At 72.2% G+C, this 81,570-nt stretch carries 73 protein-coding genes, 2 rRNA genes and 1 pseudogene (2 of these 76 only partly in view); 44 read left to right on the forward strand and 32 right to left on the reverse strand.

The window, feature by feature from the left end; all coding sequences use genetic code 11:
* Window positions 1-1,872, forward strand: the 3' portion of a protein-coding gene (locus Sspor_RS19535; protein ID WP_202200275.1) for an eCIS core domain-containing protein. The gene continues 249 nt to the left of window position 1, outside the view; the window shows 1,872 of its 2,121 coding nt (coding positions 250-2,121); its start codon lies off the left edge, out of view; the stop codon is at window positions 1,870-1,872.
* A gap of 222 nt (window positions 1,873-2,094) precedes the next feature.
* Here the strand turns inward: Sspor_RS19535 and Sspor_RS19540 are convergent, their stop codons facing one another.
* The gene (locus Sspor_RS19540; protein WP_202200276.1) at window positions 2,095-3,513 is read right to left on the reverse strand and encodes a COG1470 family protein; all 1,419 of its coding nucleotides are present in this window, start codon (window positions 3,511-3,513) and stop codon (window positions 2,095-2,097) included.
* Between the two features lie 170 nt (window positions 3,514-3,683).
* Here Sspor_RS19540 and Sspor_RS19545 point away from each other — a divergent pair, with 170 nt between their 5' ends.
* The 18 genes from Sspor_RS19545 (at window position 3,684) to Sspor_RS19630 (ending at window position 24,863) form a co-directional block, all read left to right on the forward strand.
* Window positions 3,684-4,349: a helix-turn-helix transcriptional regulator gene (locus Sspor_RS19545; RefSeq protein WP_202200277.1), complete on the forward strand. Its 666-nt coding sequence runs from the start codon at window positions 3,684-3,686 to the stop codon at window positions 4,347-4,349.
* 157 nt (window positions 4,350-4,506) lie between these two features.
* Window positions 4,507-7,689, forward strand: a complete 3,183-nt coding sequence (locus Sspor_RS19550) for a DUF11 domain-containing protein (protein WP_202200278.1) — start codon at window positions 4,507-4,509, stop codon at window positions 7,687-7,689.
* A complete protein-coding gene (locus Sspor_RS19555; RefSeq protein ID WP_202200279.1) occupies window positions 7,686-8,390 on the forward strand; it encodes a Pvc16 family protein in 705 nt (234 codons plus the stop codon). The genes Sspor_RS19550 and Sspor_RS19555 overlap by 4 nt, the downstream gene beginning before the upstream one ends.
* Before the next feature lie 83 nt (window positions 8,391-8,473).
* A complete protein-coding gene (locus tag Sspor_RS19560; protein ID WP_237404345.1) occupies window positions 8,474-10,510 on the forward strand; it encodes an ATP-binding protein in 2,037 nt (678 codons plus the stop codon).
* A gap of 171 nt (window positions 10,511-10,681) precedes the next feature.
* The gene (locus tag Sspor_RS19565) at window positions 10,682-12,244 is read left to right on the forward strand and encodes a phage tail sheath family protein (RefSeq protein WP_202200281.1); all 1,563 of its coding nucleotides are present in this window, start codon (window positions 10,682-10,684) and stop codon (window positions 12,242-12,244) included.
* A gap of 35 nt (window positions 12,245-12,279) precedes the next feature.
* On the forward strand, window positions 12,280-12,720 hold the full coding sequence (locus Sspor_RS19570) for a phage tail protein (protein WP_030388073.1): 441 nt from the start codon (window positions 12,280-12,282) through the stop codon (window positions 12,718-12,720).
* The gene (locus tag Sspor_RS19575; RefSeq protein ID WP_202200282.1) at window positions 12,717-13,220 is read left to right on the forward strand and encodes a zinc-ribbon domain-containing protein; all 504 of its coding nucleotides are present in this window, start codon (window positions 12,717-12,719) and stop codon (window positions 13,218-13,220) included. The genes Sspor_RS19570 and Sspor_RS19575 overlap by 4 nt, the downstream gene beginning before the upstream one ends.
* Window positions 13,217-13,375, forward strand: coding sequence for a DUF6760 family protein (locus Sspor_RS19580; RefSeq protein ID WP_202200283.1), 159 nt, complete (start codon window positions 13,217-13,219; stop codon window positions 13,373-13,375). The genes Sspor_RS19575 and Sspor_RS19580 overlap by 4 nt, the downstream gene beginning before the upstream one ends.
* A 4-nt stretch (window positions 13,376-13,379) precedes the next feature.
* Window positions 13,380-16,613, forward strand: coding sequence for a hypothetical protein (locus tag Sspor_RS19585; protein ID WP_202200284.1), 3,234 nt, complete (start codon window positions 13,380-13,382; stop codon window positions 16,611-16,613).
* A gap of 34 nt (window positions 16,614-16,647) precedes the next feature.
* Window positions 16,648-17,073 (forward strand): phage tail protein, encoded by a 426-nt coding sequence (locus tag Sspor_RS19590; protein WP_189970865.1) that lies wholly within the window; start codon window positions 16,648-16,650, stop codon window positions 17,071-17,073.
* An 85-nt stretch (window positions 17,074-17,158) separates the two neighbouring features.
* Complete coding sequence (locus Sspor_RS19595) at window positions 17,159-17,884, forward strand: CIS tube protein (protein ID WP_202200285.1); 726 nt, start codon at window positions 17,159-17,161, stop codon at window positions 17,882-17,884.
* Window positions 17,881-19,698, forward strand: a complete 1,818-nt coding sequence (locus Sspor_RS19600; protein WP_202200286.1) for a VgrG-related protein — start codon at window positions 17,881-17,883, stop codon at window positions 19,696-19,698. Before Sspor_RS19595 ends, Sspor_RS19600 begins: the two co-directional genes overlap by 4 nt.
* A 102-nt stretch (window positions 19,699-19,800) precedes the next feature.
* A complete protein-coding gene (locus Sspor_RS19605; protein WP_202200287.1) occupies window positions 19,801-20,118 on the forward strand; it encodes a PAAR domain-containing protein in 318 nt (105 codons plus the stop codon).
* Window positions 20,118-20,540 (forward strand): GPW/gp25 family protein, encoded by a 423-nt coding sequence (locus Sspor_RS19610; protein WP_030722541.1) that lies wholly within the window; start codon window positions 20,118-20,120, stop codon window positions 20,538-20,540. Before Sspor_RS19605 ends, Sspor_RS19610 begins: the two co-directional genes overlap by 1 nt.
* On the forward strand, window positions 20,540-22,519 hold the full coding sequence (locus Sspor_RS19615; RefSeq protein ID WP_202200288.1) for a putative baseplate assembly protein: 1,980 nt from the start codon (window positions 20,540-20,542) through the stop codon (window positions 22,517-22,519). The genes Sspor_RS19610 and Sspor_RS19615 overlap by 1 nt, the downstream gene beginning before the upstream one ends.
* Window positions 22,516-23,079 (forward strand): phage tail protein, encoded by a 564-nt coding sequence (locus Sspor_RS19620; protein ID WP_202200289.1) that lies wholly within the window; start codon window positions 22,516-22,518, stop codon window positions 23,077-23,079. Before Sspor_RS19615 ends, Sspor_RS19620 begins: the two co-directional genes overlap by 4 nt.
* A gap of 5 nt (window positions 23,080-23,084) precedes the next feature.
* Window positions 23,085-24,272, forward strand: coding sequence for a zinc ribbon domain-containing protein (locus tag Sspor_RS19625; protein ID WP_202200290.1), 1,188 nt, complete (start codon window positions 23,085-23,087; stop codon window positions 24,270-24,272).
* 39 nt (window positions 24,273-24,311) lie between these two features.
* A complete protein-coding gene (locus Sspor_RS19630) occupies window positions 24,312-24,863 on the forward strand; it encodes a GNAT family N-acetyltransferase (protein WP_202200291.1) in 552 nt (183 codons plus the stop codon).
* Here the strand turns inward: Sspor_RS19630 and Sspor_RS19635 are convergent.
* A complete protein-coding gene (locus tag Sspor_RS19635; RefSeq protein WP_202203746.1) occupies window positions 24,847-25,743 on the reverse strand; it encodes an NADP-dependent oxidoreductase in 897 nt (298 codons plus the stop codon). The two genes, Sspor_RS19630 and Sspor_RS19635, sit on opposite strands and share 17 nt — an antisense overlap.
* A gap of 170 nt (window positions 25,744-25,913) precedes the next feature.
* On the opposite strand from Sspor_RS19635, the gene Sspor_RS19640 reads away from it, so the two are divergent.
* Together Sspor_RS19640 and Sspor_RS19645 are read left to right on the forward strand one after the other, a co-directional pair.
* Entirely contained in the window at window positions 25,914-26,330 is a 417-nt protein-coding gene (locus Sspor_RS19640; protein ID WP_202200292.1) for a winged helix-turn-helix transcriptional regulator, read from the forward strand.
* 41 nt (window positions 26,331-26,371) lie between these two features.
* On the forward strand, window positions 26,372-27,100 hold the full coding sequence (locus Sspor_RS19645) for a Mut7-C RNAse domain-containing protein (protein ID WP_202200293.1): 729 nt from the start codon (window positions 26,372-26,374) through the stop codon (window positions 27,098-27,100).
* 34 nt (window positions 27,101-27,134) lie between these two features.
* Here the strand turns inward: Sspor_RS19645 and Sspor_RS19650 are convergent, their stop codons facing one another.
* A complete protein-coding gene (locus tag Sspor_RS19650; RefSeq protein ID WP_237404346.1) occupies window positions 27,135-27,602 on the reverse strand; it encodes a hypothetical protein in 468 nt (155 codons plus the stop codon).
* Window positions 27,603-27,741: 139 nt separating this feature from the next.
* Between Sspor_RS19650 and Sspor_RS19655 the strand changes: the two genes are divergently transcribed.
* Both Sspor_RS19655 and Sspor_RS19660 read left to right on the forward strand, forming a co-directional pair.
* Entirely contained in the window at window positions 27,742-28,086 is a 345-nt protein-coding gene (locus tag Sspor_RS19655) for a YnfA family protein (RefSeq protein ID WP_202200295.1), read from the forward strand.
* Window positions 28,087-28,141: 55 nt separating this feature from the next.
* Window positions 28,142-28,915, forward strand: a complete 774-nt coding sequence (locus tag Sspor_RS19660) for an SDR family NAD(P)-dependent oxidoreductase (RefSeq protein WP_202200296.1) — start codon at window positions 28,142-28,144, stop codon at window positions 28,913-28,915.
* A 21-nt stretch (window positions 28,916-28,936) separates the two neighbouring features.
* Here Sspor_RS19660 and Sspor_RS19665 read toward each other — a convergent pair whose 3' ends face one another.
* The 3 genes from Sspor_RS19665 to Sspor_RS41135 form a co-directional block, all read right to left on the reverse strand.
* Complete coding sequence (locus Sspor_RS19665) at window positions 28,937-29,608, reverse strand: polysaccharide deacetylase family protein (RefSeq protein ID WP_202200297.1); 672 nt, start codon at window positions 29,606-29,608, stop codon at window positions 28,937-28,939.
* Between the two features lie 92 nt (window positions 29,609-29,700).
* Window positions 29,701-30,816 carry a glycosyltransferase gene (locus tag Sspor_RS19670; RefSeq protein ID WP_202200298.1) on the reverse strand — a complete coding sequence of 372 codons (1,116 nt, stop codon included), beginning with the start codon at window positions 30,814-30,816 and terminating at the stop codon, window positions 29,701-29,703.
* A 67-nt stretch (window positions 30,817-30,883) separates the two neighbouring features.
* Window positions 30,884-32,377 carry a glycosyltransferase family 39 protein gene (locus Sspor_RS41135; protein WP_202200299.1) on the reverse strand — a complete coding sequence of 498 codons (1,494 nt, stop codon included), beginning with the start codon at window positions 32,375-32,377 and terminating at the stop codon, window positions 30,884-30,886.
* A 212-nt stretch (window positions 32,378-32,589) separates the two neighbouring features.
* Here Sspor_RS41135 and Sspor_RS19680 point away from each other — a divergent pair, with 212 nt between their 5' ends.
* Window positions 32,590-33,378: a hypothetical protein gene (locus tag Sspor_RS19680; RefSeq protein ID WP_202200300.1), complete on the forward strand. Its 789-nt coding sequence runs from the start codon at window positions 32,590-32,592 to the stop codon at window positions 33,376-33,378.
* Between the two features lie 63 nt (window positions 33,379-33,441).
* Here Sspor_RS19680 and Sspor_RS19685 read toward each other — a convergent pair whose 3' ends face one another.
* Window positions 33,442-34,635, reverse strand: a complete 1,194-nt coding sequence (locus Sspor_RS19685) for an RtcB family protein (RefSeq protein WP_202200301.1) — start codon at window positions 34,633-34,635, stop codon at window positions 33,442-33,444.
* Window positions 34,636-34,826: 191 nt separating this feature from the next.
* Here Sspor_RS19685 and Sspor_RS19690 point away from each other — a divergent pair, with 191 nt between their 5' ends.
* The 3 genes from Sspor_RS19690 to Sspor_RS19700 all read left to right on the forward strand — a co-directional run bounded on the left by Sspor_RS19690 (window position 34,827) and on the right by Sspor_RS19700 (window position 38,063).
* Window positions 34,827-35,687 carry a DUF3558 domain-containing protein gene (locus Sspor_RS19690; protein ID WP_237403933.1) on the forward strand — a complete coding sequence of 287 codons (861 nt, stop codon included), beginning with the start codon at window positions 34,827-34,829 and terminating at the stop codon, window positions 35,685-35,687.
* A 115-nt stretch (window positions 35,688-35,802) separates the two neighbouring features.
* Window positions 35,803-36,564 carry a DUF3558 family protein gene (locus Sspor_RS19695; RefSeq protein WP_202200302.1) on the forward strand — a complete coding sequence of 254 codons (762 nt, stop codon included), beginning with the start codon at window positions 35,803-35,805 and terminating at the stop codon, window positions 36,562-36,564.
* A 161-nt stretch (window positions 36,565-36,725) separates the two neighbouring features.
* Window positions 36,726-38,063, forward strand: a complete 1,338-nt coding sequence (locus Sspor_RS19700; protein WP_202200303.1) for a DUF2637 domain-containing protein — start codon at window positions 36,726-36,728, stop codon at window positions 38,061-38,063.
* A gap of 72 nt (window positions 38,064-38,135) precedes the next feature.
* Here Sspor_RS19700 and lysS read toward each other — a convergent pair whose 3' ends face one another.
* Entirely contained in the window at window positions 38,136-39,863 is a 1,728-nt protein-coding gene (gene lysS, locus Sspor_RS19705; RefSeq protein WP_202200304.1) for a lysine--tRNA ligase, read from the reverse strand.
* Between the two features lie 174 nt (window positions 39,864-40,037).
* Window positions 40,038-40,175: a hypothetical protein gene (locus Sspor_RS19710; RefSeq protein WP_202200305.1), complete on the reverse strand. Its 138-nt coding sequence runs from the start codon at window positions 40,173-40,175 to the stop codon at window positions 40,038-40,040.
* 118 nt (window positions 40,176-40,293) lie between these two features.
* Between Sspor_RS19710 and argS the strand changes: the two genes are divergently transcribed.
* The 5 genes from argS to Sspor_RS19735 all read left to right on the forward strand — a co-directional run bounded on the left by argS (window position 40,294) and on the right by Sspor_RS19735 (window position 47,472).
* Entirely contained in the window at window positions 40,294-42,054 is a 1,761-nt protein-coding gene (argS, locus tag Sspor_RS19715) for an arginine--tRNA ligase (RefSeq protein WP_202200306.1), read from the forward strand.
* A gap of 151 nt (window positions 42,055-42,205) precedes the next feature.
* Window positions 42,206-43,696 (forward strand): hypothetical protein, encoded by a 1,491-nt coding sequence (locus Sspor_RS19720; RefSeq protein ID WP_202200307.1) that lies wholly within the window; start codon window positions 42,206-42,208, stop codon window positions 43,694-43,696.
* A gap of 200 nt (window positions 43,697-43,896) precedes the next feature.
* Window positions 43,897-45,978, forward strand: a complete 2,082-nt coding sequence (locus Sspor_RS19725) for a hypothetical protein (protein ID WP_202200308.1) — start codon at window positions 43,897-43,899, stop codon at window positions 45,976-45,978.
* A 105-nt stretch (window positions 45,979-46,083) separates the two neighbouring features.
* A complete protein-coding gene (locus Sspor_RS19730; RefSeq protein WP_202203748.1) occupies window positions 46,084-46,881 on the forward strand; it encodes a VOC family protein in 798 nt (265 codons plus the stop codon).
* Window positions 46,882-46,968: 87 nt separating this feature from the next.
* The gene (locus Sspor_RS19735; protein ID WP_202200309.1) at window positions 46,969-47,472 is read left to right on the forward strand and encodes a DUF3995 domain-containing protein; all 504 of its coding nucleotides are present in this window, start codon (window positions 46,969-46,971) and stop codon (window positions 47,470-47,472) included.
* On the opposite strand, the pseudogene Sspor_RS40655 reads toward Sspor_RS19735, so the two are convergent.
* A pseudogene (locus Sspor_RS40655) lies at window positions 47,460-47,768 on the reverse strand (ATP-binding protein); the annotation flags it as partial. The gene Sspor_RS19735 and the pseudogene Sspor_RS40655 overlap by 13 nt on opposite strands.
* Window positions 47,769-47,920: 152 nt before the next feature.
* Here Sspor_RS40655 and Sspor_RS19740 point away from each other — a divergent pair.
* Together Sspor_RS19740 and Sspor_RS19745 are read left to right on the forward strand one after the other, a co-directional pair.
* Window positions 47,921-48,706: a helix-turn-helix domain-containing protein gene (locus tag Sspor_RS19740; protein ID WP_237403934.1), complete on the forward strand. Its 786-nt coding sequence runs from the start codon at window positions 47,921-47,923 to the stop codon at window positions 48,704-48,706.
* Window positions 48,703-48,942: a DUF397 domain-containing protein gene (locus Sspor_RS19745; RefSeq protein ID WP_202200311.1), complete on the forward strand. Its 240-nt coding sequence runs from the start codon at window positions 48,703-48,705 to the stop codon at window positions 48,940-48,942. The genes Sspor_RS19740 and Sspor_RS19745 overlap by 4 nt, the downstream gene beginning before the upstream one ends.
* A 17-nt stretch (window positions 48,943-48,959) precedes the next feature.
* On the opposite strand, the gene Sspor_RS19750 is transcribed toward Sspor_RS19745, so the two are convergent.
* Complete coding sequence (locus Sspor_RS19750; protein WP_202200312.1) at window positions 48,960-49,121, reverse strand: hypothetical protein; 162 nt, start codon at window positions 49,119-49,121, stop codon at window positions 48,960-48,962.
* Window positions 49,122-49,206: 85 nt separating this feature from the next.
* Between Sspor_RS19750 and Sspor_RS19755 the strand changes: the two genes are divergently transcribed.
* Window positions 49,207-50,424 carry a hypothetical protein gene (locus tag Sspor_RS19755; protein ID WP_202200313.1) on the forward strand — a complete coding sequence of 406 codons (1,218 nt, stop codon included), beginning with the start codon at window positions 49,207-49,209 and terminating at the stop codon, window positions 50,422-50,424.
* Window positions 50,408-51,175, forward strand: a complete 768-nt coding sequence (locus Sspor_RS19760) for an alpha-ketoglutarate-dependent dioxygenase AlkB (RefSeq protein WP_202200314.1) — start codon at window positions 50,408-50,410, stop codon at window positions 51,173-51,175. The genes Sspor_RS19755 and Sspor_RS19760 overlap by 17 nt, the downstream gene beginning before the upstream one ends.
* A 72-nt stretch (window positions 51,176-51,247) precedes the next feature.
* Here the strand turns inward: Sspor_RS19760 and Sspor_RS19765 are convergent, their stop codons facing one another.
* A complete protein-coding gene (locus tag Sspor_RS19765; RefSeq protein WP_202200315.1) occupies window positions 51,248-52,018 on the reverse strand; it encodes a TetR/AcrR family transcriptional regulator in 771 nt (256 codons plus the stop codon).
* Between the two features lie 100 nt (window positions 52,019-52,118).
* Here Sspor_RS19765 and Sspor_RS19770 point away from each other — a divergent pair, with 100 nt between their 5' ends.
* Both Sspor_RS19770 and Sspor_RS19775 read left to right on the forward strand, forming a co-directional pair.
* Window positions 52,119-53,054: an ABC transporter ATP-binding protein gene (locus Sspor_RS19770; protein ID WP_202200316.1), complete on the forward strand. Its 936-nt coding sequence runs from the start codon at window positions 52,119-52,121 to the stop codon at window positions 53,052-53,054.
* A complete protein-coding gene (locus Sspor_RS19775) occupies window positions 53,051-53,809 on the forward strand; it encodes an ABC transporter permease (RefSeq protein WP_202200317.1) in 759 nt (252 codons plus the stop codon). Before Sspor_RS19770 ends, Sspor_RS19775 begins: the two co-directional genes overlap by 4 nt.
* Before the next feature lie 53 nt (window positions 53,810-53,862).
* Here the strand turns inward: Sspor_RS19775 and Sspor_RS19780 are convergent, their stop codons facing one another.
* Window positions 53,863-54,135, reverse strand: a complete 273-nt coding sequence (locus Sspor_RS19780; RefSeq protein WP_202200318.1) for a DUF1876 domain-containing protein — start codon at window positions 54,133-54,135, stop codon at window positions 53,863-53,865.
* Between the two features lie 1,417 nt (window positions 54,136-55,552).
* Window positions 55,553-56,458: a LysR family transcriptional regulator gene (locus tag Sspor_RS19785; protein ID WP_202200319.1), complete on the reverse strand. Its 906-nt coding sequence runs from the start codon at window positions 56,456-56,458 to the stop codon at window positions 55,553-55,555.
* 139 nt (window positions 56,459-56,597) lie between these two features.
* Between Sspor_RS19785 and Sspor_RS19790 the strand changes: the two genes are divergently transcribed.
* The 3 genes from Sspor_RS19790 to Sspor_RS19800 all read left to right on the forward strand — a co-directional run bounded on the left by Sspor_RS19790 (window position 56,598) and on the right by Sspor_RS19800 (window position 58,548).
* Entirely contained in the window at window positions 56,598-57,428 is an 831-nt protein-coding gene (locus Sspor_RS19790) for a 3'(2'),5'-bisphosphate nucleotidase CysQ (protein WP_202200320.1), read from the forward strand.
* A 41-nt stretch (window positions 57,429-57,469) separates the two neighbouring features.
* Window positions 57,470-58,066 (forward strand): NADPH-dependent F420 reductase, encoded by a 597-nt coding sequence (locus Sspor_RS19795; RefSeq protein WP_202200321.1) that lies wholly within the window; start codon window positions 57,470-57,472, stop codon window positions 58,064-58,066.
* 131 nt (window positions 58,067-58,197) lie between these two features.
* Window positions 58,198-58,548 (forward strand): hypothetical protein, encoded by a 351-nt coding sequence (locus Sspor_RS19800; protein ID WP_202200322.1) that lies wholly within the window; start codon window positions 58,198-58,200, stop codon window positions 58,546-58,548.
* 6 nt (window positions 58,549-58,554) lie between these two features.
* Here the strand turns inward: Sspor_RS19800 and hemB are convergent, their stop codons facing one another.
* The 8 genes from hemB to Sspor_RS19840 all read right to left on the reverse strand — a co-directional run bounded on the left by hemB (window position 58,555) and on the right by Sspor_RS19840 (window position 68,379).
* A complete protein-coding gene (hemB, locus tag Sspor_RS19805) occupies window positions 58,555-59,553 on the reverse strand; it encodes a porphobilinogen synthase (RefSeq protein ID WP_202200323.1) in 999 nt (332 codons plus the stop codon).
* 99 nt (window positions 59,554-59,652) lie between these two features.
* Window positions 59,653-60,993 carry a HEAT repeat domain-containing protein gene (locus Sspor_RS19810; protein WP_202200324.1) on the reverse strand — a complete coding sequence of 447 codons (1,341 nt, stop codon included), beginning with the start codon at window positions 60,991-60,993 and terminating at the stop codon, window positions 59,653-59,655.
* Entirely contained in the window at window positions 60,990-62,465 is a 1,476-nt protein-coding gene (locus Sspor_RS19815; protein ID WP_237403935.1) for a HEAT repeat domain-containing protein, read from the reverse strand. Before Sspor_RS19815 ends, Sspor_RS19810 begins: the two co-directional genes overlap by 4 nt.
* Window positions 62,466-62,622: 157 nt before the next feature.
* A complete protein-coding gene (locus Sspor_RS19820; RefSeq protein ID WP_202200325.1) occupies window positions 62,623-64,290 on the reverse strand; it encodes a bifunctional uroporphyrinogen-III C-methyltransferase/uroporphyrinogen-III synthase in 1,668 nt (555 codons plus the stop codon).
* Window positions 64,287-65,255, reverse strand: coding sequence for a hydroxymethylbilane synthase (gene hemC / locus Sspor_RS19825; protein WP_202200326.1), 969 nt, complete (start codon window positions 65,253-65,255; stop codon window positions 64,287-64,289). The genes Sspor_RS19820 and hemC overlap by 4 nt, the downstream gene beginning before the upstream one ends.
* The gene (locus tag Sspor_RS19830) at window positions 65,252-67,015 is read right to left on the reverse strand and encodes a glutamyl-tRNA reductase (protein ID WP_202200327.1); all 1,764 of its coding nucleotides are present in this window, start codon (window positions 67,013-67,015) and stop codon (window positions 65,252-65,254) included. The genes hemC and Sspor_RS19830 overlap by 4 nt, the downstream gene beginning before the upstream one ends.
* Window positions 67,012-67,818, reverse strand: a complete 807-nt coding sequence (locus Sspor_RS19835; protein ID WP_202200328.1) for a redox-sensing transcriptional repressor Rex — start codon at window positions 67,816-67,818, stop codon at window positions 67,012-67,014. Before Sspor_RS19835 ends, Sspor_RS19830 begins: the two co-directional genes overlap by 4 nt.
* Window positions 67,819-68,091: 273 nt before the next feature.
* Window positions 68,092-68,379: a glutaredoxin family protein gene (locus Sspor_RS19840; RefSeq protein ID WP_202200329.1), complete on the reverse strand. Its 288-nt coding sequence runs from the start codon at window positions 68,377-68,379 to the stop codon at window positions 68,092-68,094.
* 98 nt (window positions 68,380-68,477) lie between these two features.
* Here Sspor_RS19840 and Sspor_RS19845 point away from each other — a divergent pair, with 98 nt between their 5' ends.
* From Sspor_RS19845 to Sspor_RS19855, 3 genes are all read left to right on the forward strand, one after another.
* Window positions 68,478-69,461 carry an HAD family hydrolase gene (locus Sspor_RS19845; RefSeq protein ID WP_202200330.1) on the forward strand — a complete coding sequence of 328 codons (984 nt, stop codon included), beginning with the start codon at window positions 68,478-68,480 and terminating at the stop codon, window positions 69,459-69,461.
* Between the two features lie 359 nt (window positions 69,462-69,820).
* Entirely contained in the window at window positions 69,821-70,633 is an 813-nt protein-coding gene (locus Sspor_RS19850; protein ID WP_202200331.1) for an ECF subfamily RNA polymerase sigma factor, BldN family, read from the forward strand.
* 228 nt (window positions 70,634-70,861) lie between these two features.
* Window positions 70,862-72,070: a DUF5667 domain-containing protein gene (locus tag Sspor_RS19855; RefSeq protein ID WP_202200332.1), complete on the forward strand. Its 1,209-nt coding sequence runs from the start codon at window positions 70,862-70,864 to the stop codon at window positions 72,068-72,070.
* 54 nt (window positions 72,071-72,124) lie between these two features.
* On the opposite strand, the gene Sspor_RS19860 is transcribed toward Sspor_RS19855, so the two are convergent.
* The 10 genes from Sspor_RS19860 to Sspor_RS19905 all read right to left on the reverse strand — a co-directional run.
* Window positions 72,125-73,105 carry a lysophospholipid acyltransferase family protein gene (locus Sspor_RS19860; RefSeq protein WP_202200333.1) on the reverse strand — a complete coding sequence of 327 codons (981 nt, stop codon included), beginning with the start codon at window positions 73,103-73,105 and terminating at the stop codon, window positions 72,125-72,127.
* Complete coding sequence (locus tag Sspor_RS19865) at window positions 73,105-74,199, reverse strand: NAD-dependent epimerase/dehydratase family protein (RefSeq protein ID WP_237403936.1); 1,095 nt, start codon at window positions 74,197-74,199, stop codon at window positions 73,105-73,107. The genes Sspor_RS19860 and Sspor_RS19865 overlap by 1 nt, the downstream gene beginning before the upstream one ends.
* A gap of 95 nt (window positions 74,200-74,294) precedes the next feature.
* A complete protein-coding gene (locus Sspor_RS19870; protein WP_003948845.1) occupies window positions 74,295-74,393 on the reverse strand; it encodes a 30S ribosomal protein bS22 in 99 nt (32 codons plus the stop codon).
* 142 nt (window positions 74,394-74,535) lie between these two features.
* Complete coding sequence (locus Sspor_RS19875) at window positions 74,536-74,745, reverse strand: helix-turn-helix domain-containing protein (protein ID WP_008738568.1); 210 nt, start codon at window positions 74,743-74,745, stop codon at window positions 74,536-74,538.
* A gap of 114 nt (window positions 74,746-74,859) precedes the next feature.
* On the reverse strand, window positions 74,860-75,690 hold the full coding sequence (locus Sspor_RS19880) for a phosphatase (protein ID WP_202203750.1): 831 nt from the start codon (window positions 75,688-75,690) through the stop codon (window positions 74,860-74,862).
* A gap of 94 nt (window positions 75,691-75,784) precedes the next feature.
* Entirely contained in the window at window positions 75,785-76,933 is a 1,149-nt protein-coding gene (locus Sspor_RS19885) for an acetoin utilization protein AcuC (protein ID WP_202203751.1), read from the reverse strand.
* Complete coding sequence (locus Sspor_RS19890; protein ID WP_202200334.1) at window positions 76,905-78,131, reverse strand: MFS transporter; 1,227 nt, start codon at window positions 78,129-78,131, stop codon at window positions 76,905-76,907. The genes Sspor_RS19885 and Sspor_RS19890 overlap by 29 nt, the downstream gene beginning before the upstream one ends.
* A 43-nt stretch (window positions 78,132-78,174) precedes the next feature.
* The gene (locus tag Sspor_RS19895) at window positions 78,175-78,840 is read right to left on the reverse strand and encodes an HAD family hydrolase (RefSeq protein ID WP_202200335.1); all 666 of its coding nucleotides are present in this window, start codon (window positions 78,838-78,840) and stop codon (window positions 78,175-78,177) included.
* 176 nt (window positions 78,841-79,016) lie between these two features.
* A 5S ribosomal RNA gene (rrf, locus tag Sspor_RS19900) occupies window positions 79,017-79,133 on the reverse strand.
* A 78-nt stretch (window positions 79,134-79,211) separates the two neighbouring features.
* Window positions 79,212-81,570 (reverse strand): 23S ribosomal RNA (locus Sspor_RS19905) (it continues 764 nt past the right edge of the window).

Here is an 81,570-nt window from a genome sequence, read left to right on the forward strand (position 1 = left end):
ACCGCGCACCAGGTGCTCCGGTCGGCCGGGCGGCCCCTCGACGCCCCCCTGCGCGAGGAGATGGAGAGCCGGCTCGGCGCCGACTTCTCCGACGTACGGGTCCACTCCGGTCCTCTCGCGCAGCGGTCCGCGGCCGAGATCGGGGCCCGGGCGTACACCTCCGGGCGGGACGTCGTCATCGGAGCGGGCGGCGGTGACAAGCACACCCTCGCGCACGAGCTCACCCATGTGATCCAGCAGCGGCAGGGGCCCGTCTCGGGGACCGACACGGGCCGGGGGCTGCGGGTCAGCGACCCCGGTGACCGCTTCGAGCGGGAGGCCGAGGCCAACGCGAACCGGGTCATGGCCGGGCCCGCCCCGGTCCAGCGCGCCGCCTGCGGGGAACACGGCCCGCACGGTGGCCCGCACCACGCATACGACACCCGCGACGCCCACGACACCCGCGCGCCGGGATCCGGCGGGCGGGGCGTCGTCCAGCGCAAGGGGCCCGAGGAGCTCGGCCCCACGCTGCCGGCGGACCCGCGTCCCGGCGGGCTGCTGGGCCGGCTCGTGGCGCGCAACCCGCCCCCGCCGGACCCGTTGGTGACCAAGGTGCGGGCCGACATCGACGCGTACGACCGCGACCCCGTCCGCGACCCCATGCACTGCATGCTCGCGCTGACGCACCTCACGCAGGAGATCGCCCCCGCCGAGGACGACGCGCCCGCGAACGTCAAGCCCTGGCTGTCCGCCGCCCTGGAGGCCGTCAAGGCCGAACTGGTGCTGGTGAACGACCAGCTCGTGCGCGACGACGAGTTCCCCGCCGGGGCGGGGGCGCCGTACAGCGCGATGACCACGAACGGGATGCTGTGGCAGGAGGCGCAGTGGGCCGACAGCGCGGCCGCGTTCCACATGCACGGACCCAGCTACTTCCGCGAGCTGTCGGAGCTCAACCGGGCCGGGATGACCAAGGAGATCGCCAAGGGCCAGGGGGACCGCAGCTGGGTTCCCGACGTCAGGAGCAAGCTGACGACGGCACTCCAGCAGAGCGTGCTGTCCCACTACACGGGCAAGACCCGGGTCGAGGCGATGCTCGCCCAGGGGCAGATGAAGTCCAAGACGGAGCTGCTCAGGGCGGACCCGGACGCGCCGAACAACTCGGAGGCGTACGACAAGCACGTCCTGGCCAACGAGGGCTTCGTCTTCTTCTTCCTGGAAGTGCGGGACAGCCCCTTCCGGTCGACCCGGTTCACCGGTCCCAACGACGTACCGGCCCGGATCCAGATGCCGCTCACCTCGTCCCCCCTGATGAGCCAGGGCTGGCTGATGCTCAGCGACTTCGTGCAGCGCGAGTACCCCACCGTGCGCGCGCGGCCCGAGGATCCGGCGCAGACGGAGGGCAAGCTGAACACCCGCGAGGACCAGTTCTCGGCGGGGTTCACGCTGCCGGTGCGGAGTTTCGACCTCGGCGCGGGCTCCGCCTCGCTGGACGGGGAGGCGGTCGCGGAGGCGATGGAGAAGGAGTCGGACCCGGAGCGCAGGGGGCAGATCTTCTACTCCATGAGCCAGGCGGCGGCGGACGAACACAGCACCATGACCTACGGGGCCGGTGCGCAGGAGCAGGTCCACGAGGAGCGGCTGCGGTCCAACACCCTGATGGGCCGGGACATCGTTCCGGGGCTGGTGGAACGGGCCGTCGTGGAGATCCAGCGCCTCGAAGCGGTGAACCCGCAGCTCGCGAACCGGCTCAAGGCGATGTCCGGCGCGGATCTGATGCGTTTCCTCCTGAAGGACCTGCTGCGACCGCAGGCGATGCTGCCGAACACGGTCGACCTCAGCGCTGCCACGGCGGAGCTGGAATCCGGCGAGCGGGTGACGGTCCCCACGCAGTGACCGGCCCGAAACGCAGAGGGTAATTCCGGCCATGTTCGGCGCTTCGTCAACGGGTGCCGCGCATACCGGTGGTTACGCGGCCCGAGCACTGTCGAAACGAAAGCGTGCGGTTGTTCGGGGAACGTCCGATCGATCCTCGGGAGTACCGGTTTCCGGACGCCAGGGCAAAGGCCCCCTTTGCCCTGGCGTACGACCTGACCGACTATGGCCGTGCCGATCGGGTTACCGGAGGTCGCTCAGCACGCCGCTCACGTTGAGCACTTCGTGACACTCCTGCGCCTGACGGCCGGTGGCCGGCGTGCCTGGCTTCGCACAGGTCACCTGCACGGTCACAGTCTGGCTCTCGGTGATGCTGATGGGGGTGACCCAGTGGTAGTCCTGGTTGCGGAACGTCTCCAGCGCGATCGTCGTGATCTTGCGGTCGCCGAAGTCGAAGGTCACCACTCCTTCGTCGCCCTGGAAGTTGGCGACAACGATGTCCGTGATCCCGAAGGCCTTGCCGGCGGGCACGGTGTAGGTACCGGTCTTGGTCTGCCCGCCTGCGGTCTGCAGGTCGATGGTGGCCGAGCTCTGCTGCCCCTGGGTGCCGGCACCGGTGCCGCCGCCTCCGGTGCCGCCGCCGGTGGGACCTCCCGGGCCGGCCCCGCCCGCTCCGGGCCGGGTGTCCTTGGCGCCGCCGGGCTGTGTGCCGTCGCCGGTCACCGGGGACTGCCCGTTCAGGTCCGCGCTGGGCGTGGGCTTCTTCTGGACGGCCTCGTCGGCGGCCTCCTTGGCGGTACTGCGCACGGCCGGGCGCACCAGCAGGAACCAGGCGAGCAGCAGCGCGAGCAGGGCGGCCAGTACCGCCAGCAGCCACGTCGGGAAGATCGGGATCTGGACGAACTCCACGTCCAGCGGGGCCCGTACGGGATCCGGCTCCGGCCGCTCCCTGAGGTCCTTGCCGCCCTTGCCGTCCGTGGCGCCCTTGCCGTCCGCGGCCCCCTTGCCGTCCGTGCCGCCGCCGGCCGCCGCGCTGTCGGCTTCGGCCACGGTGACGGTGAACGGCCAGGTCACCGGGGACCCGAACCACACCGGCCGGCCGGTGCGGACCCGCAGCCCCACCTCCGCCGACTCCCCCGGTTCCAGCTTCAGCTCGGCCGGGGTGAAGGCGAACTTCAGCTCCTCCCCCGGCTGCGCGGGCGAGAAGCCCAGCCGTACCGGGGAGTTGCCCTCGTTGCGCACGGCCAGCCGATAGCGCCCGCGCAGCCAGCCGCGGCGCCTTCTGGGAGCGCTCTCTGCCCGCACCTCACGGAACTCCCCGATGTGCACGGTGGTTTCGGGGACCCGTACCGCCTCGGGCTGCTCGGTGGGCAGCACGCGCACGGCGAGCGGCACCTCTCCCGCCCGTACCTGTGGTGAACGGGGCGGCGCCAGACGGATCGTCACCGTTTCCGACGTACCGGGGTAGAGCGAGAGCCGCTCCGGTTCCAGTGTGGTCCAGGCAGCGCAGTCGCCGACGACCTCCAGGCGGTACGCCTCGACGATGTCGCTGTCGTTGCGGACGGTCAGGGTGGTGGATGCGGTATCGCCCGGCGTCACGGAGACCGGCGGGATGTCGAGGCCGGTCGCGCCAGGGCTTGAAGAGGCTGCTGGGGATATCACACGGCGACGCTATGCCGCCGTCCCGGCCACCTCCACGGACACGAGGGCAACGACCCGGGCAACCCGAATGCCCCTGTGGACGCTCATCAGTTACGAGTGCCCGGCCTCCTGCTGATCAACCCTCTCCATCCGTAACCCCACATACGCACCATGGAACAGGTACAACACCAATGGCCCAGCCTGATTACAACGGACCCGACTCCTCATCCGGCGCCGGCGAACGGGTCACCGTGGCCGTGTACGCACCGGACCCGATCCTGCACGTCGGGGTCGTCCACCAGTTGCGCCAGCGCCCCGAGATCGAACTCGTCGACGCCGCCGACGGCCCGCGCGTCTCGCTCGTCGCCGTGGACAGCGTGGACGACGAGACGGCCGCCCTGCTGTACCGGCTGCGGCACGACTCCAGCACCCGCACCGGGCTCGTGGTCGGCACCTTCGAATCCGGGGACGCCCTGCAGCGCGTCATCGAATGCGGGGTCACCGCGGTGCTGCGCCGCAGCGAGGCCGATCAGGACCGGCTCCTGCGCCTGGTCCTGGCGATAGCCAACGGCGAGGGCGTGCTGCCCGGTGACCTGCTCGCGAAGCTCCTCGACCACGTCGGCAGCCTGCAGCGTTCGACCCTGGACCCGCACGCCGTGTCCCTGTCGACCCTGACCTCGCGGGAGGCGGACATGCTGCGCCTGGTGTCGGAGGGCCTGGACACCGCGGAGATCGCACGCAAGACCTCGTACTCCGAACGGACCGTCAAGAACGTCCTGCACGAGATCATCACCCGGCTCCACCTGCGCAATCGCACCCACGCCGTCGGCTACGCCCTGCGCAACGGGCTGATCTGAGCGTGCCGGCCCGGGCGTCCCCCGCACCCCACTGCCCGAAAGCGCACCGGGTGCTTCCCCCGGGTGCGGCCCCACGGCCCTGCCCAGGCGCACGCGCAGGGCAGCACAGTGGCGGGGTCGTACGTGAACGCTGTACCGGACTGTGAGGTGGACCGTGATGGGCACGGGTGGCTCCGGCAGTCGTCGACGCCGCTGGGGGAGGGCCGGCGCACCACTGCTGCTGCTGGTCCCCCTGCTCGCGGTGACGGCGGCCACCGGCCCGGGCGACGCCGAGGCGCGCCCCCTGGCGGCCGACGCCGGTAACGGCCGGGTCGTCTACGCCGGCACACGCCATCGCAGCCTGGGCAAGGTGGTGTCCGGTACGTCCAGCGTCCCGCTGTTCGGCGCGGGACCGGTGCACCTGGACACCCAACCAGCCGCCCTCGGCGACCAGTTGGTCTTCGCGAGCCGACGCGACGAACGGGCCCCGCAGGTCTACCTGCGTGCCGCGGACGGCTCGGTGCGGCGCCTGACCAGCGGCATGGACGCGGCGAACCCCCGGCTGACACCGGACGGCCGGGCCGTCGTCTTCGACTCCGCCGGGTCCGCCGGATCCGGCGGCACCCAGCGCGACCTCTGGCTGGTGCGCACCGACGGCACCGGGCTCACCCGGCTGACGGACTCCCCCGCGAACGAGGAGCACCCCACCGTCTCGCCGGAGGGCGGACGTCTGGCGTACTCCTCCGACGGCGACCGGGCCGCCGGACGGCAGGTCTACGTGCGTCCCCTGCGGGGCGGCGCCGCCACCCGCGTCACCGACCCCGGCAACGGGACGGCCACCGAGCCGGTGTGGAACCCGGTGGACGACAAGGCGAACCGCGACGTGATCGCCTACACCGCCACCGGCACGGCCGGGCCCCGCCTGCGGTGGACCGACGGGCGCGGCGACGGACCGCTGCTGGCCGGGGCGCAGGCCAACTGGCGTACCCACGGGGCAGCGTGGCTGCCCGACGGGAACGGTGTCCTCTTCCTCAGCCCCGACCGCACCTGTGACTGCGAGGGCGACTGGGACCACGTCTTCCGGGTGCCCGCGCACGCGGCGCAGACGCCCAAGGTGGAGCTCAGCGAGAACCGCGAGATCGGCCCGCCCACCTGGCTGGGTCCGGCGGACGGCGGCGGCATCGTGGTCGAGCGGATCTCGGCGCCCAAGCCGAACGCGGTGACCCTGCAGGACGCCCGGATGGACGGCTCCGACCCCCGCGACCTCAACCTGCCCCTCCTCAAAGAGGACCCGGCGGCCGACACCAACACCGACCCGGCCAAGGACCCGCTGTTCCAGCCGGCCCCCGGCTTCGACCCGTGGACCGAGCGGCAGAACTACACGCCCGACGGGCGCCGGATCGTACTGACCCGCTTCGAGGACTCGGACGACGGCCGGATCCAGCGGATCTGGCTCGCGGACGCCGACGGTACCCACGAGGCCGCCATGCCGCTCGCGGGCCGCGGCCCCGGGGACTGGGACACCGACCCGGCGTTCTCCCCCGACGGCCGCCTCCTGGCCTTCACCCGGACCTCGCCCGGCGGCGTCGGCGGTGGAGCGGGCGTCCCGCGCATCCTGATCGCGGACGCCGCCACGGGCGCCATCCGCGGCGAGATCACCCCGCCCGCCGGCCAGGAACGCCGCGGCGACGCCCAGCCCACCTGGTCCTCCGACGGCACGACCCTGGCCTTCACCCGCAACCTCGTGATCAACGGCGGTGGCGGCAACAAGCACGTCTGGACCGTGCCCGCGGACCACCTGGAGCGGCAGCGCGACCTGAGTGCCACCCTCTGTCCCGGCGCCTGCGAAGTCATCGACGACAGCCCCGCGTTCTCACCGGACGGCGCCACCATCGCCTTCAACCGCAAGAACGGCGGCGGCCGCGTCGACGAGCGCAGCGGCATCCTGCTCGCCGCCGCGGCCGGCGGCACCTGCCGGGTCCTGCTGCCCGACGCCGCCCGCGACGTACCGGGCGCCTGCGGCCGCGAGCTGCCCGAACCCACGGCCAAGGGCCCCTTCCAGCCCCGCGACGCCGCATGGACCGCCGACGGCAAGAGCCTCGTACTCAGTGCCCGCGGCTCACGCGCCCCCAACAGCCCGGAGAAGCTGAAGCTGGTGGACGTGGCCTCCGGCGACCACGACCTGCTCGTCACCGGCCTGCCGGGCCGTCAGAAGGAGCCCGGGATACAGCAGTCGGTGGACCTCGCGGTGCGGGCACCGGAGAAGGCCGCGCCGCTCACCGTCGGCAGCTCCGCCACCGTCCGGGTGGACGTCGTCAACCACGGCCCGGCCGCCTCACCCGGCACCCGGCTGACCGTCGCGCCCCCGCTCGGCGTGGAGGTCACCGCGCTGACCGCACCCGGCGCCACCTGTGACGCGGCGGCGCTGACCTGCGCCCTGGGCGTGGTGCCCCCGGGCGCCACCGTCCCGGTGACCGTCACCCTCACCGGTGTCACCCCCGGGGACCAGCCGGTGGACTGGTCGGTGACCGGCACCGTGATCGACCCCCGCCCCAGCGACAACTCCGGCCGGACCGTGGTGCCGGTGCGCGAAGCACCCGTACCCCCGAAGCCCACCCCGCCCACCCCCACCCCCACACCGCCGACGCCGACGCCGGTCCCGCCGACGACCCCGCCCACGACGCCCACGCCGCAGCCGGAACCGCCCGCGCCCCCGGCCGGGCCCGGGCTGAGCATCACGGCCCGGCCGAACCCCGGCTACGTGGGCGGCCGCGTCGTCGTCACCTACACCGTCCGCAACGGCCGCAACGCCCTGGCCACCGGCCTGCGGCTGCGCATCGGCCTCCCGCAGGGCGTGCCCAGCGCCGGACCGCCGCCGGGCTGCGACGGGAACGGGGAGTGCGCCCTGCCGGACCTGGCACCCGGCGCACGGACCGTCCTGCGGGTCGTCCTCAACCCGGACAGGGCGCTCACCGCCCAGGTCACCGGCGACCTGACCACGACCGGCACCGACGCCGACCCCCGTGACAACACCGCCCGGCAGGAACTGCGCATCCTCCAGCCGCGCATCGTCGCCGTACCGCCCATCGGCAAGCCCGGCTTCGTCACCTCGGTGCGCGGCGAGGACTTCCCGCCCGGCGCGCCGGTGCGGTTCACCTGGAAGCCGGGCATCACGGCCGCGGCGGCGCCGACCCTCCCCCGGCGCGACGGCACGTTCACCGGCCAGCTGCTGATCCTCGCCAAGGACCAGACGGGCCCCCGGACCATCACCGCCAGCGGCCCCGGCTTCTCACCGGTCCAGACCGACTTCCTCGTGGTCAACGGCTCGGTACAGCCGCCCGACGAGGTGACCCGCCGGTGATCCACGAAGTCGACGAGGGGCTGCGCCGGCTGCTCGCGGAGTCCGGTCTGGAGACGTCGGGCGTCGAGGTGGTCTTCGACGCCCCGACCAGCGACTGGGCGGCCCGCCGCAGCGCGCCCACGGTCTGCGTGTTCCTGTACGACATCCGCGAGGACCACACCCGGCGCGGCAGCGGCGGCGGCGAGGTGTACGACGCGGACGGCTTCGTCGTCGCGCGCCGCACCCCGCCGCGCTGGTTCGAGCTGACCTACCTGGTCACCGCGTGGGCCGGCCGTCCGCAGGACGAGCACCGGCTGCTGTCCCAGGTGCTGTCCTGCCTCGTGAACACCGACGCGCTGCCCCCGCACATGCTCACCGGCACGCTCGCCGAACTCGGCCTGCTCGTGGACGTGGACGCGGGCGGCACCGGTACGGACGCCCCGGCCGCCTCCGACGTGTGGTCGGCGCTCGGCGGCGACCTGAAGCCCTCCCTCGGGCTGCGCGTGAAGGCACCGCTGGCCGGCGTCAGCAGGGTCACGGCCCCGCCCGTCACCGAGGGGCTCGCCGTGAACTCCGTACCGCGGACCGCACCGGACGGGACCGGCGGCACGCGCCGGCTGCGCTACACCGGGCTGGGCGAGCCGGGCCCGGAGGGCTTCGGCGGATCCCGGGAACGGCCGGGCGTTCCCGCGCGCCGCCGACGGGGGGAACGACAGCCGTGACGCACACCGCCGCACCGGCGGCGACACCGGCACCGGGGGCCGCGCCGGCCGTCCCCGCGGTCCCGGCCGGCACCCTCCCGTACCTGTGGACCCGGCTCCGGCTCGTCGAGGAGCGGGTACGCCTGGCCGTGGCCCTGCGGCGGGCCGCCGATCCCGACCCGGACGACCCCTACCGGGGCCAGTACCTCACGCCCGAGGCGGTCGCCCGCATCCTGGACGCCCCGCACGGCGGCCCCGATCTGCCCGCGCTCGCACCGGCCGCGCCGCCGCCCGGCTCGCCGCTCGACGTCCTCGCCGCGCGCTTCGCACTCGAACCGCTCGACGTGGACCTGCTGCTGGTGACCCTCGCGCCGGACCTGGACCCCCGCTTCGAGCGGCTCTACGGCTACCTCAACGACGACCTGACGCGCCGCCGCCCCACCGTCGGCCTCGCCCTCGAACTGTGCGGCCGCACCGGGTCGGCAGCCGCGCGGCTGCGGCTCTCCCCCACCGCGCCGCTCCTCGCGGGCGGCCTGCTGGAGGTCACCGAACCGGAGCGGCCGCCCCTGTCGCGGGTACTGGCCGTCCCGGACCGGGTCACCGCGCACCTGCTCGGCGACACCTCGCCCGACCCGCGGCTGGCCGACGTACTCGGCCCGGCCCACGAGGACCCTGCCGTCGACCCGGACGAACTGCGGCGGGCCGTCGCCGCGGCCGCCGGCGGCACCCGTCACGTCCATCTGCGCTCCCGCGGCGGCGACCCGGAGGGCCTGGCCGCCGCCGCGCTCCACGCGTACGGGCCCCGGCCCCTGGCCCTGGATCCGGCGGCCCTCGCCCGGCACGCCCGCGCCGTACCCGAACTCGCGCGCGCCACCGCCCGCGAGGCCCGCCTGACCGGTGCCGGTGTCCTGCTGGGGCCGCTGGAGGAACTGCCCGACCAGCCCGGTGAACGGGCCCGCGTCCTGCGCACGCTGTGCACCGCCCTGCACGGGATCCCCCTGTTCACCTACGGCACGAGCGGCTGGGAACCCGCCTGGGCGGCCGACACCCCCGTCACCCTGACCGTGGCCGCACCCACCCCCGACCGGCAGATCACCCGCTGGCGGCACGCGCTGGAGGGGACGGCCGCGGGACCCGCCGCGGACGGGGGCGCCGCCGCGCTCGCCCGTTCCGTGTCCGCGCACCGCCTCGACGCCGGGCAGCTGCGCCGCGCCGCCGACACGGCGGTACGCACCGCCGCGCTCGACGGCCGCCCCCTCACCCCCGACGACCTGCGCACCGCCGTACGGGCCCAGAACGGCGCGGGGCTCGCCCGCCTCGCCCGCCGGGTGGAGCCGGCGGTGGGCTGGGACGACCTGGTGCTGCCCGCCCCCACCCACCGCCGGCTGCGTGAACTCGCCGTACGAGCCCGCCACCGCGACCAGGTGCTCGGACAGTGGGGCATGCGGCCCGGCGGCGGCCGCGGGCGCGGGGTGATCGCGCTGTTCGCCGGGTCCTCCGGCACCGGCAAGACCATGTCCGCCGAGGTGGTGGCGGCCGACCTGGGCATGGACCTGTACGTGGTGGACCTGTCCACGGTCGTCGACAAGTACGTCGGCGAGACCGAGAAGAACCTGGAGCGGATCTTCACCGAGGCCTCGGCCGTCAACGCGGTCCTGCTGTTCGACGAGGCCGACGCGATCTTCGGCAAGCGCTCCGAGGTGAAGGACGCCCACGACAAGAACGCCAACATGGAATCGGCCTACCTGCTCCAGCGGATGGAGTCCTTCGACGGCATCGCCGTCCTCACCACCAACCTGCGGGCCAACCTCGACGAGGCGTTCACCCGCCGTCTGGACGTGATCGCGGACTTCCCGGTGCCCGACGCCGCCCAGCGCCTGGCCCTGTGGGAGCGGTGCCTGGGCGACCGGCTGCCCCGGGCCGGCGACCTCGACCTCGGCTTCTGCGCGGACCGGTTCGAACTGGCCGGGGGCTCGATCCGGTCCTGCGCCGTGACGGCCGCCTACTCCGCTGCCGCGGCGGGCGAACCGCTGACCATGACCCAGGTGGTGACGGCGGTCGTCCAGGAGTACCGCAAGCTCGGACGCCTGATCCTGGAGAGCGAGTTCGGTCCGTACCTGGGCCAGGTCACCGAGGTGTGAGACGGCGGCGCGGCCGGGGGCGCGGCCCGGTGCCTGGCCGGTCCGGCGGGGGCGACCGGGAGGGCAGCGCACTTGCCCCCGCCCAGGTCCGAACGTCCTTGTCCCGGGCGGCGGCCGGCGGAAAGGCTGTGGTCAGACCTGATTGCGCAGCTGTGACCCGAAGGAGCGAGCATGCCGACGTACCTCACCCCGGGCGTGTACGTGGAGGAGGTGCAGTCCGGCGCTCGCCCGATCGAAGGGGTCGGCACCGCCGTCGCCGCGTTCGTGGGCTTCGCCCAGAGCGGCCCGTTCCACGAGCCGACGCTGGTCACCAGCTGGGACCAGTACTCCCAGCGGTTCGGCGGCTTCACCGAGGGCACCTACCTGCCGCACGCCGTCTACGGGTACTTCGCCAACGGCGGCGGCGCCGCGTACGTCGTCCGCGTCGGCGGGCCCGCCCGGGGCGCCTCCGCACCGGCCGCCACCGGCGCCCTCCCCCAGCCCCGCGCCGCGGAGCCCGTCGAGCTCGGCGGCTTCCTGATCTCGGCCCGGCCGGGCGTCACCGGAGTCTCCGTGGAGATCGCCGACGCGGACGGCGAGAACCCGCCCGAGGACCGCTTCAAGATCCTGGTCCGCCAGGGCGAGCAGGTGGCCGAGACCTACGAGGTGTCCGCCCGCAAGAACGTCAAGGGCTACCTCGTCACCCAGGCCCGCGCCTCGAAACTGATCGAGGTCACCGAGCAGCGCGGTGCGACCCAGACCCGGCCCGCCGCGCAGAGCCTCGCCGTACCCGACGCCGCGGCCGCCGCGCCCGCTCCGGCCGGCGGCGCCGGCGGCGTGGCCCGGCTCGACCCGGCCGAGTACGTCGGCGACTCCGCCGCCCGCACCGGGTTCGCCGGTCTGGAGACCATCGACGAGATCACCATGGTCGCGGTGCCGGACCTGATGAGCGCCTACCAGCGCGGTGACATCGACTCCGAGGGCGTACGCACCGTACAGCTCGCGGTGATCTCGCACTGCGAGCAGATGGGCGACCGGGTGGCCGTCCTGGACACCCCGCCCGGGCTCTCCGCGCAGCAGGTGCGCACCTGGCGCAACGACGAGGCGGGCTACGACTCCCGTTACGCCACCCTCTACTACCCGTGGGTGCGGGTCTTCGACCCGGCCGCCGGGAGCAACACCACCGTCCCGCCGAGCGGGCACGTCGCCGGTGTGTGGGCGCGCAGCGACGCCGAGCGCGGTGTGCACAAGGCCCCCGCCAACGAGGTGATCCGCGGCGCGGTGGACCTGGAACTGCGCCTGAGCAAGGGCGAGCAGGACCTGCTCAACCCGATCGGCGTGAACTGCGTACGGGCCTTCCCCGGCCGCGGCATCCGCATCTGGGGCGCCCGCACACTGTCCTCGGACCCGGCCTGGCGCTACCTGAACGTGCGCCGCCTCTTCAACTACCTGGAGGAATCCATCCTCCTGGGCACCCAGTGGGTGGTCTTCGAGCCGAACGACGACCGGCTCTGGTCCAGCATCCGGCGCAACGTCACCGCGTTCCTCACCGAGGAGTGGCGCCGCGGCGCGCTGTTCGGGCGGACGGCGGCGGAGGCGTTCTACGTCAAGTGCGACCGGGACAACAACCCGCAGGAATCGATCGACCAGGGCCGCGTGGTCTGCGAGATCGGGGTGTCGCCCGTCAAGCCCGCCGAGTTCGTGGTGTTCCGGCTGGCCCAGTTCTCCGACAGCACCAGCCTCGTCGACGAGTGACCCTCCGGGGCATCAAGGAAAGGTGAAGGACAGTCATGGCAGAGGGCGATGCTCTTTCCACCCATATCTTCGGCGTGCAGCTCGGCGGCTACCTGGTCGAATCGATCCAGGAGATCAGCGGCCTGACCGTCGAGGAAGAGGTCGTCGAGGTCCGCCAGGTCAGCGCGGAGGGCAAGCAGATCATCCGCAAGCAGCCCGGCGCGCGCCAGGCGGGCGAGGTCACGATCACCCGGGGACTCGACAAGAGCAGCGAGTTCACCAAGTGGATCAAGGAGACCCTGAACAACGGCGCCGTCGACACCGCTCGGCAGAACCTCACGATCGAGATCAAGGACTCCACGGGTGCCACCGTCCGCCGCATCCAGCTGATGCAGGGCTGGGCCTCCAAGTGGGAGGGCCCCTCCCTCAAGGCCGGCGAGTCCGCCGCGGCCACCGAGTCCGTGACCATCGTGTTCGAGGAGATCATCGTCGAATGAGGCGCCGTACGGTGACGGCGGGCAACCTGGAGGAGATCCTCCAGGCCACTGCGCCCGCCACGCCCCCGGAGCAGGCGGCACCCGCACCCGCGGCCGCCGCCTCCGCTCCGGCGGGGCGCGAGGACCACAGGCTGCGGACGGAGTTCGAGTTCGAGCTGCCGCGCGGGTACGTCGACGAAGCGGGCACGCTGCACCGGCACGGCTCGATGCGCCTGGCCACCGCCCGCGACGAACTGCGCCCCCAGATCGACCTCCGGGTGAAGGAGAACCCGGCGTACCTGAGCGTGGTGCTGCTCAGCCAGGTGATCACCCGGCTCGGCACCGTCACCGACGTGCACGCCGGGATCGTGGAACGGATGTACGCGACCGACGTCGCGTTCCTCCAGGACTTCTACCGGCGCGTGAACAGCGAGGGACACACCCGCGCGGCGGTCACCTGCCCGCACTGCGAGGGCGGTTTCGAGGTCGACCTCTCCGGTGGGCGCCTGGGGGAATCGTGACGTACGCCCTCCCCCGGCTCAGGGAGGAGATCGCGTACATCGCCTACCACTTCCACTGGCAACGCGAGGAGATCCTCGACCTGACCCACGGCGAGCGCCAGGAGTGGGTCACCGAGATTGCCCGTATCAACACCCGTGTGAACGAAGGCGGTTGAGCAGATGGCATGGCGGGACAGGCTGCGTCGGCGCGCCGCCGTGCCGGAAGCCGCGGCGGCGACGGCCGGGACACCGGCGGCGGCCGGATCCGGGGCGGGATCCGGAGGCACGGCCGCGCCCGGGGCCGTACCCGGCGACTGGGACGGCGGCTGGCGCATGACGGCGCCGCCCGCGCTGACCGTGTCCCGCGCGGCCATGGGCGTCAGCGACGGGCTCGCCTTCCGCTCCGGCCTGGCCGCGTGGCGCGACCCGTCGTTCGACACCGGGCTCGCGCACGCGCTGCTGCCGTCCGCCCCGACCGGCCTCGTCCGCGGGGTCACCCGCCCCGCCGGCCCGCGCAGCGGCCCCGGCGGCGGCGGCCCGCTCCTGCTGCGGGCACTGCCCACCGAGCCGGGCGCGGAGCCGGAGGTGCCGTCGGCCGCGCGGCGCGACACCCCACGGGTCTCGCACCGTACGCGGCCCGACCCGGCGCGCCCGGGGACGGCCGCGTCCACCCCGGACCGCGGCACGCCGGGTCCGGTCCTCTCGCGCGCACCCGCCCGGGGTGACGCGGGCACCCCACCGTCGAGCGGCTCCCGCGGCACCGACCGCACCCCTGGCCCGGCCGCCCCGCCTACCCGGGGCACCGCAGGCACCCCGACGCCGACCGGCCCGCCCGTCTCCCGCGCCCCCGCCCGCGGTGACACGGGCACACCATCACCGGGCACGCCGCGCACCACGCCGCCAACCCGACCCCTCGTCTCCCCCACCCCGGCCAGGGACACCACGGACACCCCACCCACAGGCACCCCGCGCACCACCACGCCGGCCGGCCCGCTCGTCTCCCGTGCCCCCGCCCGCGGTGACACGGGCACACCATCACCGGGCACGCCGCGCACGTCGACGGTGGTTCCGGACGCGACGGCGGGGGCGACGGCGGCTGCGGCGAACGCCGTGGCACCGTCCCGCGCCGGCGACCACGTACGGGCCCGGGCCGCGGGCTCCGGCCCCGCCCCGTCGGGCACTTCGGGCGGGTCCGGTTCCGGGCCCGGCGCACGGGGCCTCACGTCCACCCACTCCGCAGCCGTGCTCGGGGCGTCCGCGCCAGCCGTGCAGCGGGCTGCCGTCTCCCCCGCCGAGCCCGGCCGTACGGCGATCTCGCCCGGGCGGTTCCCGGTGGTCCGCCGCATCGCGGTGGTCCCCGGGGCATCCACCGAAGCCGTGTCCGGGCCCGCGGCCCAGCGCTCCGCCGCACGCCCCTCCGGGCCCGGGGCGCCCGCCCCGGCGGCCCCCGCCGTGGTCCGGCCGCGCCCCGTCGGGCGTGCGCTCACCACCGCCCGGGTCCCTGCCACGCCACGGCGCCGCGTGTCCGCCGTGCGGCCGTCCGCCGCGCCGGATCCGGCCCTGGGCGTACCCGTTCAGCGCGCGCAGACCCGCGCACCGCTCGCCACCCCACTCGGCACCCCGCACACCGAACTCCCGCCCACAGCACCACCGTCGACCCCCGCCCCGGCCATGCCCACGGTGCAGCGCCGGGCAGAACCCTCGGAGACGCCGGTGCACCACACCCACACGCCGCTCACCGAGCTCCCGCCCGCGGTCACACCGTCGACCCCCACCCCCGCGGGCGGCCCCGCACCGGAAACGCCCGTCCAGCGGATACGGACCCGCGCACCCCTCGCCGAACTCCCGCCCACCGCCACCCCATCGGCCCCCACCCCGGCCATGCCCGCCATGCCCGCCCTGCAGCGCCAGGTGGAACCCGCCGCGAGCGGCCCGGTGGCGGAGACGCCCGTCCAGCCGGCCGCCGCCGAGTTGGCGGCCACGGCCACCCCGACGAACCCGACCCCGGCCATGCCGACCCTGCAGCGCCAGGCGGAACCCGCCGCAGGCGGCCCCGCACCGGAAACGCCCGTCCAGCGGATACGGACCCGCGCACCCCTCGCCGAACTCCCGCCCACCGCCACCCCATCGGCCCCCACCCCGGCCATGCCCGCCATGCCCGCCCTGCAGCGCCAGGCGGAACCCGCCGCGAGCGGCCCGGTGGCGGAGACGCCCGTCCAGCCGGCCGCCGCCGAGTTGGCGGCCACGGCCACCCCGACGAACCCGACCCCGGCCATGCCGACCCTGCAGCGCCAGGCGGAACCCGCCGCAGGCGGCCCCGCACCGGAAACGCCCGTACAGCGGATGCGGACCCGCGCACCCCTCGGCGCACCCCTCGCCGAACTCCCGCCCACCGCCACCCCATCGGCCCCCACCCCGGCCATGCCGACCCGGCAGCGCCCGGCAGCACCGTCGGAGGCGCCGCTCACCGGGCCACCGCCCGCGGTCACACCGTCGACCCCCACCACCGCCACCCCGGCCATGCCGACCGTGCAGCGTCAGGCAGGGCCCGCCGCCGGCGGCCCCGCGCCGCGGGTGCGCAGCGGCCTGGGGGCGCCCGTGCCGTCGATGCCGGTGAGCGCCGTCTCCTCCAGGTCCCGCGGGCACACGCCTCTGCCGGGCGCGGGCGCGGGCACGTCTGCCGCGCAGCCCCGTACCGGAGGGCCGGACGGGCGGGCCACCACCGCCGCCCGGGAGCGTTCCGGGCCGGTCCCGCTCGTGGCCGCCCGTGCCGTCGGCGGGACGGCCGCGCCCCGCGCGGCCGCGCCCCGGGCGCTCCGGCTCCTGGCGGCTCGGCCCCTGGCCCTCGGCACCCTTGACGTGGCGGGCATGGGGGCCGCGCCGGCCGCCGTATCCCGCCCCCGCCCGGCCGGCCGGCCCGTGGTCCCGGCGCGCTGGTCCGCCCCGTCCCCCACCGCACCGCGGCAGACGCCGCAGACGCGGCAGATCCAGCGAGCCGCCCCCGTACCCCCGCGCCCGGCGCCCGCCACGCCCGCGGCTCGCGCCGCAGCCGTCCCGCTGACCGTGACCGGCCCGTACGCGCCGCCGCTCGTGGTCCAGCCGGCCCCCACCGCTCCGGGTGCGGGACCCGTGCCCGTCGTACGGCCCGCCATCACCCCGGGCGCGCCCGTCCCCTCGCCGCCGCCGAGCGCCCCGCCCCCGGTGCAGCGCGACGCCGGCGGCAGCCGGACCGGCGGGAGCCGGACCGGCCCCGGCCGGTCCGACAGCGCGCGCGACCCGCTGCCGCACGGTGGCGGCGACCTCGACATCGACGACCTGGCACGGCGTCTGCTCGACCCGGTCGCCCGCCTGCTGCGCACCGAGTTGCGGCGCGGCCGGGAACGCGCGGGCCGGCCCTTCGACGGCCGCCGCTGAGAACGCGTACGAACGAGAAACGGACGACGGACCGATGACGGACAACATCTTCGCCACCAGCGTGTTCTTCCGGCTGGCCATCGGCGGCAACGACCTGGGCGCCTTCCACACCTGCTCCGGCATGGGCGCCGAGGTCGAGATGGAGAGCTACGCCGAGGGTGGCAACAACGGCTTCACCTGGCAGCTGCCGGGCCGTGTGACCTGGTCGAACATCACCCTCACCCGGCCCGTCACCGCGGACACGGCGAAGATCGGCCGCTGGCTGGACGAGACGCTGCGGCGGGTCGAGCCCAAGGACGGGGAGATCGTGGCGCTCCGGCCGGATCTGAGCCGGATCATCAGCTGGCAGGTGTTCGGGATCGTCCCGGTCCGCTGGCAGGGGCCGTCCTTCGACCCCGCCAACTCGGCCGCGGCGGTCGAGACGCTGGAGATCGCCCACCAGGGGCTGCTGCCCACCTGACCGCCTGGCCCACCTGACCGCCGGGACCGCCCGGCCCCTCCCGTACTCCTCCTCCCAGCCCGCTCCCGAAGGGAAGAACCACGCCATGGCCTCATCGGCACGCGCCAGCCGCGCCCGGGCCCAGCTCACCCTCAAGGAGCCCCCGGCCTCCGTCGGCGCCAAGCCGGGCGGGGTGGTCGCGAAGCTCGACCTCCAGTTCAACCCGTCGACCCTGCAGCTGGGCAAGACCACCGAGTGGCGGCGCTCCCCGTCCCGGATGGCCGGGCAGTCGGCGCTGCCCGAGTTCGTCGGCAGCGGTCCGCGCACGCTCAGCCTGGACGTGTTCCTGGACGCGACCGCCACCCACGACAACTCGGTGGAGCAGGCGGTGGAGAAGCTGATGAAGGCGTGCGTGCCGACCCCGGCCAGCCTCGGCCGCAAGAAGCCGGCGAGCCCCTGGGTGCGCTTCGAGTGGGGCAGCGCGCGGACGACGTCGTTCGACGGGGTCCTGTCGAACCTGTCGGTGTCGTACACGCTCTTCGACGTGGACGGCAAACCGCTACGGGCCACCTGCTCGCTGTCCATCGAGGAGGCGAGCGTCGACCCGCCGGGCCAGAACCCGACCTCCGGCTCGCGCACCGCCCGCAGCACCCACACCGTGGTGGCGGGCGACAGCCTGGCGATGCTCGCCTGGCGCGAGTACGGCGACGCGACGGCCTGGCGGGTCATCGCGGAGGCCAACGGCATCGACGACCCGATGGCGCTCGTGCCGGGCAGCGAGATCGTGGTTCCCGGTACGCGGGACCAGCACGGCGAGGAGGAGCAGCGGTGAGCGGGTCCGAACCCGGGGGCCGGTCGTTCGCGGCCGACCCGATCGTGGAGGCCCCGGGCGAACTGCCGCAGATCTGGGCGGCTCAGCTGGTGAGCTGCGTGGTGGACGAGAACGTGGGCCTGCCGGACACGGCCGTGCTCACCTACCGCGACCCCGACCACGAGTTCCTGCGTGCCACCGGCATCACCATCGGCAGTCCGCTGCGGGTGTCGGTGGCCACCGTGAAGGGGCAGGCACGGGAGCGGCTGTTCAACGGCGAGGTCACGGCCCTGGAGATCGACCGGGACCGCACCGGATCGTTCACCGTCGTGCGGGCCTACTCCAAGGCGCACCGCCTCCAGCGCGGCCGCAGGGTGGTGGCGTACCGGAACATGACGGCCGCCGCCATCGTCCGCAAGGTGGCCGCCGGAGCGGGCCTCGCCGTCGGCAAGGTGGAAGCGGCGCCGGTGACGTACAAGCAGCTGTCCCAGGCGAACGTCTCCGACTGGGACTTCCTGCAGTACCTCGCGGGCGAGAGCGGTGCCCAGGTGCGCGTCGACGACAAGGGGCTGCTCCAGTTCACCCGGCCCGTGAAGGCGTCCGGGGCGCCCGCCCCGTCGACGTCGGCCGTACGCGATCCGATGGTCCTGGAGTACGGGAGGAACCTGCTGGCCCTGCGGGCCGCGCTGTCGGCCGCCGACGGCTCCTCGACCGTGCAGGTCCGCGGCTGGGACGTGACCACCAAGCGGCCGCTGGTCGCCGAACAGCCGTCGGTGGTGAGCGACACGGTGGTACCGGGCCTCAGCCCCCAGCTCGCCGCGCGCTTCGGGAAGTCGGCCGTGGCCGTCACCGACACTCCGTACCGTACGCAGGCCGAGACCACGGCGGTCGCGAAGGCGGCGGCGGACCGGACCAGCTCCGGCTTCGGCGAACTGGAGGCGGTCGCCGAGGGGAACCCGCTGCTGCGGGCGGGCAAGGCGGTGGCGCTCGGCAACGTCGGACAGGCGTTCTCCGGCCGGTACACGGCGACGGCGGTGCAGCACGTCCTGGAGCCGCACGGCGGCTACCGCACCACCGTGTGGGTCAGCTCCAGCCCGGACCGCTCCCTGGCCGGCCTGGTGACCGGCGCCAACGCGCCGGGGCGCGGCCCGCGCATCCCGGGACTCGCGATCGGCGTGGTGACGGACGTGCGCGAGCCGAACGGCTCCGAACGCGGCGCGGTACGGCTGAAGTTCCCCTGGCTGGACGACACCTACGTCAGCGACTGGGTGCGCACCGTCCAGTGGGGCGGCAAGGGCGGCGGCGGTGTGGTGAGCCCCGAGGTCAACGACGAGGTGCTCGTCGGGTTCGAGCAGGGGCTGCTCGACAGCCCGTACGTCATCGGCGGGCTCTACAACGGCGTGGACCAGCCCTCACCGCACGACGTGCCGCTGATCGACAAGACCAGCGGGAAGGTCAACCGCCGCTCGGTCGTCTCGCGTTCGGGCCACCGCGTGGAACTGCTGGACGCGGCGGCGCCGGGCCCCTCCGGGCTGCGGCTGACGACCGGGGACGAACGGCTCGAAGTACGCCTGGACGACCGCCGGGACCGCATCGAGCTCACCGTGTTCGCGGGGCGGGGCCGCCCGCTGACCTCGGTCCTGCTGGACAGGAACGGCATCACCCTCGACGCGCGGCAGGGCACGGTGAAGGTGTCCGGCCGCCAGGTCGACATCGACGGCACCGCCGGGGTGAGCATCGCCGGCCGCTCGGTGAAGGTGTCCGGAGCCGCGGACGTCACCGTCAACGGCGGCCTGCTCGCCACCCTCAAGGCCCGGCTCATCCGCATCAACTGAGCCCTGCCCCGACCCCCTTGGACCACGACCCCGACCACGGCCACGTCCCCGGCCCGTCCCCGTCCCCGTCCCCGTCCCCGTCCCCGTCCCCGAGGAGCACCGATGCCAGCCGCAGCCCGTACGGGCGACCCCACCAACCACGGCGGCCGGATCGCCACGCCGCCGCCCGGCGCCGCCGCGGCGGTCGCGACGGTGCTGATCGGCGGGCAGCCCGCCGCCGTCGTGGGAAGCCTGCACGTCTGCCCGGTCCCGCCGCACGCGGCCACGGGTCCGGCCAACGTGCTCATGCCCAACCCGGTCGCCCTCGCCGCGGGCGCGGTGCTCATCGGCGGGCTGCCCGCCGCCCGGGCGCGCGACCAGACCGCGTGCGGGGCGATGGTCCTGACCGGCGCCCTGAACGTCCTGATCGGCGGTGTGTGATGAGCGAACGGTTCATCGGGCGCGGCTGGGCCTTCCCCCTGCGGGTCGGGCCGACCGGCGGGATCGCCATGGTCGAACGCGAACGGGAGCTGGAGGAGGCCATCCGGCTGGTCCTGGGCACCGCCCCGGGAGAACGGCCCATGCGGCCCGAATTCGGCTGCGGCATCCACGAGTACGTCTTCGCCCCCGGCGACGGCGACACCGCCGGACGGGTCGCCCAGCAGGTGCGCGAGGCCCTGGAACGCTGGGAGCCCCGGATCGCGGTGGACGAGGTCGTCGTGGCCTTCGACTCCGTGGAGGCGGGCACCCTCTACATCGATGTGCACTACACGGTGCGCACCACCAACGACCGGCGCAACCTGGTCTTCCCCTTCTACACGATCCCCTCCGAGGAGGGGGCCGAGGAAATGGTCGCGGACTGATGGCCCTGCCCTCCCCCAACCTGGACGACCGACGGTTCCAGCAGCTCGTCGACGAGGCGAAGCGGTACGTGCAGCAGCGCGCGCCGGAGTGGACCGACCACAACGTCTCCGACCCGGGCGTCACCCTGATCGAGACGTTCGCGTACCTCGTGGACCAGCTGCTGTACCGGCTGAACCGGGTCCCGGAGAAGAACTACCTCGCGTTCCTGGACCTGTTGGACATCCAGCTGTACCCGCCGTCGGCCGCCGTCGCCGACGTCGACTTCTGGCTGTCGGCCCCGCAGCCCGACACGGTGACACTGCCCGCGGGCACCGAGGTGACCACCGCCCCCGGCGAGTCCGAGGAAGCCGTGGTCTTCGCGACGACCGGCGATCTGCGCATCGTGCCCAGCGAGTTGACGCGCCTGGTCACCGCGCCCCGCACCGGAGACATGACCGACCGGACCGGTGCGCTCGCCGAGGGCCGCGACATACCGTGCTTCCAGGCGGCGCCCGAGCCCGGCGACGCCCTGCTGTTCGGCCTGCCGACGGCGGTACCGCGCTGCGTGGTCGCGGTCCGGCTCGACAGCCGCGTCGAGGGCGTCGGCGTCGACCCGCGCCAGCCCCCGCTGGTCTGGGAGGCGTGGGACGGCGGCCGCTGGCAGCCGTGCGAGACCGACTCCGACAGCACCGGCGGACTCAACCGGCCCGGTGAGGTCATCGTGTACGTACCGGCCGGGCACACCGCCTCGCTGCTCGGCGGCACCCGCGCCGGCTGGCTGCGCTGCCGGGTCACCGCGCCGGAGCCCGGCCAGCCGTTCTACTCGGAGTCCCCGACCGTGCGTGAGGCCGCCGTCTTCACCGTCGGCGGCACCATGCCCGTGGAGCACGCCGAGCGCGTGAGCGACGTACCGCTCGGCCGGTCGGAGGGGGTGGCGGGGCAGACCTTCCGGCTCGGCCGCCCGCCCGTGCTGCTCGACGGGGAGCCGCCGGTGGTGGAGGTGTCCTCCGCCGAGGGGTGGCAGCGCTGGGAGGTGGTGGAGCACTTCGGCCGCTCGGGTCCGGACGACCGGCACGTCCGCGTGAACGCCACCACCGGCGAGTTCGCCTTCCCGCCGGTGCTGCGCGAGGCCGACGGCACCCTGCGGCCCTGCGGCGCGGTGCCGCCCAAGGGCTCCCAGGTCCGCGTGGCCCGCTACCGCACCGGCGGCGGCCCCGCGGGCAACGTCTCCCGCGGCGCGATCTCCGTACTGCGCAGCTCCGTCCCGTACGTCGCCCGCGTCACCAACCGGGAGGCGGCGCGCGGCGGCGTCGCCGGGGAGACCGTCGACAACGCCAAGCTGCGCGCGCCGCAGGCGCTGCGCATGCAGGAACGCGCGGTGACCGCCGAGGACTACGAGATCATCGCCCGCGAGGCGGCGCCCTCGGTGCGCCGGGTCCGCTGCCTGCCCGCCACGGACGGTTCCGGCGGTACCGCCGGCGCCGGCGCGGTACGGGTCCTGGTGGTGCCGGACGCGGTGGCCGACGAGCGCGACGACCGGCTCCGCTTCGAGCAGCTGATCCCCTCCGACCAGGTGCTCGCCGCGATCGCCGGCACCCTCGACGAACGCCGTCTGATCGGCACCCGCCTCGTCGTGGAACCGCCCGTCTACCAGGGCGTCACCGTGGTCGCCCGGCTGTCGGCGCCCGCCGCGGACGCCGACCGGGTGCGCGAGGCGGCGCTCGCGGCGCTGTTCCGCCACCTCAACCCGCTGCACGGCGGGCCCGACGGCGGCGGCTGGCCGTTCGGGCGGCCCGTCCAGTACGGCGAGGTGTTCGGCGTACTGCAACGCGCCGTCGGGGACGTCCTGGTGGAGGAGATCCGGATGTTCGCCGCCGACCCGGTCACCGGGCGGCGCGGCGCCCCCGTCGACCGGATCGACATCGGAGCGGGCGCGCTGGTCTTCTCCTACCAGCACCAGGTGGTCGTGACGGAGCCGGAGAAGGGGGTGCGCGCATGAACCGGGCCGCCGTCCCCGGCCTGCCCAGCCGGCACCCGATCGGTGAGCAACTGCCCGCCCTGTACGCCGAGGACGACTTCGCGCAGCGGTTCACGGCGGGGCTGGACACCGTCCTCGCCCCGGTGTTCGCCACCCTCGACAGCCTGCCCTCCTACTTCGACCCCCGGCTGGCCCCGGCCGACTTCCTGTCCTGGCTGGCCTCCTGGGTGGGCGGCGTCGACGACCCCCGGTGGCCGGTCGCGCTGCGGCGCGAGGCGGTGGCGCGGGCGGTGGAACTGCACCGCAGGCGCGGCACCCGGCGCGGCCTGACCGAGGCCCTGCGCCTGGTACTGGGCGTGTCCGCCGAGGTCAGCGGGGACGGCGGGGCCACCTGGTCCCGCACGTCCGGTGCCGAGCCGCCCGCCGCCCCGGCCGACGAGGTCCTGGTCCGGGTGTGGCCGGGCCGCGAGGCGGTGGTGGACGCGGAGCGGGTCCGTGCGCTCGTCCGCACCCTGTGCCCCGTCCACACGGTCTGCCGGGTCGAGGTCCTGTCCGGACCGCCCGCGGGCGAAGGGAAGTGACGGCGGTGCGAGCGTGTCCCGTGTGCGGGGCGTCCAACGGCGAGACGGACGACTTCTGCGGCAACTGCGGCGCCTACCTGGGCTGGTCGGGCTCCCCACCCACCCGCGCCCCGGCCGCCCCGGGCCCGGACGCCCCCGAGCCCGAGCCCGAGCCGGAGCCCGCAGGGGATCCGGCCGTTCCCGGGGCCGACGCCGCCCCTGACCGCGCCGACCCCGCCCCGCCCGCGGCAGCCGGGTCGGCCCGACCCGCACCCGCCGCCCGGCAGGCGGCGGATACGGCCCCCGCGACGCCCCCTGCGACGGCCCCCTCGCCGCCCTCCGGGGCCTCCTCGGCGCCGCCCGCGCCCGGCCCCGCGGCCGCCGCCCCCCGGGCCGTCGCACCGCAGGCACCCGCACCGCAGGCACCCGCGCCGGCCTCGCCGCAGCCCGTCCGGCCCGCCAAGGCCGTCGCCCCGCGCCCGGTCGTGCGTCCCGCGGCCGTGAGCGACTCCGGGGCCGGCGTGCCGTGCCCCGTCTGCGGCACGCCCAACCCGCCCGAGCGCCGGTTCTGCCGCCGCTGCGCCGCTCCCCTGACGCCCGCCACCGCGGCGGCACCCCTGCCCTGGTGGCGGACCGTGTGGCCGTTCCACCGCCGCACGCGCGGGGGTTCGGGCCGGATGACGCGCTTCCTGGTGGTCCTGGCCGTCGTACTGGCCCTCTGCGCGGGCGGCTTCCTGCTGCTGCCGGCCGGACGCCACCTGATCGAGGACACCCGCGACAAGCTCGGCAAGGCCAAGGAGGTGACCGCCGCCCGGGTCGAGGCGAGCGCCGAGGTGCCCGGGCACCCGGTGGGCGACAGCACCGACGGCCTCAGCAACCGCTACTGGGGCGCGCCCGCCCCCGGCGCCTCGGCGACGTACACCTTCGCCGAGCCGTTCCGCCTGGTCGACGTGATCATCACCAACGGCGCCTCGGCGTCACCCGAGGAGTACGCGCACCAGGCGCGGGCGCTGCGGATCGACATGGAGGTGACGGCGCGGGACGGCCGGAAGGTCCACAAGGAGCTCGTCCTGAGCGACAAGCCCGGCCCCCAGACCTTCCCCACCGGCATCAGCGACGCCACCACGGTCCGGCTGACCCTGGACGCGCCCGCCGGAGCCGCACCGGAACGTCATCTCGCCCTGGCGGAGGTGGAGTTCTTCCGCCGCGGCTGACGGCCGCCGTGCCGCACCGCGCCGGAGTAGCGTGTCCGGATGGACACGCACGTACGGCTGGAGCCCTGGTCCGCCGGGGACTTCTGGCTGCTGGAGCGCAAGAACGAGCCGGTCATGACCGAGTTCCTCGGCGGCCCCGAACCGGCCGCGAAGCTCGTCGAGCGACAGCGGCGCTACGAGGCGATGAGCGCGCGGGAGCCGGCCGCCGGCCGGATGTTCCGCGTGGTGTGGACGCCCGCCGGGGCCCGGGGCGCCGAGAGCGTCGGGTCCGTCGGTTTCTGGGAGCGGGAGTGGCAGGGCGAGCAGGTCTACGAGGCCGGCTGGGGCGTCCTGCCCGAGTTCCAGGGCCACGGACTGGCCGTGGCGGCGCTCACCGAACTCCTGGCCCACGTCCGCGCCCACGGCTCCCGCGACAGCGTCCACGCCTTCCCGGGCACCGACCACCCGGCGTCCAACGCGGTCTGCCGGCGGGCCGGGTTCGAGTACCTGGGCGATGTCGACTTCGAGTACCCGCCCGGGGTGCCCCACCCGAGCTGCGACTGGCGCTACCGGGTGGGGCGTCCGCGGAGCGGGATCACGCCGTCAGGATGATGCGGCCGCGGACCCCCGGCGTCCCGAGGTGGGCGTGGGCCTTCGCAGCCTCGCCGAGCGGGAAGGTCTCCGCGACCCGGAGGGTCAGCGCGCCCGCGTCCACCAGGGCCACCAGACGGGCCAGGTGCTCCCCGTCCGCCGCGACCTCCTGCTCCACGACCCGGACACCGCGCTCCGCGGCCGGGGCGTGGTTCGGGATCAGGCCGACGTAGACCCCGCCGTCGCGTACGGAGCCCAGCGCGGCCTCGCCGAGCACGGCCGCGTCGAGGACCCCGTCCACGGGCCCGGCCGGAGCCTCGCCCCGCCGGACGAACCCGGTCGCGCCCAGGGACCGTACGTACTCCTCGTCGTCCGCGCCCGCCAGGGCCGTCACCACCAGCCCGGCCCGTGCGGCGAGCTGGACGGCGAAGCCGCCGACGACGCCCGCGGCTCCGGTGATCAGCACCGAGGACCCGGGGGCGAGCTCCAGCAGGTCCACCGCGCGGGCGGCGGTGAGGCCGGCGAGCGGGAGCCCGGCCGCGGTGACCGCGTCCACGGTGGCCGGGGCGGCCGCGACGGCGGTGGCGTCGAGCACCACGTACTGCGCGTGCGTGCCCAGGGGCTTCACCGGCCCGTAGTGCAGGCCCACGACCCGGTCGCCGGTGTTCCATCCGCTCACGCCGGCGCCGATCTCGTCGATCTCCCCGGAGACGTCCCAGCCGAGGCCGAGCCGCTGCCCGGCGCCGCCGAAGACCCCGGCGCGGACCGCGCCGTCCACCGGGTTGAGCCCGGCGGCGGTGACCTTGACGCGGAGCTGGCCGGCTTCGGGGCGGGGCGCCGGGACCTCGGCCAGTGCGACCTGCTCCGGACCGCCGAACCCGGTCACCACGGCCGCCAGCATCGTCTGCTCGCTCATCTTCGTCTCTCCCGTTCGCTGCATCAGCTCGTCAGTTCGTTCGCTCGTTCGTTCACGCATTCACGCGTTCCCGATGAGCACTAACCTAGGGAGAGGTACTCTCTTTTCGTAAGTACGCACTCGAAGGTGCGTACCCGACCCGGAAGTGGGTGCCCATGGCCACCAGCACCGCCGCGGCCCGCCGCGAGGAAGCCCGTTCCGCCTACGACGCCTTCCTCAAGGAGTGCCCCACCAGCCAGCTCCTGGCCCGCATCAGCGACAAGTGGGTCGGCCTCATCGTCAGCGCCCTCGGCCAGGCCGAGGACCGCTCCATGCGCTACAGCGACCTCGGCCGCAAGATCCCCGGCGTCAGCCAGAAGATGCTCACCCAGACCCTGCGCTCCCTCGAACGCGACGGCCTCGTCACCCGCACCGTCACCCCCACCGTCCCCGCCCGCGTCGACTACCGGCTCACCGACCTCGGCAGCAGCCTCGGCTGCCTCCTGTCCTCCGTGAAGCTCTGGGCCGAAAACCACTTCGACGAGGTCAGCGCCCACCGCGACACCTACGACCACACCACCGCGACGTCTTAATTCGGCCGCGACCGCCGCCCCGGAAATGGCATGCTGAGCAGGTGAACGGACCCGGCATTCAGCTCACCCTCGCCCCCGAACTGCGCCTCTTCGCCCCGCCCAGCCGGCGCGTGGACCGCGTACCGACCGCGACCGACGGCGCCTCCAGCCTCGGCCACGTCGTCGAATCCGCCGGCGTCCCCCTCACCGAAGTCGGCCGCCTCCTCGTCGACGGCACCGAGGTACCCGTCTCCTACGTGCCCCAGGACGGCCAGAGCGTCGAGGTGTTCGGCGTCGAGCGACCCCAGCAGGTCCCCGGCGCCCCGCTCCGCTTCCTCCTCGACGTCCACCTCGGCACCCTCGCCCGCCGCCTGCGCCTGCTCGGCGTCGACGCCGCCTACGAGAACGAGGACATCGGCGACCCCGCCCTCGCCACCCGCTCCGCGGCCGAACGGCGCGTACTGCTCTCCCGCGACCGCGGCCTGCTGCGCCGCCGCGAGCTGTTCGCCGGCGCGTACGTCTACAGCGACAACCCCGACGAGCAACTGCGCGACGTACTGGGCCGGTTCGCGCCCGCCCTCGCACCGTGGACCCGCTGCACCGCCTGCAACGGCCCGCTCCACGAGGCCGACAAGGAAAGCGTCGGCGACCGCCTGGAACACGGCACGCACCGCTCCTACGACGTGTTCGCGCAGTGCACCGAGTGCGAGCGCGTCTACTGGCGCGGCGCCCACCACGCCCGCCTGGAACGGATCGTCGACGAGGCCCTGGTGGAGTTCGGCACGGCGTGAGCGCCGCCGTCCCGGACCCGCCCGGCCGCCTGCGCTAGAAGGCGTAGGCGTCGCCCGTGTCCAGCGCCAGGACCACGTGCTCGTTGTTGGCGTGGTTCCGGTCCGTCGCACCGCCGTTCCACCAGGTGTCGACCCGCACCGCCACCTCCGGCGCCGGCTCCCGCAGTTCCAGCCGCAGCCCGATGTGCCGCCCACGCCCGTGCAGCGGCAGCGGCCCCGTCTCGCACACGACCTCGCGCAGCCCTGCCCGCGCGCAGCCCTCCGCCAGCTCCTGCCGGTCGGCGAGCTCCGCCGACAGCCGCACCCGCACCGTCGCGTTCGGCAGCGCGGCGGGCCCGTCGTTCTCCGGGACCAGCCAGATCCGCAGCCGCGCCCCGGACAGGGCCACCCGGCCGTGGTAGGCCACGTCGGCCTCCGGCCCGTCCCCCACCGATGCCCGCGCCTGCGCCGACGCCTGCCCCGTCCCGGGGACGCCCGCGCCAAGCGCCAGCAAACCCGCCACCACCACACTTCGTACGGCACCACGGCGCACCGACACCACCTCCTCGCGCGGAGGCTAGTCAGCGGCGGCCCCGCCCGGTCGGACCATCACACGAACGAGGGCGCGCCCACCCCCCATCTGCCATGCGTACCGTTGCGCCATGCCGATCACCCTCCTCGCCCGCTCCGCCGCCCTCTTCCTCCTCGCCGCACTCCTGGAGATCGGCGGCGCCTGGCTCGTCTGGCAGGGCGTCCGCGCGCACAGGGGCTGGGCCTGGATCGGCGCCGGGGTGATCGCCCTCGGCCTCTACGGCTTCGTCGCCACCCTCCAGCCCCAGGGCGACTTCGCCCGTGTCCTCGCCGCCTACGGCGGGGTCTTCGTCGCCGGATCCCTCGTCTGGGGCGTCGTCGCCGACGGCTACCGCCCCGACCGCTGGGACATCGCCGGAGCCCTGGTCTGCCTCGCCGGCATGGCTGTGATCATGTACGCCCCGCGCGGCCGCTGAGCCACGCCTATGCTGGGCGGGTCATCGCCCGTACGAACGAACGAGGAGCCCGCACATGAGCACGGCCGCCACCCGAACCGCCGTAGTCACCGGCGCGAGCAGCGGCATCGGCGCGGCCACCGCCCGGCAGCTCGCCGCAGCCGGCTACCACGTCGTCCTCACCGCCCGCCGCAAGGACCGCATCGAGGCCCTCGCCGCCGAGCTCGCCGAAGCCGGCCACCAGGCCACCGCGTACGCCCTCGACGTCACCGACCGCACCGCCGTCGACGCCTTCGCGGCCTCCCTCGACCGCTACCCCTCCGTCGACGTACTCGTCAACAACGCCGGCGGCGCCATCGGAGCCGAGCCCGTCGCCACCGGCGACCCCGCCGACTGGCGCACGATGTACGAGGTCAACGTCATCGGCACGCTCCACGTCACCCAGGCCCTGCTGCCCGCCCTCACCGCCTCCGGCGACGGCACGGTCGTGGTCCTCTCCTCCACCGCCGGCCACTCCACCTACGAGGGCGGGGCGGGCTACGTCGCCGCCAAGAACGGCGCCCGCGTCCTCGCCGAGACCCTGCGCCTGGAGATCGTCGGCCAGCCGGTACGCGTCATCGAGATCGCCCCCGGCATGGTCAAGACCGAGGAGTTCGCGAAGACCCGGTTCCGCGGCGACGCCGAGAAGGCTGAGAAGGTCTACGCGGGCGTCGCGCACCCCCTGTCCGCCGACGACGTGGCCGACACCATCACCTGGGCGGTGACCCGCCCCAGCCACGTCAACATCGACCTCCTGGTGGTCCGTCCCCGCGCCCAGGCCTCGAACACCAAGGTCCACCGCGAGCTCTAGGGAGAGCAACTCCCAGACGGCCTAGAGGACTCCCGCCGCCTTCAGGTGCGGCATGAGGGCCGCCGGCTTCAGCCCGGCGGCCCTCGCCGCGTCCAGGGCTCGCCGGAGGTCCGCCGCCAGCGTCGGCGTGAAGTGCAGCAGCACGATGTCCCCGGCCTTGAGCCGCGGTGTGGGCGGGGTCTCGCCCCAGGTGGTGAAATCGTGCGTCCAGGTGATCAGCGCCTTCACCCCGCACGCCTTGGCCGCGAGCCGCACCTCGTCGTTCACCGCCCCGTACGGCGGCCGCAGCAGCTTCGGCGTCCGCCCGAAGGCGGCCTGCAGCCGCTCCCCGGCCCCGCACACCTCGGCGTCCTTGCCGGCCGCGTCGAGCGTGGTCAGGTCCGGATGGCTGACGGTGTGGTTCTCCACGCTCGCCCGCCCCTCCTCCGCGAGCCGGGTGAAGTACCCGGTGTCGTACGAGGCCGCCCCCGGCAGCAGGAACAGCGAGACGGGCACCCGCCGGTCCAGCAGCATCCGGGCAGCCTCGGGATCGTGGCTCCACCCGTCGTCGATGGTGATGAAGACGACCTGCTCCGAGGTCGGCACATACGACACGACGGGCGGCAGCCCCACCCTCGCCTGAGCGGACCCTCCGGCCCCGAGGACGAGCGACAACGACGCGAGCGCGGCCACCACCACGCGGGATCTCCACATGCCGCCCACCTTGGTCTAGACCAACTGGCAGCGTCAATACCCCCGTTGGCCCCGTCCCGGCGGATCACGGATCACGGATCGGGGATCGGGGGTCAGGCGTCCACGAGGTCCGCCACACCGAGCTTCTCGCGGGCGAACGCGAGATTGCGTGCCACGCGGTCCCGCTCCGCCGGTGGCAGCTTGTCCCCCGCGAGCAGCCGTTCGGCGCACTCCGCCGACTCCTCGTACGCCCCGATCCAGTAGGCGGCGACGGCCAGTTCGTCCAGGGCGCGCCAGTCGTACCAGTCGAACTCGACGAACAGGACGTCGCTCGGAAACGGGATCCGCGCCGCCGCCCGCGCGAACAGGTACGCCAGCGGCCAGCGCTGACCCTCGACCCGGCACAGGCGTGCGAGGTCGCCCAGGGCTTCCGCCCGCTCGGGGCGGCTCTCGTGTGCGCTCAGGTAGCGGTCCATCACCTCGGCGTCCGGCCGGCCGGTGCTCGCCGCGAGCCGTGCGGCGTACAGGCGGGCGCAGAAGACCTCCTCGGCGAAGCCGCCCATGCCCGCCCGGCGGTCGTAGGCGGCCAGGGCCTTCTCCGGCTCTCCCGCGTCGCGCCAGCTCTGGGCCAGGTAGAAGACGTAGCGGGCGTTGTCGGGTTCCTTGACCAGGCCCGCTTCGAGGACCGCGGCGTCGTGCAGGTACTTCTTGCGCTGCCCGTCCCGCAGGAGGCGGGCGCCGCCACCCACCGAGCGGATGTGGGCGCCCGTGAGCGTCCCCAGGCTGTAGGGGCCCGCGCAGTCGATGTACTCGTGCAGGACGCCCACGTAGCGCCAGGGCAGCCGGGTGGAGACGAGGGCCGGACGCCAGTGGACGAGGGGCCCGTCGTGCAGCGCCACCCGGTAGGCGTCCTCCGTCAGCTCCGGCATCCGGAAGCCCGGCTCCACCTCCATCAGGTCGTCGGCGTCGATGAAGAGCAGGTAGTCCGCGTCCGCGCGCGCGAGGTCGATCGCCTCGCTGCGGCTCGCGTCGAAGCCCCGGAACGGGCTCTCGTGCAGAGCGCCCGGCAGATCTCCGAGGACCTCGCGGACGAGGTCCTGGGTGCCGTCCGTCGAGCCGGTGTCCAGGATGACCCAGCGGTCGATCAGGGGACGCACGGATTCGAGGCAGCGGCGGATGACCGGCGCCTCGTCCTTGACGATCATGTTCAGGCAGATCTTCGCTTTCACAGCCCGTCCAACCAGGTGAGTGCCGACAGGAGCGGCGGAGCCCCGGGGGGTGCCCCCGGGTGTCCTCCTAGGACTTGCGTTGCAGGAGCGCGACGGTCAGACCGCTCAGCCGTTCCGTCCCGTAGGTCGTGTACTGCGCGCGCAGCACCCGGGCCTGCACCGCCGGGACCGATTCCAGGGGGTCCGGACCGGTCCCGGGGACGACCACCCAGATGCGGCTCTCGCCCCGCAGGCACCGGGCCGGCTGCGTGCAGTACGCCGGGTACAGCTCGTCGTTCTCGGCCGCCGACCTGGCGAGGAAGACCTCCCTCAGCTCCGGATCGCGCCCGAGGTAGTAGCGGACCCCCCGGTCGAGCATCCACGGCCCTCCGCGGACGTACACCACCCCGTCCCCCGGCCGGTGGTACTTCTCGATGGTCCGTGCCGCCCCCGCGTAGTCCGCGCCGTGCGGGACGTCGTGCTCGAACGGCTCCCTCATCCTGCGCTGGTCGGGCAGCACCAGCAGCGAGAGCGCCGCCAGGACCACGGCGACGACGCGCCAGGACCGCGCGGCCGCGGCGAGTCCGGCCCCCGCCAGGACCGCCCAGTGCGGCACGGTGAACATGACGTACTGGAAGCGGAAGTAGGAGACGTCCCCGTGGGAGGCCGCCCACAGCACCAGCGGGGGCACCACCACCAGCGCGGCGCACGGAAGCAGGGCCTCGCGCCGCTCCTTCCCCGCGAGCGCGGCCAGCGTGACCACCGCTCCGGCGCACAGGCTCGACGCGAACACCTGGGGCCAGATGCCGGCGAGGGCCCACAGGTCCGGCTCGGGGACCCAGAAGAGCTGGCGGGACGCCTGCGACCGGCCGAGCAGGATCACCGGCGCGGCGCAGGCGCCGCCGACCGCGGCCGCCGCCAGGAAGCACCACAGTTCCCGGCGCCGGCGGCGCGCGCGCAGGAGCACCGCCGCCAGGTGGCCCGCCACGACGGTGAGCGCCACGAGGTGCAGCAGGCCGACGACGGCCAGGCACGCCGAGTACGCGGCCCACCTCCCCCAGCTCCGGGGCCGGTCGAACGCCCGCAGAAGCAGGAGGGTGGCCACGGTGGCGGCCAGGACCACGAGGGCGTAACTGCGGGCTTCCTGGCCGTACCGGCTCACGACGGGGACGACGGCGAAGAGGACTCCCCCGCACAGCCCGGCCCGCTCGCCGAAGAGCCGCCGGCCGATCAGGGTGACGACCGCGGCCGTGGCGGCCATGGCCAGAGCCGAAGGCATCCGCAGGCTCGTGTGCGAGCTCCCGAAGAGGGCCGTCCACCCGTGCATCAGCAGGTAGTACGTGCCGTGCACCGCGTCGACGCGGTGCAGCATGGCCAGGATCCGCGCCGTACTCCGCTCGGCGACGTCCCAGGTGACGATCTCGTCGGTGCCCAGCAGCGGGCCGCGGATCCCCGTGAGCGTGCACGCGAGCGTCGCGAGCGCCGGCCACATCCACAGGCCGAAGGGCGTTCCGGGGAGCTGTCGCCCCGTTGTCCCGGGCCCGGCATCCGCGTCCTGCGCCGGTCGGATGAGAGTCGTCACGCAGACAGTGATAGCCGCGGCGCGGGGCGGCGGCCGGGTCGCCACGAACGGGCCGGGACCTCTTTCGCCTGATCAGCCCCCCGTTGACCCATCGGCCCACAAATCGTAGGCCAATGTGTTGATATGCCTGCGCGCCTCTCTCGGGATGGCGGCCGCAGCCCGAATGCTCCCGCGCAGGATCACTCCCATTCGGTTCCACGAGGAGCAACGCAATGAGTCCGGAGAATTGGACCCCTTCCCGTCTGGGCCCGCTGCCCCGCCACGGCAAGTGGCGGGTCGGCAGTGCTGCGGCATCACTGGCCGTCGTGATGCTCGGCTACGCCAGTCCCGCACTGGCGGTCGCCGACGGGCCTCAGCCGTCCGGTACGGCGCCGGCGGTCGCGGCGGGCGGGGACAGCTGCAAGGAGGGCAAGGGCCGGCACGACGACGAAGAAGACCCCGACGTCCAGGGCTTCGGGGCGGGGGGCCACGACAAGTGCAAGGGGGCGACCGGAGCCACCGGGCCGACGGGGCCGACGGGCCCCACGGGTGCCACCGGGGCGACGGGCGCCACCGGAGCCACCGGCCCGTGCGTGGACATTTCCACGTCGTGGGACGAGCGGGAAGTCAAGTACAAGGCCGTCCTCGCCCCGGACGGCATCGCCTGGGCGGGCGTGTACGACTTCAACGCGGCCAACCCGACCGTACCCGCCTACACCTGGTACGACCTGACCACCGGCTCGACGGATTATCCGGCCGACCCCTGCGGCATCACGATCGCCGAAACCGCGAACAGGGTGATCGTCGAGGTCCTCACCACGGCCGGACAGGTCTGGGAGACCGAGTGCCCCGTCGTCCGCGGTGAGCCGGACCTGCTGGACTGCCCCGACCCCGTCGTGTGGACCCCCGCGAACCCGCAGCCCGGGTCGCTCATGCGCAACCACGGCAGCCCGATGCTGAAGCCCGGCGTCGGCGCGGCGCCCGTCGACAAGGGCCTCTCGAAGAGCTCCGCACGGCCCTGACCCTGCCGGAACCCCACGTGCCGTGCCCGGATCCTCCGGGCACGGCACGTCCGCGCGCGGGCCTCAGCCCTTGACGCAGATGACCTGCTTGAGCTTGGCCACGACCCGCACCAGGTCGGTCTGCTGGTCGATGACCTGCTCGATGGACTTGTACGCGCCCGGGATCTCGTCCACGACGCCCGAGTCCTTGCGGCACTCGACGCCCTTGGTCTGCTCCGCCAGGTCGCGCGCCGAGAACCTCTTCTTCGCCGCCGTCCGGCTCATCCTGCGGCCCGCTCCGTGCGAGGCCGAGTTGAAGGACTTCTCGTTGCCGAGCCCCTTCACGATGTAGGAGCCCGTGCCCATGGAGCCCGGGATGATCCCGTAGTCACCGCTCCCGGCGCGGATCGCGCCCTTGCGGGTGACCAGCAGGTCCATACCGTCGTACCGCTCCTCCGCCACGTAGTTGTGGTGGCAGCTGATCTCGCGGTCGAAGGAGACCTTCGCCTTGCGGAACTCCTTGCGGACGACCTCCTTGAACAGGCTCATCATGGCCGCGCGGTTGTACTTCGCGTACTCCTGCGCCCAGAAGAGGTCGTTGCGGTACGCCGCCATCTCGGGCGTGGCCGCGAGGAAGACCGCGAGGTCCCGGTCGACCAGGTTCTGGTTGTGGTCGAGCCCCCGGGCCACCCCGATGTGGTGCGCGGCGAGCTCGTTGCCGATGCCGCGGGAGCCGGAATGCAGCATCAGCCAGACCGAACCCGACTCGTCGAGACAGAACTCGATGAAGTGGTTGCCGCTTCCCAGCGTCCCGATCTGCTTCATGGCGCGCTCGTGCCGGAATTTGACGGCGTCGGCGAGGTAGTCGAAGCGGTCCCAGAGGCCCTCGTACCCCTCGACCGAGAAGCCGTACAACCGCGACGGGTCCACCGCCTCGCGATGCATCCCCGTCCCCACCGGGATCGCCCGCTCGATCTTCGACCGCAGGCCGGACAGGTCCCCCGGCAGGTCGTTCGCCGTCAGCGACGTCTTCACCGCCGACATTCCGCAGCCGATGTCGACGCCCACCGCCGCCGGGCAGACCGCGTCCTTCATGGCGATCACCGAGCCGACGGTGGCCCCCTTGCCGTAGTGGACGTCCGGCATGACGGCCAGGCCCTTGATCCAGGGGAGGGTGGCGACGTTGTGCAGCTGCTGCATCGCGCTGTCCTCGACCGACGCCGGGTCGGTCCACATCCGGATCGGGATCTTCGCCCCGGGTACCTCTACATACGACATAAGGAATCAATCCCCCGAAAACCACGGAAAAGTCAGAATACGCAAAAGCCTCGCTCTTGATCCCAAATACGACAGGGGACCGGCGCCAGCACCAACGTGTGCGATAGACATTGTGTCCAGCCGCGCCCAAGTCGCGGCAACGCATTTTCCTGACCGTCGGGGGGCCCGCCGGTCGAAGGGAGCCAGTGGACGTGCAGCGCAAGGCGGTACGGCGGCGAGTCCTGCCAGGCATCGCGATGCTCACCGCGCTCGCGGCCGGCGCGGCCGGTCTGACCGGGTGCACCAGCGGGAGCGGTGGCGGAAGCACCAGCGACTCGAAGGCCGGCGGCAGCGCCGCCGCGCCCGCCCAACCGGGGAAGTACCGCAGCCTGCCCTCGCCCTGCAAGGCCGGCGCCGACAGCAAGAAGCTCAAGGGCATGCTCCCGGCCGGGGACAGCCTCACGCCGGAGCAGCGCGACCAGATGTACGCCGGCGTCGCGGACGCCTCGTACGACGGCGACCGGCACGTCGGCTGCCGCTGGACCGGGCAGAGCCCCGAGGAGACGCGGCTGCTGTCGGTCGGCTTCGAGCGCGTGGTCTCCTACGACCGGACGGCCAGCAGCGACGACGACAAGGCCAAGCAGGTCTACGTACGCCGGCTCACCGACGCGAAGCTGCCCTTCCCCGGCCCGACCGCGAGCCCCACCCCTGCGGCTCCCGCCCCCGGCGCCCCCGGCCCGGCGGCGCCCACCCCGGCGGCCCCGGCCCAGACCGCACCCGCACCCGGGGCGCCGGTCTCCCCGTCCGCGAGCCCCTCGGCGCCCGTCGAGCTCGGGTCCCGCGTCCTGGAGGGCCTCGGCGGCGAAGCCTTCCTGGAGGACAAGCTCAGCCCCGCCGGGGCCAGCGCCGCGCAGTCCCGCACCGTGCGCATTGTGTTCCGTACCTCGAACGTCATCGTCACCATCGAGTACAGCGTGCAGCCCGCACTGCCCGGCACGGTCCCGCCGAGCACCGAAACCCAGGAAAGCGCACGGCAGTTGGCGGATGCCCTGGCCGAGCGTTTCAGCGAGTGAGCGGTGCGCGCCGCGGCCTCGCGTGACGGCGCGCACAGCAGGCGGGTACCCGATCGGGCTACCGTTGCCCGGGTCCCGTGTCCGAAGAACAACCGACAAACGTACTGAAGGAACCATGCACCGATCAGCCTCGCGCCTCACCCGCGTTCTCGCCTGCGCAGCCGTCCCGGTGATCCTCACCGTCGCCGGGTGTTCGTCCGACTCGGGTAAGGACACGGGCTCGAAGGGCGAGAAGACGTCCGGTTCGTCCTCGTCCGCCAAGCCCAACCCGAAGTCCTCCAAGACGCTGGAGAAGGCGACCTTCGCCGCGCTGCCGGACCCCTGCAAGGCGCTCCAGGCACCGACGATAGAAACGCTCGTCCCGGAGGTGAAGGACAAGAACGGGCAGGCGCCCAAGTCGAACGACGTGGCCACCCGTACCAGCTGCGCCTGGAACGGCCTGGACGCGGACGGCCTGAAGGGCTCGCAGTTCCGCTGGCTCTCGCTCTCCTTCTTCCGCTACGACTCCGACGCCGCCCTCGGCAGCGCCAACAAGCGTGCGGAGGAGCAGTACAACAAGGAGATCGAGACGGCGAAGTCCGAGGAGGGCGCGCAGGCCCCGAAGGCGGAGGCGGTGGCCGGGATCGGCGACCAGGCGACGTCGGTGATCTACACGGTGAAGAAGGACGTGGACTCGTTCAACACCTCGATCGTGGCGCGCGCGCAGAACGTGGTCGTCCGGCTCGACTACAACGGCGCCGCGTACGAGGGGGCCGGCGCGCCGGACCACGCGAAGCTGCTGCAGGACGCGATCACGGCGGCCAAGGAGGCTGTGACCTCGGTGGACGCGGCCAACAAGGCGCCGGCGGAGCAGCCGCAGTCCCCGCAGCCCCAGTAGGGACGGGTGCGGGGCGGGGCCTCCTGGGGCACTGACATCCAGTCACCCGTACGCTGTGCCTGCCGCAGCTCGGTAAAGGCGCGGTAAGTGCCCAGTACTCAGCACCAGCACTCTGCGCTCGGTATGTGCTCGACAAGGGGAGGGGATCGCGGGTGGCCGCGATGCAACTGACTCGTACGCACCGGATACTCATAGGTGTGGTGGTCGCGGGTGCCGTGGTCATCGCGGGGATCGGGTTCGCGGGCTCGTACTCCGCGGTGCGTGCCCTCGCCCTGCAGAAGGGGTTCGGCAGCTTCTCGCTGGTGTTCCCGATAGGTATCGACGCGGGCATCTGTGTGCTGCTCGCGCTGGACCTGCTGCTGACCTGGCTCCGGATCCCCTTCCCTCTGCTGCGCCAGACGGCGTGGCTGCTGACGGCCGCGACGATCGCCTTCAACGGTGCAGCCTCCTGGCCGGATCCGCTCGGTGTCGGGATGCATGCCGTGATCCCGATGCTGTTCGTGGTGACGGTGGAGGCCGCCCGGCACGCCGTGGGCCGGATCGCGGACATCACCGCGGACCGGCACATGGAGGGTGTGCGCATCACGCGCTGGCTGCTCTCGCCGGTGCCGACCTTCAAGCTGTGGCGCCGGATGAAGCTGTGGGAGCTGCGCTCCTACGAGCAGGCGGTCGGCATGGAGCAGGACCGGCTGATCTACCAGGCCCGGCTGCAGGCGCGGTACGGGCGTGCGTGGCGGCGCAAGGCCCCGGTGGAGGCGCTGATGCCGCTGAAGCTGGCGAAGATCGGTGTGCCGCTCGCGGAGACGACCGCGGAGGCGCTGGCGGCGACGGGCATCGAGCCGGCGGTCCTGCCTCCGGTGGAGCAGCGGGCCCAGCAGCAGGTGGAGCAGCAGGTCCAGCAGGCTCCGGCGCTGGCGGCCGCGCCCGGCTTCGCGCAGCAGGCCGCGCAGGACCAGGGCCAGCAGGCACAGGCCCAGGCGCAGGCCCCGGGCCAGCAGCCGCAGCCGCAGAACCCGGCCGCCGCCCCCGGCGCCGTCCAGCACGCCCCGCCGGCGTTCGCGGTGGACCCGACGGCGATGCCCGCGGCCCACAACAGCGCGTGGTTCGCCGCGCCGCTGGCGCCGCAGGCGGCGTACGAGGGCGGCTACAACCCGCAGTACGTGGAGGGCCTGGAGCCGACCCCGGTCCTGCCGCCGATGGGCCCGGACGAGGAGCAGCCGGCGCAGCAGGAGCTCCCGATCCCGGCTCCGCGTCAGGAGGAGGCCCCGGTGCAGGGTCCCGAGACCCCGGACGAGGCCGAGTTCGCCGAGGCGGCGTACAAGGTGTTCTGCGCGCTGGTCGACGAGAAGCAGGACTACCCGTCGGCGGAGGCCCTCGACATACACCTGTCGGACGGCTACGGCGTGACCCACCCGCGCAGCGGTTCGCTGCTGCGCCGGATGATCCCGGCGTTCAAGCAGCGCCACCACAAGGACCGTGAGGCCGAGCACATCGCCTGACGGCCGCGGACGGACAGCGGGAAGGGCCCGCACCCCGAGGGGTGCGGGCCCTTCCGCGTGGTTCCCGCGGGCTCAGACGGCGAGCAGCTTGCGCACGCGGTCGGCGCCCACGGCCAGGAGCAGCGTGGGCAGTCGCGGCCCGGTCTCCCGGGTCACGAGCAGCCGGTAGAGCAGCGCGAAGAAGGTGCGCTGGGCGACCTTGAGTTCGGGCGTCGGCTTGGCGTCGGGCTCAAGCCCGGCCATGACCTTCGGGACGCCGTAGACGAGGGTGGTCAGTCCGTCCAGGGACCAGTGCGAGTCGAGCCCGTCGAGCAGCAGTCGCAGCGACTCGCGGCCCTCGTCGTCCAGGGACGACAGGAGCTCGGTGTCGGCCTCCTCGCGGACGAGGGTGCGCTGGTCGGCCGGGACCTGGGTGGTGATCCAGTTCTCGGCACGGTCCAGGCGCGGCCGTACCTCGTCGAGGGAGGTGAGCGGCTGCGTCGGGTCGAGGTCGGTCAGGATGCGCAGGGTCTGCTCGTCGTGGCCGGCGGTGATGTCGGCGACGGAAGCGAGGGTCCGGTACGGGAGCGGGCGCGGGGTGCGCGGCAGCTCGGCGGCGGCGGTGCGCACCGCGCGGGTGTGCGCGGCGGCGTCGGCGGGCAGCACCGAGCCGTCGGCGACCTTGGCCTCCAGCTTGTCCCACTCGTCGTAGAGCCGCTGGATCTCCTGGTCGAAGGCGATCTTGAAGGACTGGTTGGGGCGGCGGCGGGCGTAGAGCCAGCGCAGCAGCTGCGGCTCCATGATCTTCAGCGCGTCGGCCGGGGTCGGGACCCCGCCCTTGCTGGAGGACATCTTCGCCATGCCGCTGATGCCGACGAACGCGTACATCGGTCCGATCGGCTGCTCGCCGCCGAAGATGTGCACGATCTGGCCGCCGACCTGGAAGGACGAGCCGGGCGAGGAGTGGTCGACGCCGGAGGGCTCGAAGATCACGCCCTCGAAGGCCCAGCGCATGGGCCAGTCGACCTTCCAGACGAGCTTGCCGCGGTTGAACTCGCTGAGCTTGACCGTCTCGGTGAACTCGTCCTCGGTGCAGACGTAGGTCATCTCGGTGGTCTCGTCGTCGTACGAGGTGACCTTGGTGAAGTCCTTGCCGCACTGCCCGCAGTACGGCTTGTACGGGAAGTACCCGCCCTCGCCGCTGCTGCCGTCGTCCTCGGCGGCCGCGCCGGAGCCCTCGGCGGCTTCCAGCTCGGCCTCGTCGACCTGCTTCTGCTGGGGCTTCTTGCCGCCCGGCTTCTGCTTGGTGCGGTACTGGTCGAGGACGGCGTCGATGTCGCCGCGGTGCTTCATCGCGAACAGCACCTGCTCGCGGTAGACGCCGCTCGTGTACTGCTCGGTCTGGCTGATGGGGTCGTAGTCCACGCCCATCTCGGCCATGGCCTCGACGAAGACGGCCTTGAAGTGCTCGGCCCAGTTCGGGTACGCGGATCCGGCCGGGGCGGGCACTGAGGTCAGCGGCTTGCCGATGTGCTGGGCCCACGACTCGTCGATGCCGGGCACGCCGGCGGGCACCTTGCGGTACCGGTCGTAGTCGTCCCAGGAGATGAGGTGGCGGACCTCGATGCCCCGGCGGCGGATCTCGTCCGCGACCAGGTGCGGGGTCATGACCTCACGGAGGTTGCCCAGGTGGATGGGGCCGGAGGGGGAGAGTCCGGACGCGACGACGACAGGTTTGCCGGGTGCTCGGCGCTCCGCCTCGGCGATGACCTCGTCCGCGAAACGGGAGACCCAGTCGGTCTCGGTGCTGCTCTGAGCCACGACACGTCCTTCTATCTCGAATGCTGGCTTCAGCCATTCTCCCAGACGGAAAGGGCCGCTCCGAGGTTGCTTGCCGACCGCGCCGAGCCCGTCAGCCGTCGCCGACCGGGATCCGCCCGAGTCGCCGCACCGCGGCGAGGATCTGCTGCTGCCCGGCGTCCAGCGCCATGGGCATCAGCACGAGCGGGCTGCCGTGACGGAGGAGACTCCCAGCAGCACGCTGAACACCAGCCCGCCGGACCCGGCGGCACGCAGCTCCAGCGGTCCGACCTCGGGGAGAGCGTCTGCGCCGCGCAGGGTGATGCGGTCCATCCCGGCACAGTAGCGGCGGGGAAATCCCGAAATCCGGCCGGTCCCTCCGTGGGATACTCGGGGCTTGTCGGAACAACCAAGTGCACCCACCGGCACAACCTCACAGGAACGGCAGCTCATGGCCTCGGTCCCTTCCCTCGCTTCTTCCGTCAATCAGCGCGTCGCGGACGCCCTTGCCTCCGCCCTGCCGGAGGCCGGTGGCGCGGACCCGCTGCTGCGACGAAGCGACCGGGCCGACTTCCAGGCCAACGGCATCCTGGCGCTCGCGAAGAAGGCGAAGGCCAACCCGCGCGAGCTGGCGGCGACCGTGGTCGAGGGCATCCCGACGGGTGACCTGATCCAGGAGATCGAGGTCTCGGGCCCCGGCTTCCTCAACATCACCATCACCGACCGGGCGATCATCGAGACGCTGGCCGCGCGGGCCGGCGACGACCGTCTGGGCGTGCCGCTCGCGGCGAACCCGGGCACCACGGTGATCGACTACGCGCAGCCGAACGTGGCCAAGGAGATGCACGTCGGGCACCTGCGCTCGGCCGTGATCGGCGCGGCGATGGTGGAGATCCTGGAGTTCACGGGCGAGAAGGTGGTCCGTCGCCACCACATCGGCGACTGGGGCACCCAGTTCGGCATGCTCATCCAGTACCTGCTGGAGCACCCGCACGAGCTGGACCACAAGTCGGACGAGGAGGTCTCCGGCGAGGAGGCCATGTCCAACCTGAACCGGCTGTACAAGGCCTCGCGCGCGCTCTTCGACTCGGACGAGGAGTTCAAGACGCGGGCCCGGGCCCGGGTGGTGGACCTCCAGGCGGGCGACCCGGAGACCCTCTCCCTGTGGCAGCGGTTCGTCGACGAGTCGAAGATCTACTTCTACTCCGTCTTCAACAAGCTGGACATGGACATCCAGGACCCCGACGTGGTCGGCGAGTCCGGCTACAACGACATGCTGGTGGAGACCTGCAAGCTGCTGGAGGAGTCGGGCGTCGCCGTCCGCTCCAACGGCGCGCTGTGCGTGTTCTTCGACGACGTCAAGGGCCCGGACGGCAACCCGACCCCGCTGATCGTGCAGAAGTCGGACGGCGGCTTCGGCTACGCGGCGACCGACCTGTCGGCGATCCGCGACCGGGTGGGCAACCTGAACGCCTCGACGCTGCTCTACGTCGTGGACGCCCGCCAGTCCCTGCACTTCAAGATGGTCTTCGAGACGGCCCGGCGGGCCGGCTGGCTGAACGACGAGGTCAAGGCCGTCCAGCTGGCGTTCGGCACGGTGCTCGGCAAGGACGGCAAGCCGTTCAAGACCCGTGAGGGCGAGACGGTCCGGCTGGTGGACCTGCTGGACGAGGCGGTGGACCGGGCCGCGTCGGTCGTGCGCGAAAAGGCGCAGGACCTCACCGAGTCGGAGATCGCCGAGCGCGCGGCACAGGTCGGCATCGGTGCGGTGAAGTACGCGGACCTGTCGACTTCGGCGGCCCGTGACTACAAGTTCGACCTGGACCAGATGGTGTCGCTGACGGGTGACACCTCCGTGTACCTCCAGTACGCGTACGCCCGTATCCAGTCGATCCTGCGCAAGGCCGGGGACGCGCGGCCCGCCGCCCACCCGGAGCTGGCCCTCACGCCGGCCGAGCGTGCGCTGGGCCTGCACCTGGACCACTTCGGCGAGCTGATCGCCGAGGCGGCCGCGGAGTACGCCCCGCACAAGGTGGCGGCGTACCTCTACCAGCTGGCGTCGCTGTACACGACGTTCTACGCGGAGTGCCCGGTACTCAAGGCCGACACCCCTGAGCAGGTCGAGAACCGCCTGTTCCTGTGCGACCTGACGGCCCGCACGCTGACGAAGGGCATGGCTCTCCTCGGTATCCGCACTCCCGAGAAGCTCTGACCTCGCTCGATCCGCACAACCCGCGTCAAATGTGTACGGCCCCGGCAGCTGCTGCCGGGGTCGTACGCATTTCGTGATCTCCCCGGCCCCTACGATCCACCCGACCCCACTAATCTGATCGTGTTCAAAACTTAGTGGGGGGAACACACACGTGAAGAGCTTCAAGCGCATGGCCGCCGTGGCCGCGGTGGCCGTCGCCGGTCCGACCATCCTGACCGCGACGCCCGCGATGGCCGCCGACCAGCCGGCCGTCATCGTCCCGGACGTGGCGCCCAAGGACGACGCCGCCGACGCCGGTACGCCGACCCCGGCCGTGCCGGGCGTCCAGACCTCGGCACCGGCACCGGCACCGGTCCCCGCGCCCGCCGTCCCCGCGCCCGCCGTTCCGGACGCCCAGGCGCCCGCGCCGCAGCCGGCGCCCGTCGCCGAGAAGGCGGCGAAGGACGCCAAGAGCCAGGCGGACACACAGGACGCCGAGGACGAGGCCGACGGGATCCTCATGGGTCCCGAGGTCACGGTCGCGGGCATCCCGAAGAACGGTTTCAAGGCCGACGGCAGCTGGACCACGCTGCAGGTCACGGTCGACAACGGCGGCCACATCGCCGTGCCGAACTACACGCCCAGCATCTCCGTCGACGGGTACGGCGCCGAGTTCAAGCCCTCCCAGATCAAGGTCGAGTGGCAGACGCCCGGCGGAACCTGGCAGCCCGCCAAGCTGGCCCAGGGCGAGGCGCACGGCTCCAGCCTCCAGTACAGCTTCGGAACCGACCCGTCCCTCGCCAAGGGCACCTCCTACACGGTCGACGTGCGGATCGCCTTCGCCAAGGACACCCCGGTGGTGCCCTTCGACCTGACCTCGGCCGGCCAGAGCCGCGTCGGGAACCACGTCAACCACTCGCCCTCCGCCTGGTACAACGCCACGATCGCCGGTGCGGTCGACGACCGCGAGAACCCCTTCGTCGAGGGCCCGGCGCTGACGGTGAACGGCGTGCCGGAGACCATCAAGGCCGGCGGTGACTGGACGAACCTGTCCGTCCGCGTGGACAACTCCGGGAAGGAAGCCCTCAAGGGCTTCAACGTCGGGCTGGTACTGGCCCGTCCCGACTGGGTCAAGATGAAGCCCTCCCAGATCAAGGTCGAGGTCCTGAGCAAGGACAAGAACGGGAAGGCCGGCTGGCACGAGGCCGAGGTCTGGTCCGAGGAGGAGAGCGTCTTCTTCGGCATCGACCTCGCGGGCGGCCCGGTCGCGGCCGGCCAGAGCTTCGACGTCCAGTTCCGGATCCGCTTCGCCGCCGACGCTCCGCTCGGCGCCGTCAGCATCTTCTCGTGGGGCTCGTCCCAGGTCGGCCCGGACACCCCGACGCCGTGGGCGGACTCGCGGTCCAGGGCCCGCCTGACGACCATCGTCGCCGCCTCCACGGACACGGGCGGGAACGGCAACCAGCCGAACCCGAACGGTGGCGCCAAGCCGATCACCGACACGACCGGCACCACGGGCACGACCGGCACCACCGGTGGCGAACTGGCCGCCACCGGCAGCGACCCGGCCACCACCTGGGCCCTCGGCGGCGCGGGTGTGGCCCTCGCCATGGGCGCCGCCCTGGTCGCGGGCACCGGTCGCCGCCGCCGCACCACCGCCTGAGCACGAACCGCGTTCACCCGTACGGCCCGACCCGGGCCGTACGGGCGGACCGGCCCCGGGGACCCGGGGTGGCGGAGGACCCGTACACATTTCGCAATCCTGTAGCCCTCTGCAAGCTCCCCCCGTCTCACTAACCTTGGCGCCTCCCAAGGGGTTTGGGGTGGCTCCGGACCTGTCCGGAGCCCGGGGAGGTAAAGAGCATGCAGTTCAAGCGCATGGCCGTCGTGGCAGCAGCCGCGGTGGCCGGCCAAACACTCCTGATGGCCGCACCCGCGATGGCCGAGGAGCAACCGGCGGTGACCGCGCCGGACGTGGTACCCGAGGACACCGCCGGGCCGTCGGACGAGGCGCAGGCACCGGCGAAGGAGAAGAAGCAGGAGAAGGCCGAGGAAAAGGCCGAGCAGACCCCGGCGAAGAAGCCGGAGAAGAAACCTGCGGAGAAGGCCGGGGGGCCGGCCGCGGAGAAGACACAGGCCGAGGACACCGGCGCGCAGCAGCCCGCCGTCCAGGCCGTGGCCGCACCTGCGGCGCCCGACGCACCCGCCGTGCCGGCCGCGCCCGAAGCAGCGGCCCAGACGCCGGCGCAGGCCGCCGCGCCCGAGACCCTCGAAGCCGACGAGGACACCGGGTCCGACCGGATCCTGATGGGGCCCGAGGTCACGGTCCAGGGCATCCCGGCGGCCGGGTTCAAGGCCGACGGCAGCTGGACCCCGCTCACCGTGACCGTCGACAACTCCGGCCACGTCACCGTCGACGAGTACACCCCGATGCTGGGCGTCTCGCAGGCCGCCGGACAGTTCACGCCGGCCCACATCAACGTCGAGTACAGCACCGCGGGCGGGCCGTGGACGGCCGCCGCACCGGTCCAGAGCGCGGCCCCGACGCTGGGCTACGCCCTCGGCAGCGCCGCCGCGATCCCCGCAGGCCAGATCCGGACCATCGACGTCCGGATCAGCTTCGCCGCGGACACCCCCGTCGTCCCGTTCGACCTGACGGCGGACGGCAGGGGCCGGGTCGGGACCTCCACCGGCAGCTCCCCCACGTCCTCGTACGCGACCAGGATCACGGGCGCGCCCGGCGGTGACGAGGACCCCGTACGGGTCGAAGGTCCGGCCCTGACGGTGAACGGGCTCCCGGAATCGGTGCGGGCGGGCGGTGACTGGACGGAGCTCTCCGTCCGGGTGGACAACGCGGGCAAGGCCGAGCTGGCCGCCTTCGACCTGGGACTGGTCCTGGCCCGGCCCGACTTCGTCTCGATGCAGGTCTCGCAGATCACGGTCGAGGTCCTGCGACCGGCCACGGCCGGACTGCCGGCGGCCTGGCAGTCCGTCGAGATCACCTCGGACGAGGACGGCTACTTCTTCGCGGGCGGCCTCGTGCGCGGGCCGATCGGCGCGGGCGCGGCCTTCGACGTCCCGGTCCGCGTCCGCTTCGCCGCCGACGCCCCGACCGGCTCGGTCTCCTTCTTCGCCTGGGGCACCTCCCAGGTCGACGCGGAAACACCCCCGCCCTGGGCCGGCTCCCGCTCACCCCGCCGCCTGACCACCCTCCTGGAACCGGCCCCGGCCCCTGGTGGCGAAACCCCGGGCGGGGGCACCCCGGGCGGGGGCACCCCGGGCGGTGAGACCCCGGGAGGCGGCACACCCGGAGGGGGCACCCCCGGCGGTGAGACCCCCGGAGGCGGCACTCCCGGCGGAGGCACACCCGGCGGGGAGACCCCCGGCGGCGGCACTCCCGGCGGGGAGACACCCGGAGGCGGCACACCCGGCGGAGGCGCCCCTGGGGGCGAGACACCCGGCGGCGGCACACCGGGCGGGGGCGCTCCCGGCGGAGGCACGCCCGGCGGGGAGACACCCGGAGGCGGCACACCCGGCGGTGAAACCCCCGGGGGCAGTACGCCGGGCGGCGGCGCGCCCGGAGGCGGCACACCGGGCGGCGGCGCGCCCGGAGGCGAGGCTCCGGGCGGTAGCCCCGGCGGAGGCGCGGGCGGCGAGACGCCCGGCAGCGCAACCCCCGGCGGCACCCCGGGCGGTGCGCCCGGAGGCAACGGGCCGGTGCAGAACGGCAGCACGGGTACCACCCCGATCAGCACCGTCCCCAACAGCGGGAGCGGCACCGGCGGCACCGGCGGCACCGGCGGGAGCGGCGCCGGCGGCACCGCCCCGCTCGCCACCACCGGCGCCGACCCGGCCACCAGCTGGGTCCTCGGCGGCGCAGGCGTGACCCTCGCCATGGGCGCGGCCCTGGTCGCGGGCACCGGTCGCCGCCGCCGCACCAACTGACGCCCCACCCGGTCACCCGTACGGCCCGATTCGGGCCGTACGGGCCGGGTAGGGGACGGCCCGTCCTTCCCCCCCCACCCACCATCGGAGGCCTCCGTGCCCGACATGAACGGCCCCTACAAGCCCGGCACTCCCTGCTGGATCGACCTGATGGTCCCCGACCAGCAGGCCGCCCTCGACTTCTACTGCGACCTGTTCGGCTGGCAGGGCGAGGTCGGCCCGGCCGAACAGGGCGGCTACTCCGTCTGCACCCTCAAGGGCCGGCCGGTCGCCGGGATCATGAAGGCGAGCAACCCGGACGGCACCGTCCCGGACCCGATGCCGCCGACCGTGTGGACCACGTACCTGTCCACCGACGCCATCGACCCCACGCTCAAGGCCGTCACCGACGCGCACGGCACGGTCATGATGGGCCCGATGGACGTCATGGACCTCGGCCGGATGGCCGTCGTCGCCGACCCGACCGGTGCCGTGTTCGGCCTCTGGCAGCCGGGCTCCTTCGACGGCGCCGGCATCGTCAACGAGCACGGCGCCCTCATCTGGAACGAGCTCAGCACCAGCGACGTCCCGGCCGCCGCCGCGTTCTACTCCGCCATCCTGCCGATCACCACGGCCGCCTCCCACATGCCCGGCGCCGAGGGGTACACGGAGTTCAAGGCCTCCGGCCGCGTGGTGGGCGGGATGATGAACCTGGACAAGGCTCCCCCCGGCACTCCCCCGAACTGGCTGCCGTACTTCCATGTCGACAGCGTCGACGACATCCAGGCCGCCGCCGTACGGGCCGGGGCCACCGTCCTCGCCCCCGCCTTCGACATGGTGGCGGGCCGCATGGCCGTCCTGACCGACCCGCAGGGCGGCCCCTTCGCGGTGATCACCTCGACGGTCACGGAACAGCCCGCCTGATGTGACCGGGCGCACAGGGAATGTTCGCCCTGTGCGCCCCCTCCTTCCCGGTGACGGTTCGTCCATCACCGAAGGGGACTCACTCACATGAGGAACAAGCACGCGGGGACGGCCGTGGCCGGCCTACTGGCGGCCGACGGACTGGTCCACCTCTACTGGGCCACCGGCGCGACCTGGCCCGCGCCCGACGAACGCAGCCTGTCCCTGGCCGTCCTCGGCCTGGACACCTCCTTCGGCCCGGCCGCGGTGCTTCCCCTGGCCGCCGTGCTGCTGACGGGAGCCTCCGCCGTACTCGCCCACACCCGGGGCCGCGGCGGCCGGGTGACCCGCGCCGTCACGGGGGCGGTCGCGGCCGGCCTGGCCGTACGGGGCCTCGCGGGCCTGGGCTGGGCGGCCGGGCTCCTCGACAGCCCGCCGGACAGCGCCTTCCACGTACTCAACCTGGTGCTCTACACCCCGGTCTGCCTCGCGGCGGCGTGGGCGGCCGCCCACGCCGCCGCGCACCGGAACTCGGACCAGACGACCTTCCCGGGAGTCCGGGCCAGCACCCCCCAGTCGTCGCAGAGCGCGGCCACGAGGGTGAGTCCCTGACCGTGCGGCTGCCCGGTGATCCGGGACAACCCCGGCCCGCCGTCGTGCACCTCGATGCGGACGGTCGCGTCCTCGAAGCCGTACATCCGCAGCAGGTACCCGCGGCCGGGCGGGACGCCGTACCGCAGGGCGTTGGTCGCCAGTTCGCTCACGCAGAGCAACATGTCGTCGCGGCGGTCGGTCACGCCCCACGCGTGCAAGGTGTCACGTGTGAACTGGCGCGCAGCTGCGACGGTTCGGGGCGAGCGCAGGTAGAGACGCTCGCGCACGAGCGCCGCCTCAATAGTTGGATTCACGGGACGATGGTCGCTTTGCGTGACTAGCGTGTGGCTGAGCGCCGACCCGTACTCATTGATGAGTACGGGTCCGCACGGGGTATTCCGCCTGCGCGGGTGGGGAGTTCGCAGTCATGCCACCGAGGAAACGAGTACGGCCGAACGCGACGACCATGAAGATGGTCGGCACGATGGTGGCCGCCGCCCGCATCGCCAAGAACCTGACCCAGAAGCAACTCGGCGAGCTGGTACGGCTGGACGCGGAGACCATCGCCTCCATCGAGCAGGGCCGCCGCGCCCTGATGCCGAATGTCGCGGAGCTGATGGACTTGCATCTGGGCCTACCGGGGCTGCTGACCGTGGCGGCGCTGGAACTCCCCGACATCGACACGACACCCCCATGGGCCGAGGAATACCTGGCCCTTGAGCTCAACGCCATCACCCTGTCCTGGTACGAAGGACAGCGCGTACCGGGGCTACTCCAGACGGAGAACTACGCCCGGGCCCTCTTCAAGTGCCGCGTCCCAGCACACCCCGAGGAAACCGTTGAGGATCTGACCGCCCGCCGCGTGGCGCGGCAGGAGATTCTGCACCGCAAGACACCACCGACCCTGAGCTTCGTCATCTGGGAGCCCGCCGTGCGCCACCGCATCGGCGGCCGAGAAGTACATGAGGAACTCCTGCGGCACTTGCTCGCCTGTACGGAACTTCCGGACGTTTCCATCCAGGTGATGCCGCTGGACCAGTCCGCCCATGCAGCCCTCGACGGCCCCTTCATCCTCCTGGAAACCCCCACCCACCAGCATCTCGGATACTCCGAGAGCCAGCGTGGCAGCAGGCTCATCTCGGACCCCGACGAGGTCAGCATCATGGCTCGCCGGTATGCGATGCTGCGGACTCAGGCCCTCAACACCGTCCAGACACAGGGCCTGTTGGACCGCCTGCTAGGAGAGCTATGAGCACCGACCTGAAGTGGTTCAAGTCCAGCTACAGCGGTGGCGACGGCGACGCCTGCCTGGAGGTTGCCGTGGCCTGGCACAAGTCCTCGTACAGCACCAGCGACGGCGACAACTGCGTCGAGGTGGCCTCCGGCAGGGACACGGTCCACGTCCGGGACTCCAAGAGCACAGACGGCCCCGTACTGGACCTCGCGCCGGCGAGCTGGGCGGCGCTGACCGGCTGGGTCAGCCGGTAGCACCGCCCAGGGGCACATCAGTGGAAGGTCAGGTTGTACTCGCCGGCCTTCCCCGCCACCGGCTCGAAGTGGGCCGCGCCCTTCAGGCCCTCGTACGTGCCGCTTCCGTACTTCGCGCCCTGCTTCTGGCGGGTGGAGACCCGGTACACCGTCCCGATCGTCGCCGTACCGGCCGTCATCGGGCCCTGATCAGGACGGGGCGTCGGAGGGGCGGCTGGTGCACGGTTCAATTCATCAAGGTCTACGAAGGGCAGGTGCCGTTTCATGTACGTGGCAGGGCTGACAGAGGCCTGCATCGATGACGCGAGCAACATCCTGGTCGCGCCCTCGACGCTGCATGACGATGACGCGATCAGGGACTTCTTCGGATCCACGATCACGCCGGAGGAGCTGGGTTCGGCGGACCTCGCGCAGAAGACCGTCTACCTGTGTGGCGACGTGTCCGGCATCAACAGCCGCCAACTGCAGGCGGCGGAGCGGGTGTTCGTCGTCCAAGAGCTGTCGCACGGTTACCGCGAGGACGCCGACGCAGGCTGGACCCTCGTCGGTGTCGGCCGAGTTCCCATCCGGGTGCACGGCGCCGGGGTGTACTACCGCCGCTTCTTCGACCTCGACGCCGATCACTTCGGGCGGATCCGTGCGGACCACGCCTTCCAGTCCCTGACCGAGTCCGACAAGCCTGGAACGGCTCATCGCAGCGGGATCTATCTGACGCCCGTCACGCGAGACGGTGACAAACTGCATTTCCGCCTGCTCCGGTGCTCCACGAATCTTTCGGGGCCGACCGAAGGCTTTCGGCCGACCGACACCCGAATCGTCGATGGCCTGAATCGCGAAGCCGCCACCGTGTTCCGGAACCCGGCGCCGTTGAATCATGTGCTCGCGCAGATCTACCACAACACCCTGGCAACGGCCGAGCGCAAGCAGTCCAAGGCCAGGATATCGGCCCATGCCGACAAGACGAAGGACATGCCCGTCAACGGCATCATGGCTTTCTGTACCTTCTATGACGGGCTCGACAAGCTGCATCCGATGGGTGAAGACGCCTTCGACTACGGTGTGAAGCGGGCCAGCGGGCTGACCAGGCTCCACTTCCGTCTCAAGGAACCGGAACGCGACGGGATCTCACTTCCCCAGCAGTTCTCCTTCACCCTCTATCCCGGCTCCGTGTTCTTCATGCCGCTGTCCACCAACCGGCTTTATACGCACGAGATCAGGCCCTCGACGTTGGGCGCCGATGTACTCCCGACCCGGCTGGGCTACGTGGTGCGCTGTTCGAGCACAGAAGCGGTTCACAAGAACGGCCACACGTTGCTCAAAGCCGCCGGGGATTGGGTGGAGCTGGGGCCGTCGACGCCCGAGGGCATGGACGAGCTGCGGAGGCTGTACGCCGAGGAGAACAGGACCTCGTCCTTCATCGACTACGGCGACAGGTTCCTCTTCAGCATGAACACGGGAGACTACGTTGCCCCCCGAGCCTAGGATCGCGGACGAGATCATCTCGCGCGCTCTGCCGATCGAGCAGGATCTCTTTGCGGACCTGTCCGCGTCGGCTCGTTTGGAGGACGTGGGAAAGGGCCGGCGAGGTGCCACGCTCACCCGGATCGGCGAGGCGGGGTGTGTGCCCCTCGTGCGCACCACCACTCAATACAGCAGCCCGGCGCAGCGTTTCCGCGCGGTGCACGAACGGCTGGCGCAGCGGATTCAAAACCATACGGCGATCCCGGTCGGCTTCAACAACGCTCTCGTCGAGTGCTACACGAATGCCTACAGAACCATGGGCAGCCATTCCGACCAGGCCCTGGATCTGGCCGACGAGTCCTTCATCGCCGTCTTCTCCTGCTACCAGCATCCCGAGTCGGGCCAAACGAGGAAGCTGATCTTCGAATCAAAGGAGTTCGATGCCGACAAGTTCGAGATCCCCCTCACCCACAACGGTGTTGTCGCGTTCTCCGTCGAGCTGAACCAGCGATTCAGGCACAAGATCGTGCTGGACACCGTCCCGACGGCGGACAACCAATGGCTGGGCGTCACGTTTCGCACGTCGAAGACCCACGTTCGGTTTCGCGATGGACATGCGTACCTCCCGCAGGGCGCGCGCCTCACGTCGGCCGACGACGAGCAGAAGCGCGAGTTCTACCGGCTGCGGCGCCGCGAGAACGACGAAACCGACTTCACCTACCCGCCGCTGACGTACACGGTCAGCGCGAGCGATCTCCTGCCGCCCGTCTGACCTGCTGCACCAGCGCGTGGCGATCGCGGGCGGCCCGGCGATTCGAGGCGCACCGGGGTCCGCCCGGGCCCTTCAGGCCTCGCCCGACCCCGCCCGCCCCGCGATCAGCGCCGCCAGGCCGTCCAGGATCCGGTCGAGCCCGAAGCGGAACTGGAAGTCCGGCTCGTCCGAGCCCGTGAACGCCTCGGACTCCAGCAGCCGCGTCACGGCCGGGTGCGTGTCCGGGCCGGTCAGTAGCCGCAGCGTGCCCACGTACTGGCCCAGGACCTGGTCCGGTGCGACGCCGGACTTCACGATGGCGTCCATCATGTCGGCCGCCATCGTCGCCTCGTTACGGACCAGGCCGCCGATGAGAATGATCGTCGAGAGCTTCTCGCCCTCTCGCAGGCTCGTGCCGGCCATCGCAGCGAGCCCGCGTTCCATCCAGGCGAGATGGTTCGGGCTGAGCGGGGCGCCGGTGATCGGGATGCGCAGGATCCAGGAGTTGGCCATCAGGACGGCCCGCTGCGCGTACGCCCACTCCGTCAGCCGCTCCCGCCAGTCCGCGTCCTCCCCGGCCGAGGGGTCCGGCGGGGTGCCGACGCCCGCGTCCGACATCAGGATGTAGAGCTCTTCCTTCGCCGTGACGTAGCGGTAGAGGGACATCGTCGAGACGCCCAGTTCCTTGGCCACCCGGCCCATGGAGACGGCGTCCATGCCCTCACTCGCGGCCAGCGTCACGGCCGCCTCCACGATCTTCGGCAGCGTGAGCGTGGGGCGCGGCCCCTTGCCGGGGCGTTCGCGCAGGCCCCAGGCCATTTCCAGGCTGGCCGGGAGCCCCGTCCCGCTGTCCTCGTCCGCCATGACCGCCCACTCCTCGATTGACCCCCATCCTAGTTCTGTGTATTACTTACACAGAAGAGCGTAAGGCATACGCAGAAGCTGGAAGGGAGCACCATCCCTCATGACCACGCACGCCTCCGGCGGCCTCGGCATCCACGCCACGGGCCTGACCAAGTCCTACGGCGACCTCTGCGTCCTCGACGGCATCGACCTGTCCGTCCCGCGCGGCAGCGTCCTCGCCCTCCTCGGGCCCAACGGCGCCGGCAAGACCACCACCGTCCGGATCCTGGCCACCCTCACCGCCGCCGACGCCGGCACCGTCCGCGTCGCCGGGTACGACACCGTCACCGAACGCTCCCGGGTGCGCGAACTCATCGCCCTCACCGGCCAGTTCGCCGCCGTCGACGAGCTGCAGACCGGCACCGAGACCCTGCGCATGATGGGCCGCCTCGCCGGACTGTCCCCGCGCGCCGCCCGCACCCGCGCCGACGAACTCCTCACCCGCTTCGGCCTCACCGAGGCCGCCGGCCGCACCGCGAAGACGTACTCCGGCGGCATGCGCCGCCGCCTCGACCTCGCCGCGAGCCTCGTCTCCCGCCCCGAGGTCGTCTTCCTCGACGAGCCCACCAGTGGCCTCGACCCGCGCAGCCGCCAGGACCTGTGGGAACTCGTACGGGAACTGCGCGCCGACGGCGCCACCGTCCTGCTCACCACCCAGTACCTGGAGGAGGCCGACCGGCTCGCCGACCGCGTCGCCGTCCTCTCCGGCGGCCGCATCGCCGCCGAAGGCACCCCGGCCGAGCTGAAGTCCCGCGTCGCCGGACACCGCCTGGACCTGACCCTCACCACCGGCACCGCCTACGAGGCCCTCGCCCCGCGTGCCGTCCACCTCGACCCCGACGCACTCACCCTCGGCCTGCCCACCGACGGCACCGCCGCCCACGTCCGCGCCCTGCTCGACGAACTCGACCCGGACCGAACCGCCGTGGACCGCTTCGCCGTCCGCAGCGCCACCCTCGACGACGTGTTCCTCACCCTGACGGGAGCCGACCGATGACCGCCGCCGTTCCCGTGAGCGCGCTCGCCCTGGCAGGCCGCAGCCTGCGCATCAGCAGCCGCCGGCCCGACGCGCTGATCGCCGCCCTGATGCTGCCCGTCATGCTGATGCTGATCTTCGTCTACTTCTTCGGCGGCGCCATCGACACCGGGACGGAGTACGTGACGTACGTGGTCCCCGGCGCCATGCTGCTCTGCGCCGGCTTCGGCGCGGCCTCCACCGCGGTCAGCGTCGCCGAGGACATGACGAACGGCGTCATCGACCGCTTCCGCTCGCTCGACATAGGCGGCATCCCCATCCTCGCCGGGCACGTCGCGGCCTCGGTCGTACGCAACCTGCTCTCCACCACCCTGGTCCTCGCCGTCGCCCTCGCGATCGGCTTCCGGCCCCAGGCGGGCCCGGCCGCCTTCCTCGCCGCGGCCGGCCTGCTGCTCACCTACATCACGGCGATCTCGTGGCTGGCCGCCGCGCTCGGGCTGCTCGCCAGGACGCCGGAGGCCGCGGGCGGCTTCACCTTCCTGATGATGTTCCTGCCGTACCCGTCCAGCGCCTTCGTCCCCATCGACACCATGCCCGGCTGGCTGCACGGCTTCGCCGACCACCAGCCGCTGACCCCCGTGATCGAATCCCTGCGCGCTCTGCTCCTGGCGCAGCCCGCGGGTGACGCCCCCTGGGTGGCGCTGACCTGGTGCGCGGGCATCACGGCCGGAGCCATGGCCCTGTCGGTGGCGCTGTTCCGCGGCAGGACCCGCTGAGTGGCCCCTGCCGGAGCCCCTCAGCGGGTCGGCCGCACGACCGCTCGCTGCGCTCAGCGATTGAGCGGGTAGGAATTACGGCCCGACGCCTCGTCGATCTCCGAGTGGGCCTTCTGCAACATCTGCGACGCGAGATCCATGAGCGCGCGAGCGCCCGCGATCTCTTCCCCGACCCTCAACTGCTCCGGGTCGGAGGGGTGACGCAAGGCATAGCCTCGCGCCTTGATCTCGGAGCCGTCCCCGAGCCTGACCAGGGCCGCCGCACTGGTGCGGTGGCCCTCCTCGGTGAATTCGAGCTCCACATGCCACCCGACGAGCGTGGCCATGGTGCATCACCTCCAGGGGGTCACCCTTCCCTCCAGGGTGCGCCCCCGCCCGTACGGACGCGAGCGGGAGCGGAGGCGGAGGCGGTACGGGCACCCGAGCACGCGGCGCCTCCGGGCGCGGGGCGACCCAGCACGACGAGAGCCGGCAGAGCCGGGCCCGCGATGCCGGCGGGGGCTGCGGTGTGCGGGAGCTGCTCATTCGGTGGTCAGTGATGTGTATGGGGGTTTCCCGTCAGTCTCATCGTCTCTCCGTGTCGTGCCGGTCCCTCAAGGGCGCTCGTTCCTCGCGTCGCTTCGCGATGGCCTTCGGCCACCCTTGACCGACCGTCCCGCCCCGGAAATCCGAAGACTGCCGAGAAGCCCCCAAAAGAACGAGCCGGGCACTCAAGGATCAGGACGGGGCGGCCAGAGCCCCCCTGCCCGGACGGGAGTGGGGGACGACCGACAGACGGGGCCCATCCAGACCCCAGCCCGGACCGGGGGAAGCGCCCCACATCGCTACGCGCTCCTGAACGTCTCAGCGTCTCCACCCCGTCCTGGGCCGGACATAGGCCGCCCACCACCCCCACCGACTCCCCACGTCTCAGCGTCCGACGACCGTCTTGGGCTGGACATAGGCCGCCCACCACTCACGGGTCTCTCGATGACGGCGTCCGACGACCCTCTGCGGTGGGCCATGAGCCGCCCAGGCGCATAAGGGTCCACTTTGACTGCGTCCGGCCGTCGTCCGGGGTGAAAAGACGTGGGACTGCGGCTATTTCGTCGTGGATGCAGGTCAGCGCACATGAGTGGCCCAGAAGTCCGCCAGTTTGCCCCAATTACCCCTGTTTGGGGGTGGGTTTGTGGTGTCGTGCTCGCGCTGACCCGGTTCCACGACGGAATAGGCGAGGTTGCGGCCGTCAGTCCCTCTCAGCGGCTCTCATCAGCCCCTAACTGGCCGTCGGTCGCTGGCTGGGAGAAGCGCATGGGTGGTGGGCGGCCTATGTCCAGCCCAGGACGGGGTGGAGACGCTGAGACGTCAGGAGCGCGTAGCGATGTGGGGCGCTTCCCCCGGTCCGGGCTGGGGTCTGGATGGGCCCCGTCTGTCGGTCGTCCCCCACTCCCGTCCGGGCAGGGGGGCTCTGGCCGCCCCGTCCTGATCCTTGAGTGCCCGGCTCGTTCTTTTGGGGGCTTCTCGGCAGTCTTCGGATTTCCGGGGCGGGACGGTCGGTCAAGGGTGGCCGAAGGCCATCGCGAAGCGACGCGAGGAACGAGCGCCCTTGAGGGACCGGCCCGACACGGAGAGACGATGAGACTGACGGGAAACCCCCAAGCACGTCGCTGACCACCGCCCCAGCGGAACAGCCCCTCCGTAGCCACCGCCCCACCAACCGACCCCGCCCGCCCGGCTCCCGCCCAAGCGCCCGCAGGCCGCCGCCTACGGCGTTCCGCTCAAGGTCAGCGCCTCTCGGGCCAGGCCGCGCAGCCAGGTGTGCGCGTTGTCGGTTTCGTAGCGCTGATGCCACGACAGGTAGACCGGCGCCGCGGGCAGTTCGAACGGCAGGGGGAGCGCGTCGAGGCCGAGATCGGTGACCGCGGAGCGTGTGGCGGTTTCGGGGAGAGTGACCACCAGATCGGAGTCGCGCGCGAATGCCAGCGCGGCTGCTTCCGTGGGCACGGTCGCCACCACGCGGCGGGTGAGGCCGAGCCGCGCGAGGGTGTCGTCGAGGGCGTTGCTGAGGTTTCCCCGCCGCGAGACGGTGATGTGCTCGGCCGCGGCGTACGTCTGTGCGGTGAGGGTCTCGGCGCGGGTGAGCGGGTGCCCCTGCCGTACGAGGATGACGAGGCGGGCCTCGCCCACCTTCTCGGCGCGGATGTCGGGTGCGCTCGGACGGCTGGCGTTCGCCTCCAAGTCGACCTCGCCGCGGCGCAACTCGGGTGTGTCGACGCTCGATTCCGCGACGAAGCGCAGGCGCACGCCCGGCGCCTGTCCGCGCACGGCCGTGAGGAGTGCGGGGCCGCTCACGGCGACCAGGGAGTCGTGCCAGCGGAGTGTGAAGGTGCGCTCCAGCGTCGTCAGATCGAGTGCCCGGCTCGGCGCCAGGACCCCGTGGACCTGGTGCAGCAGCTCGTGCACTTGCGCCCGGACGGCGAGCGCGTACGGCGTCGGGGTCATCGTGCGGCCGGTGCGCACCAGGATCTGATCCCCGGTCACGTGCCGGATGCGGCCCAGGCTCCGGCTCATCGCGGGGGCGGTGACGTGCAGGCGCGCGGCCGCCCCGGCCACGCTGCCCTCCTCCAGCAGTGCATCGAGCGCGGTGAGCAGGTTCAGGTCCAATTGCATCTGAGTAATCCTAGACGTTCATAACATGCATTTGAAGTTAACGATGAGGCTTCATACCGTTGAGGCGAACGCGCGGGACGGAAACGCTCGGCCCGGCTCGCCTCACTTCCCCCTCCCCTCCTCAGGCAGGAGCACCACCATGTCCGAAACGCTTCAGGGCGCCGCCACCGCCACCGCCGTCCCCGCCTCTGACGCCGACCTGCTGGCCCAGACCGTGATCGCCGTGCGTACGGCCGGTTCGGCGCTGCGCGAGCGCTTCGGCGAGGTGGTCGGGTACGAGACGCGCGAAGAGCTGATGCGCGCGCTCGCCGCCAACGACGACACGGCCCTCGACATCCTGCGCCCCCGCCTCACCCGCCTGCGCCCCGGCGCCGGCTGGGTGGAGGACGAGCTCGACGGCGGGGCGCTGCCGCCCGGCGAATGGTGGGTCGTGGATCCGGCCGAGGGCAACGTCAACCACCTGCACGCCCTGCCGGATTGGGCGGTCACCGCCACCCTCGTGCGCGAGAACCGGCCGGTACTCACCGTGGTCCACCTGCCGTTGACCGGCGAGACCTACACCGCGCTCGCCGGAGCGGGCGCCCACCTCGACGGCCGGCCCCTGCGCGTCTCCCGTACCGCGGACCTCGGCTTGGGCATCGTCGCCACGAGCCAGGCCAGGCCGGACGAGGACGAGGAGGTCGTACGGCGCGTCGGCCGTTCGATCACCGCGATGCTCTTCGGCGCTCTCGTCGTCCGCACCTCCGTGCCCGCGACCCTGCACCTGGTGAACGTGGCCGCCGGCAGGACCGACGCCTTCTGGCAGTTCGCCGGGGCCCGCGCGGACCTGCTCCCCGGGGCGCTGCTCGTCCTGGAGGCCGGCGGGCAGGTCTCCGATGCCGAGGGCCGCCCCTGGACCCCGCAGAGCGACAGCTTCCTGGCCGCCGCACCCGGCGTCCACGCGGAAGCCGTGTCGACGCTCTCCCGCTGACCCTGACGAGAACCGGAAAGACCCAGAGGAACGGAATCACCATGACCAAGATCGCAGTACTCGGAAACGGCCGCGTCGGCGGCAACCTGGCCGCCGCCCTCACCCGGGCCGGGCATCAGGTCACCGTGGCGGACCGCACGCCGGGCGCCGCCGCCGATGCCGCCCGCACCGCCCGGATCGTCATCAACGCCACACCGGGCGCCGGCTCACTGGAACGCATGGCCGCTCTGCGCGCGGAACTGCGGGGCAAGATCCTTGTCGACGTCTCCAACGCCACCACCGATGGCCCGGACGGGCTGCCCGCCGACCTGCTCCACCCCGGATCCAGCCTCGCCGAGCAGCTCCAGGAGGCACTCCCCGAGACCCACGTCGTCAAGACGCTCAACACCATGCTCTTCCCGGTGATGACCGCGCCGGCCATGCTCGGTCAGCCGCCGACCGCGTTCCTCTCCGGCGAGGACCCGCAGGCCAAACAGGCCGTCCACGAACTGCTCACCGACCTCGGCTGGCAGAAGGAGTGGATCACCGACCTCGGTGGAATCCGGACCGCCCGTGCCACGGAGGCCGCGATCCTGTTCGTGCCGCATGTGATCCGAGCGAGCGGATTCACGCCCTTCGCGCTCTCCATCGCCCGCTGACCCGCCGCCCTGCTGCCCGGCGGACACCGCACCGCTGCGGAGGGATACCTACGGGGTGCGCAGCCCTCGAAGCCCCGCGGATGAGTACGCGCACTCATGTTCACGGTCGCCGCGCGGAGTTCACTGCAGCCATGACCCTGACCTCGGACACCGCCCGCCACCCGCGTGCCTTCGTCGCACCGCTCGTCTCGACGGTGCTGACGTTGCCGCTCGCCGCCGTCGCGTTCTTCTTCGTCGGCCTGTCGCCGATGGCCTGCGACTCGTGCGGTGACGCGGCGAGCGACCGGTTCGACGCCTCGTACGGCACCGCCTTCGCAAGCTTCGGCTTCGGGCTGCTGCTGGTCCTGGCCGTGCTGGTCGCCGCGTGGGCGCTGCCCTGGCAGCGGCGCAATGCCGCCGCCAGGGTGTGGCTGGCCGTGGTCGCCCCGGCCGCCGTCGTCGTCGACTTCGCCGTCTTCCACGGCCTCGTCGACTGGCCGTAGAACGGATCAGTCGTTGCGCAGCCAGCCCGCGACCTCGGTCGCCCAGTAGGTGAGGATCGTGTCGGCGCCGGCACGCTTGATGCCCATCAGGGTCTCCACGATGGCGCGGTCGCGCTCGATCCAGCCCTTCTCCGCCGCCGCCTCGATCATCGCGAACTCGCCGCTGATCTGGTACGCCGCCACCGGTACGTCCACCGCCTGCGCGACCCGGTACAGGATGTCGAGGTAGGGGCCGGCCGGCTTGACCATGACCATGTCCGCGCCCTCCTCCAGGTCGAGGGCGAGCTCCCGCAGGGACTCGCGGGCGTTGGCCGGGTCCTGCTGGTACGTCTTGCGGTCGCCCTGGAGGGAGGAGGCGACAGCCTCACGGAAGGGGCCGTAGAAGGCGGAGGTGTACTTCGCCGTGTAGGCGAGGATCGACACGTCCTCGTGGCCGGTCTCGTCGAGGGCGTCGCGGATGACGCCGACCTGGCCGTCCATCATTCCGCTGGGACCCACGACGTGGACGCCCGCGTCGGCCTGGACCTGTGCCATCTCGGCATAGCGCTCCAGGGTCGCGTCGTTGTCGACGCGCCCGTTCTCGTCGAGGACGCCGCAGTGGCCGTGGTCCGTGTACTCGTCCAGGCACAGGTCCGACATGATCACCAGGTCGTCCCCGACCTCGGCCTTCACGTCGCGGATGGCGACCTGCAGGATCCCGTCGGGCTCGGTGCCGGCCGTGCCGAGCGCGTCCTTGTTCTCGTCCGCGGGGACGCCGAAGAGCATGATCCCCGCGACGCCCGACTCGACCGCCTCGACCGCCGCCTTCCGCAGCGTGTCCCGGGTGTGCTGAACGACGCCCGGCATGGCCGAGATGGGGAGGGGCTCGCTGATGCCCTCGCGCACGAAGGCCGGGAGGATCAGGTCCGAGGGGTGCAGCCGGTTCTCCGCGACCATGCGCCGCATCGCCGGGGTGGTCCGCAGCCGGCGGGGCCGGGAGCCGGGGAAGGATCCGTACGTGCTCATGTTCCAGTCGCCTCTTCGAGCATCGACAGCAGTCGCGTCCACCCTAAAGCCCGTCCCGCGGCTCGCCCGCGCCGACCTTCCCCGGCGCACGGGGCGGGCTCACCCGCCGGGTTCGTTCCTGACCTTCCAGCGCCACAGGCCGTCCGCCCGGCTGTCGCGCTCGCGCTCCGCGCGGCCCAGCGGGCCCACCCGGGCGTACGCGTCCGGTGTGCGCGGGTCGTCGCGCAGGGCCAGGCCGTAGGCGGCGCTGAGCCGGATGTCCTGGTCCCCGGCGTCGAGGAGGCGCGCCAGTGCCTCGGTGATCTGCGGTGAACGGTCCGCGCCCCGGGCGGTGGCGTAGGCGGCCTGGGACGCCACCTGCGGGTCGGCGTCTTCGAGCAGGGCCAGGAGCAGCGGGCGGTCCTCCGCCGACAACGCCTCGCCGCCCAGTGCCCCGGCGGCAGCCGCCCGGACGCCGGCGTCGGGGTCGTGGCACAGGTCCCGTACGGCTTCGGCCGTCCGCGGGGTCAGGGGCCGGTCGAACGTGTCCGGTACCGCGCGGCGTACGCGCGCGTCGCCGTGCCCGGCGTGGCGCAGGCCGACGGCCGCGGCTCCGGAGAAGCCCTCGTCGACCAGGGCCCGCAGCAGGCGGGGCAGGACGACTCCGTCGTCCTCCACCTCCGCCCAGGTGCGCAGCAGCGCCAGGCGTTCGCGTTCGTACCGGCGCGCGTGCGGCGTGAGCCCTTCCGTCAGGTTCTGCAGGCCGAGCACGTCGGCGACGAAGAGGCGGGGCAGCGGGTCGGGGTGCCGGTGGAAGGCGACCGTCTCCGCCCAGGTCTCGGCGCTGCGCCGTTCCGTCAGGATCCACTGGGACGCCCACCAGTCGGCGTGTTCCGGGTCGCCGTGCCGGACCGCTCGGGCCACCAGTTCCCCGGGCGGGGTCAGGATCCGGAAGGCCCATTCCAGGCTGGTCAGGATCCCGCCGTGGCCGTCGCGGACGCACCGCCCGCCCAGGGTGAACTCGGTGAGGGTGTGGTACTCGCCCTCCGGGACGACCCGCGTGCGCACCGGGCCCGGATCGCCCGTCAGGTGGCGGAGCCGGGCTTGCGGGCCCTCCTCGTACCAGTTGCGGGCCGCCGCCAGCAGTTCCGTACGCCGCTCCGGGGCGAGCCGCAGCCGTGGGTCGCTGCCGAGGGCGGCCTCGAACACCGCCGGGGAGCCGCCCTCGATCGCCCGCAGCAGCGGGGTCGTCCCGTCGGGCAGCCGCCGGTCCGGGTCGGCGCCGGCCTCCACCAGGGCCTCGGCCACGGCCGGGTCGCAGGCCGCCACCGCCGTGCACAGGACCGGCAGGCCGTCCTCCCCGGCCGCGTCGGGGGCGGCGCCCGCTTCGAGGAGGCCGCGTACCCGCTCGGTGTCGCCCGCCCGTACCGCCGCCGCCAGTGCGGCGTTCCGCTCCGTCATCCGTTCCCCCCGTGCGGCGGCGCCTCGTTGCGCCCGCGCCAGTCCGCGAGCGCGTTAGCCCGGTGGTCGGGCCGGTAGATCGGGCCGAGTTCCTCCACCCGCTCGTACGCCTGCGGGGTGCGCGGGTCGTCCCGGCGGGCCAGTCCGTAGGCGCCGATCAGGCGCAGGATGCGGTCGCCGGTGTCCAGGAGGGCCAGCAGGACCTCCGTGGCGTCCGCCGTACGGTCGTCGGATTCGGCCAGGACCTCCGCGGCCCCGCCGCGGAGGGGGCTGTGCGGGTCGCGGACCAGGTCGCGTACGACGGCCCGGGGCCCGTCCCGGTCCTCGTGGTCTCCCGCGAGCAGGACGCACGCGGCGTTGAAGCGGACCTCGTCGTCCGGGTCCCGTGTCAGGGCGCCCAGCGCGTCGGCGGCCCGCGCCGTCAGGGGCCTGTCGTGCAGGGCGAGGCAGTCCGGCACCTTGCGGCGCACCCGCGGGTCGGGATGGTCGGCGTACCGCAGGCCGATGGCCTCAAGCCGGGGGTGTACCTCCGCGTGTTCGGTGAGGGCCCAGAGCACCTCGGCGAGCACCACGGCGTCGGTCTCCGCGTCCGCCCAGGCGGCGAGGAGGTCGCGGTCGTCCTCGTGGTGCGGGTACGCCGTACTGTCCAGGGAGAGCTGCCGGGACGCCAGCCAGTCCGCCGCGAAACGCCGGTGGTCGGCGGACGGCTGGTGTCGCAGGGACGTCACCAGCTCCCGGGCTCCCTCGCCGAGGCGTGCGCCGAGTCCGGCCCTGGACGCGGCCCAGTCCACGTGGCCGGGGTCGGGGTGCCGGACGGCGCGGGCCACCAGTTCCGTCAGCGGGGCCGGGACGCCGAACGCCGACTCCAGGGTGGTCAGGACGGCGCCGTGCCCGGCGCGGACGCTCAGACCGCCGAGCGTGACCTGCTCGACCTCGCACCACTCGTCTTCGACCGTGAGGGTCCGCGCCGGGGCCGTGGCTCCGGTGCGGCGGCGCAGTTCCGCCTCCGCGCCCGTCTCGTACCAGTGGCGGGCCGTGGCGAGCAGCCGCTCGCGCGCCGGCCGGGCCAGGCGCAGTTCCGGCGCCTGGAGGTCCTGGGCCCACAGCAGTGCCGTGACCGTCGCCGGGGAGCCGCTCTCGACGGCCCGCAGCAGCGGGGTCGTGCCGTCCGGCAGCACCCGGTCGGGATCGGCCCCGGCCCTCACGAGCGCCGCGGCGGCCTTGGGCGCGAACGCGGCCACCGCCGTGCACAGGACCGGCGACCCGTCCGCGTCCACCGCGTCGGGATCGGCTCCGGCCCCCAGCAGGGCCTCGGCGATCTCCTCTTCGTGTGCGGCCACCGCCGCGCACAGCACCGGCAGCCCGTCCTCGTCGACCGCGTCGGGGTTCCTCCCCGGCCCCAGCAGGGCGTGGACCTCCGGGAGGTCCCCCGCCCGCACCGCCGCCACCAGCCGCGCGTCCCGGTCCGTCATCCGCTCCCCGTCTCCCCGTCCCACCGTCTCGTCCGGCGGTGATCCTTTCCGGGCAGGGGCCGCCGCACAAGGGGATTACGCACGCGAGGGGCCCGGGTGCGTGTGCACCCGGGCCCCTCGACCGTTGCTTCGGACCGCGTCCGGCGGCCTAAGCCGCTCACGTCGTGCGACGCCTGCGCGCTCCGGGCCGTCGCTCGCTCGGCCGGAACACCGTCTCGCCGGCCTCCTTGGCCGCCTCGCGGCGCGCCGCACCGTACTCGGCGAGGGCCTCCGCCAGCTTCGACACCGACGGCTCCGGGGACAGTACGTCCACGCGCAGCCCGTGCTCCTCCGCCGTCTTGGCCGTCGCCGGCCCGATACAGGCGATGACGGTCACGTTGTGCGGCTTGCCCGCGATCCCGACCAGGTTGCGGACGGTGGACGAGGACGTGAAGAGAACGGCGTCGAAGCCGCCGCCCTTGATCGCCTCGCGCGTGTCCGCCGGCGGCGGCGACGCGCGCACCGTCCGGTAGGCGGTGACGTCGTCGACCTCCCACCCGAGCTCGATCAGTCCGGCGACCAGCGTCTCGGTCGCGATGTCGGCCCGCGGCAGGAACACGCGGTCGATCGGGTCGAAGACCGGGTCGTACGGCGGCCAGTCCTCCAGCAGCCCGGCCGCGGACTGCTCACCGCTGGGCACCAGGTCCGGCTTCACACCGAACTCGACGAGCGCGGCGGCGGTCTGCTCGCCCACCGCGGCGACCTTGATGCCCGCGAAGGCGCGCGCATCCAGCCCGTACTCCTCGAACTTCTCGCGGACGGCCTTCACGGCGTTGACCGAGGTGAAGGCGATCCACTCGTAGCGGCCCGTCACCAGGCCCTTGACCGCGCGCTCCATCTGCTGCGGGGTGCGCGGCGGCTCCACGGCGATGGTCGGCACCTCGTGGGGCACCGCGCCGTACGAACGCAGCTGGTCGGAGAGCGAAGCGGCCTGCTCCTTGGTACGCGGCACGAGCACCCGCCAGCCGAACAGCGGCTTCGACTCGAACCAGGACAGGTCCTCGCGCCGCGCGGCGGCGCTGTGCTCACCGACCACGGCTATGACGGGCCGGGCGCCCTCGGGCGAGGGGAGCACCTTGCCCTGCTTGAACACCTGGGCGATGGTGCCCAGCGTCGCGCACCAGGTCCGCTGCCGTGTGGTGGTGCCGGCGACGGTCACGGTCAGCGGGGTGTCGGGCTTGCGCCCGGCGCTCACCAGCTCGGCGGCGGCCGCCGAGACGGTCTCCAGCGTCGCGGACACGACGAGGATGCCGTCGCTCGCGCCCACCTCGCTCCAGCAGCGCGCCGAGGCGGTCTTCGCGTCGACGAACCGCACGTCCGCGCCCTGCTTGTCGCGCAGCGGGACACCGGCGTACGCGGGCACGCCCACCGCGGTCGCGACACCGGGCACCACCTCGAAGGGGATACCGGCGGTAGCGCAGACGAGCATCTCCTCGGCGGCGTCGCCGTCGAGCCCGGGGTCGCCCGTGACGGCACGCACGACCCGCCTGCCGGAGCGTGCGGCCTCCATGACAAGATTGGCCGCGTCCCGGATCACCGGGACCCCGGCGGCTGCTGACACTTCATCAGCAACCGTCAGCTGCGGCGTGTCGACATTCGCGCGCGCATGAGTCCGCACGACGTCGAGCACCTCGGGCTCCGCGATCAGTACGTCCGCGGCGGCGAGCGCCTCGACGGCGCGCAGCGTCAGCAGGCCCGGGTCGCCCGGGCCGGCACCGAGGAAGGTGACGCGTCCGTGGGCGGCGACGGCCGGATAGGCGGAGGTGGTCGGAATTGAGGGGTTCAAAGCGATCGCTCCCCCATCAGACCGGCCGCGCCCTTGGCCAGCATCTCGTCCGCGAGTTCGCGGCCGAGCGCCATGGCCTCGTCGTACGACTGGGGCACGGGACCGGTGGTGGACAGCTGCACCAGCGTCGTGCCGTCGAGGGTTCCGACGACGCCGCGCAGGCGCATTTCATTGACAATCTCCCCGTCCGCCAGCAGGTCGGCGAACGCGCCCACGGGTGCGCTGCAGCCTGCTTCCAGGGTGGCGAGCAGGGACCGCTCGGCGGTCACGGCGGCCCGGGTGTGCGGGTCGTCGAGTGCGCCGAGCGCGGCGACGAGGTCCGTGTCGGACGCGAGGCACTCCACGGCGAGGGCGCCCTGGCCGGGGGCCGGCAGCACGCTGTCGACGGACAGCAGGTCGGTCGCTTCGTCACCGCGGCCGATCCGGTTCAGACCGGCGGCGGCCAGGACGACGGCGTCGAGCTCACCGTCGTGGACGAAACCGATCCGGGTGTCGACGTTGCCGCGGATGGGCACCGTCTCGATCCGCTTGCCGAGCGACAGCGCCAGGTGGTTGAGCTGGGCGGTGCGCCGCGGCGACCCGGTACCGATGCGGGCACCGTCGGGCAGCTGCTCGAAGGTCAGACCGTCCCGGGCGACGAGTGCGTCCCGCGGGTCCTCGCGGCGCGGCATGGCCGCGATCACGAGGTCGTCGGGCTGCGCGGTCGGCAGGTCCTTCAGCGAGTGCACGGCGAAGTCGACCTCGCCGCGCAGCAGCGCGTCGCGCAGGGCCGTGACGAACACGCCCGTCCCGCCGATCTGCGAGAGGTGCTCGCGCGAGACGTCGCCGTAGGTCGTGATCTCCACGAGCTCGACGGCCCGGCCGGTGACGGCCCGTACCGCGTCGGCGACGTGCCCCGACTGGGACATGGCCAGCTTGCTCCGCCGCGTACCGAGCCGCAGCGGCTGGTCGGGACGTGTGTTCATGATGCCCGTCCTGGGTCGTCGTCGTTCATCGGATCGGCCGCGTCCGCCCGGCTGACGGAAGCAACCGTCTGAGGGTCGAGGTCGAAGAGTTCGCGCAGCGCCTCCGCGTACCCGGCGCCGCCGGGCTCGCTCGCGAGCTGCTTGACGCGCACGGTCGGCGCGTGGAGGAGCTTGTCCACGACGCGGCGTACGGTCTGGGTGACCTCGGCGCGCTGCCGTTCGTCGAGGTCGGGCACGCGTCCGTCGAGCCGCGCCACTTCCATGGCCACGACCTCGGCCGCCATCGCGCGCAGGGCGACGACGGTGGGCGTGATGTGCGCGGCCCGCTGCGCCGCCCCGAAGGCCGCCACTTCCTGGGCGACTATCCCGCGTACGGCGTCCACGTCGGCCGCCATCGGGGCGTCGGCGGAGGCCTCGGCGAGCGACTCGATGTCCACGAGGCGGACGCCGGGGATCCGGTGCACGGCCGCGTCGATGTCCCTGGGCATGGCCAGGTCGAGCAGCGCGAGCCGGACGGTGGTCGCGTGGGCGGGGGTACGGGTGCTCCGGCGCGGCTGCCGCTGCGCGGCGGCCTCGCCCTGGTCGGCCCAGGTCCCGTGCAGTTCGAGGGAGTTGGCGTCGACCCCGGTCAGCGCGGACCGGCCGTCCGGGCCGACGGGACACCCGTCGGCCTCCGGGGTGGCACTGATGGTCCGGGCGGCCCCGGCGTCGGCCAGGCGGCCTCCGGCCCGGGCGGCGGCGACCAGCCGTGCCAGCACGTCGGAATCCAGCCCCGAATCCAGCCCCGCCGACGCCTGCGCGGAACCGGCGGCATCAGCCGAATCCAGCCCCGCCGGCGATTGAGGCGCGGGGTCCGGGGCGGAGCCCCGTTCGGTGACCGGCACGGACCAGGCGGCCCCGGCCGCATCCGGCCCCGCCGCGGAGCCCCAGGACACGGCGTCGAGCACGTCGTCGGCGGTCAGCACCAGCCCCGTCGCACCCGTGCACGAGACGACCACGTCGACTCGTGTCAGTTCATCGGGCACCGCAGCCATCGGCACGGCCGAAGCCCGCACACCCGTGCCTGAGGCAACCAGAATTTCCGCCAGCCGCTCCGCCCGGTCGGCGGTCCGGTTCGCCACGACGATCTCGGCGACCCCGACCCGCGCCAGCGTCGCCGCGGCCAGCGAGGACATCGACCCGGCGCCGATCACCAGCGCCCGCTTGCCCGCGGCCCATTCGGCCACCGGCGTCCGCACGGCGAGCTGCTCCAGCCCGAAGGTCACCAGCGACTGGCCGGCCCGGTCGATCCCGGTCTCGGAGTGCGCCCGCTTGCCGACCCGCAGCGCCTGCTGGAACAGGTCGTTGATCAGCCGCCCGGCGGTGTGGAGCTCCTGCCCCAGCGCCAGCGCGTCCTTGATCTGGCCGAGGATCTGTCCCTCGCCGACGACCATCGAGTCCAGGCCGCACGCCACCGAGAACAGGTGGTGCACCGCCCGGTCCTCGTAGTGCACGTACAGGTACGGGGTGAGCTCCTCCAGCGCGACGCCGCTGTGCTGCGCGAGCAGCGTGGACAGCTCGGCGACGCCGGCGTGGAACTTGTCCACGTCCGCGTACAGCTCGATCCGGTTGCAGGTGGCCAACACGGTCGCCTCGGTCGCCGGTTCGGCGGCGAGGGTGTCGTGCAGCAGCTTCACCTTGGCATCGGCGGACAGCGAGGCCCGCTCCAGCACGCTCACGGGTGCGCTGCGGTGGCTCAGCCCTACGACGAGCAGACTCATGCCGGCATCACCGCCGGGACGTCGCCCTCGGGCCCGCCCTTGCGCTGCTCGGCGGCGGTCCGCCCGGCCGGCGGCACCACGGCCGCGGCGGGGGCGGCGCCGCCCACGGAGGAGCCGCCGGCGGCCGCGGCGGCCGCTTCCTCACCGGCCTTGCGCTGCTCGTGGAAGGCGAGGATCTGGAGCTCGATGGAGAGGTCGACCTTGCGCACGTCCACGCCGTCGGGCACGGACAGCACGGTGGGCGCGAAGTTCAGGATGGAGGTGACGCCGGCCGCGATCAGCCGCTCGCTGACCTGCTGGGCCGCGCCCGCGGGGGTCGCGATCACGCCGATCGAGACGCCGTTCTCCTCGATGATCTTCTCCAGATCATCGGTGTGCTGGACGGACATGCCGGCGACCGGCTTGCCGGCCATCGCCGGGTCGGCGTCGATCAGCGCCGCGACGCGGAACCCGCGCGCGGAGAAGCCGCCGTAGTTGGCCAGGGCGGCGCCGAGGTTGCCGATGCCGACGATGACAACCGGCCAGTCCTGGGTCAGGCCGAGCTCGCGGGAGATCTGGTAGACGAGGTACTCGACGTCGTAGCCGACGCCGCGGGTCCCGTAGGAACCGAGGTACGAGAAGTCCTTGCGCAGCTTCGCGGAGTTGACTCCGGCGGCGGCCGCGAGCTCCTCGGAGGACACCGTGGGCACCGATCGCTCGGAGAGCGCGGTGAGGGCACGCAAGTACAGCGGAAGCCGGGCGACAGTGGCCTCGGGAATACCTCGGCTGCGGGTCGCCGGTCGGTGAGTTCGGCCAGTTGCCACGATGCTCCTGCGGGATGAGCGGGGCTGCAGGCGGCCACTTGTCCCAGGACCGCCCCGTCGACAGCAGGCTATGCCTTTGTGAACGCGTGCACAAAGATTGTGTCCGGTTTGTCCGACCAAAGTGACCGGGGTCACGCGACTCCGGCACGTAAAGCCGGAACCATCGGCACGTCGAACCCGTTCAAATCCCAAAGGGGGCAAAACCGTGCACACTCCTCACAGATACGCCCCCGAGACCCCATAAATCGCCCATGATGGTAACCGGGAAGGAGGTCAGGCCTCCAACGCCCGCCGGAGCCGGTCGGGGTTCACCCTCCAGAAGGTGTGCTGCTCGCCGTCGACGAGCACGACCGGAATCTGTTCCCAGTGCAGCCGGTAGAGCTCCTCGTCCTGCGAGATGTCCTTCTTCTCCCATTGCGCACCCGTCTCGGCGCACACCTTCGCGACCACCTCCTCGGCCTCGTCGCACAGGTGGCACCCCGGCCTCCCGATGAGCGTCACCGTCCGCTCGCCGGGACGCTTCTTTTCTTTACGGCGCAACAAAGGGCTCATGCCACCCATTCTCCCGCGCCCTCACGTAACAGCAGCGCCCCGAAGAGTTCACGCCTCCGCATCCCATCGGTTCGGGAACTCCCGAACACAGTGGCTATGCTCGCGTCATGGCCGCTCTCGGATGGCTCCCCCCTCGTCGGCGCTCCGCCACCGCACGCAGCGTGCTGGCGGGCGAGGCCTCGGCCGAGGCCGCCCGCAAGACCGCTCTGGCCGGGGCCCCACCGCTCACCGAACCCGAAACGGAACCGGAAGCCCTCGCCGAAGAGGGCCCGGAGCAGACCCCGGAGGCCCCGGAGGAACCCGCCTTCCCGGTCGCCGGCGACGACCTCGCCGCCGCCTTCTTCGACCTCGACAACACCGTCATGCAGGGCGCCGCGATCTTCCACTTCGGCCGCGGCCTCTACAAGCGCGAGTTCTTCCGGCGCCGCGAGCTCGCCCGCTTCGCCTGGCAGCAGGCCTGGTTCCGGCTCGCCGGCGTCGAGGACCCCGAGCACATGCAGGACGCCCGCGACAGCGCCCTGTCCATCGTCAAGGGCCACAAGGTCTCCGAGCTGATGTCGATCGGCGAGGAGATCTACGACGAGTACATGGCCGAGCGGATCTGGCCGGGCACCCGCGCCCTGGCCCAGGCCCATCTCGACGCCGGCCAGAAGGTGTGGCTGGTCACGGCCGCCCCCGTGGAGACGGCCACGATCATCGCCCGCCGCCTCGGCCTGACCGGCGCCCTGGGCACCGTCGCCGAGTCCGTCGACGGGATCTACACCGGCCGCCTGGTCGGGGAGCCGCTGCACGGCCCCGCGAAGGCGGAGGCGGTCCGCGCCCTGGCCGCCGCCGAGGGGCTGGACCTCGAACGCTGCGCCGCATACAGCGATTCGCACAACGACATCCCGATGCTGTCACTGGTCGGACATCCGTACGCGATCAATCCGGACACAAAACTGCGCAAGCATGCCCGCACCAACGACTGGCGGCTGCGCGACTATCGGACCGGCCGCAAGGCCGTGAAGGTCGGCGTCCCGGCGGCCGCCGGCGTCGGCGCGATCGCGGGCGGCGCGGCCGCGGCCATCGCCCTGCACCGCCGCCGCAAGTAACAACACCAGGCCCGGGGCCCGCGCGCCCCGGGCCCGCTCCGGCAACGGCCCGGACCAGGCATTCACTCACCTTTACCCGCGCCCGCGGCGCGGCACTCCGGCATGCCCGACTCGGTCGCGGGACTCCATGGAAGCGTCCATTCCGCGTACCCAAGCGATCAGGAATCGATCACCAACTGCGACTGAATATGCCCTCGACACGCAACAGAAGTGTCGGAACCGGTGATTTGAGCAACTGGGTGTAGTGCTGCCTGTACGAAGCGTTATTCTCCTCAAACGCATGCCACCGGCCATCTGTCGCCACGACGGGTGAACGGTTCCGCACTGCACGTGATGGAAGCTCTGCCTCTGGGAGTCCCGTGTACCCACCTGTCGGGGTTGACGCCTCGGGCCTGGCTCAGCTGCGCGCAACGGTCCTCGACCACCTGCGCGGCTACGTCCCCACCGCGTACGCCGTCCCCGCCTTCGCCGCCGCGGTCCCTGCCGGCCTCGGCCCGGCCGGTCCTTGCTATGCCCTGACCGACGGCGGCGCGACGGTGGGCAGACGAGGTCGCGCCGCCGGCGGCTCGAACGCCGCCGGCACCGCCACCCAGGCCACCCACCGCCGCCCCACGGCGGACAGCGACCAGGCCCGGATGATGGACCTGGTCGAACGCGCCCAGGCGGGCGAGGCCGAGGCCTTCGGCCGCCTGTACGACCAGTACAGCGACACGGTCTACCGGTACATCTACTACCGCGTCGGCGGTAAGGCGACCGCGGAGGACCTCACCAGCGAGACGTTCCTGCGCGCCCTGCGCCGGATCTCCACCTTCACCTGGCAGGGCCGCGACTTCGGCGCCTGGCTCGTGACGATCGCCCGGAACCTGGTGGCGGACCACTTCAAGTCCAGCCGCTTCCGGCTGGAGGTCACCACCGGCGAGATGCTCGACGCGAACGAGGTCGAGCGCAGCCCCGAGGACTCCGTCCTGGAGTCCCTCTCCAACGCGGCCCTGCTGGAGGCCGTGCGCAAGCTCAATCCGCAGCAGCAGGAGTGCGTGACCCTGCGCTTCCTGCAGGGCCTCTCGGTCGCCGAGACGGCCCGGGTGATGGGGAAGAACGAGGGCGCCATCAAGACGCTCCAGTACCGGGCGGTGCGCACCCTGGCCCGCCTCCTCCCCGAAGACGCCCGCTGACCCTCCGACACCAAACAACCTCACATTCGGTGACCCCTCGATGACGCTGTGGTCAGATCATCCTTCGTCCGTAACCCAAGTGCCGCGACGCTCGTTGTGCGGAATGCAGGCTCCCTGTGGACACGCTTTGCCTGAAGCCGCTCACTCGAAAGTGTGGATGTGCTCAAGGAAAGCAACCTTCCGGACACCTTGGGGAGTCGATCGTCATGACGAGAGGAGGTGCCGCCAGTGATCGCGAACGTGACCCCGCACCGGCGGGCGAACGCCTTCGCCCAGGCCCTGGAGGATCGGACCCCGTCCGACCTTCCAGATCCGGACTCGGCGGCCGAGCAGTCCGAGGCACCTGCCGAACCTGCCGACCACGACCGGCTGTTGGCCCTGGCGAGCGTGCTCGGCGAAAGAATGCCGCGCCCAGTGCTGGACCCCGAGGTCAAAACGGTGCAACGAGCCCAGCTCATTGCCGCCATGGAGACCATGGTGCTGGAGGAGAGGGCCGGGGGCGGTGCCGCCTCGGACCCTCTGGTGCCCGAACAGCGGACCGGCCGCGGCGCCCACCGGGCGACCTCGCTCCGGAAATTGCGGCCCCGCTCCCGCTGGTCCAAGGGCATCGCAGCGGGTGGCCTCACCGTGGGTGTGGCCGCAGGGGCCTTCAGCGGAGTGGCCGCTGCCAGCACCGACGCCCTGCCCGGTGACCACCTCTACCCCGTGAAACGGGGCATGGAGGACCTGAAGCTGGGGATGGCCGACGACGACGCGGACCGGGGCGAGCTCTATCTCGACCAGGCCTCGAACCGTCTGTCGGAAGCCCGTCGGCTGATGGAGCGAGGCCGGCTGGGCGACCTGGACCACGAGTCCCTGGGCGCGATCCGCCGGGCCCTGGCGGGCATGAAGCACGACGCGGAGGAAGGCCACCGCCTCCTCCAGGCCGCGTACGAACGGGACGGCTCGCTCGGCCCGATCCAGAAGCTGTCGTCGTTCTCCCGCTCGCACCGCGACGCGTGGGGCAAGCTCCGCGAGAAGCTCCCGGCGCAGCTCACGGACGTGGGCGGTGAGGTGGAGTCGGTCTTCCAGGCCATAGACGAAGACGTGGCTCCGCTGCAGAGCCTGCTCCCCAAGGCACCGGAGCAGTCCCGCGGCACCACGGGTACCCCCGGCTCGTCCGCCAAGCCGGGCACGCCCAGCGGGGCCCACCAGTCCGTCCCGGCCGCCGGCACGCCGTCCGGCAGCCCGGCGGCGCCGTCGCCCTCGGGCAGCTCCCGGCCCCCCGCCGGTGGCCTCCTCGGCGGTACGGGCGACCTGTTGAACCCGCCCGCGGGACAGCAGTCGGCGCCGCCCCCCTCGGGCACGCCGGAGAACCCGAAGCCGGACATCACCATCCCGCCCCTGCTCCCGGGGCTCCTCCCGGGCCTGGGCCTGGGCGCGGAGGACGCCGAGTAGAGGAAAGGGGCGGGGCTGCCGAAGCAGCCCCGCCCCTTTCCCTTCCGGTCCCGCTCAGAAGAACACGGACCGCCGCTGCACCAGCAGCTTGTAGAGCGTGTGCTGGATCTGCTCCCGCACCTGGTCCGTCAGGTTGAACATCAGCATCGGGTCCTCGGCCGCCTCCGCGGCGTACCCGTCCGTCGGGATCGGCTCCCCGAACTGGATGGTCCACTTCGTCGGCAACGGCACCGCCCCCAGCGGCCCCAGCCACGGGAACGTCGGCGTGATCGGGAAGTACGGGACCCCCAGCAGCCGCGCCAGCGTCTTCGCGTTGCCGACCATGGGGTAGATCTCCTCCGCCCCCACGATCGAGCACGGCACGATCGGCGTCCCCGCCCGCAGCGCGGTCGACACGAACCCGCCCCGGCCGAACCGCTGCAGCTTGTACCGGTCCCCGAACGGCTTCCCTATCCCCTTGAAGCCCTCCGGCATCACACCGACCAGCTCACCGGCCTCCAGCAGCCGCTGCGCGTCCTCCGCGCACGCCAGGGTGTGTCCCGCCTTGCGGGCCAGCTCGTTGACCACCGGCAGCTGGAACACCAGGTCCGCCGCCAGCAGCCGCAGGTGCCGCTCCGCCGGGTGGTGGTCGTGCACGGCGACCTGGAGCATCAGCCCGTCGAGCGGCAGCGTCCCCGAGTGGTTCGCGACGATCAGCGCGCCGCCCTCCGCCGGGATGTTCTCGATGCCCTTGACCTCGACCCGGAAGTACTTGTCGTACAGCGGCCGCATCAGGGACATCAGGACCTGGTCCGTCAGTTCCTTGTCGTAGCCGAAGTCGTCGACCTCGTAGTCCCCGGTGATCCGCCGCCGCAGGAACGCCAGCCCGCCGGCGACCCGCCGGTCCCAGCTGTCGCCGGGCACCGCCGCCGGAGCGGGCTCGGCAGCGGGGGGCTGCTCCGCCACCGGCTCGGCGGCGGGCACCGCCCGCACACGGCGGGGGATCCGCCGCCGCGGCCGGTCCTCGCCGAACGGAATGACCTTGGCGTCCGCCACTATCGCTTCGCTCCTTCTACCGCGTAGGCGTCGTCCTTGAGCCCGTCCAGCCCGTCGGGCCCGTCTGCGTCCAGCATGGCCGCCAGCCGGTCCACGGCCCGCCCGACCCGCTCGGGCGGCAGCAGGCCGCTCCCCCGGCTCCGGGCGAAGTCCGCGAAGGTCTCGGCGGTCGTGTACAGCGGCTCGAAGCCGAGCACCTCGCGCATCTGCGTGGTCTCGACGACCCGGCCGTGGGTGAGCAGCCTTATCTGCTCCGGCGAGAAGTCACTGGCCCCGACCGCCCGCAGCGCGGCACCCACCCAGTTCAACGCGGGCAGCAGCAGCGGCAGCGTGGGCCGCCCGAGCCGTCGCGAGCACTGCGACAGCAGCAGGACGCCGTCGCCCGCGATGTTGAACGTCCCGCTGTTCAGGGTCCCGCGCCGGGGCTCCCGGGCCGCCAGCCCCAGTACTTCGAGGACGTCGTCCTCGTGCACGAACTGCAGCCGCGGGTCGTAGCCGAGTACGGTCGGCATCACCGGGATCGAGAAGTACTCGGCGAGCGCCGAGTCCGCGAAGGGGCCCAGGATGTTCGCGAAGCGCAGGACGCACACCGCGACGTCCGGCCGTCTTCGCGCGAAGCCCCGTACGTAGCCCTCGACCTCGGCGGCGTCCTTGGCGAAGCCGCCCGCCGGCAGGGATTTGGGCTCCGTGGTCTCGGTGAAGACGGCCGGGTCCCGGGGAGTGCCCCCGTAGACGCTGGTGCTCGACTTCACCACGAGCCGCCGTACCGTCGGCGACTTCTGGCAGGCACCGAGGAGCTGCATGGTGCCGATGACGTTCGTTTCCTTGACGGTGCTGTGCGCACCGCCCGTTCCCGCACTGCCTCCGGTGACCGCGAGATGGACCACCGTGTCCACGGCGTGCTCGGCCAGCACTCTGGCGATCGCCGACTGTCTGATGTCCGTACGGACGAACTCGGCCGATCCGAGCCGGTGCGGCGGCGTCACGGCGTCCACCGCGATCACCCGCTCGACATCCGGATCACGCTGGATCCGGCGCACGAAGCGGCCGCCCAGCTGCCGGGCAGCCCCTGTGACGAGTACGACCTTCCCCACGAGCTCAGCGCCTCCCTCGAAGAAGTCCCCCGGCTGCACCGCAGCCCCTCCACCAGGATGGTGGAGGGGCTGCGGAGAACACGTACAGCTGCCGTTTACTTCTTGTTACGGCGCTGGACGCGGGTGCGCTTGAGCAGCTTGCGGTGCTTCTTCTTAGCCATCCGCTTGCGCCGCTTCTTGATAACAGAGCCCACGACTACCCTCGCTCACTTCTCTTCACTGGTGCGGGGCGTCTGGGCCCACACGACCTACGTCGGCCTAGCCTACCCGCCCGAGCTCTGAGCTTGTAATCCGAGCGCTTCCGCGTCGTAGCCAGGGGCTTCCCGAGCCTTAGTCTCAGGCCGACTCCACCCCCACATAGGACTCTCGGAGGTACTCGTGGACCGCGTTCTCGGGGACCCGGAAGGACCGGCCCACCCGGATTGCGGGCAGATGACCGTTGTGCACCAGCCGGTACACGGTCATCTTCGACACTCGCATCACCGAGGCGACCTCCGCCACGGTCAGGAACTGAACCTCACTGAGAGGCCTCTCGCCAGCAGCCATGACACACCTTGACCTTCCGCGCATGACGGGCACCGGCTTCCCCTCCGGTTACTCCTCGTCGTCGCACGCTCACTCCCCAGAGTAGGGGCGCGTGATACGAGTGGGGAAGAGGAGCTACGGCCACTCCTGCCGCCCCGTCAGACGCGCGCGGCCGAGCACGTAGTGGGCGAGCGGTCGGTAGTAGTCCGCCCGCACCGCGTCATCCAGCGGAACGGCCACCGAGACCCGCCCCTCGGCCTCGCCGACGAACAGCGCGGGATCATCCGTATCCGCCAACCCGATGGCCTCCACACCTAGCTGACCTGCACCGCAGACCCACCCGTGGTCCCCCACCACCAGCTCCGGCAGCGGCCCGCCGGCCTCCGCGAGGACCCCCAGCGCCATCCGGACCGGCAGCGGCGAATGGGTGTGCACGCCGGTCGCACTCCCCGGTACCCGCACGCCGGGTTCCCGCACCAGTGCGACCCCCCGTACGTATTCGATGCGGTGTGTGCGTACGCCGAACCGCGTCGCCATGTCGACACAGACCCCCTGCGCCGGGGTGAGGACAACACATCCCGCCGCCGACAACGCCTCCGCCAAACCGGCGTAGAAGCCCAGGAGCCGATGCGGATGGCCCGTCCCGAACAACACCGGCGACCGCGCCCGCGCCGCCTCGCACAGCCGCCCCGCGAAGGCCTCCAGCGCGGCCACCGTCCGCTCCGGATCGATCACGTCCGGCCCGCTGACGTGCGCCGGATCCGCCGACACCCCGCACTTGTCCGCCATCAGCCTCAGCAGATCACCCTCGCCCCACGCCCACTCCGGATCCAGCCCCAGCATCACCCGCGGATCCCGCGCCGCGAACAGCCGGTAACTGCGCAGGCTCTCCTCCCGGGAGGTGGCGACGGGCCCGGCCAACCGGGCGGCCAGCAGATGCGCACGCAGCGCGCCGGTGCTCAACACCCTCCGATGCTGCCCCAACGTATCTGGCGGGTCATCAATTCCGGCAAACAGCCCCACAGTTGGCGTAACGATGCGCCATGATCCGCACAGCCGGTCAGGTCAGCATGCCGCGCAGCGGGAACACCGCCCGGCGCGTGGCCAGAACGGCCTGATCCGTACGGTCCGCCGGGTCGTAGCCCGCGTCCCAATCCGGCCACGACGGGCTCCGCCCGTCCGTCATCCGGGCCGGCGCCAACTGCCGCGTCCGCGCGTACACCTCGTCCCGCCACGAGGCCGGTACCGCCGTCCCCGGATCCACCGGCCGGTGCGCGGCGATCCCCACGAGATGCGTCCACGACCGCGGAACGACGTCCACCACCGCGTACCCGCCCCCGCCCAGCGCCAGCCACCGACCGTCCGCGTACTCGTGCGCGAGCCGGTGACAGGCCTCCTGGACGGTCCGCTGGGCGTCCAGCGAGACCGCCAGGTGCGCCAGTGGGTCCTCGAAGTGCGTATCGGCCCCGTGCTGGGTCACCAGGAACTGCGGCCGGAAGTCAGCCAGCAGCTCCGGCACGACCGCGTGGAAGGCCCGCAGCCAGCCCTCGTCCCCGGTCCCGGCGGGCAGCGCGATGTTCACCGCCGACCCCTCCGCCCCCGGACCGCCGGTCTCCTCGGGCCAGCCGGTCTGCGGGAACAGCGTCCGCGGATGCTCGTGCATCGAGACGGTCAGCACCCGCGGGTCGTCCCAGAAGGCCGCCTGCACGCCGTCCCCGTGATGCACGTCCACATCCACGTACGCGACCCGCTCCGCCCCCAGCTCCAGCAGCCGCGCGATGGCCAGCGAGGCGTCGTTGTAGACGCAGAAGCCGGCCGCCCCGCCCGGCATCGCGTGGTGCAGCCCGCCGGCGAAGTTCACGGCGTGCTCGGCCTCACCGTGCCAGAGCGCCTCCGCGCCCGCCACGGACTGCCCGGCGATCAGCGCGGACGCCTCGTGCATCCCGTGGAACGCCGGATCGTCCACGGTCCCCAGCCCGTACGAACCGTCCGCGACGCCCGGGTCGGCGGACACCTCGCGCACCGCGTCGACGTAGTCCTCCCGGTGGACCAGCCGCAGCGTCGAATCCCCGGCCGCGGGCGCCGCCCGTACCTCCATCGCCCGGTCCAGCCCGAAGGCACGCACCAGGCCCATGGTCAGCGCCAGGCGCACCGGGTCCATCGGATGGCTCGGTCCGAAGTCATACCTCGTTACCGCCTCGTCCCACATCAACAGCCCGGTCACCGGCTCGCCGCTCATGCCGGACACCGTATCGGGCGCCCTCGGAGCCGAACGAGCGGGCTTGGAAGAGTGTCACCAGGACCAGCGCCATCGGCACCAGCATCGCGCCCCGGTAGCTCCAGGCGTCACCGACCGCCCCGACGAGCGGAGACCCGATCAGGAAGCCGACGTAGTTGAAGATGTTGAGCCGCGCGACGGCCGTGTCGGAGGCCCCCGGGAACAGCCTCCCCGCGGCGGCGAAGGTCTGCGGCACGATCACGCACAACCCGATCCCCAGCAGCGTGAACCCGAGCATCCCCGTCCACGCCCCCTGCGCCGCCGCCACCACGGCGAACCCGGCGGCCGCCACCAGCGTCCCCGCCCGCACCACGGCCGCCGCCCCGAAGCGCCGCACGCCCAGGTCCCCGACGGCCCGCCCCACGAGGGTGGTCACCATGTACACGTTGTAGGGGACGGTCGCCATCTGCTCCGAACTCCCGAGCACGTCCTGCAGGTACTTGGCACTCCAGTTCGCCACCGTGGAGTCCCCGATGTACGCGCACGCCATCACCAGGCAGAGCGGCAGCAGCAGCTTGAACCCGCCGGCCCCCAGACCCTTCCCGCCGTCCTCCGCCTGCCCCGCCGTCCCGTCGACGTAGCGCCTGCTCCCCAGGAAGGCCACCGGCAGCAGCACGACCACGGCCGGCAGATAACTGACGAAGAGGTTCAGCTCCCAGTGGGCGCCCGCCCACGCGGCCGAGGCCCCGAGAATCCCGCCGAGGCTGTAGGCGGCGTGGAAGCCGAGCATGATGCTCCGCCCGTACGCCCGCTGCAGGCTGACCCCGAGCATGTTCATCGAGGCGTCCAGCGCACCCACGGACAGCCCGAACGCCCCCAGCGCCACCGCCACGTGCCACATCTGGCCACCGGCTCCGACGCCCAGCAGGGACAGCAGCACCAGCGGCTGCGCCCACCGCAGTACGGCACTGGGCGCCACCCGCTTCACCAGGTGCTCGGTGGCCACGCTCGACGCCCCCGCGAGGACCGGCACGGCCGCGAGGAAGGCGGGCAGCAGGCCGTCGGATATCCCGTACCGGTCCTGGATGGCCGGGATCCGCGTCACGAGCAGCGCGAAGGCGACGCCTTGCACGAAGAAACTGAACCCCAGAGCGCCGCGGCCGCGCCGCAGCCGCACATCATCCGTCATGGCGGGTCAGCGTAGGGCCACGGGCTACCCGTGGGTAGAGAGATCACATACCCAGTCCGGCCTCCAGCCCGAGCAGTCCGGTGAGCTGCTTCATGTCACCGAAGTGCCCGGTGGCCCCGGGGAGCCGGTCGGCGGGCAGCATCGCCGTGAACGCGTACACGTCCATGCCCGCGGCGGCGGCGGCCCGGATGCCGAGCGGACTGTCCTCGACGACCACGCAGCGGGCGGGCTCCACACCCATCTGCCGCGCCGCGTGCAGGTACAGATCGGGAGCCGGCTTCCCCTGGCCCACGTCCTGCGCACTGAAGATCCACTCCTCCTCGAACCACCCGTCGAGCCCGGCCACCCGGTGCCCGACGCGGATCCGCTCATGGCTCCCGGAGGAGGCCAGGCAGTACCCGACGCCTTGCGCGGTCAGCGCTCCCAGCACCTCCTCCACGCCGGGCACGGGCTTGAGCTCCTGCTCGAACGCGGCGACGGTCCGTGCGTGCAGCGTCTCGTCGAAGTCGGCCGGCAGCTGCTGCCCGGTCCGCTCGCCGACGAGGTCGTGCACCCGGTGCGGGGCGGCTCCCATGTAGTCGCGGACCGACTCCTCGTAGGTGGTCGGGTGCCCCAGCTCGGTCAGGTACCCGGCGAGGATGCTGTTGGCGAGCGGCTCGCTGTCCACCAGCACGCCGTCGTTGTCGAAGATGACGAGGTCGTAGCCCATACCCCCACAGTACGAACTAAAGGGACGTAGAGCCCGTCTCGCCGGGCCGCCGACCACGCGTCACCGGGCTGCTGCGGCCATTCGGACGACAGACGGGAGGCGTGCGGCCGGCCCGATCGGGCCGTAAACGCAGAAAAGCCCCGCACCATAAGGTGCGGGGCTTTCCCACAATGATTGTTCGGCGGCGTCCTACTCTCCCACAGGGTCCCCCCTGCAGTACCATCGGCGCTGAAAGGCTTAGCTTCCGGGTTCGGAATGTAACCGGGCGTTTCCCTAACGCTATGACCACCGAAACACTATGAAATTTGAACACGCTGGCATGGACACAGCTGTTCGTTATTTCAGAACTAACACAGTGGACGCGAGCAACTGAGGACAAGCCCTCGGCCTATTAGTACCAGTCAGCTTCACCCGTTACCGGGCTTCCACATCTGGCCTATCAACCCAGTCGTCTACTGGGAGCCTTACCCTCTCAAGGAGGTGGGAATACTCATCTTGAAGCAGGCTTCCCGCTTAGATGCTTTCAGCGGTTATCCCTCCCGAACGTAGCCAACCAGCCATGCCCTTGGCAGGACAACTGGCACACCAGAGGTTCGTCCGTCCCGGTCCTCTCGTACTAGGGACAGCCCTTCTCAATATTCCTACGCGCACAGCGGATAGGGACCGAACTGTCTCACGACGTTCTAAACCCAGCTCGCGTACCGCTTTAATGGGCGAACAGCCCAACCCTTGGGACCGACTCCAGCCCCAGGATGCGACGAGCCGACATCGAGGTGCCAAACCATCCCGTCGATATGGACTCTTGGGGAAGATCAGCCTGTTATCCCCGGGGTACCTTTTATCCGTTGAGCGACGGCGCTTCCACAAGCCACCGCCGGATCACTAGTCCCGACTTTCGTCCCTGCTCGACCCGTCGGTCTCACAGTCAAGCTCCCTTGTGCACTTACACTCAACACCTGATTGCCAACCAGGCTGAGGGAACCTTTGGGCGCCTCCGTTACCCTTTGGGAGGCAACCGCCCCAGTTAAACTACCCATCAGACACTGTCCCTGATCCGGATCACGGACCGAGGTTAGACATCCAGCACGACCAGAGTGGTATTTCAACGGCGACTCCACAACCACTGGCGTGGCTGCTTCAAAGTCTCCCACCTATCCTACACAAGCCGAACCGAACACCAATATCAAACTGTAGTAAAGGTCCCGGGGTCTTTCCGTCCTGCTGCGCGAAACGAGCATCTTTACTCGTAGTGCAATTTCACCGGGCCTATGGTTGAGACAGTCGAGAAGTCGTTACGCCATTCGTGCAGGTCGGAACTTACCCGACAAGGAATTTCGCTACCTTAGGATGGTTATAGTTACCACCGCCGTTTACTGGCGCTTAAGTTCTCAGCTTCGCAACCCCGAAAGGTCACTAACCGGTCCCCTTAACGTTCCAGCACCGGGCAGGCGTCAGTCCGTATACATCGCCTTACGGCTTCGCACGGACCTGTGTTTTTAGTAAACAGTCGCTTCTCGCTGGTCTCTGCGGCCACCCCCAGCTCACGGAGCAAGTCCGATCACCAGTGATGGCCCCCCTTCTCCCGAAGTTACGGGGGCATTTTGCCGAGTTCCTTAACCATAGTTCACCCGAACGCCTCGGTATTCTCTACCTGACCACCTGAGTCGGTTTAGGGTACGGGCCGCCATGAAACTCGCTAGAGGCTTTTCTCGACAGCATAGGATCATCCACTTCACCACAATCGGCTCGGCATCAGGTCTCAGCCTTAATGAGGGACGGATTTGCCTACCCCTCGGCCTACACCCTTACCCCGGGACTACCACCGCCCGGGCTGGACTACCTTCCTGCGTCACCCCATCGCTTACCTACTACAAGTCTGGTTCGTCGGCTCCACCACTTTCCTTTCCCCGAAGGGTCCGGAACGGCTTCACGGACTTAGCATCGCCTGATTCGATATTGGGCGTTTCAAAGCGGGTACCGGAATATCAACCGGTTGTCCATCGACTACGCCTGTCGGCCTCGCCTTAGGTCCCGACTTACCCTGGGCAGATCAGCTTGACCCAGGAACCCTTAGTCAATCGGCGCACACGTTTCTCACGTGTGTATCGCTACTCATGCCTGCATTCTCACTCGTGAACCGTCCACAACTAGCTTCCGCTGCTGCTTCACCCGGCACACGACGCTCCCCTACCCATCACAGCGGGCGTTGGCCCTATTGCTGCAATGACACGACTTCGGCGGTACGCTTGAGCCCCGCTACATTGTCGGCGCGGAATCACTTGACCAGTGAGCTATTACGCACTCTTTCAAGGGTGGCTGCTTCTAAGCCAACCTCCTGGTTGTCTCTGCGACTCCACATCCTTTCCCACTTAGCGTACGCTTAGGGGCCTTAGTCGATGCTCTGGGCTGTTTCCCTCTCGACCATGGAGCTTATCCCCCACAGTCTCACTGCCGTGCTCTCACTTACCGGCATTCGGAGTTTGGCTAAGGTCAGTAACCCGGTAGGGCCCATCGCCTATCCAGTGCTCTACCTCCGGCAAGAAACACACGACGCTGCACCTAAATGCATTTCGGGGAGAACCAGCTATCACGGAGTTTGATTGGCCTTTCACCCCTAACCACAGGTCATCCCCCAGGTTTTCAACCCTGGTGGGTTCGGTCCTCCACGAAGTCTTACCTCCGCTTCAACCTGCCCATGGCTAGATCACTCCGCTTCGGGTCTAGAGCGTG

Source organism: Streptomyces spororaveus (genome assembly GCF_016755875.1).
Lineage (GTDB): Bacteria > Actinomycetota > Actinomycetes > Streptomycetales > Streptomycetaceae > Streptomyces > Streptomyces spororaveus.

Bases quoted from the DNA above. Each gene is read 5' to 3' on its own strand.
- Sspor_RS19545 (WP_202200277.1), top strand. From the start codon at position 3,684: ATGGCCCAGCCTGATTACAACGGACCCGACTCCTCATCCGGCGCCGGC.
- Sspor_RS19550 (WP_202200278.1), top strand. From the start codon at position 4,507: ATGGGCACGGGTGGCTCCGGCAGTCGTCGACGCCGCTGGGGGAGGGCC.
- Sspor_RS19565 (WP_202200281.1), top strand. From the start codon at position 10,682: ATGCCGACGTACCTCACCCCGGGCGTGTACGTGGAGGAGGTGCAGTCC.
- Sspor_RS19570 (WP_030388073.1), top strand. From the start codon at position 12,280: ATGGCAGAGGGCGATGCTCTTTCCACCCATATCTTCGGCGTGCAGCTC.
- Sspor_RS19575 (WP_202200282.1), top strand. From the start codon at position 12,717: ATGAGGCGCCGTACGGTGACGGCGGGCAACCTGGAGGAGATCCTCCAG.
- Sspor_RS19585 (WP_202200284.1), top strand. From the start codon at position 13,380: ATGGCATGGCGGGACAGGCTGCGTCGGCGCGCCGCCGTGCCGGAAGCC.
- Sspor_RS19590 (WP_189970865.1), top strand. From the start codon at position 16,648: ATGACGGACAACATCTTCGCCACCAGCGTGTTCTTCCGGCTGGCCATC.
- Sspor_RS19595 (WP_202200285.1), top strand. From the start codon at position 17,159: ATGGCCTCATCGGCACGCGCCAGCCGCGCCCGGGCCCAGCTCACCCTC.
- Sspor_RS19605 (WP_202200287.1), top strand. From the start codon at position 19,801: ATGCCAGCCGCAGCCCGTACGGGCGACCCCACCAACCACGGCGGCCGG.
- Sspor_RS19610 (WP_030722541.1), top strand. From the start codon at position 20,118: ATGAGCGAACGGTTCATCGGGCGCGGCTGGGCCTTCCCCCTGCGGGTC.
- Sspor_RS19615 (WP_202200288.1), top strand. From the start codon at position 20,540: ATGGCCCTGCCCTCCCCCAACCTGGACGACCGACGGTTCCAGCAGCTC.
- Sspor_RS19620 (WP_202200289.1), top strand. From the start codon at position 22,516: ATGAACCGGGCCGCCGTCCCCGGCCTGCCCAGCCGGCACCCGATCGGT.
- Sspor_RS19630 (WP_202200291.1), top strand. From the start codon at position 24,312: ATGGACACGCACGTACGGCTGGAGCCCTGGTCCGCCGGGGACTTCTGG.
- Sspor_RS19635 (WP_202203746.1), bottom strand. From the start codon at position 25,743: ATGCTGGCGGCCGTGGTGACCGGGTTCGGCGGTCCGGAGCAGGTCGCA.
- Sspor_RS19640 (WP_202200292.1), top strand. From the start codon at position 25,914: ATGGCCACCAGCACCGCCGCGGCCCGCCGCGAGGAAGCCCGTTCCGCC.
- Sspor_RS19655 (WP_202200295.1), top strand. From the start codon at position 27,742: ATGCCGATCACCCTCCTCGCCCGCTCCGCCGCCCTCTTCCTCCTCGCC.
- Sspor_RS19660 (WP_202200296.1), top strand. From the start codon at position 28,142: ATGAGCACGGCCGCCACCCGAACCGCCGTAGTCACCGGCGCGAGCAGC.
- Sspor_RS19665 (WP_202200297.1), bottom strand. From the start codon at position 29,608: ATGTGGAGATCCCGCGTGGTGGTGGCCGCGCTCGCGTCGTTGTCGCTC.
- Sspor_RS19680 (WP_202200300.1), top strand. From the start codon at position 32,590: ATGAGTCCGGAGAATTGGACCCCTTCCCGTCTGGGCCCGCTGCCCCGC.
- Sspor_RS19685 (WP_202200301.1), bottom strand. From the start codon at position 34,635: ATGTCGTATGTAGAGGTACCCGGGGCGAAGATCCCGATCCGGATGTGG.
- Sspor_RS19695 (WP_202200302.1), top strand. From the start codon at position 35,803: ATGCACCGATCAGCCTCGCGCCTCACCCGCGTTCTCGCCTGCGCAGCC.
- Sspor_RS19700 (WP_202200303.1), top strand. From the start codon at position 36,726: ATGCAACTGACTCGTACGCACCGGATACTCATAGGTGTGGTGGTCGCG.
- Sspor_RS19710 (WP_202200305.1), bottom strand. From the start codon at position 40,175: ATGGACCGCATCACCCTGCGCGGCGCAGACGCTCTCCCCGAGGTCGGA.
- argS (WP_202200306.1), top strand. From the start codon at position 40,294: ATGGCCTCGGTCCCTTCCCTCGCTTCTTCCGTCAATCAGCGCGTCGCG.
- Sspor_RS19725 (WP_202200308.1), top strand. From the start codon at position 43,897: ATGCAGTTCAAGCGCATGGCCGTCGTGGCAGCAGCCGCGGTGGCCGGC.
- Sspor_RS19730 (WP_202203748.1), top strand. From the start codon at position 46,084: ATGAACGGCCCCTACAAGCCCGGCACTCCCTGCTGGATCGACCTGATG.
- Sspor_RS19735 (WP_202200309.1), top strand. From the start codon at position 46,969: ATGAGGAACAAGCACGCGGGGACGGCCGTGGCCGGCCTACTGGCGGCC.
- Sspor_RS19740 (WP_237403934.1), top strand. From the start codon at position 47,921: ATGAAGATGGTCGGCACGATGGTGGCCGCCGCCCGCATCGCCAAGAAC.
- Sspor_RS19745 (WP_202200311.1), top strand. From the start codon at position 48,703: ATGAGCACCGACCTGAAGTGGTTCAAGTCCAGCTACAGCGGTGGCGAC.
- Sspor_RS19750 (WP_202200312.1), bottom strand. From the start codon at position 49,121: ATGACGGCCGGTACGGCGACGATCGGGACGGTGTACCGGGTCTCCACC.
- Sspor_RS19755 (WP_202200313.1), top strand. From the start codon at position 49,207: ATGTACGTGGCAGGGCTGACAGAGGCCTGCATCGATGACGCGAGCAAC.
- Sspor_RS19765 (WP_202200315.1), bottom strand. From the start codon at position 52,018: ATGGCGGACGAGGACAGCGGGACGGGGCTCCCGGCCAGCCTGGAAATG.
- Sspor_RS19770 (WP_202200316.1), top strand. From the start codon at position 52,119: ATGACCACGCACGCCTCCGGCGGCCTCGGCATCCACGCCACGGGCCTG.
- Sspor_RS19775 (WP_202200317.1), top strand. From the start codon at position 53,051: ATGACCGCCGCCGTTCCCGTGAGCGCGCTCGCCCTGGCAGGCCGCAGC.
- Sspor_RS19780 (WP_202200318.1), bottom strand. From the start codon at position 54,135: ATGGCCACGCTCGTCGGGTGGCATGTGGAGCTCGAATTCACCGAGGAG.
- Sspor_RS19785 (WP_202200319.1), bottom strand. From the start codon at position 56,458: ATGCAATTGGACCTGAACCTGCTCACCGCGCTCGATGCACTGCTGGAG.
- Sspor_RS19790 (WP_202200320.1), top strand. From the start codon at position 56,598: ATGTCCGAAACGCTTCAGGGCGCCGCCACCGCCACCGCCGTCCCCGCC.
- Sspor_RS19795 (WP_202200321.1), top strand. From the start codon at position 57,470: ATGACCAAGATCGCAGTACTCGGAAACGGCCGCGTCGGCGGCAACCTG.
- Sspor_RS19800 (WP_202200322.1), top strand. From the start codon at position 58,198: ATGACCCTGACCTCGGACACCGCCCGCCACCCGCGTGCCTTCGTCGCA.
- hemB (WP_202200323.1), bottom strand. From the start codon at position 59,553: ATGAGCACGTACGGATCCTTCCCCGGCTCCCGGCCCCGCCGGCTGCGG.
- Sspor_RS19810 (WP_202200324.1), bottom strand. From the start codon at position 60,993: ATGACGGAGCGGAACGCCGCACTGGCGGCGGCGGTACGGGCGGGCGAC.
- Sspor_RS19815 (WP_237403935.1), bottom strand. From the start codon at position 62,465: ATGACGGACCGGGACGCGCGGCTGGTGGCGGCGGTGCGGGCGGGGGAC.
- hemC (WP_202200326.1), bottom strand. From the start codon at position 65,255: ATGAACACACGTCCCGACCAGCCGCTGCGGCTCGGTACGCGGCGGAGC.
- Sspor_RS19830 (WP_202200327.1), bottom strand. From the start codon at position 67,015: ATGAGTCTGCTCGTCGTAGGGCTGAGCCACCGCAGCGCACCCGTGAGC.
- Sspor_RS19840 (WP_202200329.1), bottom strand. From the start codon at position 68,379: ATGGGTGGCATGAGCCCTTTGTTGCGCCGTAAAGAAAAGAAGCGTCCC.
- Sspor_RS19845 (WP_202200330.1), top strand. From the start codon at position 68,478: ATGGCCGCTCTCGGATGGCTCCCCCCTCGTCGGCGCTCCGCCACCGCA.
- Sspor_RS19875 (WP_008738568.1), bottom strand. From the start codon at position 74,745: ATGGCTGCTGGCGAGAGGCCTCTCAGTGAGGTTCAGTTCCTGACCGTG.
- Sspor_RS19885 (WP_202203751.1), bottom strand. From the start codon at position 76,933: ATGTGGGACGAGGCGGTAACGAGGTATGACTTCGGACCGAGCCATCCG.
- Sspor_RS19890 (WP_202200334.1), bottom strand. From the start codon at position 78,131: ATGACGGATGATGTGCGGCTGCGGCGCGGCCGCGGCGCTCTGGGGTTC.
- Sspor_RS19895 (WP_202200335.1), bottom strand. From the start codon at position 78,840: ATGGGCTACGACCTCGTCATCTTCGACAACGACGGCGTGCTGGTGGAC.